Consider the following 107,701-nt stretch of genomic DNA (forward strand, 5'->3'; position numbering starts at 1 on the left):
CCCACAAAACGTGGGGTTTATCCGTTCGCTTGGTGGAATATATGATACTATGGCCAAACGAGGAAAGACCGGGAGCGCCGGCCGATTCGGCGCACGATACGGGCGTGTTGCCCGCCGCCGCGTCGCTGAAATCGAAGAGGACATGGAAGACGCGACGGTCGACGGCGACAACGTCAAGCGCGTCGGCACGGGCATCTGGGTCAACGAGGAGACCGGTGAGAAGTTCACCGGTGGCGCCTACCGACCCCAGACGCCGGCCGGCGAGACCGTCACGCGCTCCATCCGCGCGGCGCTCGGCGAAGACGAGGAATAACGACTCCCCATGAGCTACAAGTGTTCCCGCTGTAAGCGCGACGTCGAACTCGACGAGTACGGCGGCGTGCGCTGTCCGTACTGCGGCCACCGCGTCCTCCTGAAGGAGCGGAGCCGCGACATCAAGGAAGTCGACGTTCAGTAGCGTGCACACCGCCGAGTTCGTTTTCCGCTACGATACGCCCCGAGCGGCCGCGCTGGTCGCCGACGCCATCGCACAGGAGGCGGGCGAAATCGACGGCGGCCGCTCGTCGGCGACGGTCCGCCGGGAGGGCGAGGAAGTGTTCGTCGACGTCGACGCCGACGACCTCGTGGCGTTGCGGGCCGGCATGAACACCTGGAGCACGCTCGTTGAGGTGGCCGAGCGGGCCGCATCGGCCGGCGGCGCGCGGGTCTGACGGGCGTGCGGCCGCTGGCGCCGAAAGCATGGCTTTTTCAGTATTCATCCCGACGCGTAGAGTATGCAGGGTAACCTACCGCCTGAGGCCCAGGAGAAAATCGAAGAGCTCCAGGACCTTCAGGAGACGGCACAGCAGGTCGCACAGCAGAAACAGCAGGCCGAAACGCAGCTGCAGGAGTCCCGCAACGCGCTGGACACCCTCGACGACATCGAGGGCGACACCCAGATGTACCGCGAAGTCGGCGAACTCCTCATCGAGACCGGCTACGACGAGGCCTACGAGGACCTCGAAGAGAAGGTCGACAGCCTCGAAGTCCGCACCGAGACCCTCGAAAAGCAGGAAGAGCGCGTCCAAGAGCAGTTCGAGAGCCTGCAGGAAGAGCTCCAGCAGATGCTGCAGGGCGGCGCGGGCGGCGGCGGTCCGATGGGCCCCGGCGGCCCGGGCGCCGGCGGCGACTAAGCCGTGACTGACGCGGAACCGACCGACGAGGAAATCGTCGAGGCCGCCTCGGACGCCGCCGAAGGCGTCATCCTCGACCGCTACAAGCAGTCCGATGTCGAGGACATGGACGTGACCGTCCGATTCGAGGACGGCACCCTCGACGTGGACGTCTACCTCAACGCTCCCGAAGAGCCGGACCCCGCCGTCGTGGCACAAGAGGCCGTCGAGGCCGCCGAAGCCGCGGTCGACGAACTCTTCGAGGAGGCCTGAGGCCCCTTTCTTTCTATCGACGCCCGCGCCGATAGCGGCCACTGTCCTCAGCCGGCCAGCAGGAACACGAGCAGGCTAATCGCCATCGCCGCGCCGACGACGACGAGCAGGAAGGCGCCGCCGATCTGGACCATCGCGTTGGCCGTCGAGGCCAGCGTCTCGGTGCGGTCGTTGCCGAAGACGGTCACGTCGGCGTGTTCGACGGCCATCCCGGCTTCGACGGGTTCGAGGTCGTCTTTCGCCTCGTCGATGAGGTCTTCGACCAGTCCGACGAGTTCGTCGACATCGATGGCTTCGCCGACCTGATTGGTGGCGTCCATCGTGTTGACGACGTGGTTGTCGGTGGTCATCACCTCGGCCTCGTCGGCGTCGATGGCGGCCAGTAGTTCCTCGCGAAGGCCGGGTTCCATGTTGTTGCCGTCGACCAGGACGTAGGCCGTCCGCTGATCGTCGACCTCGGTAATGGCGGCCCGGACGCCGAGCGGACCGATGCCGTCTTCGGGGTCCCAGTCGGTGGGGTCCCACGCGACGCCGACCCGAAGCCGGCCGCTGTCGGCGTCGACGAGTTCCTCGCCGAGGCGGTCGGCGGCGGCCATCATGTCGAAAGAGCGCTGGGAACCGGGGACGACGTGGCCGAGGTCCTCGCCCTCCAGCCCGTTGTTGCAGTTGTGGGCGTCGACGAGCATGACGTCCCCCAGCCCCGACCCGCGGGCCTCCGAGGCCGTCGAGAGGCCGACGGCGAAATCCACGTCGTCGGCGAAGCCGGGCGCGTGGGTGGCGACGACCAGCGCGTCGTCGCCGACGGCCTGACCCAGCAGTTTCGATTCGCCCTCCTGTTCGCGGAGCGCGTGGGTCGCGTCCTCGGTGTAGTCGATGCGGTCGTGGGCTTCTTCGGCGGCGTCGACGAGCGTGTCGACTTCGCGTTCGGTGACGAGGTTGAAGTCGTGGCCGGCGGTGGCGTGTGGCGGGAAAGCCAGCCCCTCGGCGCTTCGGGCGATGCGCTCGGGGAGGTTGCCGCCGCCGATTTCGCCCATCGGGCCGGGATGAATCATCGGGAGGACGAACCGGGCCTTCTCGGTGCCGTCCTCGCCGCGGATACCCATGACGGTGACCGGGACGACGGCGTCCTCGCCCAACTGCTCGAAGAACTGTTCGAGTTCGTCGGAGCCCTCGGCGATGTGGCCGATGAAGCCGCGGATGAAATCCAGCACGGAGACGCCGAGGCTCTGTCGCCACGGGCGGTCGATTGTGATGAGAAAGACGTGGACGGCGGAGGCATAGAGGACGCAGATGGCCGCGAGGACGAGGAAGTCCTCCGGGCGGATGATGAGCAGTTCCGGCGGGGCCTCTTCCGGTTGGGCGAGATAGGCGTTCAAAAGCGGGCCGCCGACCTCCAGATACCGGAGGGTGCCGCTGTAGACGAACAGGAGCGCGGCGGTGACGACGGTCTGGATGCTCGCGGGCAGCGCCGCCACGAGCAGCGAGCGCCGGGAGATGGCCATGATGACGAACAGGCGGAACGCGAAGATGGAGGCCAGCGCGACCAACAGCGCGTCGAAGACGAACGTCTGGCCGAGGTCGGCGACCAGCGCGACGACCGCCGCCACGACGAGGAAGACGACGACGATGACCTCACAGAGCAGCGCCAAGAGCGCCGAGCGGTTGTGCGTCATCCGGCCGCCGAGCAACTGGTCGACCCACGGGGTGAGGAAGGTCGCGGCGACGGTCGGGATGCCGATATACACCAGTCCCTGATAGGCGTCGTCGAGGACGAACTGGTAATCGAAGGCGGCGACCCCGACGACCGCCGCGAGCAACAGGGCGAAAAACAGGCTGGCCGACCAGTCGGGCGCCCGGAAGACGAACCGGGACAGCGCGGCGAGGTCGCCCTGCGTCTGCGTCATTAGGCGAATGAGGGGTATGGATGCGGTTAAAAGGCTCGGGAGCGGATTCGCCGCCCGCTCCCGTCGTCCGGCGAAAGCGGATGGCGGTCAGTATTTCCGTCCGAACCACCACGATTCGGTATGGACTTCGACGTCGACGCGTGGCGCGAGGAACTGCAGTCCTACCGCGCCCAGAAGGACGACCAGTTCGCGTCCTCGCGGCAGTCGCCGCTGCCGCCCGAGGAGCGCGAGGACTTCGACGGCCTCGATTACTTCGACCCCGACCCCGACTACCGGGTCGAGGCGACCGTCGAACTCGTCGACAGCGACGAGACGGTGACGATGGAGACGACCGCCGACGGCGAACAGCTCTACGAGCGCGCCGCGCGCCTCCACTTCGAACTGGCGGACGCCAGCGGCGAAACTGACGAGCACACGCTCGTGGCCTACCAGCGCGTCGACCACGAGGGCGGGTCGCTGTTCGTCCCGTTCCGCGACAAGACGACGGGCCAGCAGACCTACCCCGGCGGTCGGTACATGGAACTGCACACGGAGGGCGCGTCGCGAAGCGACGCGAATTCGTCGAGCGGGGAGCAAAGCGACCCGCGAGACGGCGAACTGGAAGACGGCGCGACGGTCCCGCTGGATTTCAACCTCGCGTACAGCCCCTTCTGTGCCTACAGCGAGGCCTACGAGTGCCCGCTGCCGCCGCAGGAGAACTGGCTGGAGGTCGCGGTGGCCGCCGGCGAGCGCTACGAGGACTAACTTTAGTTCGCGCATCGCGTAGCGGGCGTATGCTACCCGATACGGCGTGGGAGCGGCATTCGAACCCGAAAAGCGGGTGGACGCGCCTGCTCGCGTATCCGGCGCTGATACTCGGTATTTATACCCGGAAGTGGGTCGCACTCGGAGCGACGCTGCTGTTTATAGCGATTAACCCGGTGCTGTTCTCGGCGCCCGACGAGGAGCCGGACGACTGGATGTATCGCGGCGTGCTCGCCGAACGACAGTGGAGCGAGCGCGGCAAGCCCTTCGCCGGCTTGGGGTTTCCGCAGGTGTTGAGCCTCGTCCAGAGCGTCGCCTTCCTCGCCAACATCTACGCGGCTTATAAACGAAAGCCGCTGGCGACGGCCGCGTCGACGGTGGCGACGATGGCGCTGAAACTCTGGTTCGTGAACGAACTGATACAGCGGTACGACCCGGAACTGGCGGCCGAAAGTGCGTAGTTACGGGACGACGCCGACCGTCAGTAGCGTCCCGTACTCCCGATACCGTTCGACCATGTCCTCGCGGGTCTCCCAGTCGTCGGTCGGGAACGCCTCGGCGGGCGGAATCTCGGTTTCGCGGTCCGGGATGGTGTCCTGTTCGGCGACGTGGAACCCCGCCTCGCGGAACGCCTCGCGGTACTGCTCGTAGTTCCACAGGGTCATGTCGATGGAAATCGACTCCTGCCACTCGTGGGTGTGCTCGCTTTCCTCGAAGTAGTTGACCGCACAGTAGAAGGTGCCGCCGGGGCGGATGACCCGCCGGAGTTCCTCGAGGGCGCCGACGGGGTCGGGCGCGTAGTAAAAGGCCTCCATCGAAAAGGCGTGGTCGATGCTGTCGTCGTCGAAGGGCAGCGACTGGAAATCCCCGACGACGTAGGCCACGTTGGGGTCGTCGGTGTAGGTGCGGGCGTTTCGGACCATCTCGGGGGCGCCGTCGAGGCCGTAGGCGCGGCCGGCGTTTTTCGCCTCCCGGAGGGCGCGGGCGGCGTAGCCGCTGCCACAGCCCAAATCGAGGACGGTGTCGCCTTCCTCGACGGGCATCCGCCCCAGCGCGTGCTTGGCGGTGTGCCAGTGCCGTTCTTCCATCCCCCGGTCTCGGCCCTCTGCGGCCCACGAATCGAACTCGGCGCGAACGCTCATACCGGGCGTGGGGTCGCCGCGACCAAAACCGCCACGGCTTGCCGGCCGTGCCGCGCCGAACGGTCCGCCGTCGGCCCGCGGACGGCGGCGTTTATATTCGCCGGGCGACTGGATGGGATATGGCACGGCTTCGCCGCCCGAAAGCGAACTTCCGGCTGGCCGACTCCGCCCAGCAGGTCGTCGGCGGGTTCCTGCTTGCGGGCCCGTTCGTCGTCACCGAGGAGGTGTGGGTCCTCGCGGAGGACATGACGCTCGTCCAGTCGCTGTCGACGGCGGCCATCGTCTTCGCTATCGGCTACGCCGCGCTTTATAAGGCGGCCGGCCGCGACCCCGATGACGAATCGGATATCGCCGTCGGGATTCCGACGCGCTTTGCCTCGCTGATGGTCGTCTCCTACGGGTCGGTACTGGTGCTCGCGCTCTCGTTCGGTGCGCCCGGGACGTTTCTCGAGGGGATGCCGTGGCCCGAAATCGCCTTCGTCACGGCGCGTGCGGTCGGCGTCGGCGCGGTATTCAGCGTCGTCGGCGCCGCGACCGCTGACTCGGTGTTCTGAGTTCGCCGATTTCGGCCCCGCCACAATTTAAGACCACCGCGGTCCCGTATCCGGCATGGACTACGAACTCGCCATCGAGAACGCGCCCGATTCGGTTCCGGGCGGCACCGGCATCCTTCTCATCCACCCGAGCACCGGCGAGACGGACCGGATCGACACGGAGTTTCTCAACACTGACACCGACCGGTTCCTCGTCATCTCCACGCGGACGACCGCCCGCGAGGTCCAGCAGAAACTCGAATACTACGGCGTCGACGAGGAGAAGGCCGACATCCTCGATACCCTCTCCGTAGAGCGGGGCTACTCGCGGCGCTCGTCGGACCGCGTCCACTACGTCTCCTCGCCGGACGATTTGGCGGGCATCGTCGATATCACACGCGAGTTCCTGGCGGACCACGAGGGCAAGCGGCGCATCAGCCTCGATTCCGTGACGGAGATGGCCTACTACGCCGACGAGGACCGCGCCCTCGAAGCCGTCGAGGAACTGCTGGAACTGCTCGAAACCCACGACGCCGTCGGCCTGTTCCACCTCTCCGAGGAGGTCCACGACGCCGAGGACGTCGCCCGGTTCAAGGACCGCTTCGACGCCATCATCTACCTCGACGAGGACGGCACCATCGAGACCGACTTCTAATCCGAGAGGACGTCTTCGGCCGCCGCAAGGGCGCGCCGCTGCCCCTCGACGAGATGTGTGAAGTCGGCGCCCGCGACCATGTAATCGAAGCCGAGCGAGCCGAGGGCTTCGATTTGCTCGGGCGTCGTCCCCAGCGTCCCGACGGGGACGCCGGCATCCTCGGCGGCGTCGACGGTCGCCTCGATGGCCGCGAGGAACTCCGCGTCGGTCCACTCGGCAAACCGACCGAGGGAAGCCGAGAGGTCCGCGGGCCCGACGAAGAGGGCGTCGACACCCTCGACCGCCGCGATGTCAGCGGCGTTGTCGACGGCCTCGCCGGATTCTATCTGGACGATAACCGAGAGGCTGCGGTGGCCTTCGCGGACGTAGTTCTCGAAGGTGCGGCCGTAATCGGCGGCGCGAGCGGCGGCGACGCCGCGGCCTCCCTCGGGCGGATAGCGGGTCGCCTCGACGGCCGCCTGTGCCTCCTCGGCGGTGTCGACCATCGGCACGAGCAGGCCATCGGCGCCGACGTCCAGCAGGCGCTTGATGCGTACCGGGTCGTTCGACGGCACCCGAACGACGGCGTTACCGTCGGCGGCCTCGACGCCGCGAACGCAGTCGGCGACCGATTCGAGGCCGAGCGGCGTGTGTTCGGTGTCAACGACGACGAAATCGAAGCCGCCACCCGCGGCGATTTCCGCGACGGCGGGGTCCGAAAGCGAGGTCCACGTTCCGACGGTTCCGAAGAGGTCGTCCATGCGCGGGAACGCGTCTGCCAGCGACAAAACCCTGCGGGATTGGGAAACGCCCCGAGCGCAGTCCTTTTGCCGCGGAAACGCGTGGTTTCGTGTATGAGCGATTTCGACCGCGAAGCCGAACGCGAGAAGCTTCGCGAGAAATACGAGGAAGACAAGGAGAAACGGCAGGCCTCCGAGCGGATGAGCGAACTCCTCCTGCAGGGGGCGACGATGACGAACCGTCACTGCAAGGAGTGTCACTCGCCGGTCTTCCGCTACGAAGGCGACGAGTTCTGCCCGACCTGCCAGCAGGTCGTCGACGAGAACGGCAACTTCGTCGGTCCCGCGGCCGACCAAGGTCAGGCCCAGACCGAAGACCAACAGCAGGCCGCCGCCAACGGCCAGCAGCCGACCGCCGAGGAAGCCGGCACGGAGCCGGTCGAACAGGCCGAACGGACCCCGGCGGAGACGACCGAGACAGCGGAACCGACGGAACGCGCCGTGTCCGACCAACGCGCCGACGAGCGGGCGACCGAGACCAAATCTCAGGAGACACAGCAGCCCGCAGACTCCACCGAGAACCGACCCGCTCCGGCTCGGGACCGCCGACCCGCCCGCGTCGACCCGCCGGCGCGTCGGGAGGCGCCCGCCGACGAGTCGGCCGGCCGCGAAGCGCGTGCTGGCGGCGACCTCGGCGAAGCCGAAGCCGCGCTCGTCCGCGAGATTACGGCACTGACCCGGCAGGCCGAGGAGACGCGGGACATCGGGCGCAAACGCGACCTCTTTGCGGCCGCTCGCGAGGCGGCCGACACCCTCCAGACCGTCCGACGGCTCTGAACTGCGGGCCTTTTCCCCGCCGGAAAGGCGTCGAATCACAACGCTATTGAAGGGCCTTGACTAACGCACGCATATGGTTACGACAGTGGGTATCGTCGGCGGGGCGGTGCTGACGCTCGTCGCGGTCGTCCTGCATCTCTCGGAGGGGTCCGAGTGGCAGCCCCGCGAGGACATCTCACAGGACGTCCTCGAAAAGCGGGCCGAGACGGTCCCCGAGACGGAGTTCCCCGAACCCAGCAACCGCACCATCGGCGGTGGCGGCGCTGCGGCCGCGGCGGTCGGCGCCGGTGACGGCGAGGCCGAAGGCGAACTCGCCGAGGAAGAAGAGGACGCCGGCCCGGCGGCTATCCCCGACGACGAAGCCGAAACCTACGAAATCGAGTACGTCAAGGAAGGCGCGACCATCGAGGTCAAGGAAAACGAGACGCTTCTGGAAGCCGGCGAAGAGGAAGGCTGGGACCTGCCCTACGCCTGCCGTGAAGGCCAGTGTATCTCCTGTGCCGGCCACATCGCCGACGGCGGCAACAGCGAGGACTACGTCGAACACCACACCAACCAGATGCTCGGCGAGCCCGAACTCGACGACGGCTACACGCTGACCTGCGTCGCCTATCCGACCGACAGCTTCTCGCTGGAAACCGGCGAATCGCCGTAACGATTCGGCCGTTTCTTCTCTCGGTTCTCTTTCGTTTCGGACGCTATTCGACGAGCGGCACCGACGGGTCTTCGACGTCTACTTCTTCGGTCAGATCCTCGAAGTCGTCGACCGGTCCCCTGACGAACATCGCATGGCCCATGAACACGAGCGAAACCGCTCCGAGCGAGACGATAGCAGCGGCATCGCGACGCTGGTCAGCGCTCCCACGGCACCGCCAACGGCCAGCGAGAGGATGGTGGCGGCCAACACCAACTCGTAGTACTGTAACGTGTAGCCCATGCCCGGAATTGGTCGCCGTCTTGGATTACCTCCGGGGTGTGTCGCAACCGTTAAACGGCCGTCCGGGCTATCGGTCGATAGGAGCCCGTAGCTCAGTGGACAGAGTGCTTGGTTCCGGACCAAGATGTCGCGGGTTCAAATCCCGTCGGGCTCGTTTCATTCCGGAACGAACTAGAACCAACAGCTGACAGAGCGGCGTCTCTACTCTCGATTCGAAGCGGTAAACTCAGGAGTCTTCACCACTCAACGCGTCTTCCGTTTCGATTTCATCGATGCGGTCCTGCAGTTCTTCGACGGCCTGTTCGTCGACGGTTCCCCAGTAGGCGACGATGACGATGGAGATGAGAAACACGATTCCCCAGCCCAGCGTTTCGTAGGCATTCCGTTCGGATGGGGTACGCCCTTCCGTTTGTGCTGAGAAGGGGACCCTGATGGTTGGACTACTGGGGTCGCTCGTTCTCGTGGTCGTCGCGACCCTCGTCATCTGGAAAGGAAGCGAACACTTCGCGCGGGCGGCGCAGCGACTCAGCAAGTACTACGGCCTGCCGGTCGCCGTCCACGGCGCGGTCGTCGTCGCTGTCGGGTCCAGTTTCCCCGAAATCAGTTCTATCGTCATCAGTACCGTCGTCCACGGCGAGTTCTCCCTCGGCGTCGGGGCCATCGTCGGCAGCGCAATCTTCAATCTGCTCGTGATTCCGGCCCTCTCGGCGCTTTCCAGCGAGAAGTTGGGGGCGACCCGCAATCTCGTCCACAAGGACGCCCAGTTTTACATCATCAGCGTGCTCGTCCTGTTCATCGTCTTCGCGCTCGGGGCGACGTACGTCCCGGGGGGCACGAACAGCGCCGCCATCCTGACGCCACCGCTGGCCATCCTGCCGCTTGCCACGTACGGCATCTACATCTTCCTCCACCAGCAGGACGCCAGCGACCATGTCGCCGCCGAGTCGGTCGACGTTTCGCCCCTCCGGGAGTTCGGCACCCTGTCGGTGGCGCTGCTGGTCATCGCCGTCGGCGTGGAGGGTATCGTTCGGGCCGCCCTCTCGCTCGGCGGAATATTCGGCATCGAGAGCTTCCTGTTGGGTCTCACCGTCATCGCGGCGGGGACGAGCCTTCCCGATGCGTTCGTCAGCGTCCGGGCCGCCCAGAACGATGACAGCGTAACCAGCCTCACGAACGTCCTCGGGAGCAATATCTTCAACCTCCTGGTCGCCATCCCCGTCGGCGTCCTCCTGGCGGGGTCGGCGACCATCAACTTCCTCGTGGCGATTCCGACGATGGGCTTTCTCGCCTTCGCCACGCTCGTTTTCGTCATCTTCACCCGCACCGACCTCGAATTGACCGACCTCGAGGCCTACGGCTTTCTGGGGCTGTACGTCCTGTTTCTCGTCTGGATGGTGCTCGAATCGTTCGGCCTCATAGATACCGTCAGAGGGATTTAGGCACCTGCCACTCGTCTAACGCCGTTCCAGTGGCTCTTTCAGCGCCCACACGTCCTCGTTCGGGTCCAGATTACTCGGCTCCGAGCCCCGTTCGGTCAGAATGCCGGCGTGATAGAGCATGGCCTTGAGCTGGAAGACGGCCGGCGAGTGGTAGACGCTTCCGTCGTCGAGTTCGGTCCGCTGGAGGTTGCCGTCGGCGTCCAGCACTCGTGAGCGGGCGTCGTCGGTTCCGCGAACGAACAACTCGACGGTGAATGTGGGATGCTGGACGTGGAGCCACTCGACGAACTCCGGAAGCGTTGGTTCGGCGATGCCGTCCTCGTGCATCGTCTGGAGTTCGTTCACCAGTAGTTTCGTCGCGGGATACGCCCAGACGACGCGTCTGGCAAGCAGGCCCCACTCGGGGGCGATATCGACGAAGCGTTTCCGCGACCGTTGCCAGTCCTCGAAGCCGGCCAGCGCGGCTTCGACGGAGCCGTAGCGGTCCAGCGCGAACCGGACGACTTCCTCGCCGAGCGGTGTCAGTTCGTTGCGGGCCGGCCCCTGTTCGATGAGGCCGAGGAAGGCGGCGCCGCGTCGAGCGTCCTCGACCGCACGAACGACGTGTTCGGCGAGGACGGCGTCGGTGTCGTCGGGATGGTAACACGCGAGGGGATAGGCGAGGTAGTTCTTCGGGTGGTTGAGGCCGAACGACTTGTCGGCGACGCCCTGTGCGGTCGCCTGAAACCGGATGGCGCTGGCGTCGTCGGAGGTGTTGGTGCCGACGATGCGGGGGACTTCGTAGGGGTCGACGGTCCCGGACGGGTCGACGCCGAGGACGCCGACGTTCAACTCGCAGGCGAGCGTGCGGTCGGTCTCGGAGATGGCGTCGGCGGGCGCGGCGACGTAGGCGGCGTTGGCCTCGTGGAGGCGGTCGTAGGCCTGTAACACGCCGCGTTCGACGTCGGCGGTACCCTCGCCGGTGTGGCCCTTCGCTTCGATGGCGACCAGCGGCGGATGGTCGCCGAACCGCTCGACCGCGAGGAGGTCCGAATCGAGGCTGCGAACGCCGACGAGGTCGGGGTAGCCGGAGCCGAGTCGGACGTGGTTGAACGGCGCGAGGCGGTCCCGGACCGCCTCGGGAATCCGGCGGCCCCGAAGCCACTCGTCGGTCGCGAACTGGGTGTCACAGACGGCGTAGGCCGCCCGGTCGTCGGAATCGGGAAAGAGCCGCCCCTTCGCGTGGGCGAGGACCTGCGGTTCCGTGAGTGCGGCGCTGGCCATGCGCTGTCCTCCGCGCCCGGGCTCATGAACCTTCGGCGAGCGCCGACACGTCGGTCGCCATGTATGACCGGGCATGGGCGCCCGCTTTTCGACGAGGGCGGTCGATGCTCGATGGGTCGGTGTTTCGAGCAGGGATAAACGATTGGGCTTTTCAGCCTCCGAAACCGGCCGAACGACTATTTGTATACAGGCAGTAGGCGTGTCAACGGGGACGCATATGACGAACGATACACCAACCGTGCTGGTCGTCGACGACGAGCGGGACCTCGCCGACCTGTACGCGGCGTGGCTGTCCGAACGGTACGACGTTCGGACGGCCTACGGGGGTGAGGACGCCATCGACGTCGTCTCCGAGGACGTCGACGTGGCGCTGATCGACCGCCTGATGCCGCGGGTCTCGGGAGACGAGGTGCTCGACCACATCCGCTCGAAGAGCTACGATTGTCGCGTCTCGATGGTGACGGCCGTCGAGCCGGATTTCGATATCATCGAACTCGGCTTCGACGAGTACATCGTCAAGCCGATTCGGCAGGACGACCTGATCGATATCGTCGAGTCGCTGCAATCCCGCTCGGAGTACGACCGCCAGTTGCAGGAGTTCTTCGCGCTGGCGTCGAAGCGGGCGGCCCTCCAGACGCAGAAAAACGCCCACGAACTCTCCGAAAGCGAGGCCTACGCCGACCTTTCCGAGCAGATCGAGGAGATGCGTTCGGAACTGGATGCGACGACCGACGAACTCTCCGAGCGTGACTTCGAGGTCGAACTGCGGCGGTTGAGCGTCGATAACTCGACTTAGCGAATCGTATTCTCCAGCGTCCCGAGTCCGTCGACGGTCAAGCGGACGGTGTCACCCGAATCGAGGAAGCGTCCCAACTCGAGCCCACAGCCTTCGCCGACGGTGCCGCTTCCCAACACGTCGCCCGGATGGAGCGGTTCACTCTGTGAGACGCGTTCGATGATGTCCGCGAAGGAGTGGTACATCTCGCCAGCGGTGCCTTCCGACCACGTCTCGCCGTTGACCTCGGCGGTCATCTCGGCGGTTTCGAGGTCGAACTCGTCGGGCGTGACGAGATACGGCCCCAGCGCGCTGGCGAAGTCCTTGCCCTTGGCGGGGCCGAGCCGACCCTGCATCTCCTCTAACTGGATGTCGCGGGCGCTGAAATCGTCGAGAATGGTGTAGCCGGCGATGTAGTCGTCGGCCTTGTCGGCGTCGATGTTCTCGCCGTGTTTGCCGATGACGGCGGCGATTTCTAACTCGTAGTCGGCCTGCTCGGAGTAGTCGGGCCACGGTACCTCGTCGCCGGGGCCGACGACCGTGTCGGCGTTGCCCTTGTAGTAGACGGGCATCTCGTACCAGACGTCCGGCGGGTCGCCGCCGAGGCTGTTGCGGACGTGTTCCTCGAAGGCCATGAAATCCCGCAGGGAGTTGGGCCGCGGCAGCGGCGAACGGAGTCGAACGTCCTCGCGCTCGAAGCGGAGGCGGCCTCCGGTCGGCCCCCGCTCGTCGTCGGTCCGCCGGGCGTACTCGAGGGCGTCCTTTGCGGCGTTCATCGCCCGCTCGCCACGCGAGAGGAAGGCGTTCATCTCCGGCGGCGCGTGGGCCTCGGCGACCGGCACCGGGTCGGCCTCGCCGTTGGCCTCCAGCATCCCCGCATAGGCCGTCGTTACGTCCACCAGCGCGCCGTGTTCGTCTCGGACGCCGACCCGGCGCTTCGGGCCGACCGGCGTCTCGACTTCGAAGGTGGCAAGTTTCATGTCGCACCCCCCTCCGCGTCGTCGGCCGCATCGTCTTCGATAACGGCGACCGGTCGGACCCACCCGGCGCTGCCGTCTTCCACAACGATGGGGAAGGCGACGAGGGGAATGTTCGTCTTCCGCGGCAACGCATCGAGGTTCGCCATCTTCTCGATCTGGCAGTACTCCTTCTCGCGGCCCGCGAGGTGGGCCGGCCACAGTTCCTCGCTGTCGCCCGTCTCCTCGAAGCGAGCGCCCATCTCGAGGAACGGCTTGTCGAAGCCGTAGGCGTCGGTGCCGATGACCTTGATGCCCTGCTCGACGAGCCATGTCGTCGCCTCGCTTCCCATCCCCGGGAAGTCGGTCAGATACGCCGCCTCTCCCCACAACTCGTCGGCGCCGGTCTGGATGAGGACGATTTCGCCCTCCGAGAGGTCGTGATTCAGGTCGTCGAGGGCCTCCTGCAAATCGTCGACGCCGATTTCGGCGCCGGCATCGAGGTGGCGCATATCGAGCACGACGGCCTCGCCGAGGCCCCACTCCAGCGGCACCTCGTCGATGGTGCGGGCGGGCTCCCCCTCGCTTTCGGCGCCGTAGTGATACGGCGCGTCCATGTGGGTCGCGGTGTGGGTGATGGCGGTGATTTCCTCCCAGGCCAGCGCGGTGCCGTCCGGGAAGTCGTCGGCTTCGACGTCCTTGCCCATCGCCTGCAGGTTCTGAGCGAGCCATTCGGCGCCCTCGCGGTGGTCCATCCGGTCGATGCTCGCGGGGTCCGGTTCGCTCGCGGCCCCGTCCTCGATGCCGACCGAGAGGTCGATGAGTGTGGCATCCTGGAACATACCACCTTACGGGGCGGCTTGGAACTTATAGATGGGCCTGCCGGCGGCCACTACATGAGGCCGCCGAGGAGCGTGCCGGCCAGCACTGCGAATAGGGCCAAAAGCAGCGTTCCGGCCGCGTTGGCCACCGCAGCGACGCCCTCACCGTCTTCGGCCAGCCGAACCGTCTCGACGGCGAACGACGAGAAGGTCGTGAAGGCGCCACAGAAGCCGACAGCGGCGGCAAGCAGGGCCGTCTCGCTTAACCCTGCCGCCAGCAGAACGCCGATGGCGAAACTGCCGAGGACGTTGACGACGAGCGTACCTCGGCCCCGTCCCTCGATTGCTTGCCCGACGGCGTAGCGCGCCAAGGCGCCACCGGCGCCGCCGAGACCGACCGCAAGCGCGCTCACGAGCGCCATCCGACCACCTCCCGTGCGAGCAGGACGGCGAGAAAGCCGAGCGCGTAGTTGGCGACGACGTTCAGCGCCGCCAGCCGCGGTGACAGCGCGACGGTTTCGGAGGCAAAGGTGCTGTAGGTGGTAAACGAGGAGAGAAAGCCCGTCGAAAGGAGGAGCCGCGCGCCGTCCGAAAGCCGCCCGCTCGCCGCAGTCTCGTAGACGACCACGCCGAGCAGGAACGCGCCGACGACGTTGACGGCGAGGGTGCCCCACGGGAACGCCTCGGGCAACGATACGCTGACGGCGTGCCGAGAGAGCGCGCCAGTGAAGCCGCCAGCCGCGACGAGGGCCGCGTTCCGGGGTCGCATGAACTCGACTCCACGGGGCGGATACAGGGGTTTTGCGGTTCACCACTCGCCCGTGCCGTCCATTTATATACGAACACGCGGCCACCGACCCCATGCGTCACAGCGAAGGCTTCCGCGCGGACGAACGCGCAATCGAGGGGTTGCCCGTCCGACTCGTCATCGCGATGGTCGTCGGCGTCGCCAGCCTCTCGGTCATGATGAGCATGCTCTCCGGAATCTCCGGCCTCGCGGTCACCGAACTCGACACGCAGCCGACGCCCGAGGTAGTCGCCCCCGGCAACGAGACGGTCGAGGTGCGGGTCGTCGACCCCGACGGCAATGGGGTGAGCGACGCCACCGTCGTCGCCCGTGGTGGGTCAGCGCGGCTGAATGGCGTCGAAACGGCGAAAACGGGGGAGAACGGCACTGCGGAACTCCAGTTGGCGCCTGACCTCGGCCCGAACCAGCGGGACGGCACTGTCGAATTCGACGTCAAGCCACCGGCTGGCAGTGAGTACGCCGACAAGCGGGAGAACACGGCGCTGCTGGTGGTGGAGGATTAGAGCTGCTCGTCCCAGTTAATCCAGGATTGCTCCCAACCCTTCCGGCGCTGGGCATCCCGTTGGGCGTGTTCGCGGTCCTCGCGGCGGGTCCGGTTCCGTTCGATAGTGTCGGCCTGCTCGCCCTCGACGAGCATCGGCTGGAAGGCGACGGTGCCGAACTCGGCGGTCGGCTCATCACCGTCGGCGTCGACGGCGACGAGTTCCTGTGCGCCGACGCCGAGCGGCATGACGAGATGTCCGTCGTCGGCGAGTTGGTCCAACAGTGCCTGGGGCGGGTTGGCGGCGGCGGCCTCCAGCAGAATCCGGTCGTAGGGCGCGTAATCCGGCAGGCCGCGGGCGCCGTCCCGGCAGTCGACGAGGACGCCGGGATAGCCCGCGCTGGCGAGGTTCGAGCGGGCGTCGTAGACGAGACGACGCGTGATATCGATGGCGTGGACGGAGGCTTCGCCGACGATTTCGGCGATGACGGCGGCCGTGTAGCCGACGCCGGCACCGACGACGAGCACGTCGTGGTCCGGTTCGACGTCGAGGGCCTCCAGCAGCCGGCCGGCCGCGCTCGGCGAGAGGACACGGGTACCGAAGCGCTCGAAGGAGCGGTCGGCGTAGGCGGCCGATTCGTCGTCGACGAACGGCTCGCGGGGCACCTCCCGCATCGCGACGCTGACGTGCTCGGAGCTCACGACGGCCTTGGCCTCGTGTTCGAGGCTATCGACCATATCGTCCCGCAGCACGTCGGGGTCCATATCGACGCCTCGGTGCCGGAGCCTATTCAACTCCGCGCCCGACGGCCGCCGAGTAGGGACTCGATGGAACGGCCTCGATGTGGACGTCCCCGTAGCCGTCGGCGAGCCACGACCGGACCGCCGCCGCGTCGTGGGCGCCGCCGCGGCCCGCGGCGAGGCGGTCGATATCCGCCAGCGCTGCGGCGTCGGTCACGCCCTGAAAGGCGTCGATAAAAACGGCCGCCGGGGCGGCGTCGCTGGCCACGGCGACGATGTTTCGGGCGTCCGCGGCGTCGTATCGCTGGAGGACGCCGATGCCGACGACGAGGTCACACGGCGGGAGGGCGGCGTCGGTCGGGTCGCCCGCTTGCAGTTCCACCGACTCGCGGGAAAGCAACGGTTCGACGGCGTCGATACGCTCCGGCGTGTCGTAGAGCGTGACGGACCAGCCGCGGTCCGCGAACTCGACGGCCCGGGAGCCGCCGCCGTCGCCCAGTACGACGACGCGGTCACCGTCGGGGGCGGCGTGGACAGCCGTCGTCACTTCCGAACGGACGCGTGCTGTGTCGGCGGCGCGTTCGCGGCCGAGTTCGTTGCGGAGGGCGTCGGCGGGTTCGGGCGGGTCGGCGCCGGCCAGCGTCTCTGGGAGGGCGACCCAGCGGTCGAAGGCGTCGAGTTCGGCGGGCAGGCGGCCGATAGACCGGAGGTCGGTCTTCGTGAGAAAGCCGAGCAAACGGTTGGTCGGTTCGTACTCGCCATCGACGTGGGCCAGAAATCCCTGCGCTTCGAGTGCAGCGACGAGTCGTTCGGCGGATTGGGGGTCGATGTCAGCCTCATCGGCGACGGTGTCGGCGGTTCCGGCGGTGGTCGCCAGCGCGTCGAGGGCGCCACAGCGGCGGGCGGCCCACAGCAGGGCGAGTTCGCGCCACTCGGCGGCCGCGCGGTCCTGTGTCGGCACGGGTTAGTCCCCCTGCATTCGGACGAACCGGACGCCGCCGTGGTCCTCGCGGTCGAGGCCCGTCTCGGTCTTGGTCGCCTTGATGAGGCGCTGTTCGGCCGTGCCGATGGGGCCGACGAAGATGCCCCCCCCGCGCAACTGGTCGACGATTCCCTCGGGTATCTCGGCGGCCGCGCAGGTGAGATAGGCCGCATCGTAGGGCGCGTGTTCGGACCAGCCCTCGTGGCCGTCGCCGACGCGTATCTCGATGTCGTAGCCGAGTTCGGAGAGGGTTTCGCGAGCGTCCTCGGCCAACTCGTCGAGGTACTCGACGCTGTAGACGTTCTCATCGCCGACGATTTCGGCGGTGACGGCGGCGTGATAGCCACAGCCGGTGCCGATTTCGAGCACCTCGTCGCCGTCCTCCAGTTCCAGCAACTCGGACATGATGCCGACGATGTGGGGCGCCGAGACGGTCTGGTCCGACCCGATGGGAAGCGGGCGGTCGATGTAGGCGCGGTCGCGGCGCGCTTCGGGGACGAACTCGTGGCGGGGGACTGCTTTCAGCGCCTCGATGACCGTCTCGTCGTCGAGGCGGCCGGCCCCGACGAGTGCGTCGACCATTTTCTCCCGCTGTTCGTCGAAGTCGTCACCGTCGGGCGGGTCGGCGCGGAACATGGGCCTACCAGCCGGACCAGGCCCGCTGGCGGGAGTTCTCGTTGCGGGCGTAGACCCGTTTGAGGTCCTTCGCGAAGGCATAATCGCCGTCGTGGTCGTAGCCCTCGCGGTCGTAGTTGGTCGCGTCCTCGCGGACGAGCAGGCGTTCGACGGTGAACTCCTCGTCGCCGTATTCGGTGGTCTCGCCGACGACGAACTTCTCGTCGCCCGGCACCTGAATTTTCGTGCTGCGGCTCTCGTCGTGGCCCCCGTCCTTCGGGTGCAGCGTCAGGTTGACCTGAACGTTCCCCACGGCGCGGGTCCAGACGGTCTTGATGTCCTTGGCTTCGGCCTCGTCGGCCCGGGCGTCGGTGGTCAGTTCCATCGACGTGATGCGGGCCCGATAGAGGGCGGCGTCGGTCTCGACGAGCAGTTCGTCGCCGACTTCGAGTTCCTCCTCGGGTTCGAGTTCGATTTGGCCTTCCTCGCTTTCGCCGTCCTGCGAGACGATAACCCGGCGGTCGATGGTCGATTCCTCTTCGATAGTCGTCTTGTGAACGTGGCCGCACTCGCTGCATCGGACGGTCGCCTGACCACCCTGTTTAAGTACCTCGTGGGCCGTTTCGGCGCCCTGCGAACAGGACGGACAGCGGACCGCAACGCGTTGTTGACTCATTATACGACATTTCTCGCGGGAACGTATAAGCGCGTGGCTCCGACGGGCGGGGGCTCACTCGGGGTCGGCCGCCGCGCCGCCCGCAGTCCCCGAGTCCGGCCCGTGTTCGCCGTCCGGTTGGGATTTCTCGGTTTTCGCGCCGTCCGGGTCGCCGTCGTCCTCGCCTTCTTCGTCACCCTCGCTCGGTTTGGCCGCGACGAGGCCTCGGCCTTCGGTGAACTCGTAGGTCGCCCAGCGGCGAATCGAGCGGACGCCGCTCATCTTCCGGACGCGGATGCGTTTCATGAGCGTATCCTCGACGAGGCTATCGTCGAGGACGAGGTCGATGACACCGTCGGCGATGTAGCCGAGGTCGTGGGGGAAGTCGTCGCCGTTGCCGATGCGGCTGGCGCCGACGAAGACCGGAACGGTTCGGGCCTTGCAGACGCTCGCTCGGAGGTCCTTGACGAAGTCGTAGGCCTGAACCGGCTGGACGAGCGAGCCGAACTCCGTCAGCGAGTCGATGACGACGACGCCCTCGTCGTCGTCCATCCCGTCGAGGCAGTTCTCCAGTCCGTTGAGGACCGCCTGTGGGTTCGTCGGGTCCCGGACGGTGTCCGTCGAGGCCATCGCCACGTCGTGGAGGTGGTGGGTCCAGTCGCTCATCCCGCGGACCATTTCGTCGGCGTCGTCCAGCCGGTAGGTAAAGCAATCGAGAATGCGCAACTGGCCGGAATCGAGGTAGGGAAGGACGTTCCAGCCCAGCCCGATGAACTCCTGGACGATGGCGACGGGCGTATCGAGGAACGCCACGATGACCGCGGGTTCCCCGCGCTGGAGCGCGCGCCATATCAACTCGCCGTGGAGGGCTTTGTCGCGGGTTCCCGGTTCGCCGGAGACGAGCACCAGCGAGTTGCGGGGAATCCCCTGTGGGAGACCGGCCCGGAGCGCTGAGACGCCGGGGTCGAACTGCCGAAACCCATGATATTCGGTGAACACGCGGTCCTCGGTGGTCATCATCTCCCGACACGGGGACGAACAGAAGTGGTAGGTTTCGCCGTTCCGCTCGGCGGTCACCGGCGCTTCCGGAATCGGTAGCCGACAGTAATCACATCGCTCGTCGGGCGCATCGGCTCCCTCGTCGCGCTCGGCGGCTGGCGGCTCCTCGGGTTCCATATGCCGCGCTATCGGGCCACACGATTAAAAGGGTCCTCCGCGCTTAGAGGCCTTCCAGCGAGCGCAGGCGTTGTTCGACCTCCGGCGGGGCGGCGCTGGGCCCGTCACGAACGCGGTGGTCCGGAACGAGAAGCGGCGCCGGGTTCTCCGAAAGCGCCGTCCGCACGAGTTGGATGTCCTCCGGTTCCTCGGGGTCCAGCGCCGGCGCCAGCGCCGCGAGTTTCTCGACGCCGACCTGCGACCCGTAGGGGACGCCGCGGACGGCCTCCAGAACCTCACGCTGGTCAGTAGCCATCGTCAGCGCCACGTTGACGTCGTTGAAATCGTCCTCCGACCTCTCCAGATACGCCTGAATCCGGTCGAGGAGTTCCAGTTCCTCCTCGGCGTCCTCGTCCGGCAGGTCCGGGAACGATACCGACAGTACTCGACCGCTCGCATAGCCGACCTGAACGTAACACTCCAGATATTCGGACTCCCGAGCGTAGATGCCCGCCTCGGACTCGGTGCTCATACTCCCGACTGTCGGGGGTCTAGGGTTTGTAACTTGAGGTGTATGACCGCTTCTATTTAAAAGAATCCGAGCAGTCGGGCGTTTTTGAGAAGTATCGGTCCACGATTTTCTCCGCGGTCCGGGCGGCCAGCGCCTGCCCGGTATTGGTCGGATTCGGGCCGCCGACGCCGTTGGCCAGTGCCGAGTGGTCGGCGACGAAGAGGCGGTCGACGTCGTAGGCCTCGCAGGCGGTGTCGACGACCTTGCCCATCGCCATCGTCGAGTGGATGTGCAGGGCCGTCGCCGGCGAGTCCGAACGGTGGACGTGGTCGGCGCCGGCCTCCTTGAGGATGTCCGTGGCGATTTCGGCGAGTTCGTCGCGGCGCTTGACGTCGCCCTCGCTGGGGACGTAGTTGACCTGTGGGACGGGACCGTGTTCGTCCTCGAGGCCGGGGGCGACGCTGACGCCGTTGCGCTGGTGGGGGCGGTCGTCGGTGACGACGAGGATGGGCAGGGCCTGCCGATAGCGTGAGAGGAACTCCTTGAGGTCGGTGCCGGCGATGCGGCCCTGTGAGTCCCACGGGGCATCCGAGACGTCGTTAGTGAACGTAAAGCCGGAGGCGGAGGCGCCGAACCCGAGGACGGCGGCGATGCCGGGGCCCGAACCGGTGGTCTGGAGCATGCCGACGCCCGGGTAGTCGAAGCGGGCGGCGATGGTCTGTCCTTCCTGGGGGTCGACGGCGGGTTTGCCGACGCGCTCTTCGAGGACCTCCTCCTCCCAGAAGCCCATGACGTTGTCGCCGAAGTGAATGGTCATGCCCTTGCCGACCCAGCCGTTGTTCGGGAGGCCCGAGTTGAGCCACAGGCGCGGCGTTTCGATGGCGCCGGCGGCGAGAACGACGGCGTCAGCCGAAACCTGTCGGGTGTCGCCGGACCACGTATCGCGGAACTCGATGCCGGTGGCTTCCGGGTTGCCGCAGAGCGAGCGGTCCACGAGGACGTCCGTGGCGAAGGCGTTCGGCCGGACGGTGACGTTGCCCGTCTCCAGCGCGGGTGGGACGAAGCCGACGTTGGAGGCCTTCTTGGCCTTCTCCTCGAAGGGCGCGCCGCGGGGGACGGGGTTGCCGACGATTTCGTGGGCGGCGAGGGTGTGGCCCTCCACGGGGTCCTCGGGATTATCCGCGTCCGGATGTCGGAAGTTGCCGTCGTAGTCGTTGTCGACGTGGAGTTTCTCGTCGGGACGCATGAGCGCGTTGGGCTGTGGGCGGTAGCCAGCGGAATCGACGTTCTTGTCGTCGATGAGGTCCCAACCGGCCGATTCGGCCCCCTGGAAGAACAGTTCCTCCTTGGCGGTGACGGGGGCGGGCTGGACGTCGAGCATCCCCTCGACCTCGCGGTAGTACGGCAGGAGGTCCTCGTAACTGATGTCGTTCGGCCAGTGGCCCTGTTCGTCGATTGCGGCCGGGTACGCGCGCGGATGATTACCCGTATAGAGGAGCGTCGTCCCGCCGACGCCGGCGGCCTGCAGGGTGGCGCCCGCGCCGGGGAACTTCCGGAACCAGTAGCCGCGCTCGTGGTCGGCCGGCCCGAACAGGAGCTTCTGGGTCATCTCCAGTTCGCGCGTGGTGAACTGCTCGTCGAGCAGGTCACCGGAGAGGTCGTCGATGCTGTCGGAGGCCTTCGCCTTGCCCGGTCCCTCGTGGGGGTTCGGCCAGTTCTCGTTGCCGTGGAAGGGGCCGGCTTCGAGGACGAGCACGTCGAGGCCCGCTTTCCCGAGTTTCCACGCCGCGACGGGGCCGTCCCCGCCGGCGCCGACGATGACGACGTCGTATTCGTCTTGCACCATCACCGGTCACCTCCCCGACCGAAGAACTGTGATTTCACCCGGGCGAGCAGGTCGTCGTCGAGACTCTCGCGAGCCTCGTCGACGGCGTCGTCCGGCTTTTTGACGTCCATCGCGTTCTCGAAGCCGCTGGCCGGCTCGCCGCTGGTGTCGAAGGGCTCCTCGTAGTCGCCGGTGTCGTAGTCGCCGTCGGTGAACTCGCCGGGTTGCATGTAGATTTTGGGCGCCGACCCGTCCTCCTGTTCGGCTTCCTCGTCGTTTCGGGGACTCTCGATGACCGACTCGTCGGGGAGCGTTTCGGGTGGACCGCCGCGGCGTTCGTCATCGCTGTCGAAGGCTTTCCAGACGGCGCCCTCGCCGAGGGAGGAATTGTCGTTGCCCCAGAAGCCGCGGAAGGCGGCGGCGCCGTCGATGATTCCGGGGAAGTCGGTCTGTCGCCAGCTCTGGAGTTTCTCGCCGTCGACGGTCTCGGAGAACTCGCGCTCGCTCGGCGGTGCGGAGACGTCCTCGTAGCCCTGCCACTCGCTGTAGTAGATTACCTGCGTGAACGCGACGACGAGTTGGGGGACGAGGCCGGCGGTGCCCTCCAGAACGGGCAGCGGAACGCCGACGTCCGCGGCGGCCGACGACAGGGCGGCGGTGTCGACTTCCTTCTCGTCCAGCAGGGCGAGCGCGCGGAGGCGGTCCGTTCGCGCCAGCGAGGCGAAGGGGCCGCCGGCGTCGTATCGGGTCGGGTCCGGCGTGGCCTCGTTTTCGCCGCGGGCGATGAGTTCCACCGCGGCGACGTCACAGACCTTGGCGACGGCCTCGGCGAGTCGGAGGTTCTCCTCGGTTCGGACCGGTATCCCGGCCGAAAACAGCGTGTTCACGTACTCGATGAGGTAGGCGTCGAGGCCGATGTTCAGGCCGCCGGGTTTGTCCTCGGGGCCGAGCCCCTCCGGAACCTCGTCGATTTCGGGGATGACGGCGTCCACGACGGCGGTGTACGCCGCCTGCGTGGTCGGGTCGGTTTCGCGGGCGCTCTGGGCGGCCGCCTCGGCGGACGGCAGCGCCATCGCGGCGCCCGCCCCCACGACGCCGCGAAGCACCGTCCGCCGACCGATGCTAAACTCCTCCATAGTTGTCCACGAATACATCTACATACGTATAGGACTTGTAGTGGACATTTCAGGCGTTTTATTACCAATATGGTGGGTAAAACGGCGAAATACGATGACGATGGGCTGCCTCAAATCGGACATCGGAAAACAACGTTCGAACAGTTCTATTCTCTGTATCCGCGGTACGTCGTGAGAGACGCTGGGTGATTCGGCCCTCGCGTACGTCCGAGGCGCAACCCTTTTGTACAGATAAGTCCGTTAGCGTACAGTAATGGACACAACCAACGAGTTGGCGCCGGCGGTCCGCTCGATTCTGGAGGCGGCCGCCGAGCGGCCCGGCGGTGACGAGCGCGTCGCCGTCGACCCGCGGTCGCTGCCCGAAGCCTTCGCCGCCGCGGAGGCCGACGGTCGCGTCCCCCTCATCGCGGAGGTGAAACCGACCAGTCCGACGACCGAGGGCGAACGAACCGACGACCCGGTCGCGCTCGCCGAGGCCATGGTCGACGGCGGCGCCGCGGCGCTGTCGGTGCTGACCGAACCCGAACACTTCGGCGGGTCGCCCGAGACCCTGCGTCGGGTTCGGGAAGCCGTCGACGTGCCGGTGCTTCGGAAGGACTTCATCGTCCGCGAGGAGCAACTCGATACCGTCGAAGCGGACGTCGTCCTGCTCATCGTCCGCTTCGTCGACGACCTCGAAGGTCTGCTCGAAGCGGCCCGCGAGCGCGGCTTCCAGGTGCTCGTGGAGGCCCACACCGCCGAAGAGGTGGAGGCGGCGCTCGACGCCGGCGCGGATATCATCGGCATCAACAACCGCGACCTCGCGGAACTGGAGGTCGATTTAGGGACGTTCGAGCGGGTCGCCGACTCGATTCCGGCAGCAACTCGCGAGAGCGTCACCCTGATTGCGGAAAGTGGCATAGAGTCACGGGAAGACGTCTCGCGAATGCGCCGTGCGGGGGCCGACGGCCTGCTCGTCGGGTCGGCCATCATGGACGGCGACGTTCGCGAGAACACACAGGGACTCACCAATGTCTAAATCGGACACGAAATTCGGCGACTACGGCGGCCAGTACGTCCCCGAGGCGTTGATGCCCGCCATCGAGGAGTTGACCGACGCCTACGAGCGGTACGTGCTGGACAACGAGGACGGCTTCATGGACGAGTTCCGCGAGCGCATCCGGGACTTCGGCGGGCGCCCCACCCCGCTGCAGCGGGCCGACCAGCTCTCCGAGCGCTACGACACCGAGGTCTACCTCAAGCGCGAGGACCTGCTGCACGGCGGCGCGCACAAGCTCAACAACGCCCTCGGGCAGGTCCTGCTGGCGAAGTACATGGGCAAAGAGCGCATTATCGCCGAGACCGGCGCCGGCCAGCACGGCACCGCGACGGCGATGGCCGCCGCCCACCTCGATATGCCCTGCGAGATTTACATGGGCCGACGGGACATCAACCGCCAGCGCCCCAACGTGTTCCGGATGCGCATCAACGGCGCCGAGGTCAACCCGGTCGATATCGGCCGCGGCACGCTCAAGGAGGCCATCTCTGAGACCATGCGCGACTGGGCGACCACCGTCGAGACGACCCACTACGTCATCGGGTCGGTCGTCGGGCCCGCCCCCTTCCCGGCGATGGTCCGGGACTTCCAGTCCGTGATTTCGGAGGAGGCACGCCGCCAGTCGGAAGAGCAGTTCGGCGACCTGCCGGGTGCCGTCGTCGCCTGCGCCGGTGGTGGGTCGAACACGATGGGTGCCTTTGCGGAGTTCATCGACGACGAAGACGTCGACCTCTATGCGGTCGAAGCCGGTGGCTCCTCGCTGACCGTCGACGAGGAGGAAGGCGTCGCGCCGCACTCGGCCTCCCTCTCGACGGGCGAGGAGGGCGTCCTCCACGGCGCGCGCACGAAACTCCTGCAGGACACCCACGGCCAGATTATGGAATCCCACAGCGTCTCATCGGGCCTCGACTACTCCGGCGTCGGTCCCGAACTCGCCTACCTCGTCGACGAGGGTCGTGTCATCCCGAAGAACGTCGGCGATGAGTCGGCGCTGGAAGCCTTCCACCGCCTCTCGCAGGACGAAGGTATTATTCCCGCCCTCGAAACCGCCCACGCCTTCGGCTTCCTCGAAGACGTGGCCGGCCCCGACGGCGACGGGTCGGTCGACCTGCCCGAAACCGTCGTCGTCAACGTCTCCGGCCGCGGCGACAAGGACCTCGAAGCCGTCATCGAGGAAACCGACAAGCGCGAGTTGGAGAACGCGCCGACGATGGAGGTCTTTGAGTAATGGGACTTGAGGATTCTTTCGACGAACCGGCCTTCGTCCCCTACCTCGCGGCCGGCGACCCCGATTTCGACTCGTCTATCGAGTACGTCGAGGCCCTCGAACGCGGCGGCGCCGATATCATCGAACTCGGCCTGCCCTTCTCCGAACCCATCGCCGAGGGGCCGACCATCCAGCAGGCCGTCGTCCGGTCGCTGGAGGGCGGGATGACCCCCGAGCGGTTCTTCGAGTTCGTCGAGGAACTGGATGTCGACGTGCCGCTGGTCTGTATGACCTACTACAATCTGATTTATCAGTACGGTCCCGAGGACGCGGAACCCGTCCTCCCCTTTGTCAAACGCGCCGCCGAGGTCGGTCTTGAGGGCTTCGTCGTCCCCGACCTGCCCGCCGAGGAAGCCGACCTGCTTCGGGAGGCCTGCGACGACCACGGTCTCGACCTCGTGTTCATCGTCGCGCCGACGACGAAAGGCGAACGCCTCGACCGCATCATGGAACAGGTTTCGGGCTACGTCTACGTGCAGGCCCGCCTCGGCGTCACGGGCGCCCGTGCGGACGTCTCCGACCAGACCGAGGAGAGCCTCGCACGCCTCGAACAGTACGACGTCCCGAAGGCGGTCGGCTTCGGCATCTCCAGCGGCGAGCAGGCCGCCGACGTCGTTGCGGCGGGCGCCGACGGCGTCATCGTCGGCTCGGCGCTCGTGGATATCGTCGCCGAGGGCCACGAAGAGGACGAACCGACCGAGGAGACGGCCGCGAAACTGGAATCGCTCGCTCGCGAACTGAAGGAGGGCGCCCTCGCCGGCGCGCAACGTCGGCCGCGACCGGAAGGAACATGACCGAACCTACCACACCCACACATATGACAACAGGGACCGCTGCACGCCTCGACCGCATCGGCACGGACGGCCGCTACGTCACCGTGCCGATGGACCACGGCATCACACTCGGGCCCGTCAAAGGCCTGAAAGACGTCGAATCGACCATCGACGCCGTCACCCGCGGCGGCGCCGACTCCGTACTGACCCAGAAGGGCATCGCCGACCGCGTCCACGGCAACACGAACGGCGCGGGCTATATCGTCCATCTCAACGGCTCGACGGTTATCGGCCCGGACTCCAACGACAAACGGACGACCGGCTCGGTAAAGTCGGCCATCCGCGCCGGCGCCGACGCCGTCTCCTTCCACTTCAACGTCGGCTCCGATTACGAACCCGAACAGATGTCGGAACTCGCCGAAGTGACCGAGGAGGCCGCCGAATACGGCATTCCCGTGCTGGCGATGACCTACGCCCGCGGCCCCGGCATCGAGGGCGACGACCCCGAAGCCCTCGGCCACGCCGTCCGCCTCGGCGAGGAACTGGGCGCTGACCTCATCAAGACGGGCTACAGCGGCGATGCCGAGTCCTTCGAGCACGTCTGTGAATCGACCTCGCTGCCCGTCCTCATCGCCGGTGGGTCGCCGGACGGCGACCTCGCGGCCCTGCAGGACGTCCGCGGCGCGATGGACGCCGGCGGCGCTGGCGTCTCGATGGGGCGGACGATTTTCCAGCACGACGACCCAGAAAAGATGGCGCGCGCCGTTTCGCTCGTCGTCCACGACGACCTGTCGGCCGAGGACGCCCTCGAACGGTCCGGCCTCGCGGTCGAGGCCTGATTAGTCGGTTTCCCGCTCGCGGAGGTCCGTCCGCCTGATTTTTCCGGTCGTCGTCGTCGGCAGTTCGTCGACGAACTCGATTTCGCGCGGGTATTCGTGTTTCGCGAGGTTCTCCTTGACGAGCGTGCGGACCGCCTCCTTGAGGCCATCGTCCGCCTCGACGCCGGCGACGGGTTGGCAGAAGGCCTTGATGACCTCGCCGCGCGTATCGTCCGGAATCCCCACCACTCCGGCCTGTTCGATTTTCGGGTGTTCGAGGATGGCTTCCTCGACTTCGCCGGGACCGACGCGGTAGCCGCTGGTGATGATGAGGTCGTCGTCGCGTGATTTGAACCAGATGTAGCCCTCCTCGTCCTGTTCGGCGAGGTCACCCGTGAGGTGCCACTCGGCGACGCGGACGCTGTCGGTCTTTTCGGGCTGGTTCCAGTACTCCTCGAAGAGGACGGGGTCGCCCTCGCGTTTGACGGCGATTTCGCCGACCTCGCCGCGCGGTTGTTCCTCGCCGGTCTCCGAATCGACGATGCCGACGTCGTGGCCCGGCACCGGCTTGCCCATGCTGCCCGGTTTCGCGGTGAACCACGACTGGCAGTTCGACACCAGCAGGTTCGCCTCCGTCTGGCCGTAGAGTTCGTTCATCGCGACGCCTTCCAGTTCCGAATCGGCCCACTCCATAATCTCGGGCGTCAGCGGTTCGCCGCCGGAACAGACCGCTTCGAGGGCGAGGTCGTAGTCGTCGGCGTCGACGTTCATCATCATCCGGATGGCCGTCGGCGGCAGGAACGCCGAGGTAATTCGGAACTCCTCCATGAGGTCGAAGGCGGTTTCGGCGTCGAACTCGCCCATCGGGTAGCCGACGACGGGTCGGCCGTAGTGCCACGCCGGAAACAGCAAGTCCCCGAGGGCGCCGATCCACGCCCAGTCCGCGGGCGTCCAGCAGACCGTCCCCGCGAGGTCGAGTTCGAAGTACATCTTGAAGGCCGGACAGTGGCCGAGCCAGACGTCGTGGCTGTGGAGGGCGCCCTTCGGCGGGCCGGTCGATCCGCTGGTGTACATGATGATGGCCGGCGTCTCCGGGCCAGTGTCGACGGCCTCGAACGACGGCGAGGCCTCCGTCAACATGTTGCTGAAGGAGTTCGGCGCCTCGTGGCCCCCGTCGTGTTTCCAGTCGACTTCGATGACCTCCTCGAGGTCCGGGCAGTTCTCGCTGGCGGCGTCGACGGCCTCGTAGCGGTCGGTATCGACGAGGACGGCCGTTGCAGCGCTGTCTTCGAGGCGGTATTCGAGCGCGTCGGGGCCGAACAGCACCGACAGCGGCATCGAGATGGCGCCGAGTTTCCAGCAGGCCAGATGCGTTATCGGGTTGGCCGGAACCTGTGGGAGGACGACACCGACCCGGTCGCCGCGTTCGATGCCCGCATCCGCGAGCGCGTTCGCAAAGCGGTCCGAGAGGCGGTCGAGGTCCGCGAAGGTGTATGTCTCCCGGCGGCCGTCCGGATAGGCCTGAAAGAGGGCGACTCTCGCCTCGGGGTCCTCGTGCTTGCCGACGAGATCGTGGGCCGCGTTGTAGTCGGCCGGCACGTCCCAGTTGAACTCCTCGCGGGCCGTCTCGTAACTGCCGGTCGGAAGCGTGATGTTCCAGGTCATGGCTATGTCGGTGAGTATCGTATATTCGGGGTGCTTACTCCGCCTCGCCGCCCCCGACGGAGAGGTACTCGTCCAGCAGGTCCTCGCGTTTCCGGAGGTTGGAGACGGGGCCCTCCCAGACGTTCGACCCCTTGTCGATGATGTAGGCGGTCTCGCCGAGGTCGAGCGCGAAATCGACGTTCTGTTCGGTCATCAGGACGGTCACGTCCCGGTCGACGACGTCCCCGAGGACCTCCCGGAGGTCCTCGACGATGACCGGTGCGAGGCCCTCTGTCGGTTCGTCGAGCAACAGGAGGTCGGGGTTCTGGACCAGCGCCCGGGCCACCGACAGCATCTGCTGTTCGCCGCCCGAGAGGTTCTCGCCCTGATTTTTCCGGAGGTCGTCCAGCACGGGGAATATCTCGAACATCTCCTCGATTTCCCGGGGGTCTTTGGCGAGTTCGTGGGCCAGTTGGATGTTCTCGACGACGGTTAGCGTCGGGAAGACCCGACGTTCCTCCGGGACGAGTTTGATGCCGCGCTTGCTGATCCCCTCGACGGACATGTCACTGATGTCGTCGCCGCGGAACTCGATTCGGCCCTCCCGGCGCGGGACCGTCCCCGTAATCGAACGGAGGGTCGTCGTTTTGCCGGCGCCGTTCCGTCCCAGCAGCGTCACGACGTCGTTTTCCTCGATGGCCATCTCCAGGTCGAACAGCACGTGGCTGTTGCCGTAGTAGGCGTTCACCTCGGAGAGTTCGAGGATGTTCATGCCTGCTCACCTCCTTCGAACCCGGCAGGTCCATCGGGTGTGTCCTCCTCGTCGTCGATTCCGAGGTAGGCCTTGCGGACGCGTTCGTTGGCCATTACGTCCTCCGGCGTGCCGCGGGCGATGAGTTCGCCGTTGTCGAGCACGAGGATGCGGTCGGAGATGCCCAACACGACGTCCATGTCGTGTTCGGTCAGGACGAACGTGGTCTCGGTCGTCTCATCGAGGTCCCGAACCAGTTCCACCATCCGGTCGGTCTCGCTGGGGTTCATCCCCGCGGTCGGTTCGTCCAGCAGGACAACCGAGGGGTCGGTGCCGAGCGCGACCGCGATTTCGACCTTTCGGACGTCACCGTGTGAGAGGTTCGCGCACTCTTCGTGGGCGACGTCTTCCAGATTGGTCAACTCCAGAATCTCGTGGGCCCGTTCGGTCAGTTCGGTGTCGTCCCGCGCACGAGAGCGTACGTCGAGGGTCCGTCCCTCGTGGCTGATACGGGCGATGCGGACGTTGTCGATGACCGACAGCCCCTCGAAGACGTTGTTAATCTGGAAGGCCCGCGAGAGACCGAGGCGGTTGATTTCGTGGGGCGGGTTGCCAGTCGTCTCCACGAGTTCGTCGCCATCCCGGGGACGGATGTGAACCGACCCCGCCGTCGGTTCATACTGGCCGGCAAGCAGGTTGTAGAAGGTCGTCTTGCCGGCGCCGTTCGGTCCGATGATGCTGGTGATGTCCTCGGAGTCGATCTCGACGGTGACGTCGTCGACGGCGACGAGGCGGCCGAACTCCTTGGTGAGTCCCCGCGTTTCGAGCACGTTAGTCATGCTTCAGCACCCCCGAAGAGGCCGGTCGGACGCCAGACCAACACGGCGATCATCGCCAGGAAGGGAAAGAGAACACCCGCGCCCGCGACGCCGCTGCCGAGTGCGATGAGCAGGCCGATAATCATCGCGCCCACGAACGCACCCGTAAAGGAGCCGAGGCCACCGATGACGACGACGACGAACGCGTCGACGATGACCTGATTGCCGAGCCCCGGCGAAACCGATTGCATGGGCGCGGCGAGAGCGCCGCCGAGACCGGCCAGCGCTGCGCCGACGATGAAGACGCCGGTGTAGAGCTTCGGCACGTTGATGCCGAGCAACCGTGCCATCTCACGGTCGCTCGTGGTCGCACGTACGATACGCCCGATGTTCGTATACCGGAGCGCCGCGAGGATGCCGGCCAACACGAGTACCGCCATCACGATGACGAAGGCCCGATAGACCGGAATCGCGAGGCTCGAGGTGAACCGGACCGAGCCGCTCAACACCTCGGGGGCGCTGACCAGCCGGGATTGGGACCCGAATACCGCCCGAACCCCGTCGGTGATTATCAACACGAACGCGAAGGTCAACAGCAACTGGTCGAGGACCTCCTCTTCGCGGCCGTATAACCGTCGTATGAAGACTATCTCCAGGATTCCACCGATGACCGCGACGACGACGATTGCGGCGACGATGCCGAGGAAGAAGTTCCCGACCGCGCTCTCGACGGCCACGACGGCCATGTAGGCGCCGACCATATAGAGGACGCCGTGGCTGAAGTTGAGGACGTCTAACACCCCGAAAATCAGGCTCAGTCCGACTGCCACCAGAAACAGCCGACTCCCGATACTGACTCCCGTGATAATCTGATCGAAGACCAGAGAGTGGAACGACATAACATGGACCATTGTCAGATATAGATTAAATCTTTCGCCGAAAACCGGTGTTTCGGCCACTACCAGCGACCTTGACTGGAGTTCTATCGTATCATATTAGTGGTGGGTTTGTATATCAACCCGTACTATTATGTGAGTCATTCACGAAGGTATCGGGAGTCCATGTTAGACAAACACACGGACGGTTCGGGACCGGAAGAAAACGGCGGGCGCGCGGGCGTTCGACGCCGCGGGTTCCTGGCTGCCGCCGGGGCCGGTGCGACGGCTGCGTTCGCCGGCTGTATCGGTGATGGTGGCGGCGACGATACGATTACGCTCGGGGCAGTGTATCTGCTGTCGGGCGTGGCCGAACAGTTGGGGGCTTCCTCACGTGCGGCCGCAGAGGTCGCCGTCAACGAGATCAACGAGGACGGAGGCATCGACGGCCGGGAGGTCGAGGCCATCTTCCGGGACCACGGTGAGGACCCACAGGGCCAGATGCGAAGCCTCGTCCAGGAGGAAAACGCCGACCTCATGCTGGGGCTGACCTCCTCGGGGGTGACGTTGAACTCCGGGCCAACCATCGAGCAGTTGGGCGTGCCCTTTACGCTGACCGACATCGGGACGCCGTTCGCGACCGAACCCGACGTCGAGACCTACGGCAACTACTACGAGGACGAGGGGACGGCCGCGGCAGTGCCGAACCTCTTCCGGACGAACGCGAACACGTCCATCAACTGCTATGCCATCGCGAAGTGGATCAACGACAACTACGGGTCGGCCCGCATCGCGAACCTCGGGCCGGACTACGCCTACGGCCAGCAGTGTTGGGACTACTTCAAGGCCTACTCCGACGGACTCGGTGCCGGCCACGAGTACGTCGCCTCGGCGTTCCCCGCCCTCGGTGCCAGCGACATGACGCCGCAGATCAATCAGGTACTCGACGCCGACCCCGACCTCGTGTTCACGAGTTTTTGGGCCGGCGACGTCGTCACCTTCGTCCAGCAGGCCGACGAGCAGGGCCTGTTCGACCAGGTCGACGACGTCTTCGACACCATCGGCGCCGACCCCAACGGCTTCGAAGCCCTCGGCGATACGATGCCCGAAGGCCTACACTACTCCGGGTGGTACTGGGGGTCGGCCTTCGACAATCCCGAAAACGAGGCGTTCCTCCAGGCGTACGAGGAGGAATACTCGGGGACCGACGTCAACCCGTACCCGTCCTTTACAGGCGGCAGTTCCTACGCGGCTCCCTTCCTCTACAAGGAGGCCATCGAGGCCGCCGGCAGCACGAACCCCGACGACATCATCTCCGAGATGGAGGGCATGGAGTTCACGGGCCCGCGCGGAACGTGGACCATCGACGAGGACAGCCATCAGGCCTCGGCGCCGACGGTCATCGGTGAGACGTCGATGGACGCCGACGTGCCCTACGAGGGCGTCGGCCTGACCAACACCGAGACCTACACCCTCGACCGGAGTACCGCCGAGGACCTGCTGTCCGGAAGCGACCTCCCGCCGGGTATCTAAGACATCGATGAGTATCAGCATGCGCAGACGGCTGTTGACGGATGAGGACCCGAAGACGTTGTTAGCGATTGCGACGGTGGTCCTCCTGCTGATTCCGCTGCTGTTTCAGGTCATCTTCGTAGGTAGACTCGCGGGCTACCACATCTCCCTGCTTACCGAGACGCTGATCTTCGCCATCTTCGCGTCGGCGTTCAACCTGCTGTACGGGTACACCGGCCTGCTGTCGTTCGGTCACGCGATGTTCGTGGCCGTCGCCGGCTACACGGCCGCGAAGACCTTCACCGTCCTCGGGGCCTATCTCGACCTCTTCGGCGGTGTCGCGCCGATAGCCACATGGCTACTCGCGATAACCCTCGGCATCATCGTCGCCGGTATCTTCGCCGTCTTCATCGGCTATCTGGCCGTCCAACTCGAAGAGATATACTTCGCGTTGATCACGCTGTCGTTCAGTATGGCCATCTACGCGATGGCGAATCAGGACGTCCCCGGCCAACTCGGGGCAATCCTCGGCATCGGCGACGGGAACTTCACCAACGCGTCCGACGGCCTGACGTTCATCCCCGGGGACGTCACGCTCTTCGGCGTCGAGTTTGCGCTTGTCAACCTCACGAACCCGCTGGCGTACTACTTCCTGACGGTGTTCGTCTTCATCGCCAGTATCTACGCGCTGTGGCGCATCGTCCAGTCGCCGTTCGGGATGGTGTGTAAGGCCATCCGTGAGAACCCCGAACGCGCCAGCGCGGTCGGGGTCAACGTGACCTACCACCAGTGGATGACGTTCATCATCTCGGGGCTTTTCACCGGGCTGGCCGGTGCGATGCTCGTCGTCCTGGGCGGCAACGTCAACCCGCAGGACCACGCCTACTGGACGGCCTCGGCGGCGCCCGTCGTCATGACCGTCATCGGCGGGCCGTTGTCGTTCATCGGCCCCGTGGTCGGTGCGTTCACCTACGAGTACATCCGCTGGGCTATCAGTCAGTTCCCCCTGCTGGAGGAATACTGGGAGTTCTCCTTCGGCGTACTCCTGCTCATCGTCGTGCTGTTCTTCGATAACGGCGTCGCGGGCGGTATCGACCGCCTCCGTGACCGCCTCCTCGGGGACGACGACGGCGACGCTCCCTGAGGCCGCGCCGCTTTTTTGCCGCTCGCCCGTTCCGCGAACAGATTCAAATACGCAGCGCGGCATCTCCCGGTATGGACGTAACCGAGGCGTCAGCCGTCTGTTCGGACGTTCTCGACGCCGTCGAGGAATGCGTCGTCGTCGACCGGCGCGTCCTCGAAACGGTGCTGACGGGCGTCCTCTCGCGAGGCCACGTCCTGCTGGAGGACGTGCCCGGGACCGGCAAGACGCTGACCGCACGCAGCCTCGCGACCGCGCTCGGACTCTCGTTCAACCGCATCCAGTTCACGCCGGACCTCCTGCCCGGCGACATCACCGGGTCGCATATCTACCGGGAGGAGACCGGCGAGTTCGAGTTCGCCGAGGGGCCGGTCTTTGCGAACGTCGTGTTGGCCGACGAAATCAACCGTGCGCCGCCGAAGACGCAGGCCGCCCTGCTCGAAGCGATGGCCGAACGGCAGGTCTCCGCCGACGGCACCACCTACGACCTTCCCGAACCCTTCTTCGTCATCGCCACGCAGAACCCGGTCGAACAGGAGGGAACGTTCGCCCTCCCGGAGGCCCAGCGGGACCGCTTCGCCCTGAAGACGGCCCTCGGGTATCCGGACCGGGAGGGCGCCCGCCGGCTCATCGACCGCCGGGCCGACCGGACGACGCGGGCACCGGACCCGCGGACCGTCCTCGGCGAGGGCCGCGTCAGCGAATTGCAGGTGGCCGCCGAGGAGGTGCGCGTCGACGGCGCCATCCGCGATTACGTCATCGACCTCGGGCGGGCGACCCGCGAGGACGACCGCGTCGACGTCGGCGTCTCCCCGCGCGGCATCCAGCGCCTCTTCGAGACCTGTCGCGCCCGTGCCCTCATCGAGGGGCGGGACTTCGTCGTCCCCGACGACGTGAAGGGGATGGCCCGCCCGACCTTCGCCCATCGCCTCGTGCTCACTTCGGAGGCGGCCGTCCAGGGCGTCGCCCCGGAGACGATTATCGACGCCGTCCTCGACGAGGTGGAGGTACCGGCCGTCGCGACCGACGACGACTGAGGCGACTTATCGCAGCGCAACGAAGAGCAGTAGCGTTCCGACCGTCGCCGCCAGCGTCGCCACCACGAGGAGCGGCGACGGTGCTGCAGGGACGACGCTCGCGGCCCGGACGACGGCCGTCGCGGCGAGGACGGACGCGCCGGCCACCGCGAGCGCGCCGACCGCGTGGACGAGTTCGCCACGTCGGGTGTCGCCGCCGCGACCCACCTCCCGGCCGAGGGTGGCCGCGAACTCCCCGAGGTCCCACACCAGCAGACTCACCGCGACGGTCGCGAAGACGGCGACCGGATGCAGGCCATCGACGGCGGCGGCGACGGCGGCCGCGAAGACGCCGAGACTCGCGAGTTGGACGCCGGCCGCCCCACCGAGCACACCGACCGCATCGGCGGCCCGAACCCCAAGCAGGAAGAATCCCGAAACCGCCAGCGCGGCCGTCAGGACCGCGAGTACGGCGCCGGCCGTCCCGAGCGCACCGAACAGGGATTCGAGCGCCCGGCGACCCGATTCGGTCTCGGCGGCTGCGAGAGCGATATCCCCGAGGCGGCCGTGAAGCGGCCAGACGGCGGCGGTAAGTGCCGCTCCCGTCCCGCCGTAGACGAACGCCGAGGGGCCGAGACGGACCTCGTCGCCGCCAGAGCGCGTCAGACGAGCGGCGAGGGGTGCGAGGATGACGAGGAAGACGGCGAGGACGACGACATTTATCGGCGGTGCCGGGGCGACGACGAGCAGGGCGACCGCGGGCACGACCGCCACCACGAGAACCCGGCTTCCGGCCGGCCCAGCGTGGGCGGTCGGCGGCGACCCACCGAGGACGGTGAGTGCGCCGAAGCCGACCAGGACGGCGGCGCCGAACGCCGCGAACGGCGCGAAGGGCAGGTACTCGATGGGCGGAATCGGCGGCCACGGCACCCTGACGGCGGCGACTGCCAGCGGCCCGGCGAGTCCGGCGAGGCCGCCCAGCGCGCCGAAGACGCCCGCGAGCGGTATCGCGGCCCCGTAGTCGGTTTCGGCGGTCGCCAGCACGGCGGTGGCGAGACACGCCCCGGCGAACAGGCCGGCGAGTCCCGGGACGGTCCCGTCGACGGCGACTGCCACCACGAGCGTGCCGAGGACGGCAGACAGGGCGGCCGCCGCTGCGGTCAGTGTGGGCCGGCTCGGAGCAATCGTCCCTGCGTCGCTCACGCCGACCCCTCCATCGCGACCGAAAGCGGGCCGGTCGTCTCCCAGTCAACGACCCGGATATCGCGCGACCGGAGTCGCCGGAGGCGGAGGTCACGCTGGATGCCTGCGACCCGGGCGCCGATGCCGTTCTCGGTGGCGTCGCGCGCACGGTCGGCCATGTTCGGACTCACGACGACGACGGCGTGGCCGGCGGCCGACAGGGTCCGGGCGAGCGACAGCGGCGCGTCGTCAAGCAGCGGCGAGACGAGGACGACGTCCGAAGCGCGAGGGAGGCGGTCGCGGAGAGCGGCGGCGTTGGTCGCTTCGGCGCGGTGGCGGACGCTCCCGGCGAAGGCGGGTTGCGGCGCCGCCCGCTCGGCCGCGGCAGCGTCGATGACCGCCTTCAGCACCGCCTCGGTTCGCGTCCGCGTGGTCGCATCGTCGCCGATAGGCACCCACGGCCGGCCGGCACGGTCGCTCGGCGTCGTCGCGCCGACGGCCTCGGCGTCGATACCGAGCGCGGCGAGCCCGACGCGGTGGTCGGCTGCGAGCAAGCGGTCGACCAGTTGCTCGGCGGCGTGGGCCGCGAACTCGGCGGCAGTCGGATGCCCCGGCGCGCGGACGACCCGTCCCGGGGTGCGCGCATCGACGACGACGGCCGTCTCCGAGGCGTTCGTCTCCCGGAAGTTGACCGTCGTCATGTCGCCGGTCTTGGCGAATCCCCGCCAGTCGACCCGGCTTGCAGCGTCGCCGTGGCGGTGCTCGCGGACCGAGTGGAACTCCAGGCCACTTCCGGGGGTGTCGGCCGTCCGGATGCCGATTCGCTGGTCGGCGGCCGCCCGAATCTCGGGGGCCGTCGTCAGCGGCCGACACCGAAGCGTCTCGTCGCCGCTCGCCGCCAGTCGGTCGGTGCGGGACTCGACGGCCGACAGCGGCCGAAAGCGGGCCGTCGGGTCGCCGAAGTCGTATTCGCCGTCGCCGGCGACGACCTCGTAGGAGATAGTATCCGTCTCGCCGGGCCGAAGCGATAGACACCCGCAGGGCCGGCCCATGACTCGGACCTGCTCGGGCGGTCGGTCGTGGACCCGGACGTCGGGGAGGATGCGGTCGCCCTCGTTGCGGACCGTGAGCGTGACGGTGGTCGGCTGGCCGGGGGTGACAACTGCGGGGTCGAAGGACCGCTCGACGGTTATCGAGGGCGGGGGCGGCCGCGAGACGGTCGCGGCGACGGCGTAGACGAAGGGGACCGTTGCCGACATGAAGAGGACGCCGTTGCCGAGGACGGCGCCGGTCGTCACGAGGACGACGCCAGCCAGCACCGCCGCGTCGAACCGACCGAGCGCCGACGCCATCAGCGACCCTCCCCGTCCATCCGTGCCTCGATTGCTCGGACGGTCCGCCCGATGCGCCGTTTCGTCGTCCGCCGCGGCCGGAACCACGTCCGGAGGCGCCACCGGAACGGCGCCTCCCGACCCTGGGCGAGATACGCCGCCGCGACGGGGTCGTCCGTCCAGTCGCCACGCCTGACGCGCTCGGCGGCGGCCTCGTGGGAACAGCCCTCGGCGTGGACGAGGACGTCGGCCGCGAGCGAGCGGAGCGTCTCCTTCGCGTCGTCGTGGTCGTCGCCTTCGGCCGCGGCGTCGGCGGCCGCCTCGACCGCGGCATCGAACCCGCGGCCGACCGTGGGGACTGTCCCGTCATCGATGGGATAGCGCGAGACGGCACCGAAATCGCCCGTCTCGGTCTTGGAACCGGCCGTTCGGGCGACCCACAGCAGACAACAGACCCCGAGCGCGGCCAACCAGAAGGCGCGGTCGCTGGCCTCGCTCACCGACCGGGCACTCGCTATCGCGCCGACGCCGAGCGATTCGGCGAAACCGGGCGCGATGACGAGCAGCACGCCCGCGAGGATTCCCGCGATGCCGAGGCCGGCGAGGAGCGCCCCCGTTTCGACCCGCCCGTTCACGCCTCGGTCCCTCCGTCCTCGGTCGATGCTTCGCGTATCCGCTCGATGGCTGCCTCGACCGCCGCCGTCCGTTCCTCGGCCTGTCGGTCGCCGTACTCGACTTCACGGAAGGCCGAAAGCAGCGTGGCGACGTCATCCTCCGGGAGACCGTCGTGTTCGACGGCCCATCTGGCGATTTCGCCCGGCGTCGAGGTCCGCCACGAGGGGACCGACGCGTGGTCCCGGAGTTCCGCCCACGCTTCGCGAATCGTCGGCCGGTCGGCGTCGGTGGCCGTCACCGCGCCGGCCGCGTCATCGCCTCGCAGGATAGCGGGGACGCATCGTCGGAGGCCCCGACCCATCGCGGCCGCCAGCATCGCCCCGAGCGTCGCGATGCCCCCCGGGCCGTCGGTCAGGAGTGCGATGCCGGCCTCGATTCGGCGCCGAAGTTCGGGTAGCGTCGCGTCGACGGCGGCGCCGATGCCGACGACGCCGCTCAGGGCCGACTGGACCGCCGCCGCGAGGAGGCGGTCACGGTCGGCCAGGAGTCGACGGGCACGGATATCGCGGCGCCGGCCGAGGCCGACGAGGCCGCCGACGAGACCCAGGCCGAGACCGAGGACGCCGGCGGCGTTCCAGTAGAGGCCACCGAGTCGCGCCGTCCCCGTCAGGCGGGCGCCGCCGAGTTCGGTGCTGGCCGTCTCGCCGAGCGGGTTCGACGCCGAGTCCGAAGCGTTGACGTAGCCCTCCGGCGCGGCTGCGGTGACCGTCACGGGGTCCGAAAGCGGGAGACGGATGACGGCCGTGCCGTCGGCGTCGGTTTCGGTGACGGGCGCGCCGTCGACGGTCACCGTCGCGTTCGCCACCGGTTCGTCCTCGTATTCGACCCGGACGCTCGCCGAGGTGTAGGGGAGGGCGGCCGGCCCTTCGGGGGTGACCGAAACCGAGAGCGGACCGGTCGTGCCCGCCTCCGAGTCGTTCGACCGCAGGACGACCGTCCGGTCGCCGCTGACGGCCTCGCGCTCGACGGCGATGTCGGTCGTTTCGGCGTCCGGCAACTCGATGGCCGCGCTGCCGCGGTCGTCGGTGGTGGCGACCCGCTCGCCGTCGACGGTGACCGCGGCGCCGGGTATCGGCCGTCCCTGAATGGTTGCGACCAGCTCGATAGGTTCGCCGGGCGCGGGGTCGTCGAGCAGGTCGATATCGGCGGTCGTCGGCAGGGCGAAATCGACGATTGGGGCGGCTTCGCCCTGATTTCGGGTGCCGTAGGCGGAGGCCCCTTCGTCGGTATCCTGCGCCAACCGGACGGTCCCCTCGGTGAGTCGAATCTGGATGCTCAGCGTCTCGGCGTAGGGGACGGTGCCGGTGACGCTGCCGACGCGGTTCGTTCCGCCGACCAGTTCGCCGTTGAACAGCACGTCCGCGCGCCGGACCGGCGTCCCGTCCCGCGTCACCACGGCCGTCGTCGCCTCGCCCGGAACGGGGTCGTCAGTCAGCGTGACGGAAATCGAACTCCCGGTCTCGTCGTTTCTGGTCAGGGGGTCGGTCTCGTCGTCCCCGGTGTCGGTGCTGGTGTTCCAGCCTTCGTCGAGTTCATCGAGCGGTGCCGGGTCGCGGCCAGCCGCGACGCGCTCGTCGGCCGGCGTCGGGTCGAAGGTCACCCACCCGACGTCGGCGATATAGACTTCGACCCACGCGTGGGCGTTCGCGCCGCGGACGAGATACCGCTCCTCGCCGACGCGTTCGCCGGGGCTGTAGCCCGTGACGTAGCGGGCCGGTATCCCCTGGGTCCGCAGCATCGCGACCATCGAGGTGGCGAAATACTGGCAGTAGCCGGCCTCCATCCCGAAGACGAACTCCGTCGCGACGTCGTTGCCCCGCTCGTGGGTGGCGTTCAGCGAGTAGTCCTTGTTGGCCTCCAGCCAGCGCTCGACGGCCAGCGCCGACTCGTAGGGGGTCTCCGCGTCGGCGGTTATCGTGTCGGTGCGGTTGGCCAGTCGCTCGGGCGTGTCTTCGGGGAGTTGGGTGTACCGCGCCTCGATTTCTTCGGGGTAGTCGCCGTCGCTGGCGACCGCCGCCGAGGGCCGCGATACCGGCCCGTAGGTCAGCGTGGTGTACGTCTCGCCGGCTCGAATCGGCTCCTCGACGGTGAAGGCCCGCTCCGCGTCGACGAAGACCTGCCTGTCGCCCGCAGTCGCGAAGGCGGGGCGGTTGACCGTCACAAGCGACCGGAACGACCGGCGGACCTGGATGTCGATTTCGTAGGCCGGCTGGTCGGCGCCGGCCGCCGGTACGGGGGAGGAGAGTGGTTCGCGCGAGGCGGCGTCCCGCTCCCAGCCGTCGCCGGTGTAGGTGGCGTAGGCGCCGAGGCGCCACCGCGAGGGCTCGGGGCTTTCGACGACCAGTTCGGGACTGTCGCCCAGTTCGAGGCGGCCGCCGACGGTCGCCCGCTCGGGGTAGCCCCCCGTGGAGACGCCGCCGTAACTACTGACGCCCGAACTGTCGTTCGCACCGGGGCCGTCGTCGCCGACCATCGACTCGCCGTCCCCGTCGAATCCGAGGCCGCCGTCGTCGATGCCCTCGCCCTCGACGCCGAGGTCGGGGATTGGCGTCTGTATCCCGGCGGCCGGCGCGAGGCCGCCGCCGAGAACGAGGCCGACGAGACAGCAGGCTGCGAGTATCGCCCGTCTCATCGGTCGCCGGTGTCGCCCTCCATACTTCCTCTAAACTACGGTTGCGGGACCATTAGTTCGTCGGGGGCCCCGCTCTGTGGCTTCCGCCACGTTAAATACCGCCCCACCCGACCGGACGAGCATGACACGCTCCGTTTGGCTGAAAGCCGACGACGCCGTCGGCGACTGGGAGGCGCGCAAGCGCCGTATCACCGCCGGTATCGAAGCCGGCGTCGACTGGGTCCTCGTCGACCAGCGCGACGTGGGCCGCGTCCGTGACCTCGGCCGGGTCAATATCGCTGCCTTCGCCGGCGACGACGTCCACGTGATGGACGCCGAAGCCCAGGAGGACGCCGAGGCCGACGCGATTATCGTCGGCAAGGACGGCGAGGGCGACGGCACCGTCGACCTGCCGAACGACTTCTCGGGGTCGGCGGACCTCACCACGCTCCGCCGCACCGACGGCCCCGCGGGCGCCTACGTCCGCATCCTCGATTCGGACTACGAGGCCTTCGCCGAGGAAGCCGCCAAAGACGCCGATTTCACCATCGTCATCGGCGAGGACTGGCAGATTATCCCCCTCGAAAACCTCATCGCCCGAATCGGCGACGAAACTGACCTGATTACGGGCGTCCAGAGCGCCGAAGAGGCCAGAACGGCCTTCGAGACGCTTGAACTCGGCGCCGACGCCGTCCTGCTGGATTCGGATAATCCCGACGAGATTCGGGAGACCGTCGAGGTCCGCGACGAGACCGAACGCGAACGGCTCGACCTCCAGACGGCGACGGTCACCGCCATCGAACAGACCGGGTCGGCCGACCGCGTCTGCGTGGACACCGCCACGATGCTCGAACACGACGAGGGGATGCTCGTCGGGTCGATGTCCCGCGGGCTCTTTTTCGTCCACGCGGAAACCGCCGACTCGCCCTATGTCGCCTCCCGGCCGTTCCGGGTCAACGCGGGCGCCGTCCACGCCTACGTCCGGACGCCGGGCGGCGAGACGAAGTATCTCGCCGAACTCAAATCGGGCGACGAGGTGCAGGTCGTCGATACCGACGGCAACACCCGCGAGGCCATCGTCGGCCGCGCGAAAATCGAGAAGCGCCCGATGTTCCGCATCGAGGCCGAAACCGAGAACGGCGACCGCATCGAGACGCTCCTGCAGAACGCCGAGACCATCAAGGTCGCCACCAGCGAGGGCCGCAAAGCCATCACGGACCTCGAGGAGGGCGACGAGGTGGTCATCTACTACGAGGAGGTCGCCCGCCACTTCGGCGAGGAAGTCGACGAGAGCATCATCGAGAAATAGGGTTCGCGTTCGGCTATTTCACCGGCCGGCTCTCAGCCATCGAGGGCTTTTCGCATACAGGTCGCCGACTTCGGACAGAGGTCGGTGAATTCGCCGGTTTCCCGAATCTCCGGCGGCACGGTCTCACGGTCGATTACGTCGTAGCCGTGCGCGTCGAAGAAGGCCTCCGCGGTCGTGGTGAGTAGATAGAGCGTCTCTACCCCGTTCGCTTGCGCTCGGGCTTCCAGCGCATCGCAGAGTGCCGTCCCGTAGCCCTGTCCCCGCTTCGATTCCGGAACGACGACCGAACGCAGGAGCGCGTCCGGGCCGTAGATTTCGAGGCCTCCGCCGCCGACACGCTCGGTTCCCACGCTGGCAACGAAAAACCGGCCCTCGCTCGTTCGGAGGTCTCCTGTCGGCAGTCCGCTGGCTTCCAGCAGGTCTTCGAGCCACCCCATCCGCTCTGCGTCGGCGCTCGTGAGCGTTATCGAGCCGGGCAGCATCGGTCATCGGTCGGCGCTTGCCGAATCGTGATTCGGGCCTTTCCGCCGAGGTCGAACGCCATCGACTCGCAGTCGTAGAAACAGCGGACCAGTCGGTAGCCACGCCGCGCGCCGACACCAAGCGCGACGACGGCGGCAAGCGCAAGGGTGGCGATAACCGGTTGGCTGACTGCCCAGAGGAGTATCGGGACGGCGGCGACGACGCCGAATCGGGCGAAAATCGCTCTCCATGTCGGTGCTGTACGGCTTGGACGGTCGCGTGGGTCGAGTGGTGGCTTGTGCATCGTTATTCGGTGGTCTTCGGTCGGTTACTCGGTTCGGATGCCGGCTTTTCGGCTTCGATGCGTGCGGCGGTGACGTAGTCGCTCAAATCGAGTTCGTCGTCCCATTCGCGGATGAACTCGCTGTCGTCCGTTTTCGGGGTGATGGAGACGTCGACGAACCCGGCGTCGGTCAGCATCGCTTCGAGCGCCGAAACGGTGGCGGCCCCGCCGATACAGGCCGATACCGACGTCGGGTCCGCCCGGAGGGCCTCAAATCGGTCATCCGGCGGGTCGGCGGTCCGGACCACGTCGGAGACGGCGAGGCGGCCGCCCGGTCGAAGGACGCGATGGGCCTCGCGGAACACCTGCGGTTTGTCGGGCGAGAGGTTGATGACGCAGTTCGAGAGGATGACGTCGACGGACGCGTCGGCGACCGGGAGGTGTTCGATTTCGCCGAGGCGGAACTCGACGTTCGAGGCGTCGTTCTTCGCGACGTTTTCGCGGGCCTTCGCGACCATCTCGGCGGTCATATCGACGCCGATAACGCGGCCGGACTCCCCGACTTCCTGCGCGGCGAGGAAGCAATCGAAGCCGCCGCCGGAGCCGAGGTCGAGGACGGTCTCGCCCGACTCGAGGGTAGCGATGGCGGTCGGGTTCCCACAGCCGAGGTTCAGGTTCGCCCCCTCGGCGACGGTATCGAGGTCCGCCTCCGTGTAGCCGCGGTCGGTCGCGCCGTCAGCGGCCGTCTCACCGCAGACATCGGTGCTGGAACAACAGGACGAGTCCGCATCGGCCGCGATTCGGGAGTACCGCTCACGGACGGCGGCGTGCTGTTCCGCGGCGGTGAGCATGCCGTCGTCCGAATCCGGAGTGGTAGTGTCGTCGGTCATGGTCTGGTCTCATCGAGAACGTCGAGCAGTCGTTCCGCCCGCGGCGTCGCGGTGTAGTAGCGCCAGCGGCCCTCCTTTCGCCGCTCGACTAAGCCGGCGCTGAAGAGCTTCGAGAGCGCCTGACTGACCGCGCTCTGGCTCACGCCGAGTGCGGGCTCTATCTCGCAGACGCAGAGGTCCTCGTCGGCCTCGGCGATGAGCCGAAGCGCCTCGTACCGGGTGTCGTTGCCCAGCGTCGACAGCGCCCGGACGTCATCGGCGATGTCATCGTTGGTCAGGCCGTGGCTCGCCGTAGAGCAGCCGTTCGACGTCTGCGGTCGGGCATCCTGTGTCGGGGAGTCCGGCTTTTGCTCACTCATTTTAGTATATGCTAATATTAGAATACTCTAATATAAAAGTTCCCCCGAACTGCCGGCTGGTCGTGATGGCGAGGGAATGCTATGGAAGAATGCTCTCTACAAGCCCTCTCACGGTTCGGAGAGGTCGTAGGTTCGGACCGTCTCGTAGGGCGGGAACCGCCCGTCGGAGAAATCCAGCGCGACGAGTTCGAGCTCGGAGACGGGTCTCGGTGGAAGGTCCAGTGAACGGTTCCGTTCGAGGTACTGAAGCAGTCGTTCGTAGCCATCCCGTCGTGTGAAGTGGCCGAGCGTCAGATGCGGGATGAACCCCGTTCGGTCGCGTTCCCGGACAGGAACCCCGGCGATGGAACAGACGCGGTGGTTCAATGCCGCGAACCGTCCGTCATCCGCTACCTCCGCGTAGACGACGTCCGGGAAGAGGTTGAGTCGTGGAATGTCGACGGCAAACGAGGTGGCCTCCTCGAGTGCGTCATCGAGTTTCGCGACGAGTTCCGCCTCTTCCTCCGGGGCGAACTCGGCTTCGTCCTGCGGGTTTTCGACGACGTTTCCGAGCACTTTGACGGTGATATGGAGGTTCCGCGTCGGTTGTGCTGCGAAGCAATCGAACCCATCGAGCCGTTTCAGGATGGGTTCGACTCGGGACCGGACGGTATCGTCCGTGATTCGGGCCAGCAGGACCAGATGCCGCCCACGGCCGCCCGCCCGCTGGCGCACGTCCTCGTCGGTTATCGGGGCAAGCGATAGCTCGTGGCGACGATTCCAGAACGTTGCGGGGTTGGAAGCCAGCCCGTCGTCGGCCATATCCGGCGCTGCATCCGCGTCCGAAAAAAGGCTTCGTCGGTCGACTCGTGGCTCTCGGAGCCGCCGAACCACAGGTGGTTCACGCGGATGGTAAGGCCGTATTACCAGTATATATCCCCGTATAACGAACTGTACGTTCGCCGTCCAACAGGTATGGAACCGGCTCTGAAGGTGTGTCTCGTGGTGAGCCTATCGATAGTCGGCCTGCTGGCAGCCCCCGCCTTCGGGGCTGGCGGCACCACGACGGTTCTCGCTGACGACCACGGTGATGGCGATGATGACTGGGAGGACGACGAAGATGAGGATGAGGATGAGGATGAGGATGAGGATGAGGATGAGGATGAGGATGAGGATGAGGATGAGGATGAGGATGAGGATGAGGATGAGGATGAGGATGAGGATGAGGATGAGCGAGACGAGCGGAGGGCGGAGCCGGACCGACCGGACGTCGCTCAGGAGAGGTCCAATCGGAACGAGAGGCCACGAGACGAGCAGACGCTACCCCCCGCGACAGAAGTTACGGTCGAGACGCCGTCTCGGTCGACGCCGACGCCGACCTCGACGGCCACTCCAACGCCGACGCTAACGCCAACGGTGACTGCGACGGCCACCCCGACGCCGTCGCCGACCGCCACACAGCCACCGCCGACGCCGCGACCGACGGCGGAACCGTCACCCGAACCGCCGTCGACACCGATACCGACGCCTACACCGAGTAGCGTCTCGTCGACGGATGGGTCGCCTCCCACGGTTGTCGACGCGTCGGTTCCGGTCGAGTGGCTTCGAGTGGGCCATTCGGCCACGGTGCGAGTGACCGTCACTAACCCCGGAGCGCGGTCGGAGCAGTCGGAGGCGACCCTCCGGGTGACACACGCCGATAGCAACGTCTCGACGCACGTCGTGACGGTCGGACCAGCGGAGACAGTCGAACTGAAACTGGACGTCCCCTTCGAGGAATCGAACGACGGCGTCGTCGAAGTAAACGGCGTCCCGGCGGGCGAACTGACCGTCGGCAGCGGTGACGAGGAAGCGGAGACGGTGCCGCCCACCGAACCGGCCGACCAGCCTGGATTCGGCGTCATCGTGGCGTTACTCGCCGTCCTCGCTGGGACGCTATGGGTATGGCGGGGTCACGACGGGACCGAGTAACCGCCGGCTGGCTCTACTGGGGTTCTTCGCTTACTCCCCGTCGAGTCGTGCGGTACACCAGTGGCAGAACTCCAGCGTGGGGTCGAGTTCCTTGCCGCAGTTCGGGCAGCGCGGAACCTCGCCGGTGCGGTGGTTCTCGCGGGCGGCGAGCCAGTAGGCATCCATCGTCGCGAGGACGGTCACCGCGAACATCGCCAGCGCGGCCTCGATCGGGAAGCCCTCGACGACCGAGAAAAAGCCCGCCGTAGTCGCAAGCAGGTTCCGGGCCGAGAGTTCGACGCCGGCCGTCGTCAGGACGATGAGTAACGACCCGGCCCACACGATACCCCAGAGGGCCGCGCGGAGCCACTCCCGGAGGTAGACGTGGCCGATGCCGGGCTGGAGAAACGACAGCATCGCCGCCACGAAGCGCCGTCGGTTGCCACGTCCGTTCATCACGGGGGAGGGTATTCGATACGTGCTTATAAACTCATGGAGTGGCGTGGCGACCGTTTTTATGACTCACCGTCGGAGTGGGCGTATGGGCGAGAACGGCGACAGCAACGACGGAGACGGCGACGTGTTGTTCCCCTTCTTCGTCGCCGAGTTGCTCACGCTCGTCGGCGCCTTCGCCGTCGTTTCGGCCAGCGTGCTCGGCTGGACGACGCTTTTGGGTTCGGTCTCCCGGCCGGTCCGCCTCCTCGCACTTGGCTTCCTGACCGTCGAACTACTCGTTCCGGCATGGGTGTACTACGACGTCCGACGCCGCGGCGACGAGGCGGACCGGGTGTGGCTCCACGCCTCCGTGATGCCGGTCGTGAACCTGCTTGTGGTCCTCGCGTATCTCGCCGAACGGGACGCGAAAACGGACGGCGATTAGGTGAGTCGGTCGACCAGTTCGCGGAGCGTTTCGAGGTCGTACTGGCCGGGCGCGGTCGCCTTCTCGGGGTCGACCGGCGCGTAGCCGATTTTCGACCCGTAAACCGGCGCGACGGCGCGGGTGTGGCTGCCGGCCTCGCCCATCGCCATCGTCGCCACGCGCTCGCCGCGCCCGGTCATCTCGTGAGTGGCCCCGAGCAGCGCCAGTGCGTCCGCCCGGCTTTCGGCCGTCACCGCGAGTTTGGCCACGTCGCCGTAGGTCGACGCGCGTGTCAAAAGCGACTGGAGTTCCCCCTTCGAGGGCGTCCCCTCGAAATCGTGGGTCGAGACGACGACCGAGACGTCGCGTTCCTCGGCGGCCTCGACGAGGTCCAGCCCCTCGCCATCCTCCAGCGCCGCGAGTTCGATGTCGACGGCTTCGACCGCCTCGTGTTCGATGGCCCGCTTCAGCGCGTCGATACGGCCGCCGTCGTCGGCTTCGCCGCCCTCCCAGTCGGCCCGGTTGGTCACGAGTAGCGGGAGCTCGCCGTCGTATTCCGCGAGCGCATCGAGGGGGTCGTCGGCGAGGTCCATCCGGAACTCCACGCAGTCGGCGTGCTCGCGGGCCGCCGACTCCTCGGAGAGGTCCGCGGTCGAGGCCGCGAGGCGAAACGAATCGAACGTCAGGGTCATGGCCGAACTGTGGACGCCGATATTAAAAGGGCTCGTGGGTCGCGGTAAACCGGATGGGCTCCTCGCCGGCCCGTTCGACCTCGGCGACTGTCGGCAGGCGAATCCGCCGTTCGTTCTTGGTCACGACGCGGGTATCGTAGTGTTCGGCCTCATATTTCGGTTCGTCGTCGCGGTCGGCGACGAACTCGCGGTGGCGGTCGAGGCGCTCGTCGGCGATGGTCACAGAGAGGCCGGGCGCTTCCGTCGCCCGCTTTTCGAAGGCCTCGGCGAGTTCGGCGTTCCGCTCGATGCCGATGGAGTTGCGGCCCTCGACGAGCGCCGCCAGCGACGTGGTGCCGGTGCCGACGAAGGGGTCCAACACGGTATCGCCGCGGACCGAGTACATCCGGACGAGCCGAAGCGGGATTTCGAGGGGAAAGGCTCCGGAGCGTTCGCGGGCGCCGTTCTCGAGCGTCTGGCCGGTGCCGCGAACCTCCCAGCAGTCGGAGAACCATTCGTTGCGCTCCTCCCAGAAGAACGCCGAGGCGTAGCGGTCCTCGTCCTTGGCCGGGAAATCGCGGGTTCCGCCCTTCCGAAAGAGGAGGATGTGCTCGTGTTCCAGCGTCGCGTAGGCGTTCGTCGGCAGGGTGCCCGACCCCATGAACTTCGCCGTGCTGTTGGTTGGTTTGCGCCAGACGATTCCCGGCAGTTGGTCGAGGCCGGCGTCCGCGAGCCCCTCGATAATCCGGGCATGGTTCGGATACAGTCGGAACTGCCCGTCGATGCGCCGGGTGGCGTCGCCGACGTTGATGGCTGCGATGCCGCCCTCCGAGAGTGCGTCGGCGACCCGCTCCCAGACGTCGTCCAGCAGGTCGTGCATCGCCTCGAAGGCGGCCTCCCCGTCGCCGGATTCGAGGGCATCGGCGACGGCGGGGCTCTGGGCGGCGAAACTCTCGTCCCACATCTCGACCATCGGATACGGCGGCGACGTGACGACGAGGTCGACGCTTCCCGACACGACCTCGAACTCGCGGGCGTCGCCGACGCGTATCTCGTGGGTCGTCTGCACAGGTGGTGATTCAGGGGGCGGGTAAGGTGTCTTGCGGTTTTCCGACCCTCTATGCCCGCCCGATGAAATGCGCCTGTGCGGTCGTCCCCTCGGTCCCGTAGTCGACCACGCGAACCCGGACCGTCTCACCTTCCGACAGCGCGTCGCTGCTGCCGGGGGCCGGCACCTCGCGAACGAACGTCTGGAGGCCGTTGATGGTGCCCCGGACCTCCGGGGGCGAGCGGTCGTACTGGGTCTCCTTGACGACGAGTTCGTAGGTCTCGCCCTTCTCCGCGGCCTCTTCGGGCGGTCGCTGTTGGGCCTGTTCGTGGGCGCGGTCACGTTTCTTCTGAGCCTCGCTTTTGCCGCCGAAGGCGACCTTGAGGATGACCAATAGGACGAGAAGCCCGAGCACGACGGCGCCGCCGATGACCAGCGTCTGCGTCTGCATTGGCGACCCTACTCCTGGGTTCACCAAATCGATTGTGGCACCGGACGCGCAGACAGAAGGTTGATACCCGGCCCAACCCCAGCAAACACCGATGACAGACCGGGAGGTAAGCGTCGTGCTGCCCGCCTACAACGAGGCGGACACTATCGAGTCCACCGTCGAGGTGACCATCGAGACGCTCGCCTCCTTTTTGCCGGCCGATGCCTTCGAGGTGCTCATCGCCGAGGACGGCTGTGCGGACCGGACGCCAGAAATCGCCGACCGGCTAGCCGCCGAGGACGACCGAATCCGGCATTTCCACAGCGACGACCGGCTGGGCCGCGGCGGCGCCCTCGAACGCGCCTTCGAGGAAAGCGACGGCGACGTCCTCGTCTACTTCGATACCGACCTCGCGACGGACATGGCCCACCTCGAAGAACTCGTCGAGGCGATTCGAACCGATGGCTACGACGTCGCCACTGGCTCGCGGTGGATGCCCGGCAACGTCGCCGAACGACCCTTTAAACGGGATATCGCTTCCCGTGGCTACAACTCGCTCGTGCGTCTTTTCCTGCGCTCGGACGTCGAGGACCACCAGTGCGGCTTCAAGGCCTTCGACCGCGACGCCCTGCTGTCGCTGGCCGACGACGTCGAGGACGACCACTGGTTCTGGGACACCGAGATACTCGTCCGCGCCCAGCGGGCCGGCTACGACATCAAGGAGTTCCCCGTCGACTGGGAGCCCCAAGAGGACACGAAGGTCGACCTCGTCCGTGACGTCTTCGGGATGGGCAGCCAGATTCTGCGCCTGTGGTGGCAACTCGGCGTCCGCCCGAAAATCGACCGCCGGGTGACGATGGCCGCCGGGACGCTACTCATCGTCCTCGCCGTCGCGCTGATGACCGTCTATCTCGACCCGACGGAGGTCCTCGAAGAGATGCGCAACGCTGACCCGGCCCTCGTCGCGGTCGCGACGCTGGTGTATCTCGCCTCCTGGCCCTTCCGTGGCCTCCGGTATCGCGACATCCTCTCGGAGTTGGGCTATCGGGAGAGTATCGGCTTCCTCACAGGGGCGGTCTTTATCAGTCAGACCGGCAACCTCGTCTTCCCCGCGCGGGCGGGCGACGCCATCCGCGCCTACATCGTCAAAGCCCGCCGGGACATCCCGTATCCGACCGGCTTTGCCTCGCTGGCCATCGAGCGCGTCTTCGACCTGCTGACGATTACGGTGATGGCGGGGACCACGCTGCTCGCGCTGGCGGCCGCTGGCGTCGACGTAACCGCGCTCCAGTCGGCCGGTCCCGGTGGCGATGTCGAGCAAAGCGGCCGACAGGCCGTCCTCGTCGCCGGGGGCGTCGGCCTCGCGGCCCTGCTTGCAGTGGGGGTCATCCTCGCGACGGCCCGCTCCGAGCGCAACCTCGTGCGGTCGGCGCTCGGCCGCATCAGCAGCGACTCCTACGTCGATTACGTCGCGGGCGTCGTCGAGCAGTTCGCAGGCGACGTCCAGACCATCGCCGAGGACCGCCGGGCCTTCGCCGTCGTCGGTGCGACCAGCCTCCTCATCTGGGGCATCGACGTCGTCACCGCCATCATCGTCTTCGCGGCCTTCGGCGTGGACGTCCCGCTGTGGGCGCTGGTCGCGGTCGGCTTCTTCGCCGTCAGCGTCGGTAACCTCGCCAAAGTGTTGCCGTTGTCTCCGGGGGGTATCGGCCTCTACGAGGGTGCCTTTACGCTCATCGTCGTCGCGCTGACGCCCGTCGTCTGGCCGGTCGCGCTCGGCGCGGCCATCGTCGACCACGCCATCAAGAACCTCGTGACCGTCGCCGGTGGCATCGCCTCGACGCTGTTCTTCAACGTCTCGCTGACGACGGCCGTCGAAGGTGCAAGCGAGGCAGAACGTGACACGCCACCCCACGATTAATACTTAAGGACCCGTTTCCGTTCCGCTGAATCGCTCAAAAACGGGGCTGTCGGGTTCCAGCACTCGAAAATATCGTGGCATTTAAATACTGCCACTACTTGTATATGATAGCGAACCGCTGACCGGGCTTTTTCGGGGCGTATCCCACCTGGTAGCACCCGCCTTGTAGCATGAGCAAGCACACTCGAACACGAACGACCGAGACGGAAACGGAATCCGAACGAGACGAAGAGGAGGTCGGCTGTCCCGAATGCGGCGGGAAACTGAGCGCCGACACCGAACACGGGGAGACCGTCTGCCGCGATTGCGGTCTCGTCGTCGAGGAGGACGAAATCGACCGCGGACCCGAATGGCGCGCCTTCGACAGCGCCGAGAAGGACGAGAAATCGCGCGTCGGTGCCCCCACCACCAACATGATGCACGACAAGGGGCTCTCGACGAACATCGACTGGCGAGACCAGGACGCCTACGGCAACTCGCTTTCGTCCAACCAGCGCCAGAAGATGCAGCGCCTCCGCAAGTGGAACGAGCGCTTCCGGACGCGTGACTCCAAAGAGCGGAACCTCAAGCAGGCGCTGGGCGAAATCGACCGGATGGCCTCCGCCCTCGGCCTCCCGGACAACGTCCGAGAGACCGCTTCGGTCATCTACCGCCGCGCGCTCGACGAGAACCTCCTGCCGGGCCGCTCCATCGAGGGCGTCTCGACGGCGTCGGTCTACGCCGCCGCCCGGCAGGCCGGCGTTCCCCGAAGCCTCGACGAAGTCGCCGGCGTCTCCCGCGTCGAGAAGAGCGAAATCGCACGTACCTACCGCTACGTGGTCCGCGAACTGGGTCTCGAAGTCCAACCCGCCGACCCCGAAAGCTACGTACCCCGCTTCGCCAGCGACCTCGAACTCTCCGACGAGGCCGAAAACCGCGCCCGCAAACTCCTCCAGAACGCCAAAGAGCAGGGCGTCCACTCCGGCAAATCGCCCGTCGGCCTCGCGGCCGCTGCGGTCTACGCCGCATCCCTCCTGACCAACGAGAAAACCACGCAGGCCGCCGTCAGCGAAGTTGCCGACATCTCCGAGGTCACCATCCGGAACCGGTACCACGAACTGCTCGAAGCCGAGCAGGACCTCGCCGTAGCTTAGAACACCCACTTTCTACACCGAACTTTTTGCACGGCGAGCCTTCGGCTCGCCGGCAAAAACTTCGATGAAAAAGACACTTCGGGCCTCCCGATGGTCGGCCCTCGGTCCCGCGCCTCACTTGGCTCACGGCTCACTTCGTTCGCCGTTCGCCTTTTCGAGACGCTCCCTATGGTCGCGTCTCGCTATCGCTCGGCGCGGCGAACCGCTTCGGGCGGGTTCTTCGACCCCGCCCTCGCGGATGCTCCGATATTTTAATTTAAATAAAGCGTAGCGAGAGGTCTGCTTCCTCTCGCTCCGTGCTGACAGAGTTACTATCCAGAGAAGCATCCGCCTCGGGGGCGTCCGGAGGTCGCCCCCGAGGCGGTTCCCGCACCGAGCGAAGCGAGGTGCCGTAGCGCGCACGGACTGGAGCGGCGCCGAAGGCGCCGCGGAAGGAGTACGCGCGCATATTTTCCCCACGTTTTTGCCGAGAACCGGGGTCGCGCCCCGAAGCGGGCGCGACCCGCGTTCTCGTGCAAAAAGTGGCTTCAGATGTAACCTAAGGCGTCCTCGATGCGACCCAACTCTGGGCCGGTCGTGGCGTCGCCGGTGATGTAGCCATAGGAGTTGGCGACGAGGCCGGACCCGACGAGCGGGCCGCCGTAGTTGACGGTCCCGATGTCGGCGTAGACGCCGAAGAGGTCCTCGAGGAAGTCGAGTTTCTCGTCGGTGGTCTTCGGGTGACAGAGCACGCCGTCGTTCGTGACGACGGCGGCGGTGCCGACCGTCCGCACGTCGGCTATCATCCCACGCTCGACGGGCACGTCGAGGGCGTCCCTGACGGCCTGGACGGCCTTTCGGGAGAGGTCGGGATGGACGTACGCGCCCTCGTCGTTGGCGAGGACGACGTTGCCGGCGGCGTTGATGCGGCCGGGGAGTTCGACGACCGGGAGGTCGATTACGTCGGCGATGCGGTCCCGTTCGCGGTCACGAACGCGTTCGGTGACCAGCAGGCCGTTTTCGTTGCCCGCGACGAGGGCGCCGACGGTTCCGGACCCGGCGATGGTGGTCTGGACGCTCGGAACCTCGAGTTCGTCCTCGAAATCCGAGAGTAGGGACTCCTCGATGTCGGGCCGAGCGAGTAACACGTCGTCGGTGGCCCGCGCGAAAACGCCGACGTAGTCGGAACCGGAAAGCGCCGCCCGGAGCACGTTATGCGGTCTCTGCTTCGACGACCGCTTCGCCCTCTTCTTCGAAGCGAGCGGCCCGGACGCGGAGTTTCTTCGGCGGCTTCGAACGGCCGCGGGACCAGACTTCCTCGTTGATGGAGGGGTCCAGTCGGACGGCGTCCTCGTCGACGTTGAAGTGCTGTGCGAGGTGCGAGCGAACGAGGTTCATGGCCTTGTCTGCGCGCTGGCCCTTCGACTCTGCGAGGACGTCGCGAAGCGGGACCGTCATGACGCGCTCGTCGAATTCAGCGCTCATTCGTCCGTGTCACTCCGCCGCCAGTTGCGGCGCTTGTGGTTGCGAAGCGTGTCGCGGTCCGTCTTCATGATGACCCACGCGGGCACGCGGCTGTTCTGGTTTTCGAGCTTCGACAGCCGCTTCTTCTGCGCCTTCGATTTCTTACCCATAGTAGACGAGTCTTCCCTCGCTGTGTTTAAATTCTTGTTCCTTTGGGTCCCGCAACGGTCGCCGATGGCCCCGCTCAGAGCGGGAACCGCTCGACGGTCTCGTATTCGGGCCCCTCCTCGGTCAGCGTGCTCTTTTTCAGTCGTAGTTCGTCGACGTGCAAGGTGCCGGCCTCGGGGTCTTCCTCCCGGACGAGTCGCTGGACGTCTTCCTTGGCGGCCGCGTGGTCCATCCGGCCCAGCGTGACGTGCGGCGTGAACTCGTGGCGTTCCTCGTCGTAGCCGAGCGCGGTCGTCTCGAATTCGAGGTTCTCGTGGAGGGTGGTGAGCGGTTCGGTCCCCTCCGAGACGCCGAGCCAGATGACGCTGATGTAATCCAGCGAGGGGAAGACGCCCAGACCCTCGAACGTCGCCTCGAAGGCGCCGGTATCGGCGCCCTCCACGGCGGCCTCGATGGCGCCGGTGAGGTCGTCGAGGTCGTGGTCGCTCTCGCCGAGGAACTTCATCGTGATGTGGGCCTGTTCGGGGTCGGTCGGGTTGATGCCCGGCAACTCCCGAAGCGGCGCCTGAATCCGGTCGACCTCCGAGGCGAGGTCGTGGATGTCGACGCTAACGAACAGTCGCATACACATGTATTGGGCGCCGACGGTCTTAAACGCCGGTTTCGGCCCGCTCCCTTTTGAACGGGCCTTTCCTTTGGGGTGTAACACCTTTGTGGATGCCCACGTACTAGCTACCGGACCATGAATATCGATAGCACACGACACCTGCAACTCGACCGGGAGAGTCGCGGGACGCGCTACTATCGCAACGCCGTCGAACGCCACTGGGACCCCTTCGACATCGACCTCGATACCGACCGCGAGCGGCTCATCTCGTACTTGGAGGGCGAGGACCGCGCCGAGGCCATGCTGGATTCGATGCGGATGGGCGTCGCCCGCTTCGGCGCCGGCGAGCAGGCGGTCACCGAGGACCTCGCGCCGCTGGCGACGGCGCTGGATGACCTCGACGACCAGATGTTCATCACGACCCAGATTTACGAGGAGGCCAAACACACCGACCACTTCGACCGCTACTGGCGGGAGGTCATCCATCCAACCGAGGAGGCGCTCGGCTTCGAACTCTCGTCGCCGACCGACGACAAGTGGTTCAACGACGCCTACCACGAACTCTTCGAGCGCAACGAGGAAGCGACCCACCGCCTGCTGGATGACCCGACGCCCGAGGACTTCGCGCGGGCGTACTGTCACTACCATCTCGTCATCGAGGGTATCCTCGCCCAGACGGGCTACTACGGGATGCAGCAGTCCTACGCGAAGGACAGCCACACCGACCTGCCGCATCTGCCCGGCATCTACGAGGGCTTTACCAAGATTCGACAGGACGAGGGCCGCCACGTCGGCTTCGGGATGGCGAAACTGAAGGAACTGGTCGCCGAGGAGGGCGTCGACCCCCATCTGCTGGACGAGACGGTCAACGAACTCCTGCCCTTCGTCAACAAAATCGCCGCCAACCCCGAGGACCAGTACGTCGAGAACGTCGGCCCGCAACCGGCCGAACTCCAGCAGTTCGCCACCGAGAAACACGTCGAGCGGATGGAACAGATCAAAGACGCCGCCCAGGACGTGCCCGACCTCGAATCGCTGACCGAACTCGAAGGCGTCGGCGACTGACGACGCGGCCCCGGTTTCGGAAGCGCGGGAAACCGGACTGGTCGTCCGTTCCGACTCGTCTCCCGCAAACTCAAGTTCCTGCCGTCTGACAATCCCGGTAATGGACGACTCCGACCGGTCGCCCCCGGGCAACGGGGACGTAGACGAGATTCGCCAGGAGGAACTGGACGAGTCGGTCCGGGAGGCCATCGAACGCTCGAAACTCGGCGCACCCGCGGTCGGCGAGGCGGTCCGGGACCGCTTTTCGGCCGACGAGGTGTTCCAGCGCATCATCGCCGCCGCCGACGAGGAAGTCACCTCCGGCGGCCGGGAACTCCTCTTCAGCGGCATCGCCGCCGGCTTCGCCATCAGCATCACGTTCCTGCTATACGCGTCGATGTCCGCGGCGAGCGACAGCAAGGTCATCGGCGCGATGCTCTATCCGCTCGGCTTCATCTACATCATCATCGGCGGCTACCAACTGTACACCGAGAACACGCTGCCGCCCGTCGCGCTGACCATCGAACGCCTCGCGAGCCTGCCAACGCTGCTCCGTCACTGGACCATCGTTCTCGCCGGGAACTTCATCGGCGGCGCGGCCGGTGCCGTGGTGCTCACATACGGCGGCGTCTTCGAACCCGCGGCCGCCGAGGAAGCCCTCTATATCGCCCGCAAGGGCGCCTTCGAGACCGCGTGGTGGTCGCTGTTCTTCAAGGCGCTTTTCGCCGGGCTCATCGTCGCTGGCGTCGTCTGGGTCAGTTTCGCCTCCCGCGACACCATCTCACGGATGGTGGTCGTCTATCTCGCGTTCCTCGGGATTCCGCTCGGTAACCTCTTCCACGTCGTCGTCTCCTTTACCGAAGCGCTCTACCTGATGTTCCACGGCGAGTTGGCCTTCGTCCCCGGGATGACCGGCTTCGTGTTGCCCGTCCTGTTGGGCAACACCATCGGCGGAATCGTACTCGTCACCGTCGTCAACTACTTCCAGACGAGCGAGCAGCGGCTCGAATCCGCGCGGTTCGAGGGTATCGAACGCCGGTTATCGCCGGCCGAGTGGATGCTCGGTCGCGTGGCCGGCCGTTCGTACGTGCCCATCCTCGACCCCTCCGAGACGGACCTGACAGAGGAAGGCGACTACCGTATCATGGTGCCCATCTCGAATCCCCGGACCGAGTCCCGGACCGTCGAACTCGCGTGCATGCTCGCCAGCAGCCACGAGAACGCCGTCGTTCACGCCGTTCACGTGGTACAGGCGCCTGAGCGGATGTCGCTGGGAAGTAAACAGCGCCGCCGCATCACGGCTGCCTCCGAGAAGCAACTCGAAACCCTCCGCGACGACGCCGCGGCGTACGACATCACCTTCGAGACGTCGACGACGGTTACGCACCGCTCGTTCGAGGAGGTGTTCAACATCGCCCGCCGGACGGACCCCGACCTCGTGTTGATGGGCTGGACCCATGGCCGCCTGTGGAGCGCCGCCCGCGCCGAACGGCCGCTGGCGGAGTTGACCAACCAACTGCCCTGCGATTTCCTCGTCGTCAAGGACCGCGGGCTGGACACCTCGAAGTTCCTCCTGCCGACGGCGGGCGGCCCCGACTCCGACCTGAGCGCCGAGGTGGCCCGCGGCCTGCAGGAGATCGCCGACACCGAGGTGACGATACTCCACGTCGTCGATGGCCCCGAGGACAAGGAGGCCGGCAAGCGGTTCATCCGTGAGTGGGCGGTCGACCGCGGCCTCAGTGACGCGGACATCATCGTCGACGACTCCGGTGACGTCGAGGGGGCTATCGAACGCGAGGCCGAGAATCACACCATCGTCGCCCTCGGTGCGACCGAGCAGGGCCTGCTCTCGCGACTGGTCACCGAGACGCTCCATCTCGACGTCGTCGGCGAGGTCGACTGCTCGATAATGCTCTCGGAGCGACCCTCCGAGCGGTCCATCCTCGAACGCCTCTTCGGGAGCAGTCACCGCGAAAAGCCGGAGAAGGCGGAGCCCTGACTCCCCGACCGGAAATCCGGGTATAAAAGTATCCCCGTCGCCCACCTCCGAACGTGTCCCACGAAGAACGGCTGGTCGGCGGGTACACCGGACGGATGCTGGCGGTGTTGGTGCTGGCGTGGGCTACCCTGCAGTTGGCCCGGTTCGCGATTCCGCCGCTGTTGCCGGAGGTTCGGGCGGACCTCTCGATGTCGCTTACCGAGGCCGGCATCGCGATGACGGTTCTACAGGGCGTCTATGCCGTCTTCCAGTATCCGAGCGGCCGTCTCTCGGACAGTTGGAGTCGGGCGACCCTCCTCGCGCCGTCGTTTCTCGTCCTCGCGGTCGGTTGTGTCCTCATGGGCGGCGCGCGCGGCTTCCTGTTTTTCGTCGCCGGCACGGCCGTTTTCGGCCTCGGAAAGGGCCTCTATGCCATCCCCTCGCGGGCGGTGCTTTCGGACCTGTTCGTCGAGCGACGGGGCCGCGCGCTGGGCGTCTTCAGCGCGGGCACCGACCTCGGCGGCGTCCTCGCCTCGATTGCCGCCGCGGCCGCCATCGCCTACGCGACGTGGCGGGTCGTCTTCGTTCCCGTCGCGGTACTGTTGGTCGCCCTGCTCGTGCTTTTCGTCGTCTGGAATCGCGAGGAATACGTCGTCCACGATTCGGACCTCGAAATCCTCGCGACGGCCCGGCGCCTGCTGGCGACGCCCCGACAGCGCTGGACTATCGTCGCCTTCGTCTGCTTTTACTTCATGGTCAACGGCGTGTTGAACTTCCTGCCGGAGTATCTCCGTGAGGCGAAGGACTTCTCGCCGGCGCTGGCCAGCGGCACCTACGCCCTGCTTTTCGCCTTCGGACTGTTCATCAAACCCACCTCGGGCGCGCTCAGCGACCGCTTTGCGCGACACACCGTCGCCGTCGTCGGGATGGTACTGGCCGCCGCGTCGCTGGCGCTGCTCGTCGTCGCTGGGGCGTTCGTCGGCGTCGTCGCCGCCATCGTCCTCTTTGCCTTCGGCTACAAGGCGCAGTTTCCCGTCATCGACGCCATCCTGCTGGACGCCGCCCCCGACGCCAAGACGGGCGCGGACCTCGGCGCGGCCCGGACCCTCTTTTTAGGTATTGGCAGCCTCGGCCCCACCTTCGTCGGCGTCGTCGCCGAACGGATGAACTTCACCGTCGCTTTTGCCGGTCTCGCGGGGACGCTCGTCGTCGCCGCAGCCATCCTGCTGTGGATGGGCAAGGAGTGAGCGACCCCTACGTCAGCAGGCGCCGGACGTGGGTCCCGTACTCGTCGGGGACCTCCTCGCGGAGCCGTTCGAGGTCCGTCTCGCCGTCGTGATTGACCAGATAACAGCGGCCGCGCGTTTCCCCATAGACGCCCTGAAAATCGTATACGAAGCCGAAAACCGTCGTCTCGTCGGGCACTTCTTCGTTCGACTGGAGGTAGGCCACCTGCCGGTCGACGTTGTATTCGACCAGTTGGTCGACGAGGTTGCCGTCCCCGTCGGCCTCGATGCGCGGGTCATCGAGACCGTCCTCGATGACCGAGCGGAGCCAACTGACGCGCTGTCTGATGCCGGGGGGCAACTCCCCGTCCGTCTCGCCGTGGACGTCGTCCAGCGTGGCGGTAATCGCGCCACAACCGGTGTGGCCGACGACGGCGGCGGTGTCGGTCTCCGTATAGCGGAGCGGGTAGAGGACGTCGCCGTTGACGACCCGCTCGTCGCCGACGGCGTCCCACGTCTGATTGCCGATATTGGCGACCGAAAAGAGCCAGCCCGGTTCGTCGACGTCCCACATGCCCTCCTGTGAGACCCGCGAGTCAGAACAGCAGACCGAGACCATCGCGGGCGACTGGACCTCCTCGACCGCCGAGAAATGGTGTTCGGGGAGCGATTCGACGTGCCGCCGGTTTCGTGCTAGCAGTTCAGCGAGGGTGGTTCGTGGCATTGTCGCCGTCGTCGTGCTCTCCTCGCGCCTCTCAGGAGCCGAGAGTGGTGGCGCGGCGGTCCGAGCCGAGAGTCGACTGAAGCATACAGAGCCGAAGTACCTTATATTTTCGAGGAGAAGCAGGGGGTATGCCGGACTACGACCCCGACGACGTCGACCGGGAAATCCTCTATGCGCTCCAGGAGGACGCTCGAAACCTCTCCTCGGGCGAGATCGCCGAGCGCACCGAGGCCTCGTCGAGTACCGTCCGCAAACGGATCCAGCGGCTGGAGTCCGAGGGCATCATCAAGGGGTACAGCGCCGATATCGACTACCAGCAATCCGGTTATCCCCTCCGGATGCTCCTCTTCTGTACGGCCCCGATTCCGGACCGTGGCGAACTCATCGACGATATCCTCGATATTCCCGGCGTCGTCTCGGTGCAGGAACTGGTTACCGGCGAGGAGAACCTGCTGGTCACGGCCGTCGGCGAGAACGACGGCGACATCACGCCCGTCGCCCAGAAACTCCTCGAAATGGGCCTGACCGTCGCCGACGAGGTACTCGTCCGGAGCCACGAGACGACACCGTTCGACGACTTCACGTCCCGGGACGCCGACGAGTAGCCCGTTCGACGCAAGGGCGAACAGTTCGTTCTCCCACTCCGTCTTTCGTATCGGACTGTTCGATATGGGTGGTTTTATATTCCGGTCTGGCGCAACGCTGAACCAGATACCCCCGTTCCAGCTATGATACGTGATGCTCCGGTCGGGCGATTCGGTAGCGATACTGGCCGCGTTGAGGCGGCTCGCCGGTTATCCGATGACTGCGCGCACGTATTGAGCACGAACCTGATGGGTCCCACCGCGAGCCACGACGGCTCGTCACCCTCGCCGTCTCCTTTCCCAACCGTCAATATTTGACCAATCTGTTCAAAAATCATTATAGTTAGAACAAATTGGTCGTATCGGTAGGTATATTAACCGGACTGTTCATAGACGAAGTAGAACCAGTCGCTCCGTTCGAAGCCTCCGACGACGCACCGGGAACGGGGCACGGCTGGACGGACGACGAATCAGAAGGATGACCGGACAACCACACTCGAACGACGGCGTACAACTCCCCGAAACACCTTCCCCGACGTCGGTCGTGCCGCGAGCGTCGACGTACGGTGTCTGGGCGCTCTTCGTCGCCTGTCTCGGGATGCTCGTCCTCTCGGTGTGGCGCGGCTACGAGTGGGGCATCCCGGGCTACGTCGTCATCGACGGCCTGACGGTGGTGATGTGGGTCGTCATCTCGTTTTTCAGCGGCATCGTCCACTCCTACTCCCGCCGCTACATGGCCGGCGACAGCAACCTCGACGGCTTCTTCGGGCGGATTCTGGTCTTCACGCTCGCGGTCATGACCATGACGGCGGCCGACCACGTGCTGGGGTTCGTCGCCGCGTGGCTGGTGATGGGGCTGACGATGGCCTCGCTCATCGGCCACGTTCGTGGCTGGGAGCAGGCACAGGCCGCCGCGTCGATAGCCCGCCGGTATTTCCTCGCCAGTAGCGGTCTGCTCGCCGTCGGCCTGACGGCGCTGGTCTGGACGACGGGTACGACCTCCATCACCGGGATTCTCGGGCAGGCCGAGAGCCTCCCGCCGCGTTTCTCGCTTCTCGCCGTCGGGGCGATTTTCCTCGCCGCGATACTCCAGTCGGCGCTGTTCCCCTTCCAGAACTGGCTGCTCTCCTCGATGACCGCGCCCACGCCCGCGTCGGCGCTGATGCACGCCGGCTTCGTCAACGCCGGCGGCATCCTGCTGACGCGCTTTGCCCCGCTGTTCGCCGAGGACCTCGCGGTCATGTCCGTCATCGTCGTGGTCGGCGCCGTCAGCGCCCTGCTGGGACAGGCCCTCCTGCTCGTCCAGCCCGATATCAAGCGCAAACTCGGCGCCTCGACGGTCGCCCAGATGGGCTTTATGATACTGCAATGCGGCCTCGGCTTCTTCGCGGCCGCCATCACACATCTCATCCTCCACGGTTTCTACAAGGCGTATCTGTTCCTCTCTTCGGGCGCGACCGTCGAACCGACGGCCCCATCCGGCTCGAAACGCGCCAGCCTCGGCTTTCTCGGCCTCGGGGTCAGTCTCCTCACGGCAGTCGGCGGCGGCGTCCTCTTCATGACGCTTACCGGGAAAGGAACGAATCTGGACTCCGGCCTCGTCCTGACGCTCGTGGTCGTCCTGACGACGCTGCACGCCGCGCGGGACATCCTCCGCCGGTCGAAACTGTCGCCGCCGCTCAGACTGGTCAGCGTCCCCCTCGTCGTCATGTCGGCTATCGGCATCTACAGCGTCATGTTCAACAGCATCTCCGCGCTGCTGTCGGAGGTGCCGATGACGACGGCACCGACCGAACTCACGGTCGTCCACGGCGCGGTCGCCGCCGCCTTCGTCGTCGCGTATCTGGCGACCGAACTCGGCTGGCATCGCTCCAGCAGGCGGCTCTACGTGGCGCTGCTGAACCTCTCACAGCCGAATCCGGACACCATGCTGACCCAGAAGGAGGATTACAATGACGCATAAAACGACCCTCGACGAACGCATCGACCACGCAGCCCAGTCCGTCGGCTCCGTCTGGCCGCTCCACTCGTTCGTGACGGCCAACCCGCTGTCCGGGCTCGAAGACCAGCCGTTTCACGAGGCCGTCAGCGAGGCCGAAGGGCTCTTCGGCGGTCGGGGCTATCCGCACGCTTCCGTCTTCGAGCAGGCCTGGGCGGACGGCCGCATCGACCCCGAGATACTGGCCGCCGAACTGGACGCTCACGGTATCGATAGGGAGCCCGAGGCGCTCCTGGCGGAGATGGCCGAGGCCGAGGAGGAGGCCGAGTCGGACACCGAAACGGACCCCGCGACCGATGCGGTCGACCGGGTCATCTCGAAGTGGCTCTCGGTCTTCCTCGACCAGGGCAACGCCCAGTGGGCGATGCCGGACCGCGAGGACGGCTTCTATACGGCCTGGCGCGCGGTGGCGCCGTACGACGACGAGATTCCCGGCTGTGAGTCCCCATCGGACCTCCCCGAAACGCCAAAAGACGCGCTGGAAGCGGTCCTCGCCGACTACTCGCAGGACCGCTGGGAGACGATTCTCGAACACCACCTCGCCGCGCTGCCCGGCTGGACGGGCTTCATCAAACAGCGCGCCGATGGCGATGGCGACCCCTGGCAGTCGACGTATCCGATAACGCTCACCGAATACCTCGCGGTCCGCCTGACGCTGGCCGACCTGCTGGATGCACCCATCGAACCGGATGACACCGACGGTGCCGACGCGGCGTCCGAGGACACGGACGACGTACCGCTGCCCGAACTCTGGCTGCACGCGTGGGAGAAGAGCCACCGGGAGCGCCTCGTCGAAGTGACCGCCGAACCGGACGACGAATCGGCCTCGGAGGCGGACGCCCGCCCGGCCGCCCAGTTGGTGTTCTGTATCGACACCCGTTCGGAAATCATCCGCCGGCACATCGAAGCCGCCGGCCCCTACGAGACCCACGGCTACGCGGGCTTTTTCGGGATTCCGATGCGCTATGAGGGCTACGACGCCGACGTCAGCATCGACGCCTGTCCGCCCATCGTCGACCCCGAACACTACGTTACCGACCGTCCGGACCCAAACGAGGCCGATAGCCGCGACGTCTACGACCAGTGGACACGGCTGGTGTCGGCCGGCCGCAAACACCTCAAGACACTCAAGAGCAACGTCGCGGCGGCCTTCACGTTCGTCGAGGGCGCCGGGACTACTTACGGTGCGGCCATGGCGACGCGGACGCTGCTGCCTTCCGCGGTGTACGACGGGATGAAGGCCGTCGATAGCGCCGTTCCCAGCACCCCCGAGTTCGCCACGCCGACGCTGGACCGGCCGGCGGACCACGACCACGACCACGGCGACCTCCCGCAGGGGATGACACTGGAGGAGAAGGTCACCTACGCGCAGAACGCCTTCGAGTTGATGGGCTGGGAGGAGTTCGCCCGCCTCGTCGTCTTCACGGGCCACGCCAGCCAGACGACGAACAACCCGTTCGATTCGAGTCTGGACTGTGGGGCCTGCGCCGGCAACCCCGGTGGTCCCAACGCCCGCGTGCTCACGACAATCTGCAACGACGAGGCCGTCAAGGCCGAACTCCGTGACCGCGGCATCGAGGTTCCCGAGGAGACCGTATTCCTCGGGGCCGAACACAACACGACCACCGACGAGATAACCCTCTTCGACAGCGAGGTGCCCGAAAGCCACCAGGACGACGTCGAGAGTCTGCGCGAGGACCTCGAAACCGCGCGGGCCGGCGCGACGGCCGAACGCGCCGACTCGATGGCCGCTGAGACGGACGATGGCGTCCGGGACACCCAGCGCCGTGCGGCCGACTGGGCGGAGACGCGCCCCGAGTGGGGGCTCGCCGGTAACTCTTCGTTCGTTATCGGTCCCCGCGAGTTGACCGAAGGCGAGGACCTCGATGGCCGTGCGTTCCTCCACTCCTACGACTGGACGACCGACCCCGACGGCGAGGCCCTCGAAGCCATCATGACCGGGCCGCTGGTGGTCACCCAGTGGATCAACAACCAGTATTACTTCGCGACGGTCGACAACGCCGTCTACGGCAGCGGTTCGAAGGTGACCCAGAACCCGGTCGGAAACGTCGGCGTCTACCAGGGCAACGGTGGCGACCTGATGACCGGCCTCCCGCTGCAGTCGCTGTATGCGGACGCCGACCAGCCGTACCACCAGCCCCTGCGCCTGACGGCGGTCATCCACGCGCCGGTCGAACAGGTCAACGACATCCTCCGCGAACACGAGCAACTCCAGCAACTGCTCGACAACGGCTGGATTCGGTTGACGGTGCTGGACCCCGAGCAGGACAACGCGCCGGTCCACTACGAGGAAGACCTCGAATGGACGCCGACGCAGGGCGAAACACCCACCGTCGAGGAGCCGATGGTCGTAGGTGGCGCTGCTGACTAAGCCGTTCCCCCGTTACTGCGGTTCGATTCTGATAACGCGGTCGTCGTCGTCCTTCGGGAACTCCTGAATCGTCCGGCCGTCGCGGTTCGACGTGAGCAGGTAGAGTGCACCCTCGGGTCCGACCTCGACGTGGCGCAATCGCCCGTATTCGCCGTCGTAGAACTGGTGGACCGTCACCGTGTAGCGGTCGTCCAGCCAGTCGGCATCGAAGCGGTTGCCGCCCGGCGGACTCGCCCCGTTGGCCGACAGCGTCACACAAAACAGCGTCTGCGAACGCAGCCCGGCGACGAACAGGCGGTTGTGCCACGCCGGTATCGCCTCTTGCTTATAAAAAGCGATGCCGGAGGGCGCCCACGTTCCCAGTTCCCCGGTGTTGAGCAGCGGCGGCGTGAACTCCTCGTAGTCGGCGTAGGCGTCGTACTGGGTGTCGGTCGGCCCGCCGCGGGCGACGTCCCACCCGTAGTTTGCGCCGGGTCGGAGCGCCGACACCTCGTCGCGGGACTGGGGGCCGTGTTCGGCGACGATGGGTTCGCCGTCCGGTGTGAAGTCGATACCCTGCGGGTTCCGGTGGCCCACCGAATAGAGTCGCGGATCGGTGCCGTCGCCGAAATCGGGGTTCTCGGCGGGGGCTTCGCCATCGAGGCCGACGCGGAGAACGGCCCCGCCGAGCGACGTCGCGTCCTGTGCGTGGGCCGGGTCCGTCGCGTCGCCGGCACAGACCCAGAGCCGTCGGTCCGGGCCGACAGTAATCCGACCGCCGTTGTGGTATTCCGCAGCGGGGATGTCGTCGACTATCGGCGTCAGTTCGTCGGCTAAGATGTCGTAGCGGACGACCCGGTTGCGAAGGTCGTCGTCGGCCGTATAATAAACGAAAACGACGGGCGGGTCGGGGTAATCGGGATGAGCGGCCACGCCGAGCGTGCCGCCCTCGCCGGGGCCGGTTCGGTCCGGTAGTTCGGCGTCGCGGAGGATGCGTTCCCCATCCGAGGGTGCCAGTTCCGAATCGGTCCGAAGCGTTTCGGCGTCGAACCGTCGAAGCCCGCCCGTTCGCTCGGTGAGGAGAGCATCACCGCCAGCGAAGGTCAGGTCCCACGGAATCGAGAGGTTCTGGACGGCCGTTACCTCACGGATGTCGGCGGCTTTTGGCGAGCCATCGGCGGGCTCCCACGTCGGGTCGGCGGGCCACGGTGCCTCGCCGTCGCCGACCGGCCGTTCGTCGTAGGAACTGGAGAGACACCCGGCGAGCGCGCCAAGTGCCGCCACGCCGCTTCCGAGGACCCCGCGCCGCGTGGGTTGCTGCATACCTCGTCTGAGGACTACTCGCTAATACTTGCTTGGCTGGTGCCGGGGTGGTCGAATGCGGGCACTCGGACGGCAAGATTGAGGCCCACGCGTTGCCAAGGGCCGTCGATGGTCGACTGGGCCGAACTCAGGGCTGGCCTCCGTGAGACGCGGCGCTACCTCCTCGCCCACCACGAACCGTCGGAGTGGTACCGCTGTTATGCGCCGACGGTGTTCGGGCGCCGACTCCACATCTGTGCGCGCTGTGCCGGCATCTATTCCGGTATCGCCGCCGGCCTCGCGGCGTATGCGTTCGGCCCCGCGTGGCTGGCTCACCTCGCGTTCGTGGCGCTTCTGCCAGCCCCGGCGCTGGTCGATTGGGTCCTGACGTCGTTTTCGGACCGGCGCGGCTACAATCCGGTTCGGACTGTCACCGGCGGACTGCTCGGATACGGCTACGGTCTCGGCCTCCTGCTGTTCTTCCTGAAAGGTGATATGCGCGTCCCGATTATCGGCGTCGTCTACGGGGTTCTGGCGGGCGTGTTGCTCGCCGTCCAGCGGTCCCGGTAACGACGGAACACGTGCCACCGGGGTGATGCGACGGCTAGTTATATAAGTCCCGGACTGCCAGCAAATTCCATGTCCGAGCGAGACGAAAGCGGCGACGACACCGACGAGGAACGCGGCAGCGGGTTCGACGAGCCGGCGAGTGAGCCGGCCAGCGACCCGGCAGGTGGGACGGCTGCGCAGTCAACCGACACTCCCGGCCCGGACGAGCAGTACTGTTCCAGTTGTGGGGAGATAATCAAGAAGGAAGCCGAAATCTGTCCGGAGTGTGGCGTCCGGCAGAAGTCCGCCGCTCCGAGCAGTTCGAAGGACCGGACGACGGCGGGCATCCTCGCTCTCCTCCTCGGCGGCATCGGCGCCCACAAGTTCTACCTCGGCGAGACGGGCCTCGGCGTCCTCTATCTCTGCTTCTCGTGGACGCTCATCCCCGCAATCGTCGGGTTCATCGAGGGACTGCTCTATCTCACCAAGACCGACGAGGAGTTCCAGCGCCAGTACGTCAGCGAGTAATGGGGCGGCAGAAAGGCGCCGACGAGGTCTTCTGTACGTCCTGCGGCGCCGCCATCAAGAAGGAAGCCGAGATCTGCCCGGAGTGCGGCGTTCGAAACGAGAACGCGACGGGACGCCGGAGTTCCCCTACCCCCACGGAGACGACCGTCTCGGATTCGTGGTGGTACGGCGTCGCCATCTGTACCGGTCTCTGGGTGCTGGTTCTGCTGACGGCGTCGGTCGAACTGCCCGGCGTGTTGGATTCGCTGTTCGGCCTCGTGACCATCACTGCCTGGGTCGGCCTGCCGCTGTCGGCGTATTTCGACATCAAATACGTCAGCAGTCGAAGCCAGTGGCGACCGAACGCGGCGCTGTGGGTCATCGGCCTGCTGGTCTGGTTCGTCAACATCGTCCTCGGTGCCGTCTATCTCTACCGGCGCCACGAGGTCCTCGGAGAACCGTAGCCCCCCACGGCCGACTTTAACAGAACAACTGCGTCACGTAGATGGCATCGTCACCGATAGCGACGCCGACGCCCTGTCGGGTGAACCCTTCTTGAAGGAGTGTCCGGCGGTGGCCCGGCGAGTCCATCCACGCCCGGACGATGTGGTCGGCCAGCGCGGTCTCGGAGCTGGCCAGCGCGCCGCGCGGTGCCTGATAGATGTTCTCGCCGGGGAGACAATCGAGGCCGGCCTCCCGAACCCTGTCCTCTGGGTCCTGTCCGTCAGGGTTGGTGTGATTGACGAAACCGCGGTCGCGCATATCGCGGCTATGGTTGCGGGCAACGGCGGCCAGCGCCTCGTCGTGGGTGGTGTCGCCGACGCCGGCGGCGAGTCGTTCCTCGTTGCTCCGTGTTTCGATGTGGTCTTCGACAGCGCCCGAATCCAGGGGTACACCGAGCGGGCCACCCCACGCAACGGCGGCCAGCGCCGCGACGACGAGAATGACGGTGAGGGCGGCGAGGCCGAGTCCGGGTCGGAAAAGCGACGAGAGCGGTTCGACGGGGCGGTCGGCCGACTGCCCGTCGCTGGCATCGAGGTCGAGGCGCCACCCGGAGGTGTCGCCGGCGTCCGTCCCGGGACAGTCGTGGGCCTCGGGCGGCCGATGGTCGGCACAGCAGGCCGCACCGCAGTGAGGGCAGGCGTCGCTGACCGGGGTTTCGGCGCCGCAGACGACACACTCCGTGGACACGAGCGTCGGTACGGGCCGGCGGGTCAAAACGGCGGCGGCTACAGGCCGAGCATGGCGTCGGGCAACTGGAGGAAGGCGGTCTCGTAGCCCTCGTGGCGGGAGACCTGCGGGTGCGTATCGACCGCGAGCGTCAGGTCGTCGCCCGATTGGGCGTCGACGGCCGCGCCGAAGTGATAGCCGAGTTCGCTGTCGAAGGTCCGTTCGAGTCGGCCATCGAAGACCGATTCGCCGTCCCGCTGGATGGTGGCCGACAGAGCCATGGCGGGCAGCACCAGGTCGTTGTACGGGGTATGCGCCAGAACGGCGAGATAGCCGTCACCGTCGATGCCGGCCGGCGGCGAATCCAGGGAGAGCACCTCGAAGCGGGCGTCGCCGCTCTCGGCGGTGCCGTGGTGTTGGCCCGAAAGCGAGGCGGGGTCGGGCGAAATGCCGAGCGGGACGTCCATGTCCATGACCGGAGGCACGCCGGCCTCGCCCGCGCGGTCGGTCGTTCGCTCGACGGAGAGGCTGTTGCGTGTTTCGACGCTGAACGGGAAGTCGACGGTCGCGCTGCCGGGCTCTTCGAAGCGGTCGCTGTAGTCGCCGGTCCGGCGGACGCTCGGCGCGCCGACGGAGACGGTCACCTCGTAGTCGCCGTCGCCGTCGAGTCGGAAGTTTGCGCCGTAGTGAAAGCCCATCCGCGGCGAAATCATCGGATAGATGACCTGCTCGTCGAGGGCCTCGCCGTCCTTCGTAATGTCGATGGTGACGCCCGTCTCGGGGAGGACCCGCTGGGTCTGGGGGTCCCAGACCAGCGCCATCAGGTGGACGTCGTCGCTGCCGTCGGGGGCATGGAGGTTCGCGTCCTCGACGGATTCGGTGGTCGCGTCGACGCGCCAGAACCGGTGGGGGAAGGTGTAGGTCACGGCCACGGCGTACTCGTCGTTCGCCGAGCGACCCATCCCGACCATCTCCATCCCGTCGACGTGGGTCGGGAAGTAGACGCGCTCCGGTCGGTCCTCGAGGATGGGTGGTGTGGACGCGACCTCGCGGGTTTCGAACAGGTCGGTACAGCCGGCGGTGGCGGCCGTCACTGTGACTCCACCGAGACACGCCCGCAGGTACTGGCGGCGCTGCATTGTCAGCGATTCAGGGCGCGATGGCTATGCCGATTTCGGTCCGGGGAAGAGAGAACGGTGGAAAAGAGCGAACGGCCGGTCAGAGTTCGATTTCCTCGTCCTCGTAGAGTTCTTCGAATTCGAGGTCGCGGTCACGTGCTTCGAGCGTCCGCTCGATCTCGTATTCTCGGCGCTGTTCCCGCTTCTTCTGCCCTTTCCGTTCGCGGCCTCGTTTCGTGTCCGGCATTGCGTGTGAGAGTATACCACGCACACATATATGCGTAACGCATGCGGCGGGTCCTGCACAGGGCGGAGAAAACGGCCGAAAGCGGCGGCTTAGACCGGCGGTTCGCCGGCCAACTCGTCGCGGTCGTGCGGCGCCTCGAAGTCAGGGTCAGGCCCCATCGGGATGATGCGCTTGGGGCTCACGTCGGGGTGGGTCGTGTAGTAGTGTTCCTTGATGTGGTCCATGTGCGTCGTCTCGCCGAAGCCCGCCGTCTGGTAGAGGTCACGCAGGTACGGCCAGAGGTTGTCGTACTCGCGGATGAGTTTGTGGTTGCACATGAAGTGGGTGTGGTAGACCTCGTCGAAGCGGACCAGCGTGGTGTACATCGCGATGTCGGCTTCGGTGAGGCGGTCGCCGACCAGATACCGCTGGTCGGCCAACACGCCGTCCCAGTAATCCAGCGCGTCGAACAGTTCGCTCACCGCATCGTCGTAGGCGTCCTGTGTCTCCGCAAAGCCGGTCCGGTAAACGCCGTTGTTGATGGGTTCGTAAATCTCGTCGAGGGCGTCGTCGATATCGTCACGCAGGTCGACAGGCGCGAGGTCGGCGCCGTTGCCCAACTCCGCGAAGACCGTCGTCAGGTTCCGCATGATTTCGCGGGACTCGTTGTTGACGATGGTCCCCTCCTGCTTGTCCCAGAGAACGGGCACCGTCACTCGACCCGTATACTCGGGGTCGGCCTCGACGTAGACCTCCCGGAGGTAATCGAAGTCGTTGATGGAGTCGGTCGTACACCCCTCCTTCCCGGGGGTGAACTGCCAGCCGCCGTCGTCGCGATAGGGGTCGACGACGTCGACCGAGATGGCGTCTTCGAGGCCGAGCAGTTTCCGCGTCACGAGCGCCCGGTGGGCCCACGGACAAGCATACGAGACGTAGAGGTGATAGCGGCCCGCTTCGGCCTCCGCGGGGTCGACGTGGTCACGGAAACTGGTCGGTTGCCGTTCGAACTCGCCGGCCTCGTTGGTCGGGTCGTAATCGGTGACCCACTCGCCGTCGATGAACTGGTTGACCATACTGAGATTAGGGCCTCATCGGGGATATGCCTGCGGCCGAACACGGTGCTTTGCCGAGAGTCACGACGTGGCGCATGGCCACGACGGACGCGAGGGAACGGGAGCCTTTTATTATGCCGTCGCGGAACTCCAGCCATGACTGACGCGGAGATTCCGGAGTCACATCCCCGCTATGAGTCGCTCATCACGCGACACCGCATCGAGGAGGGGGTCGACCTCGGTATCACCTCCCGACAGGGACTCATCGCACAGGGTCGCGGCGAGGCCTTCGATTACCTGCTCGGCGAGGAGACGATTCCGAGCGCCGACGAGGCGGAGCGAGCGGCGGCTGCCCACCTCCTGCGGGCCGACCACGCCGTCCTCTCCATCAACGGAAACGTCGCCGCGCTGGCGCCCAGCGAGATGGTCGACCTCGCCGAGGCAACGGGCGCGGACCTCGAAGTCAACCTCTTCAACCGCACCCGCGAGCGCATGGAGAAAATCGCCGCCCACCTCCGTGAACACGGTGCCGAGGGGGTCAAGGGCCTCACCGCGGACGGCCGGATTCCCGGCCTCGACCACGAGCGCGCGAAGGTCGACGCCGACGGCATCGGCAGCGCCGACGTCGTCCTCGTCCCGCTGGAGGACGGCGACCGCGCCGAGGCCCTCGCCGAGATGGGCAAGACCGAACTCGTCGTCGACCTCAATCCGATGTCCCGGTCGGCCAAATCGGCGGCCGTTCCCATCATCGATAACCTGATTCGCGCGGTCCCGAACATCACCGACCACGCCCGCGAGTTGGCCGATGCCAGCGACGAGGAACTCGACGCGATTATCGAGGCCTTCGACGCCGACGTCGCCCTCGACGCCGCCGAGCGAGCGATTCGCGAGATGGACGATGAATCGGGCAGCATCGACGACTGAGGCGCCGCTTATCGGCGCTCGAACTCGGAGAAAGTTTCACTATCGATCCGAACGGGGTGTCTGCCGTGACGTTGGGTCTCCGCCTCCGGGTTTCGCTCCTCTTTCGGACCGCCTTCGCCCTCTGTATTCTCGGGGTACTGACGCTGGTTTTGAGCCTCATCATCAGCGTCTTCGGGGCCATCTTCGGCTTCATCGTCTGGGGGTGGCTCTTCCGCATCTACGAGTTCGTCCTCACGATGCCGCGGGTTTCGGCGGTGACGCCGGCCCCGTCGACGGTGATGGCACCGCTTGCCCTGCTCGTTCTCGTCGGCATCGTCTACGGCTGGGAGCACATTAGTCCATATACGAGCGCCGACACGCTTCTGCCGCCGACCGACGCGGTGTCAGCGGGCCTTTTGGTCGTCGCGCTCGGGAGTCTCTATCTCCTCGTCATCGAGGGTATCGTCGCTATCGCCGTCGCGCTCTCGATGGCCCTGACGGCACTGGACGGCCTGCTCGTCGTCTTCCTCGTGGGGGCGGTGCTGGCCATCGCTGGTACCATCGGCGAGGTGCGCCACGAAATCGGCGACCTTCGGGAGAACCTGCTCCATGAAACCGTACTGGCCAAAGACATCGCCCCCGAGGTCGAGCGGACTACCCACCGCCTCGCCCAACTCGCGGACGTGCCGCCGCCGGAGGTGCGAATCGCCGAGACCGAGCGGCCGGAGTCCTTTACTATCGGAACCGGCACGAACGCCGTCGTGGTCGTCTCCGGCGGACTCATCAACACCCTCGACGAGGCGGAACTGGAAGCGGTGTTGGCCCACGAGGTGAGCCACCTCGCGAATCAGGACAGTCGTATCATGGGCGCTGCCTTGGCGCCGGTGCTGGCGGCCGACGACTGGATCGACCAGAACCCCGACGACTACGACGTCGGCGACTGGCTGTGGAACCGGATGTTCGGCGGCCTGAAGTGGTTCGGCCAACTGGGCGTCGCCGTCTTCTCTCGCGGTCGGGAGTTGAGCGCCGATACTGCCGCGGCCACCCTCACCGGGTCGCCGTCGGCACTGGCGAGCGCCCTCCAGCGCCTCGACGAGGAACGTCGGACGCCGGAGACCGACCTCCGGGAGTGGGAGGATTCGGTTACGGCCATCGACATCCTGCCGCCCTCCGAGCGGGAGGGCGCGACCGGCCCGTTCCGTACTCATCCGTCGACCGACGCGCGTATCGAGCGCCTCCGGCGATTAGCTGCAGACGCCGAACGCGAGTGAGCGGTCGCCGTATTCGGTATCGACGAATCGGCCTCGCGCGGGCCGAACGGGGGGAAAACCGCCCGCCGTCTTGCGCGCGTCTGACGTAGTGTTTTGTGTGTTGAGACGGAACGAAACCCTATGGCTAGCCTCACGGAGGTCTATGAGGGAGGAAACGGGGCCAGCCTCCGGCGGCTGTATGCCGGTGTCGCGCTGTTTGGGGTCGGCGCGGTACTGCTCGTTGCGGGCATCGTCATCGCAGCCACCGAACTGTCCCAATCGCTCGGCCTCGGGTTGTTCGAGGCACGGAACTACGCGGGGGTCCTGGGCGGCCTCGGGCTTCCAGCGCTGCTGCTCGGTACGATAATCGTCCTGCCGCGGGCCGAACGCCACGTTAGAGTCGGCGCCGCGGCGGGCGGCCTCGTCTGTCTCGTTGGGGTCGTCCTGTTCAACGCCGCCTACCCTGTCGACTGGGTCGGCGGCTCCGGCAACACCTCGATGACGCTTGCCGTCGCCGCGGTCTACTTCACCGGTGCCATCATCACCAGTTGGAGCCTCTTCGCATCGGTCGCGAGTTTCAAGGCTCGCAACGACCCCGGCGGCACCGTCAAACTCGAAATCACGAAGGAGGGGGAAACGAAGGTGGTCGAAGTCTCCAACGACGACCTTCGCGGCAAACTCGGCGGTATCGGCCTCCTCGGCAGCACGCCTGACGGCGACGTCGAGACACAGACCAACCGCGACAAGGAAACGACGGGGACGGAATCGGACCGAACGACGGGCCGCTCCCGTTCGGCCTCGAACGCACCCGAAAACGACGCGCAGGCCCGCTCGCGGTCCCAATCCCGCTCACAGCCTGACTCCGGGTTCGGCGACGACCTGAGCGTCACCGACGGCGGCGCGACGACCGACGACGCCGAGTTCCTCGACGAGGGCCCGACCGGCGCCCCCTCGCCCGACGACCGCTACTGCGGCAACTGCGGGCACTTCCGCTACGTTCGGACCGACGAAGGCATGGTGCCCTACTGTGGGTACCACGGCGAGGCCATGGACGACATGGAAGCCTGCGACGAGTGGACGCCGAACACCCAATCCTAATCGAGCGCCTTCTTCATCCGCTCGTAGTGGCTGCCTTTCCAGAACACCTGTCCACAATCCCGACAGCACCAGCAGTCGGTGTCGGCGGGGTCCGGCGCGTACTCGGGAGTGTCGGCGTCTTCGGGAACCGCATCGAGTCGGCCGTTACACCGCCCACAGCGTGACGGCTCCTCGTCGGCTTCCAGTTTGACGCCTGCTTCCCGGAGTTCCACCAACTGTGATTCGACGTCGCGTTTCGTGAGCAGAATCGAGTCGTCGGCCCGTTCGGCTAACTCCACGTCCCGAGTGAGGAGGATGCGGTCTTCGGCGTCGGCCAGTTCGAGAATTCGGTCGTCGGCCTCGATGTCCCTGTCGCCTGCGTAGGCCGTATCGTAGCCGGCGAGTCGGAGGTGGACCGCGAGTTTGCCGAGCATCACGTCGAGGACGAAGGCGTCCGTTTCGGGTCGAACGGAGGTGGTGTCGTTTTCATCGGGTTCTTTTTCGGTCGTCATCTCCGAAATCTTATTCCCGGCAGGACAGCCACCATCTCGGAAGCCCTCGTGCGCTGCGGTCGAGGGCCTCGCTGCGCGCGCCTCCCTCCGGTCGGCGTGCTTGCGTCGGCCGTCTTCCCGCAGCGCACTCGCCCTTCCATTCCACCAGGGAATGGAAAGTCGGTTGAGCTATGCACGTGGAAAAGTCGCCCAGTCACAGTCCGAGGAAGTCCCGGAGGCCGTCGGCGTCCCGGCAGTTGAGCACGTCGTCGGGTTCACACCAGCCGCGGCGGGCGGTGTGGACGCCGAAGCGGATGTAATCGAAGGCGCCGGGGCGGTGGGCGTCGGTGTTGATGCTGATTGTCGCACCCGCTTCGATTGCAGCCTTGACGTTACTCGACCGGAGGTCGAGGCGATGCGGGTCGGAGTTGATTTCGAGGGCGGTTCCGTTGTCGGCGGCCGCGTCGGCAACCCGGTCGATATCGATGTCGTGGCCGGGCCGCTGGTTGAGTTTGCGGCCCGTTGGATGGCCGATGATGTCGACCTCGGGGTGTTCGATGGCGGTGATGAGGCGGTCGGTACCGTCGCCATCGAGGGCGCTGTGCGGGGAGGCGACGACGCAGTCGAGGGCATCGAGCGCGTCGTCGCCGACCGAGATACCGCCGTCCTCGTCGATGTTGGCTTCGACGCCCGCGAACACCTCGATGTCGGCCTCGTCGGCGACGGCGCGAACCTCCGCAATCTGGTCGAGCAGTTCCTCGTCGGAGAGGCCGACGCCGCCGACCATCCCGGGGCCGGTGGCGTGGTCCGCGATTGAGACGTAGTCGTGGCCGAACTCGGCGGCCGCTTCGACCATCCGCTCGATGGACTCGTCGCCGTCCGAGTAGTTCGTGTGGAAGTGGAGGTCACCGTTGACGTCCTCGGTCGTCAGGAGGTCAGGCAACTCGCCCTCGGCGGCGGCCGCAACTTCACCGCGGTTCTCGCGGAGTTCGGGCGGAATCCACGCCATATCGAGGGCGGCGTAGACGTCCTCTTCGGTCTCGCCGGCGACGCGCTCGCCGACGCGCTGGCCGGCATCGGGGTCATCGACGTCAGAAATGTCGAAGACACCGTACTCGTTGACCTTCCGGTCCATGTCGATGGCCCGGTTGCGGACCGCGATGTTGTGATCCTTGCTGCCCGTGAAGTACTGGAGGGCGGCGCCGAACTCCTCAGGAACGACGACCCGCAAGTCGACGCGAAGACCGTTCGAGCGGACGCTGGCCTTGTTCGTGCCGGCCTCGATGACCTCGTCGGCTTCGTCCCAGTTCTCGAAGGCGTCGATGACCGCCTCGTCGTTTTCGCTTGCGGCCAGTACGTCGACGTCGCCGATGGTCGGCCGCCACCGACGGATGGAGCCACCGACCTTCGCGCGCTCGACGGCGTCGATGCCGGCCACGAACTCCTCGACGCAGTCGGCGACGGGCCGGGCCTCGCCGAGCAGGCTCCGGGCCTGTGACTCCCGGGCAAAGGGGATGTTTTCGAGGATGTTTTGCTCGGTCTTGGGGCCGAAACCCTTGATTTCCTGAATATTACCGGCTTCGGCGGCTTCTTCGAGGTCGTCCAGCGTCTCGATTCCCAAGGCGTCGTGGAGGGATTTGACCGTCTTCGGGCCGACGCCTTCGACTGCCGTGAGGGCGCCCATCTCGACGGGCAACTCCTCGCGGAGTTCCTCCAGCTCCTCGATGTGGCCGGTTTCGATGAACTCCGCGGTCTTCGAGGCGATGGCGTCGCCCACGTCCTCGATTTCCTTGAGTGCGTCTTCGCCGCCGTCCTCGTAGAGGGTCTCGACGGCGACGGTGTGGCCGCGGATGCTGTCGGCCGCCCGTCGGTAGATGTTCGGCTTGTAATCGACGTCCCGTGCCTCCAGATGGTCGGCCATCGCTTCGAGTTCGGCCGCGACTTCGGCGTTCCTGCTCATGGTCTGTTAGGGGCCGCGAACCTGCGGTCCGTCGTCGTCGTGACCCAGCGCCTGCTTCAGGAAGTTCATCCACCGCTTCTGGTCCATCGTCTCCTGCCTGTCGGCTTCGGCCTGAACGTCCTCGTGGCCCAGGTTCTCGAGCGCTTCGAGCGCCCGGTCGATACCGATGATGCCCTCGGCGATTTCCTCGCCTTCCTCGAAGGAAACGTCGCCGTCTTCGATTTTCTGACGGCGTTCGAGGCGCTCCCGTCGGAGGTTCTTCTTGGCCTGTTCGACCCGGTCGCGCTCGCCGGGTGGCACCGTCTCGCGGCGCTTGATTTCGAAGACGAACTCCTGTAGTTCCACCTCCTCGCCCTGCACGTCGATGCGCTCGGGGATGTCGACGCCGACCGTCGAACTCTCGCGGTCGACGCGTTCGAGAAGTTGCTTGCGCTGGTACTCCTGCACGAATCATGTTTCGACCCGGAGGCGCAAATAAGAATCGCCACCGGGGACGCACCCCCGTTCGACACGACTGGACCGACCGTCGCTACGAGGACCGTGAGGTACCGCTGCGGGGACTTCCCTCACAGAACTCGACCTGGTACTCAATCAGGCCCGATGACCGAAGCGTCACGACCGTCAAAGCCGAATCACAGATTGGCCGGGTCGGAAACTCGACGGAGTGGCTGTCTCGTTCGACGCGCACACGGTACTGGTCTTCCTCTGCCGTAAAAACCTCGAGATTCCTCGTATCCGAAGCGTCGACTGAAACAGTATCGTCGAAGACGAGTTCCTCGGTTCCCTCGCCGACGAACTCTCGGTGTATCGTGAGGCGAACTTCGGCGGGTTCGGGGACCGGGTTGCGAAAACGGAGTATCGGATTGTGACCCTGCCTGTCGACACAGCCCGCAATCGCGAGTGACGTCGCAATAGCGCCAAGCAGGCGTCGGCGCCTCGGACACGCCATGAGGCTCTTTACCACGATATCGGGTAAGTGCTTTCCGGCAGAAGGTGGGAACGCCGGCCCCGGGTTCAGCCGAATCAACACACCTGCGTCTTCGACAGCGGTCCTCCCTCGGGTTTCGCTGGCTATTCGCCCGCCGTTTCGTCGGTATCCTCACCGTCGAACCGCTCGGCGGCCGTCTCGAAGGACAACTCCTCGTGTTCCTTCGACCGTCGGCCCTCCGCCGCGGCGATGGCCTCGGGGTCCGGCGACGCGTCGTCGTCGATGCGCGCCCACGAGTTGTGAATCTTCGCGTGACACCACCGGCAGAGATACACCGTAATCTCGTGGGCCAACTCCCGCCGGTCGTCGTCGGGGTATTCGAGGTGATGCTCCTCCAGCAGCGGGCGGTCGTCGTCGTGGGCGATTCGGCGCTCCGCGATGCCACAGCGGATGCACTCCTTGGCGCGCTGGCGGGCACGGAAATGCGGGCAGTCGCTCCAGTCCCACTCGCCTTCGGGGTCAGCGGCCGGACACCGCAAATCGTCCTCGTGGCGCTCGCGGGCGAATTCGGGGTCGTGGTGGCCGTGTTCGGCCGCGTAGCGACACCGGCCGTCGTCGGTGAGGTAATCGCACCGCTCGATTACCTCGTAGGGGTCGTCGACGCCCACCGACGTCCCCTGCGGTGTCTTCTCCATACCGGGCGTGAGGCGTCGCGGGATTTCAACCCTTGCGCTCGGGATGGGTTTTTATTCGCTGCCGGTCCAGCAGGCAACGTGCGCGTCGTACACGAGGCGGACGGCGAGGAACGGACGCTGGCCAGCGACGTCGAACTCGCCGATGGGCTGCTCTCACAGGGCCTCGGCCTGATGTTCCGGCGGTCGGTTCCCGACGACTACGCGCTGGTGTTTCCCTTTTCGCGGGCCAGCAAGCGAGGCCTCCACATGGTCTGTGTCCCCTTCGATATCGACGCGCTGTGGCTGGTCGACGGCGAGGTCCAGCAGGTGAAACGGCTCTCGGCGTGGACGGGCCACGGCCGTGCGCGGGCCGACATGGTCATCGAAATGCCGGCCGGCGCAGCCGATGGCGTCGAAACCGGTGATACAGTCCGCGTTGAGGGCTACGACCGCAGTTGAGCGGTTCGTATGCCAAACCTGCGGCAACCCGCAACTTAATCAATACCCACCACATTGTGGGAGGTACAGCCATGCCGAACTCCAACCCGGCAGAGGATAGAGTAAGTCGCCGCAAGGCGGCTGGTCGAGAAATTCGACCGCTCGTCTAACACACAGGTTGATTCTACCGTGACCCGCTTATTCGAGGACCATCCCACAGCGATGGCTCTCTCAGATTGTGAGGTACAGTTCTTAGACACAACGCTCCGCGACGGCGAACAGGCCCCCGGTATCTCCCTGTCGCCCGACGAGAAGGCGGAGATCGCCCACGCGCTCGACGAGGCCAACGTCTCGGTCATCGAGGCCGGCAGCGCCTGCACCGGTCCCGGCGAACGGGAGACCATCTCCCGCGTCACCGACCTCGACCTCGATGCGCGCGTGACGAGTTTCGCCCGCGGGGTCCGCAACGATATCGACCTCGCGCTCGACTGCGGCGTCGACGGCGTCAATCTCGTCGTCCCCGCCAGCGACCGCCACGTCGAGGAGAAACTCGACACCACTCACGAGGAGGTCGTCGCCACGACTGTCGACCTCGTCGAATACGCCAAGGACCACGGCCTCTGGGTCGAGGTATTGGGCGAGGACGGTTCCCGTGCGGACCTCGACTTCCTGGAGGAACTCATGGGCGCGGCTATCGATTCGGGCGCCGACCGCGTCTGTGCGCCCGACACCGTCGGCCACGCCACGCCCGACCGGATGTTCGAGATTTACGACCGCCTCTCGAAACTCGGCCCGACGTCGATGCACACCCACGACGACCTCGGCCTCGCCGTGACGAACACGCTCGCCGGCCTCGCTGCCGGCGCCGACCTCGTCCACGGCACCATCAACGGCATCGGCGAGCGCGCCGGCAACGTCGCTATCGAGGAAGTCGCCATCGCCTTGGACCACGGCTACGGCGTCGAGACCGTCAAAACCGAGATGCTCTACGAACTCGGGCAACTCGTCTCCTCGGCGACGGGCGTCCCGCTCCCGCCCAACAAGGCTGTCATCGGCGAGAACGCCTTCACCCACGAATCCGGCATCCACACCGATGGCACGCTCAAGGACGATGCCATGTACGAGCCCTACCCGCCCGAGAAGGTGGGCCGCGAACGCCGCCTCGTCCTCGGGAAACACGCCGGCCGTGCCGGCGTCAAGGCCGGACTCAAGGAACACGGCGTCGAGGTCAGCGACGACGAACTGAGCGAGGTCGTCTCTCGGGTCAAGGAACTGGGCGACCGCGGCAAGCGCGTCACCGACGCCGACCTCCTGACCATCGCCGAGGAGGTCCAGGGCCGCGAACGCGACCGCCGCGTCGAGTTGCTCGACCTCACTGCCGCCTCCGGCAGCGGGACGCCGACCGCCTCGGTCCGCCTCGAAGTCGACGGGCAGGAACGCGTCGCCTCCGGGACCGGTTCCGGCCCCGTCGACGCCGCCATCGCCGCGGTCCGGTCCGCGCTCGGTTCCGCCGCGAACGCGCAACTGGAATCCTACCACGTCGACGCGATTACCGGCGGCACCGATGCCGTCGTCACCGTCGAAGTCGAGATGTCCCGCGGCGACCGCTCGGTCACCGTCGCCGCCTCCGACTCCGACATCACCACCGCCTCCGTGCGCGCGATGATCGACGCGCTGGACCGGCTGGTCGCGAACGAGGAAACGCCCGTCTTGGCCGACGACTGAAACCCACCCGTAGCCCGCTTTTTGCACGCTCGGCGGATGTCACGCGTGCTTCTTCGACTCGGCTGAACTATTCGAGAGTATTCAGCAAATCACGAGTTGCCCGTTTCAGTCGCCCGAAACCCCCTCGACCTCTCCGTCGCTCGCGATTTCTATCCCCCCCGAGAGTTCCGTATTGGGATACGGCATGTCGATTCCTTCGCTATCGAAGCGCTGCTTGACCGCTTCGAGGAATTGTGCGCGTATCGCCCCGTAGCTACTCTCTGTCGGGCCGATCCAGATTCGCCCCTGGAGTACGACAGCCGAGTCACCGAGTCCCGTGACGGGCGCGGTGGGTGACGGCTCCTCGAGAACGCCGTCGATCTGTGCCCCCTCGTCGATGATGGCATCCCGGGCCTGATCGATGTCGTCGCCGTACCCGATTCCGAAGTCGACCGACACCCGGCGTTGATCGTGCTCTACGTTATTGATGACCGCTGCACTGGCGAGGTCGCTGTTCGGAACGGTGACCAGTTGGTTGTCGAACGTATCCAGTCTCGTCACCCGCAGTTGGATGTCCCGGACCACGCCGCTGTTCCCGTCCCATTCGATCCAGTCGCCGACCGTGAACGGTTCATCCTGAATGATGAACACGCCGGCGACGAAGTTGGCGATGAGGTCCTGGGCGGCGAACCCGACCGCGAGCGCGAGCGCACCGGCGAGGGTTGCAAACGCCGCCAGCACCACGCCGAAGCCGGCCACCGTCGCAGCCAGCGCCACCGCCACGACGGCGACGATGACGACCGTCGTGCTTACCACCAGTCCGACGAGCGTCTCGTCGAAGTCCCGACGCCTGAGACTGCGTTTCACCGCTCGGGTCACGAAATACTTCCCGAGCAGGTAGATGATGACGAACACGACGACGAACAACACGACCGTCGTGACCGCACTCACCAGTGCCGGGACGTACTGTTGTGGGTCGAGAGAAATCCCTTGTTGAATCGGTATCATGCCACAAGGTTGTTTCTCCTGATAGTGGCTTAAAAACTCGCCACGTCAGGGGCCTCAACGGAGGATTGGAAACCTGTCACCGACCGAGGGTTTCGACAAGTCCGGTTCTTTATAAATGAAACAGAACAGAGGCGTTGTTCAGACCGGCCGAGTTACGGCCACAGGCCGCGTGCGTCGTGGGCCTTCGAGAGCCGTTCGAGGGCGACGACGTAGGCGGCGTCCCGCCAGGTCGCCTCGGGGTGGCGCTCGTAGGCGTCCTCGATGGCGCTCCAGGCCTTCTCCATCTCGGCGTTCAGTTCGCTGTTGACCTTCTCCAGCGACCACGAGCGGCGGTTGATGTCCTGCAGCCATTCGAAGTAGGAGACGGTGACACCGCCGGCGTTGGCGAGGATGTCCGGGATGACGGGGACGCCGCGGTCGGCGAGAACCGTGTCGGCAGCGAAGGTCGTCGGGCCGTTGGCGCCCTCGACGATGAGGTCGGCGTTGATGTCGTCGACGTTGTCCTCGGTGATGACGTTCCCGATGGCACAGGGCGCCAGCACGTCCACGTCGAGTTCGAGCAGTTCGTCGTTGGTGATGATTTCGCCGTCCTGCTTCGTGACGGCCTCGGGTTCCTCCTCGTGGGTCGGGATGGTCTCGATGTCGAGACCCTCGGGGTCGTAGACGGCGCCGTTGACGTCGCTGACGGCGACGACGTCGGCGCCCCAGTCGTCCAGCAGGCGGGCGGCGTTGGCGCCGACACTACCGAAGCCCTGGACGGCGACGGTCGTCTCGTCGAGGGGTTTGTCGTAGTAATCCAGCGCCTGCCGGGTGGCGATGGCGACGCTCCGTCCGGGGGCCTCGTCGCGGCCGTAACTCCCGCCGACGACGGGGGGTTTTCCGGTGACGACGCCGGGCTGGGTTTCGCCTTCCTGCATCGAGTAGGCGTCCATAATCCACGCCATCGTCTGGGCGTCGGTGCCCATGTCGGGCGCGGGTATGTCGGTGTTCGGGCCGATGACGTCCCGGAGTTCCTCGGTGAAGCGGCGGGTAAGCCGTTCCTTCTCGTCGGTCGAGAGGTCCTTGGGGTCGACGACGATGCCGCCTTTCGCGCCGCCGAAGGGGAGGTCCATGACGGCGCATTTCCAGGTCATCCACATCGAGAGGCCGATGCTCTCCTCACGGGAGACGTCGGGGTGGTATCGGAGGCCGCCCTTGTGCGGGCCGCGGACGCTGTTGTGCTGGGCGCGATAGCCGGTGTAGGTCTCGACGGTGCCGTCGTCGCGCTCGATGGGGACCGTTACCTCGTGGACGGCGGAGGGGTCTTCGAGTCGTTCGACGACGTTCGGGTCGATATCGACGAACGCCGAGGCACGACGGAGTTGGCGGCGAGCGACCGCGAGCGCCGAGTCGGGTTCGGTCTGTGTCGGGTTCTCGACCGGATTGGGTGTGGACGTGTTGGATGACATGGGGACTGATTCCTATGGGGAGAAACGTGCCGACCACTAAAGTATTAATTGTAAAAGGTGATTAATTCACAACACAGGACATTATATGTCGTCCGGGTTTACTCCTCGCGACACTCGGTGTCGACGGCCGGTTCGCCGCCGCTGATGGTGACGTCGGCGAACAGACGGCGACACTCCGAAGGGTCCCACGGCTGGGATTGCGCGCCGTTGTCCGACTCGGCGTAGACCTCGATGTCCTCGCCGCGACGCATCCCCATGAGCCCGACGTCGGTGGTTTCGCCCGCCGGCAGCGTGCTGTAGGCGGCCGCCACGTTCCCGTTTCCCGAGCGCGCTTCGACGCGCCAGTCCCGCGGCTGGTCGTCGGTGTTCTCGATGCGGGCCCGGAGTTCCCACTCGCCGTCCGGCGTCCCGCTTTCGTCGCCGTCGTCCCCGATACAGCCCGCCAGGAGGGCTGCCGACCCGGCGCCGGCGGCCGCGATGAATGCTCGTCTGTTCACTCCCTCTACTGGGGCCGCAGCGGACAAAAGCCTTCGTCGCACGTTGGCACGCCTTTCAGACGCTTTTTAGGGGTAGACCCGATACGAGTACCTAATGACGCGAATCGTCGTGGTTGACAACCACGGGCAGTTCACCCATCTCGAACACCGCGCGCTGCGGGACCTCGGCATCGACACCGACCTCATCGACAACGACACCGCACCCGAAGATATCGACGCCGACGGCATCGTCATCTCGGGCGGCCCCGACATGGACCGCGTCGGCAACTCCCGGGAGTATCTGGACCTCGACGTCCCGGTTTTCGGCATCTGTCTCGGCATGCAACTCATCGCCGACGAACTCGGCGGCCGGGTCGATTCGGGCGACTACGGCGGCTACGCCGACGTCACCGTCGATATCGACGAGGACGGCGACCCGCTCGTCGGGTCGCTGGCTCCCGACACCCGCGTGTGGGCCAGCCACGCCGACGAGGTCAAGCAGGTTCCCGAGGGCTTCACCCGCACCGCCCGAAGCGACATCTGCGGCGTCGAAGCCATGAGCGACACCGACCGCGACCTCTACGGCGTCCAGTGGCACCCCGAAGTCGCCCACACCGAGGAGGGCGACGAGGTCTTCGAGAACTTCATCGACATCTGCGAGAACTGAGTCTCAGACGACGTCGGCCACCCGCTCGCAGTAGCGGTCGGCGAAGGTATCCGCTTCTTGCCCGTCGAACGCCGACTGCGCGTACCGAAAGCCGAGTTGCATCTCCCCGCCGACGGTCACCACGCCGATGCTGACCGGCGTCGGCAGCCAGCAGGGCGGCGTACACCACAGCGATTCGGGACGCTCTCCGGAGAGCGCGGGCAACGGCTCCGGCAATCGGCCGAGGTTCGAAAGGACGGCGGTATCGAGCAATCGCTCACCGGGGCCGTCGAGGAGTTTCGGCAGGCGCTTTTTGACCGACAGCGGTACCGCTTCGGGAACGAGGTTCAGCCACTCCAGATAGCCGAGATACGGGCGCTCGGACTTGATTCGCTGCGTCTGGTCGGTAACCCGAGCGACCGCCTGCGCCGCACTCCGTCGGTCGGCGGCTTCGGTCGTGACGCTCTCGAAGAGGGTGTAGAGCCCCACACCCTCGTAGAACCACTCACGCGGGCGGAGGTTCACGGGCATCATGACGCTCAATTTCTCGGCCGCGGTGCCGGCCTCGCGGTTCCAGCGGTCGAGAGTAAGATGCATCGCCACGAGCAGGTAGTCGTTGACCGAGGCGTCGTCACCGTCGAGGAGCGCGTCAACGACACGCTCGTCGAGTCGCCGATGGCGATACCGCCAGCCGACCACGGCGGGGTCCTCGGCGCCCGTCAGTCGCGACGGCGGGTCGAACAGATAGCCGAGACGGCCCGCAGTCTTCCCGAGCAATCGCGCCCGCCGACGGCGTGAATCGGGCCGAAACCCGTCCAGTACCTCTCCGGACTCCTCGAACCCAAACCGGCCCGTAGCCGGGTCCTCCCCTCGGTAGGCGGTACAGATAGCCTGCAAAATCCGGTAGGCGCCCATCCCGTCGACGGGAACGTGACTCGAACAGAACCACAGCAGGTCGCCCGATTCACCCCCGTTCCGGACCACGAGCAGGCGAAGCGGCGGTGCCGTCGAGAGGTCGATGCCGTCGCCGTAGAACCGCTGGCGAAGCGCATCGAGGTCGACGTCGCTCGCTTCGACTACCTCGATGGGGACCGGTGCCTCATCAGGTACCTCCCAGTCGTAGTCGGTCCCGCCCTTCCCGCCCCGCCGTTTGTGCGCCTTGGCGATAGGGTGGACGTCGTAGGCCTCACGGACGGCCGCCCGGAGTCGGTCGCGGTCGATGCGCTCGCGCGTCTCGATTTCGACCTGAATGTTCCACGGCGTGTACATCCGCTCGACGTGGTAGACTGCCTCTTCGAGGCGGGTGAACGCCCGTTTCACGGCTGGCCTCCCGTCGTGGGCCGCGTCGCCGTTGGCATACGATACCCGACGCACGCGTACCGGAAAAACGCACCCGCTGGCCGGCCATGGTTCGCCGGTCGTGTGCCCCACATACGGGACCGGAACCCCGTTTAATGCGCTGGAGGCCCTACTGGACACATGGACGAATACGACTTTCTGGTCATCGGTTCCGGGTCGGGCCTCGACGTCGCGAACGTCGCGGCCAATCAGGGACAGTCGGTCGCCGTCGTCGAGAAAGGGCCGCTCGGCGGCACCTGTCTCAATCGCGGGTGTATCCCCTCGAAGATGCTGCTGTACCACGCGGAGGTACTGGAGACCGTCGAGCGCGCCGAGGAGTTCGGCATCCACGCGGAAATCGAAGACGTCGATTTCGCGGATATCGTCCGCGAGGTCAACGAGGACGTCTCGGGCGACGCCGAATCGATTCGGCGCGGCCTCGAATCCTCCGCCAGCCACGACCTCTACGACGGCGAGGCCCGATTCATCGACGACAAGACCGTCGAAATCGCCAGCGGCCCCGACGAGGGCGCCGAACTCCGCGCGGAGACGGTTCTCGTCGCGGCGGGGACCCGGCCGTCGATACCCGACATCGACGGCATCAATTCGGTCGAGTACCTGACGAGCACCGAAGCCCTCCAACTGGAGGCGCCGCCCGAGCACCTCGTCATCGTCGGCGGCGGCTACATCGCCGCGGAACTCGGCCACTTCTTCGGCACGTTCGGTAGCGACGTCAGCATCATCGGCCGGCGCCCCCACCTGCTGCCGGAGGCCGACGAGGAGGTCGGCGAGGCCTTTACCGGTCGCTTCGCCGACCGCTTCGACGTCTACACGGGCTACGAGGCGGTCGCTGCCGAGGAAAGCGATGGCGAGGTAACCGTCGAGGCCCGGCCCTACCCCGAGTCGCCGACGGTCCGGACGGCGGGCGGCGAAGTCGCCGACCCCTCCGAATCCGACCGGGTCGAGATTACGGGTGACACGCTGCTGGTCGCGGCGGGCCGGCGGCCCAACACGGACACGCTGAACCTCGATGCGACGGACGTCGAGACCGACGACCGCGGATTCATCGAGACCGACGAGTACCTGCAAACCGACGCCGACGGCGTCTGGGCACTCGGCGACATAGTCGGTGAGTACCTGCTGAAACACAGCGCGAACCACGAGGCCAGCGCGGTGGCGGGCAACATCTTCGGCGACGAGATGGAAGCCGTCGATTACAGCGCGATGCCCTTCGCGGTTTTCGCCTCGCCGGAGGTCGCCGGCGTCGGGTCGCGCGAGCAGGAACTTCGGAAGTCGGACGTCGACTATGCGACCGGAACCTACCCCTACGAGGATACCGCACGCGGGGACGCGATGCACGCCGACGGCTTCGTGAAGGTGCTCATCGACCTCGACGGCGAAATCCTCGGCTGTCACATCATCGGCCCCGAGGCGTCGAACCTCATCGAGGAGGTCGTCGTCTCGATGAAAGCCGGCTCCGGCACCGTCCGGGACATCCGGGAGTCTGTCCACATCCACCCGGCGCTGTCGGAGGTCGTCCAACGGGCCTTCTCGGGGCGGTTCAGCCGTCCGGACGACCACAGCCATCACCACCAGCACTAACCGGTAATCCCTGCGCCGTCTTTCGGTGGTCTGTCCGGCCGGCGCACGAGCGAGGCGTCCTTTTGCCCGCTCCCCCGCTATGCTTGGCTGTAATGACGAAAGCAGCAATCCTGATTCTGGCAGGGACGGACACGAGAACGCCGGTCGCATCTTCAACGCTCTGGAGGCCGCCAAGGAGTTCGTGGAGGCCGGCGACGAGGTCGAAATCATCTTCGACGGCGCCGCGACGCAGTGGGTCGAACTGCTCGAAGACCCCGACCACGACTACCACGAACTCTACTCGGCCGTCAAGGACGATATCGGCGTCTGTGACTTCTGTTCCGGCGCCTTCGAGGCCGAAGAGGCCGTCAACGACTCCGGCCTTGTCGTCCTCGACGAGTACGACGGCCACCCGAGCATGAAGTCGCTCGTCGACGACGGCTACGAAGTCATCACGTTCTAACGGCGGCCGGTCGGCCCATCTCTTCCTTTTATATCCGGCCCGACAGCGCCGCCTCTTATAACAGGTGCGCGCCGGCGAGATGGACGTCACACCGCTGGGCGTCGTAGCCGGCGTCAGTGAGGCCGCTGCCGAGGGCGAAGGCCGTCTCGCCGAGCATCGCCATCGAGGCCTCGCCGCCCGCGTCGGCGACGTCCTGAATCGCCCGCCGGAGTTGCGGCGTCAGCAGGTCCGCCTCGCGGGCGAAGCGGCGAGAGGCGTGCATGAAGGTATCCAGCATCGGTTCGGCGACCAGTTGGGAGAGCGCGTTCTTGCCGGCGGCGGTCAGTTCCTCGGTATCGCCGCCGATGACCTCCTCGGTGGAGAGTTCGCCGAAGGTGACGTACTCGATTTCGCGGCGGGCGGGTATCCCGTCCATCGTGCCGTACTGCGGTGCGCCGGGGTCGAGTCGGATGGGGAAGCAACCACGGGCCTGCCCGACCACGTCGCCGAGGCCGGTGCCGGCCTGTACCTCCGCGCCGTGAGCGATGGTGACGAGTTCGTTCTCCGAGAGGCCGCGGTCGAAGGCGTCGTTGGCCGCCAGCGCCGTCCCCAAGGCGAGCGCGCCGGAGACGCCGAACCCGGAGCCTAAGGGCAGGTCGGTTTCGGCGACGACACGTGCGTTCGTCCGGAGCGCGGCCAACACCCGGTCGACCGCCTCGATGTCGATGTTCTCGCCGTTGAGTTCGAGACCCTCGCCCGGTTCGACCCGAACCGTCACTCCCTCAGAAAGCGCGATGCCGGCGCCTCGAGACCCCGCCTTCGTCGGGTCGTCGTCGGGGTGGGCGCTGAAAAAGCCCGTAATGTGGCCGGGAACGAACGCGCGTGCCGACTGCGTCATGTCACGGCCTCGGAGGGCCGCCGATTTAAGCGTTGTTCGACGCTTTGGCGGGCGAGTCTGGTCGTCCACGTCGCCGTCCGGAAGATAAACCGTTTTGATGCGGGTGGTGAAATACACGGGATAGTGACTAGCCGTGCCTGACGCAACCTCCGAGACGGATGCAAGCGGTGCGGTGCTCGTCCCCGTTGGCCAGTCGGTCACGCTGCGGCAGACGGTCGGCTACGCCGTCGACGCCGCGCTGGAGGCCGACGACCCGCGACTCCACTTCGTCGCACCCGTCGCTTGGCACGATATCGGCGACGTGGGCGCCGACGTCTACGACGAAACCGAGGACCTGCTGGAGCGGGTCGAAGTATGGGCCCGCGAGGACGCCGGCGACACCTCGATTACCGTCGAGACGGCGCTTATCGGGACGGACGAGTACCTGTTCAGTCCGGACGACTACGCCCGCGTCATCGCGGAGTACGCCGCCGACCACGGCATCTCGGAGGTCGTCGTTGACCCCGAGTTCAGCCCCGGCGGCAACGTCCCGCTGTTGCGGCCGATGGAGGTCGACCTCGTCAGACGCGGTCTCTCCGTTCAGGAGGCGTCGGTCGACCGGCAGACCCGCCGCGCGCGGTTGACCCGGGCCGGCGGCCTCCTGCAGTTCGGCCTGCTGTTCGGCGTCGCCTTCGCCTTCTATCAGTTGCTCGGGGGCTTCAAAATCGCCAGCGGCGACAGCTATTATTTCTACTACGAACTCGTCACCGGCGCCGTCTCCGCCGGCATCGTTGCGGGCGCGCTCCACCGCATCTCCCTTTCCAGCCGCCCCAACGTCCCGCGTATCTTCCGTCAGGGCCTCCGTCTCGTGCTCTACGTGCCGTATCTGCTCTACGAGATTATCGTGGCGAACATCGCCATCACCTACATCATCCTCCATCCGAAGATGCCAATCGAACCCCGAATGACCCGCGTTCGCGCGGCGGTCGGCGACAGCACCGCGCTGACGACGCTGGCCAACAGCATCACGTTGACGCCGGGGACGCTGACGGTCCAGTCGGAGGGCCAGGACCTCTACGTCCACGCACTCTTCGAGAGCGCCCGCGAGGGCCTTTTCGACGGCGCGCTCGAACGCGCGGTCCGGTTTGCCTTCTACGGCCGGTCGTCGGCCGCCATCGCCACGCCGCGGGAACGCGATGACTGCGAGATACTCCAGAACCCCGACGAGGAAGAGGAGACCGAAGCCGAAGCAAACGCCGCCGAGGAGGGCGGTAACTGAATGCTTGAAACCGCCTTCCTCGCGACGGCGGCGGCGCTCGTCGTTCTCGCCATCGTCGTCCTCTACCGTGCGGTGAAGGGCCCGACGATGCAGGACCGCGTCGTTGCGGTCAACGTCCTCGGGACGAACACCGTCGTCATTCTCGCGCTGCTCGCGGTGGCGATGGACACCGAGGCGTTCCTCGATATCGCGCTCGTCTATGCCCTGCTGAACTTCCTGATGGCAATCGCCATCTCCAAGTTCACCGTCAAGCGAGGTGACGTGATATGAACGACATCCGGATGGGCATCATCGTCGCGATGCTCGCCGGCGGCGTCTTCTTCACGTTCGTCTCCGCCGTCGGCGTGATTCGACTCCCGGACGTCTACTCGCGGGCCCACACCGCATCCCAGACGGACACACTCGGGGCCGGCCTCGTCGTCGGCGCCGTCGTCCTCGCCTACGGCTTCGAGTCGGAGGTCATCAAGGCGGTCCTGCTGCTCGTGTTCATCTTCATCACGAACCCGACGGCGGCCCACGCCGTCGCTCGCGCCGCCTACGAGGAAGGCATCGAGCCGTGGACGGAGGGGGACGAGCGACGATGAGTCTCGTCGGTCTCGCCCTCGCGGTGTTCGTCGTCGTGACCGGCGTCGCGACCGCCCTCCTTCGGAACACGCTGGCGGCCATCATCGTCTTCGCCGCCTACAGCCTCGGGATGGCGCTGTTCTACTCGCTTTTGCTCGCGCCGGACGTCGGTCTCACGGAGGCGGCCATCGGCGCGGGCGTGACGACCATCCTGTTGCTGTTGACCATCGCCAAGACCTCCCGTCCGGCCGAGGGGGTCGTCCTCGCGGACATCAACTGGCCCGCCGCCACGGTATCAGCCGGACTGGCGGCGGTGCTGCTCTACGTCGTCGGCGCCATCCCCGCCGACAACTTCCGCGGCGGGACCACGCCCGTCACCGGCGCGGCCGGCACGCCCGGCGAGTCGGTGACGGCGTACTATCTGGCGTCGTCCTACGTCGACACCGGCGTCCACAACACGGTGACGGCAGTGCTGGCCGCCTACCGTGGTTTCGACACCTTCGGCGAGGCCGTCGTCGTCTTCGCGGCCGGCGTCGCCGTTCTCGTCGTCCTACGCAAGGAGGTATTCGCATGAGCCAGCAGGACCCCGAAGCACCCTACACGGAAAGCGAGATAATCATGACCGCCGTCCGGGTGGTGACGCCCTTCATCCTCACCTACGGTCTGTTCATGATCTTCCACGGCGCGGACACGCCCGGCGGCGGCTTCCAGGGCGGCGCGCTGGTCGGCGTCGTCGTCCTCATGCTCGCGTTCGCCTTCGGCGCCGAACCGACCCGCGAGTGGGTCGGCAACGACGCCATCACCGGCCTCGCCGCGGGCGGCGTCCTCGTCTTCGTGGGCGTCGGCCTCGGCGCCCTGGCCTACGGCGGCGCGTTCCTCGAATACGGCCGCTACGCGCCGATTCTCGGCAAGGACGCCACCAAGTACGGTATGGAGGCCATCGAAATCGGCGGCGTCGCCGCCATCGTCTCCGGCGTCATCATGGGGCTGTTCTTCCTGACGGCCGCCGGCTTCAATGGAGGTGAGGAGGCGTGATTCCCGACGTGCCGCTGTTCGTCGACGTCCTGACGACTCGGTACGCCTACGCCACCTTCGCCGTCCTGCTTGCGGTCGGTCTCTATATGATGATTGCCAGCCCGAACCTCGTCAAGAAGGTCATCGGCCTCAATCTCTTCCAGAGCGCCATCTTCCTGTTCTTCGTCGCGATGGCGTACGTGCAGGGTGGGTCCATCCCCGTCATCCCCTCGGAGGGCGGCGCGGTCGGCGAGTACGCCAGCCCCCTGCCGCAGGTCATCGTGCTGACCGCCATCGTCGTCGGCGTCAGCCTGACGGCCGTCGCGCTGGCGCTTATTATCCGCATCTACTCGGCGTACGGTACGCTGGACGAGAACACCATCCGGGAGGTGGCCGATGAGTAACATCGAGATTCCGCTGCTGGTCGCGGTGCCCATCCTGCTGTCGACGCTGCCGCTGCTGTTGGGCCTCCGATTCGAGAAGATCGGGTGGCCGATTGCGGTCCTCGGGGCACTCGTCAACGCCGGCCTCGTCGCGACTATCGGTCGACGCGTTGCTACGGAGGGCCGACTCGTCCACAGCCTCGGCGGCTATCCCCGCCAGTACGGCATCGAACTCGTCGCCGACCAGTTCTCGGTCGTCGTCGCCGCGCTCATCGTCGTCGTGACGCTGGTCGTCCTCGGCTACGCCCGGACGGCGGGCCCCCGTCGCAACAGCTTCTACAGCACGTTCCTGCTGTTGTTCGGCGGCCTGCTCGGCGTCTCGATGACCGGCGACGTGTTCAACCTGTTCGTCTTCCTCGAAATCACGGGGCTGACGACCTACGCGCTGGTCGCCTCGGACCGCTCGCCGAAATCGGCCCTTGCGTCGCTGAAATACCTGATCATCGGGACCGCGGGCGCCTCGCTGTATCTGGTCGGCGTCGGCTTCCTCTTGGTGGCGACGGGGACGCTGAACATGGTCGAACTATCGACGGCCATCGCCGACTTCGCGGGCTACCGGAACCCGCTTATCGTCGCCGCTTTCGCCTTCATCGTCGTCGGCCTGTCGGTCAAGGCCGCCGTCTTCCCGCTGCATACGTGGATGCCGGACGCCTACGCCGAATCGCCCGACACCGTCACCGCTTACATCTCGGGTCTGGTCTCGACGGTCGGCGCCTACGCCATCGCCCGCCTCGTCTACACCGTCTTCACGCCCGCCTTCTTCGAGGCGGTGCCGCTGGCCCGCCGCGGCCTCGTGGCCGCGGGGACGGTCAGCATCCTCGCCGGTTCCATCCTCGCGGTCACCCAGTCCGACGTCAAGCGAATGTTGGCCTACTCCTCGGTCGCCCAGTTCGGCATGATAATCGCCGCCTTCGGCCTCGCGACCGAACAGGCGCTGATCGGCGCCGTCATCCATCTGGTCGGCCACGGCATCATGAAGACCGGCCTGTTCCTCGCCGTCGGCGTTCTATCGAGCGCCTACGGCGTCCGCGTGGTCTCGAAGTACGCTAACCTCGGCTATCGTTCGCCCGTCACCGTCGCCGCGATGGGCGTGCTGTTGCTCTCGCTTGTCGGCATCCCGCCGTCCATCGGCTTCCTCGGCAAGTGGTACATCGCCTGGGGCGCCGTCGAGGCGGGCGCGCCAATCGTCGCTGGGGTTATCTTCCTCAGTACGCTGCTGACCCTGCTGTACGCCGCGCGCCTGCTGGAGACGATCTACTTCCGACCCGCCGAGGGCGTCGAGGGCGCCGTCGCCGCCGACGACGCGTCGCTGCGCTCGGATGGCGGCGCCGACATCGCCGACGCCGACCCCTCGGTTTCCGTCGGCATGATTCTCGCCGCCGTCGTGATGGCCGTCCTTGCCGTCGGCCTCGGCTTTTCCGCACCGACGATTGAGACGTTCCTTGCTCCCTTCCTGGAGGCTGTCCTATGATAGACGACCCACGTCCCCTGTACGCCGTGTTGGTGTCGTTCGCCGCGATGTTCGGCATCTTCGCCACTCATCGCCGGCCGAACGTCCGTGAAGCCGTGACCATCGTCGCCGCCGTCGCCAAGTTCGGCATCGTCGCCTCGATGGTGCCCGGCGTGCTGGACGGCGAAACCTACGTCTTCTCCGCCGGCGAGTTCGTCGCCGGCATCGAGTTCGTCCTCCGGGCGGACTCGCTGGGCACGCTCTTCGCGATGCTCGCCAGCCTGCTGTGGATCATCACCTCCTTCTACAGCATCGGCTACATGCGCGGCCTCGAAGAGCACGGCCAGACCCGGTACTTCGCCTCCTTCGCCGCCTCGCTGTCGGCGACGATGGGTATCGCCTTCGCCGGCAACCTCGTCACCATCTTCCTCTTCTACGAGTTGCTGTCGGTGGCGACCTACCCGCTGGTCGCCCACGACGAGACCGACGAGGCCCGTTCGGCCGGCCGGAAATACCTCGCCTACACCATGTTCGGCGGCGGCGTCCTCGTGCTGGCGGGGACGGTCATGGTCTACTGGCTGACGACGCTGGTCGGCACCGGCACCGTCACGTTCACCGCTGGCGGCATCGAGCAACTGGCGACGATGGCCAACGAGGACGAGACGCTGGTCCAGATTGCCTACCTCCTCTTGGCGGTCGGCTTCGGCGTCAAGGCCGGCCTGATGCCGCTGCATCAGTGGCTCCCCGTCGCGATGGTCGCGCCGACGCCCGTCTCCGGCCTTCTGCACGCCGTTGCGGTCGTCAAGTCGGGCGCCTTCGGCGTCGCGCGGGTGACCCTCTACGTCTTCGGCCCCGAGGTGGCCTACCAGATCGGCATGGGCCTGCTCATCTCCTCGCTGGCCGCGTTCACGCTGCTTGCGGCCTCCTTCATCGCGCTCCGGAAAGACCACCTCAAACAGCGGCTGGCCTACTCGACGGTCTCACAGCTCAGTTACATCGTCCTCGGGCTGGGCCTGTTCGGCTGGCACGGGCTGGTCGGCGCGCTCTTGCACATCCCTGCCCACGCGTTCATGAAGCTCACCCTGTTCTTCTGTGCGGGTGCCATCCACGTCGAGACCCACACCGACCACATCTCGAAGATGGCCGGAATCGGCAAGCGCATGCCCGTCACGCTGGGCTGTTTCGCGCTGGCCGCGGCCGGGATGGCCGGTATCCCGCTTATCGCCGGCTTCGTCTCGAAGTACTACATGGTCATCGGCGGCGTCCAGATGGGCATCGCCTACACGCCGATTGCCTACTACCTGGCCGGCGCGCTGTTGATCTCCGGCGTCCTCAACGTCGCCTACTTCTGGCCGGTCGTCTACACGGCCTTCTTCGAGGCCGAGGACGACCACGACGCCAAGCCGCTGGTCGATTACGCGCCCGGCGGCGAGCGGCGGTCGGTGCTGCCGGAGACTGATGGGGGAAGCCCCATCGACGACGCCGAGGACGACGCTGACGACGACGTGGAAGACGACATCGACGTCGACCCCGCGGACCTCCAGCCGGATTTCTCCGGCGAGTCGGTCGAACGCGACTACAGCCAACCCGCCCCGCGCGTCGAGGGCGAGTACGCCGTCGACCAGAACCCGAGCGACCACACGATGCCCGAGGAAGGCGAAGCCGACGGTGACGCCGACGACGAGTCCGTGACCGACGAGACCACCGATGGCCACGACCCGGCCGTCCACGACCACGAGCATGATGACCACCACGAGGGGCCGCCGGCCGGTGGCTGGCAGCGGCTTTCGCCGCGTGAGGCCCTCGCGGGCACGGAGACGACGTGGTTCATGCTCGGCCCCATTGTCGCCGCGGTGACTGGGGCCATCCTGCTGGGTATCGTTCCCTCGGAGGCCGTCTTCCTCGACCTCATCGAGGTCATCGTCGATAACGTTCTCGCGGGCACGGAGGTGGCGCGATGATAGAGTCCATCCCGCCCTTCGCCTACGTCCTGCTGGCGGCCTTCGCCGTCGCGTTCCTCCCGCGACTGCCGGGCCACATCGTCGCCGCCGCCTCGACCGCGGCGGTCGGCGTGCAGGCGCTCCTGCTGGAGAACGGCCTCTATATCGACACCCAGTTCCTCGGCTTCGACGTCGTCTTCCTCAACGTTGACGACCCGGCTCGCCTTGTGGCGGTCGCCGTCTCCATCCTCGCGACCGCCGCCGTGGTCTACGCCTACGAGACCGAGGCGACACCCGTTCAGACGGCCTTCGCGATGAGCTACGTCGCCAGCACCGTCGGCGCCGTCTTCGCCGGCGACTGGCTGACGCTCCTGTTCTTCTGGGAGTTGATGGCCGTCACCTCGACGCTGCTGGTCTGGTATTACGGCGGCGAGGCGGTCCGGGCCGGCTACCGCTACGCGCTGTACCACGGCACCGGCGGCACCATCCTGCTGGCCGCGGTCGTCGTCCACTTCGTCGAAATCGGGTCGTTCCGCTACGACGCGGCGACCGGTATCGCCGAGGCCGCCGTCCCGCTGGCTGCCATCGGTATCGGCATCAACTGCGGGTTCATCTTCCTGCACTCGTGGCTGCCCGACACCTACCCGCGGCCCCACGTCGCGGCCTCGGTGTTCCTCTCGGTCTTTACCACGAAAATCGCCGCCTACGCCATGTACCGGGCGTTCCCCGAGGGCGCGCTGTGGCTGGCCTATCTCGGCGGTGCGATGGCCGTCTACGGCGCCTTCTTCGCGCTGCTGCAGTACGACCCTCGGCGCCTGCTCTCCTACCACATTCAGGCACAGATCGGCTACATCCTCGCCGGCATTGGCCTCGGGACGGAGAAAGCAATCGCCGGTGGCCTCGCGCACCTGTTCAACAACATCCTCTTCAAGGCGCTGCTGTTCATGGCGGTCGGCGTCGTCGTCTACCGCACCGGCGAGGAGAACATCAAGAAGTTGGGCGGCCTCTGGAACGTGATGCCGCTTGCCTTCGTCGGGTATCTGCTGGGGGCCGTCTCCATTACGGCCGTGCCGGGCACCAACGGCTTCGTCTCGAAGGGGATGATTCTCGACGAGGCCCACCACATCCACAACTTCGAGTTCGGTATCGAGGGCTTCGCTTACGGGGACGCCCTCTGGTGGCTGCTGCTTCTCGGCGCCGTCGGGACGTTCATGTCCTTCATCAAGTTGGGCTACTACATGTTCTTCCACGGCGACAACACCGTCGAACCCGACGACGCCACGCTCGGCCAGACCGCCGCCATGTTCACCGTCGGCGGCGCCTGTCTCCTCTTCGGTCTGATGCCGGGGCTGCTCTTCGAGTTGCTGCCCTTCACCGACTACCTCGCCGCGGAACTCCACCCCTACAGCACGGGCCACCTCGCCGAGAGCGCCGTCCTGCTTTTCGTCGGCTTCGCCGGCTTCTTCAGCCTCAAGGGGCCGCTGGCCCGCATCGCGTGGCTCCCGGATGTCGACCGCATCGTCTTCCCGGCCGGCTTCTATCTCGGCCGGTGGTTGACGTGGGGCGTCACCGAACTGTGGGCCGCCGTCGACCGCGTCGTGATGGCGACGGCGGGCGCCTCGATGCGCGTGGGCGCCGACCCCGGCGGCTACGCCTACCGGACCGCCGAGCGCGTCCCCGGCGTCGACGTTTCCGAACTCCCCGAAGGCAGCGAGGAAGGGACGGTCCGACTGCGTGCCTCCGCCGGCACCAGCGTCTTCCTCGTCACGCTGGCGCTGTTCGTCGGCCTCTCGGCGCTCGTGTTGCTGTAGTCGGACCGACGCCGACCCCGAAACCCCGGTCGACGTACCGGGAAGACAAGCGTCTTTTGAGCAGGAATCGAAGGTCCGGTAATGCATCTCTTTACGCCGTTCGAGGTCCGCGACGTGACCGCGCGGAACCGGGTGATGGTCTCGCCGATGTGTCAGTATTCTTGTGACGAGGACGGCCTCGCCACCGACTGGCATCAGGTCCATCTCGGCAGTCGAGCGTCCGGCGGCGCCGGCATCGTCATGGCCGAAGCCACTGCCGTGACGCCGCGCGGCCGCATCACGCCCCACGACCTCGGCATCTGGAGCGACGAACACGCCGACGCCCTCGAACCGACCACCGAGTTCATCAAATCACAGGGCGCGACGCCGGCCATCCAGTTGGCCCACGCGGGCCGGAAGGCCTCCACGGAACGTCCCGCCGACGGCGGCGGTCCGGTTCACGACGACCGCGGCTGGACGCCCGTCGGCCCGACCGAAACGCCGTGGCCCCACGACGAACCGCTCGAAACCGAACGGCTCGACACTGATGGCATCGCACGCATCGTCGATGCCTTCGTCGACGCTGCGCTCCGCTCGCTCGATGCCGGTTTCGAAATCCTCGAAATCCACGCTGCCCACGGCTATCTACTCCACGAGTTCCTCTCGCCCGTGACGAACACCCGCGAGGACCAGTACGGCGGCAGTTTCGAAAACCGGACGCGCCTGCTTCGGGAAATCGTCGCGGCCGTCCGCAACGAGATTCCCGAGGGGACGCCGCTTTTCGTCCGCATTTCGGCGACCGACTGGCTCCCGGACCGCCAGTCGTGGACGGTCGGCGACTCGGCCCGCCTCGCCCGTGACCTCGAACCCCTCGGCGTCGACCTCATCGACGTCAGCGCGGGCGCCATTCATCCCGACCAGCAGATTCCCGACACCGGCCCGCACTTCCAGGTCCCATACGCCGAGCGCGTCGGCGAAAGCGGGATGCCGGTCGGCGCGGTGGGGAAGATTACGACCGCGGAGGGAGCAGACGCCATCATCCGAAACGACCGCGCTGACCTCGCGGTCATCGGCCGGGAACACCTCCGGGACCCCTACTTCGCGATTCGAGCGGCCAAGGAACTCGGCCACGAGGCGCCGGTCCCGCGGCAGTACTATCGCGGCTTCAACTAACGGTCGGCAGTAGCGGCCGTGAAGGTATGAAGCAACGGACCAGTTGGCTACGTCCGGACTTACGAATCCAGCGCCGTCGCCCTCGCGGCCGTCGTTTTGAACGCAGTGATTACCTCGGTGCCTTCCTTCAGGTCGAGCCGGTCGACGCTTTCCTCCGTCACGACTGAGGTTATCGTTACGCTGTCTGCGACTTCGACACTCACCGTGGCCGTTGCGTCCTCGATGTCGAGTTCGTTGACGACGCCCCGAAGTTGATTTCGGAGGCTGGTGTGGCCATCCGACGGCGAGTGAGGGTCCATCAGCACGACGGCATCGGCTCGCACGGCGATTTCGACGTCTTCGGCTGCTTCCGGCACGCGGGCCGATATCTCCCCGGCAGCCGTTTGGACGGTCGCCAGTTCGCCGTACTGGTCGGTGACCGTTCCCGAGATGACGGATTCGGGGACGCTCGTCACGCCCGAGAGTTCGACGCGCAACCGCTCGAACCGTCGGATGAGGTCGAGCGCGTCGTCGGTCAGTTCGGTTCCGCCGCCGTCCTTGCCGCCGCGGGCCCGCCGCGTCAGTTGGCCGATGGCGTCCTCCAGTTCGACTACGCGCCGCTGGAGGTGTGGATACGACCGGCCGAGTTCGTCGGCTGCTCTGTGCATCGACCCGAACCGGTCGATGGCTCGCAGCATCTCGATATCGCGGCCGGTGACCGTCGTCTCGCCGATGGCGAGGTGCGGTTCGAAACCCTTCCTGAGCGTCATTGATGACTCCTTCGAGGCGGTGACGACACGGCGTTTCGGCTCAGTATATCAACTCTCCCGAGATAAACTTCCGGGTGCGGTCGTCCGATGGGTCCTCGAAGATGACCTCCGTCGGCGCGATTTCCGTGATGCTCCCATCGAGCAGCACCGCGACGCGGTCGGCGACGCGCTCGGCCTGATGCATGTCGTGTGTCGCGACGACGACGCCGATACCCCGGCTCCGGGCCTCGGCGATTGCTTCCTCGATGACGGCCGTGTTTCGCGGGTCCAGGTCCGAGGTCGGCTCGTCGAGCAACAGGACGTCCGGGTCGTAGGCCAGCGCGCGGGCGAAGGAGACACGTTGGGCCTCGCCGCCCGAGAGGGAGCCGGCGTGTTGGTCCATCTTCTCGGTCAGGCCAACGATATCGAGGGACTCGCAAACGGCGTCGGCGGTGCCGTTCGCCCCGACGAGCGAGCGGAGTTCGCTACGGAACCGTTCGCCCCACGACCTGCGGATGCGAAGCCCGTATTCGACGTTGCGGGCGACCGACCCATCGAAGAGGCTGGCCTCCTGAAAGACCATCCCGATACGGCGGCGCAGCGACAGCCGCTCGGTTTCGTCGGCGGTCCACACGTCCGTTCCGTCGAAGGTGACGGCCCCGTCGTCCGGTTCGAGCGACAGCGCGAGCATCCGGAGCAGCGTCGTCTTGCCGACGCCCGAGGGGCCGATGACGGCGACGACCTCGCCGGGTTCGATGTCGATAGAGACGTTTCGGAAGACGGCTTCGTCGCCGTAGGCCTGTGTAACGTCGGTCGCACGGAGCATCAGCGCTGGACCCCCTGGTCGCCGAAGCGGACGACGATGGCGTTGATGGTCAACACGAGGACGACCAAAATCGCGCCGAGCACCATCGCGGTCTCGTACTGGCCCTGCCGGGCTTCGAGTTGGATGGCGGTCGTCAGCGTCCGGGTCTTCGAGACGCCATCGGCGCTCGTGATGTTGCCGCCGACGATGAGGACGGACCCGACCTCGCTGATGGCGCGGCCGAACCCGGCCAGGATGGCCGTCGCGATGCCGTACCGCGCCTCCTTGATGACGACGAGCGCCACGTCGAGTCGCGTGCCGCCGAGGACGTGGGCGGCATCGCGGACGTTCTCGTTCACGCTCGTGATAGCTGCGAGACTGATGGCCGTAATCGGCGGCGTCGCGAGGACGAACTGCGACATGATCATCGCCTCTTTGGTGAAAATCAGGTTCAGCGACCCGAGCGGTCCCTGATTGGAGACCGCAAACAGGACCACGAGGCCGACGACGACGCTGGGAAAGCCCATCCCTGTGTTGATGACCGACTTCACGAACTGCTTGCCGGGGAAGTCGGTAAAGCCCATCACGATGGCGACTGGGATGCTGAACAGCGTACTCAGCGTCACGGCGATGAGGCTCACGTACAGCGAGACGTAGATGATGCTCGCGACGTAGCCCTCCCGAAACGGGAGGTCGAGGAAGGCCGGCAGTAGCTGTAGCGCCGAATCGAGCGGCACGGTCACTCGTCGGAGGAGTCGCTACTCCAACCTTCCGGAACGTACTGTTGGAAGTTCGGGTCCTCGGAGACGGCCTCGGGGAAGAACAGCTGTTCGCCGTTCATCTGGTAGTTCGAAATGGCCTCCTGTGCGCCGGGGCTGGTAATCCAGCCGATGTAGGCCATCGCGAGGTCGTAGTTGGCGTTGTCGTGGACGCCGGGGTTGACCGCCATGATGCCGTAGGGGTTCGCGAGGATTTCCGGGCCGTCCTCGATGGGGCCCTGTACGAGGATGGTGAGGTCGATTTCGGAGCGCTGGGAGATGAAGGTCCCGCGGTCCGAGAGAGTGTAGGCGCCCTGCTGGTTGGCGATGTTCAGCGCCTCGCCCATCCCGCTGCCGGTCTCCTGATACCAGTCGCCGCCGGGTTCGGTTCCCGCCGCCGCCCAGAGGTTGCGTTCCTTGGCGTGGGTCCCGGAGTTGTCACCACGGGAGACGAACGGCGCTTCCGTGTCGGCGATGGCGTCGAGCGCCTCGGTCGCCGAACTCATCCCCTGAACGCCCGCCGGGTCGCTTTCGGGGCCGACGATGACGAAGTCGTTGAACATCAGGTCCCGGCGGTTGATGCCGTAGCCGTTGCGCATGAACTCGTCTTCGAGGCCGCGGGCGTGGACCATCACCACGTCCGAATCGCCGTTGCGGGCCGATTCGAGGGCCGCGCCGGTCCCCTGTGCGACGGCGTCAACGGTCACGCCGTACATCTCCTCGAAGTCGGGATGAATCTCGTCGAGCAGCCCCGTGTCGTAGGTGCTCGTCGTCGTCGTAAGCGTCAGCGTCTCGCCGGCTACGTCCGGTTGGTTGCCGCCGGCGCCGTTGCCGCCGATGGCCTGTCCACACCCCGCCACGCTCGTGAGCGTCCCCGCGCCCACCGCCGCGATGAACTGTCGCCGTTGTATCGGCATGGGAACACCGATGGGCCCATCCCAATTATACTTTCCGTCCCTCATGTAACCAAAGAGGGTTACTCTTCCGTAGGCGGTAATCGAAATTATACATGGGTAAAAGCGTATTTTGGGCTACTATTCTACGTATTCGGGGTGTAGTACGAAACCTTGGATGTAAGCTATAATTGGTTACAAAGGTCGGTTCGAGTTCTCCGATACCTCGCTCACACGTCCTTGCGGTGTCCGTGATGGCCGCCCCGAAAAGGCATGCAGACAGGCACGCAAACGTTCCGAATCTAAAAGAGGCTGAGGTCGCCCGTTACCTTGTCGACGACGTTCTCCGGGCCGGGTCCGACCGCGAGCGCGGTGACGGTGCCGGGTTCCAGTTGCGTGTGGCCGGCGTCACGAACCAGCGCGTAGGGCAGTCCTTCACGCCGGGCCTTGTCGGCGAGTTCCTGTAACTGCGATTCGCTTTTGCCTTTCAGGACGATTTTCTTCTGACCGCCGGATTTCCACGACGATTGGGTACTGGAATCGGCGTCCTCGTAGGCCTGCAGCGAGGCGTGTGCGACCTGTGCGGCGAGTTTACCTTTCCCCATCCCAACGTCGGTGCGGGCGACGATGGCCTGTTTCATACTACGGACTGGGCGGGTGACGGACAAAAACCGGGCGGTTACCGTGCCGTCGCTCGACGATACTGGAGGTTTATACCGCTTGGCGGGCAAGCCAGGCGCGATGGCCCTCCACGCCCTCCGGGACCTGCTCGTGTCCCCGAGAGACTTCTTCGAATCGCGCCACCCGCAAACGCTCGTCTGGCCCGCTATCGGTGCTATCCTGCTGGTGGCAGTCGTCACCGCCGTCGGCCTGTGGGCGGTGATGCAACTCGCGCTCGCGGACCTCCCGCCCGAGGGGCGCGACGCGTTCCAGCGGGTGTTCGGCACCGTCGTCGTCCTCCTTCCGATTATCATGCTTATCAGTTGGGCCATCATCGCCGGCGTCGTCCACCTTCTCGTCCGTGGCGATGCCGAGGCGGCGACCTACGGCCGGACGTTCGGTATCGTCGGCCTCGCGGCCCTCCTCGAAATCCCCGCGACCGTTATCGGCTTCGCGCGGGCCTACATGCTGTTCGCATCGGTGTCGTTTTCGGACCCCCAAGTGGCACAGCGACAAATCGAAACAGCATCAGGCGGCGGCGACCCGCTTGTGTTGCTCGTCTGGGTTCTCGTGACGCTCTGGAAAGGCTACGTCTGGAAGGAGGGGCTGATCGGTGCCTACAACCTCCCAAGCGACAGCGCGACGCTGGCCGCGGCCGCCGCCGTCGCCATCTCGCTTCTCATGGTGTTCTTCGGTTAACTCGCATCGTGGACCTTTAAGCCCCTGAAGCCCCCCTCTCAGGGCATGATACTCTCCGATGCGGACATCCGCCGTCGCCTGACGGACGGCGACCTCGTCGTCGAACCTCTCGACGACCCCGAGTTGCAGATTCAGCCCGCCAGCATCGACCTCCGACTCGGCCGGGAGTTCCTGGAGTTCCAGCGCACCAACATCCCCTGTATCCACCCCAACAGCGAACAGGAGGTCGACGAGTACGTCGACGAGACCTACGTCGAGGAAGGCGAGGACTTCATCCTCCATCCCGGCGATTTCGTCCTCGGGACGACCAAGGAACGCGTCGAAATCCCGGCGGACCTCATCGCCCACGTCGAGGGCCGGTCGTCGCTCGGCCGGCTCGCGGTCGTCGTCCACGCGACGGCGGGCCTCTGTGACCCCGGCTACGAGGGTCAGATCACGCTCGAGTTGTCGAACCTCGGGACCGCGCCGGTCGCGCTGACGCCCGACATGCGCATCTCGCAGTTGACCTTCACCGAACTGAAAAACCCCGCCGAACGGCCCTACGGCGCCGAGCGCGGGTCGAAATATCAGGGACAGGCCGGGCCGCAGGCCTCCCGCATCCAGTCGGATGAGGAGTTCGGCGGCGAGCAACTGGACCGATGAAGTTCATCGAAGAGGTCGTCGTCGAGGAGTTCCTCCCGACGTTTCGGGCGATGCTCGCAGGGGAGTTGCGCGACCGGGACCGCACCCAAAGCGAGGTCGCCGAACTGCTCGGAATCAGCCAGAGCGCCGTCTCGAAGTACGCCCACGGCGAGGTCGAGACCAACGACGTCCTCGCCGAGGACGACCGGGTCGTCGAGTTGGTCGACCGACTGGCCGACGGCCTCACCTCCGGCGACATGACACGCGTGCAGGCGCTCGTCGAGACCGAGGTACTCATCCGGAAACTGGAGCGCGGCGACGTGCTCGCTCGCCTCCACGAGGAGGCCTTCCCGCCGCTTGCCGACTACGAGGGCGCGCTTGATATCCACGACCCCGAAAGCGAACTGCGGACGGCCGAACGCGTCCGGTCGTCGGTCCGCCGCGGCGTCCGGACCCTCGAAACCATCAGCGGCTTCGCGGCGCTCATCCCGGCGGTCGGTTCGAATCTCGTCGAGGCGTTGCCGGACGCGAAGGGCATCGACGACGTCGCCGCCGTTCCCGGCCGAATCCTCGATATCAAAGGGCGGGCGACGGTTCCCAGCGACCCCGAGTTCGGTGTCTCCGAACACGTCGCCTCGGTTCTGCTGGCGGCCCGGAGCGGCGGCCACGACGCCCGCGCGGCACTGAACGTCCGCTACGACGAGGACATCATCGGGAAACTCGAGGCGGCGGGCTACGAGACCGTCGAGTTCGACGCCGAGGCGGACGTCGGGACGGCGATTGCCGACGCGCTGGCCGACGAGTCGAACCCCGACGTCCTCTATCAGACCGGCGGGTTCGGTATCGAACCCGTCTGCTACATCCTCGGTGCCGACGCCTCGGCGGTCGTCGGGACCGTCCGCGATATCGTCTGATGGCTATCGCCGAGTTCTACGGCCGCTGGGCCGACTGCTACGACCGCATCGCGACCGCACCCGGTGTCGGCCGCTGGCGTCGCGCGGCCGCCGCGGCCGTCGCCTCGCCCGGCGACACCATCGTCGAGATGGGCTGTGGAACCGGCGCGAACCTCCCGTATCTCCGTGAACGGGTCGGCCCCGAGGGCCACGTTATCGGCCTCGATATCACGCCCGAACTGCTCGACCGGGCGCGGAGACGCGCTGTGGAATACGACAACGTCGAGGTGCTGCGGGCCGACGCGACGCGGCCGCCGTTCGGTGGCGGCGATGGGACCAACATTGACGCTATCGTCGGCAGTTTCGTCTGCGGGATGTTCGAGGACCCGGCGGCCGTCGTCGGCGACTGGTGTGACGTCGTGGGAACCGGTGGCCGCATCGCATTGCTCGAAGCCACGGCGACCGACGAGTTGCTGGGTCGGCCGCTGAACCCGCTTTTCAGGGCCTTCACCGCTGTCGGAGCGCCCGGGACGGACGCTTGGGACGTACTCCGAGCGCCGTTCAGAGGTGTCGACACCGTTCTCTCGGAGCGAGTAAGCGCGGCACAGAGCGTCCTCGCTGACCGGACGGTCGAGCGACGCCACGAGACGTTCGCGCTCGGGTTCGTCGACCTGCTGTCCGGCCGCGTTCGCTAACGTTTTCGGCCGAGCGCGCTACCGGGTGGTATGGACCGACGCGTACTCGCCGGTGCGGCGGCGACCTGTTTCGTCTTCGTCGGCGCCGCCGTCGCCGATTTCTTCCTTGCCGACGGCTTCGCGCCCCTCGTCCTGCTGGCCGGCCTCGCCGGGGGGCTGGTCGCCGGCCTGCTGTCGGCTTCCCCGGGCCACCTCGGTGCGGGCGCTCTGGCCGGCGGCTACGGCGCCGCGGCGGGCTTTCTGGCCTTCCTCGTGGTCGGTGTCGTCCAATCGGTCGTCAGCGGCGATTTCGGCGTACTCCTGCTCGGGTTCCGGACGCTGCTCATCGCGCTCCTGCTGGTGCCGGTTCATGCGCTGTTGGGGGCGATGACGGCACCGCTGGGCGTTCGGATTCGGCGGGCCGCGGGACTTGAGACCTCGCTGCCGGAGTAGACGCTTGGACGCTTAGACGCTGCCATCCGGTCGCGGGAGCGCGCGCTGCTCCCGCGAGGGGACGAGGAAGTTCCCGCGGTGTTTGACGAAGATGTAGCGGAGGATGCCGTTGTTGACCCGTTGGCGGATGGCCGGCGTTTCGGCGACGACGTCGGCGGCGTTCATCGCCTCGCGGACCTCCTCGAAGGTGGAGATGCCCTGCTGGAGGCTCGGGAAATGGAGGCTGGCGACGCCCTCGTCGGTGGATTCGACGTGGCGGCGGACCGTCCGGATGTTGCCCTCGTCGTCGCGGTTGGCCGCGGCCATCTTCTGAGCGTGGCCGATGGCGCCGTGGTCGTTGGCTTCCCCGACGAGGCTCTCGATGTCCTCGGGAACGACGCCGCTGTTGTCGCCGAGGTTGTCGCCGACGCCCTCGACGTCGCCGACCAGACGGGTGCTGAACAGTTTCTTGACCATGCTGTCGTGGTCGTTGTCGCCGTACCAGCGGCCGAGGCGCTGCTGGAGGTGGCTGACGTGCTTCGTCGTCCCGCCGGCGAAGGGGCCGTCCTCGATGGTGACGTACTCCTCGGTGGCCTGGTTGCCCCGGAAGCCGGCGTCGAAGCCCATGAACAGTTTGGCGGCCTCCGGCACGTCGGCGTCCTCGGGAATGCCGTCGACTTCGTCGGCGCGTTCGGCGGGCATCCCTTTGCCGATAAAGCCCGTTCGCCGCTCGGCGACCGTTCCGGGGAAGGCAACCGCGTCGATGCCGTTGGCCGTCTCGCCGTCGCCGAAGAGGGCTTCTTCGGCCTCCAGCACGACGTCCGCGCGGTCGGAGGCCACCTGCAGGAGAGCGTCCTGCGTGTCGAAATCGGGGCTTTCGAAATCCGAGAGCGCGCGCGGTTCGGGGAGGTCGACGCCCTCGGGGGCGGCCCCGTAGCGCTGGAAGTAGGCCGGCGAGTAGCCGATGGAGTAGAGCAGGCCGGCCGACGAGCGCTCGTAGGCCCGGTCGAGGACCGAAAGCGCCTCGTCGACGGCCGCTCGCGTCTCGTCGCTCGGTTCGCCCGACTCGTCGAGGTCGATATAGAGGAAGGCGTGGTGCTGCGGCAGGACTGGGTTGCCGTGCTCGTCGGTGGCCATCGCATCCCGCCACGCGTGCTGGCGGGCGGGGAGGGTCGAGGGGTCGTCGACGCCCTCGGGGACCGGCTCGTCGGTTATATCGAGGCAGGCCGAAAGTCCCGCGGTGCCGCCGACTGCAACGGCGGCCTTCAGGAAGCGTCGGCGGGTCGGCGTGTACCGACGTGTCATTGGTCGAAGTTGGTCGCCGAGGAGGATGGGCGTTTTGGTCCGCGAACGGCTTACCCGTACCGGGCGGCGTGGGCTTCACAGAACGGCGAACCCTGCAATTGCGCCGCGAGCAGTTCCGGCTGTCGGTGGGCGTTATACAGCCGGCAATCGGAGTCCTCGCAGAACGCCTCGCCGGTTTCGAGGTAGTGGTAGGCAGCCAGCACGGCGCCTTTCAGGGCGTCGGTCGTTCGGGGGTCGTCGGCGACGAGGAAGTCCCCCTCGACTTCGTTTTCGAGGACCTCCCGCGGCGGCGCGTCGCCGGACAGCAGGGCGTGCTGTTGCTTGGCTTTATAATACGATTCGGGCTTGGCCGGGGCTTCGTAGAGGCCGGGGACCGAAACGACAGCGGGTTGACCCAGAACGTTCACGCGCTTGTGCCAGCGGCCGTCGTGGTCGCCCCATGTGCCGACGACGCGGTCCAGCAGGACGACGTGGAGGTGGTCAAGCGGGCAGTCTAGCCGTTTGCGGAGAGCATCCTGAACCGCCAAGCCGTCGTAAATGACGCCGCCGGCACGCTCGGGTGATTCGAGGGCCCGTTCCTCGTAGCGGAGGATGCCGGTCATCGTGTTGCCGGTCTCACGCTCGTAAGGGGAGACGACGCGGGCCTCGGCGAATTCTCGTGCTAACTCTTCGTCACCGATATCGTCCAGCATCCGGTCCTCGATAGCCACTTCGGCGTCGACACGCTGTGCTAACCACTCGCCGAGTTCGTCGGCGTCGGCTTCCGTCGTCGGTGCGCGATAGAGCGTGACTCGGTCGGGCATAGCGGTGTTAGTTTATAAGCGGAGCATCCGCTGAGGGGGGCGTTCGAAGAACGCCCCCGAGGCGGTTCGCGGCGACGAGCGAAGCGAGTCGCCGTAGCGCGCACGGACTGGAGCGCCCGAAGGGCGCGGAAGGAGTACGCGCGCATATTTTCCCCACGTTTTTGCCGCGGAGGTGGGTTCGGCGCCGTAGCGCGCCGAACCGCCGGAGCGTGCAAAAAGTGGGCGTTCTAGTCGTCCGCGGGTTCCGGACTCCGCGTCGTCAGTTCCACCTCGGGCGCATCGACGTCGAGTTCGTCCAGCGCGACCTGTGCGGCGCGCTTGCCGGAGACGAGCATGGCACCGAAGGTGGGGCCCATCCGCGGGAGGCCGTAGGTGGTCGCGGTGGCCATGCCGGTGACGACGAGGCCGTCGTGGGCGAGGCCGGTGTGTTCGACGACGGCGTCCTCGCTTTCGCCGACCCACATGGAGTCGTGGCCGGGCGAGTCGTGGCCGGGGGCGCCGTAGGAGTCGTCGCCGGTGGCGTCCATGCCGGTGTTGTGCTCCTCTGCGTGTTCGATACCGGGGGCGTTGAGGACGCCGCGTTCCTGCAGTTTGGAGACGGCGACGGCGTCGTGGCCCGTTGCGTCGATGACGAGGTCGGCCTCAACGGCGATGGGGTCGACGCAGGTGATTTCCCGCGGCAGGGCGTGGACGGGCGTCCAGTTCATGACGATGCCGCCGACCTTGTGGTCCTCGCGGATGACGATATCGGTGAACTCCGTCATGTTCTGCATCTTCGCGCCGGCGTCGCAGGCGGCCTTGATAAGGCCCGAACAGGCCTCGGGGCCGTTGGCGACGTAGAGGTCGTCCGTGTCGCGGGATTCCTTGTAGTCGACGTCGAGGTCTTCGAGGACTTCCTGTGCGGGGTCACGGACGGTGACCTTGTTCATCAGGAAGCCGCCGAGCCAGAAGCCGCCGCCGAGATAGTTGTTCTTCTCGACGACCATCGTCTGGACGCCGCGCTCGGAGAGTTCCTTGGCGGCCATCAGCCCGGAGGGGCCGCCGCCGACGATGATGACGTCGGAATCGGAGAAATCCATGAACTCCTCGGTCCACTCCTGCCCGATTGCTCGTGTTACTTCCGCTTCGCCCGCGTTCGAGAACTGGCTAAACTCGCTCATACCACTAGGTGGTATCGACTACGAATACTAAGTCGTTCGGGTCGACGGTGGCGACATCTCGGGCCGCCGGTATTCCTTAGAAAAGCGCCAGCGTCTGCGCGAGCAGGGCGATTCCGGCCCCGGCGCCGAACAGCGCGACGTTGGCGCGGCGGTTCGCGGCGGGGATTACGTCGAAGGAGTGGTGCCAGTCCGAAAGCGGCGCGAAGGGACGAACGCCCATCGGCGTGATGCTGTCGGCCAGCAGATGCGAGACGAGGGAGACGGCGGTCGCGGTGGCGAAAACGGTGGCCAACGTTGACGGACCGCCGAGGCGCGCGCCAGCCACGACCCCGATGACGGCCGCCAGCAGCGAGCAGGCGGTGACGAACCAGACGGTATGGGTCGGCCCGCGGTGCGGAATCGGAAGCACCTCGTCGACGTCGGGCAGCGACGAGCAGGCGACCGCGATGGCGGTGCCGGCGACTGCGAGCGTCGGGTCGCCGCCCGCTGACAGCAGGGCGGCGACG

Annotated in this window: 120 protein-coding genes, 1 tRNA gene and 1 pseudogene (1 of these 122 cut by a window edge); 59 read left to right on the forward strand and 63 right to left on the reverse strand. The window is 66.5% G+C overall.

The annotated features are described in order from the left end of the window. Positions 1-49 precede the first annotated feature (49 nt). From HWV23_RS11410 to HWV23_RS11430, 5 genes are all read left to right on the forward strand, one after another. Complete coding sequence (locus HWV23_RS11410) at positions 50-313, forward strand: 50S ribosomal protein L37ae (RefSeq protein ID WP_178290524.1); 264 nt, start codon at positions 50-52, stop codon at positions 311-313. 9 nt (positions 314-322) lie between these two features. Further along, on the forward strand, positions 323-457 hold the full coding sequence (locus HWV23_RS11415) for a DNA-directed RNA polymerase subunit P (protein WP_015408900.1): 135 nt from the start codon (positions 323-325) through the stop codon (positions 455-457). 1 nt (position 458) lies between these two features. Beyond that, positions 459-710 (forward strand): KEOPS complex subunit Pcc1, encoded by a 252-nt coding sequence (locus HWV23_RS11420; protein ID WP_178290525.1) that lies wholly within the window; start codon positions 459-461, stop codon positions 708-710. Positions 711-773: 63 nt separating this feature from the next. Further along, the gene (locus tag HWV23_RS11425) at positions 774-1,172 is read left to right on the forward strand and encodes a prefoldin subunit beta (RefSeq protein WP_178290526.1); all 399 of its coding nucleotides are present in this window, start codon (positions 774-776) and stop codon (positions 1,170-1,172) included. 3 nt (positions 1,173-1,175) lie between these two features. Continuing rightward, positions 1,176-1,424: a DUF3194 domain-containing protein gene (locus HWV23_RS11430; RefSeq protein WP_178290527.1), complete on the forward strand. Its 249-nt coding sequence runs from the start codon at positions 1,176-1,178 to the stop codon at positions 1,422-1,424. Between the two features lie 47 nt (positions 1,425-1,471). Here the strand turns inward: HWV23_RS11430 and HWV23_RS11435 are convergent, their stop codons facing one another. Continuing rightward, positions 1,472-3,328, reverse strand: coding sequence for a DUF2070 family protein (locus tag HWV23_RS11435; RefSeq protein ID WP_178290528.1), 1,857 nt, complete (start codon positions 3,326-3,328; stop codon positions 1,472-1,474). Positions 3,329-3,448: 120 nt separating this feature from the next. Here HWV23_RS11435 and HWV23_RS11440 point away from each other — a divergent pair, with 120 nt between their 5' ends. Continuing rightward, positions 3,449-4,072, forward strand: a complete 624-nt coding sequence (locus HWV23_RS11440; RefSeq protein WP_178290529.1) for a DUF1684 domain-containing protein — start codon at positions 3,449-3,451, stop codon at positions 4,070-4,072. A 29-nt stretch (positions 4,073-4,101) separates the two neighbouring features. After that, on the forward strand, positions 4,102-4,533 hold the full coding sequence (locus HWV23_RS11445; RefSeq protein ID WP_178290530.1) for a DUF6653 family protein: 432 nt from the start codon (positions 4,102-4,104) through the stop codon (positions 4,531-4,533). Here the strand turns inward: HWV23_RS11445 and HWV23_RS11450 are convergent, their stop codons facing one another. After that, entirely contained in the window at positions 4,534-5,214 is a 681-nt protein-coding gene (locus HWV23_RS11450; RefSeq protein WP_178290531.1) for a class I SAM-dependent methyltransferase, read from the reverse strand. 119 nt (positions 5,215-5,333) lie between these two features. Between HWV23_RS11450 and HWV23_RS11455 the strand changes: the two genes are divergently transcribed. Beyond that, the gene (locus HWV23_RS11455) at positions 5,334-5,768 is read left to right on the forward strand and encodes a DUF2391 family protein (protein ID WP_178290532.1); all 435 of its coding nucleotides are present in this window, start codon (positions 5,334-5,336) and stop codon (positions 5,766-5,768) included. Between the two features lie 55 nt (positions 5,769-5,823). After that, complete coding sequence (locus HWV23_RS11460) at positions 5,824-6,402, forward strand: DUF7090 family protein (protein WP_178290533.1); 579 nt, start codon at positions 5,824-5,826, stop codon at positions 6,400-6,402. Here the strand turns inward: HWV23_RS11460 and HWV23_RS11465 are convergent. Further along, positions 6,399-7,142, reverse strand: coding sequence for an HpcH/HpaI aldolase family protein (locus tag HWV23_RS11465; protein WP_178290534.1), 744 nt, complete (start codon positions 7,140-7,142; stop codon positions 6,399-6,401). The two genes, HWV23_RS11460 and HWV23_RS11465, sit on opposite strands and share 4 nt — an antisense overlap. Before the next feature lie 93 nt (positions 7,143-7,235). On the opposite strand from HWV23_RS11465, the gene HWV23_RS11470 reads away from it, so the two are divergent. The 3 genes from HWV23_RS11470 to HWV23_RS11485 all read left to right on the forward strand — a co-directional run bounded on the left by HWV23_RS11470 (position 7,236) and on the right by HWV23_RS11485 (position 9,049). After that, positions 7,236-7,958, forward strand: coding sequence for an Sjogren's syndrome/scleroderma autoantigen 1 family protein (locus HWV23_RS11470; RefSeq protein ID WP_178290535.1), 723 nt, complete (start codon positions 7,236-7,238; stop codon positions 7,956-7,958). A gap of 73 nt (positions 7,959-8,031) precedes the next feature. Beyond that, positions 8,032-8,613 carry a 2Fe-2S iron-sulfur cluster-binding protein gene (locus tag HWV23_RS11475; protein ID WP_178290536.1) on the forward strand — a complete coding sequence of 194 codons (582 nt, stop codon included), beginning with the start codon at positions 8,032-8,034 and terminating at the stop codon, positions 8,611-8,613. Between the two features lie 363 nt (positions 8,614-8,976). After that, positions 8,977-9,049, forward strand: a tRNA-Arg gene (locus HWV23_RS11485). A 72-nt stretch (positions 9,050-9,121) separates the two neighbouring features. On the opposite strand, the gene HWV23_RS17205 is transcribed toward HWV23_RS11485, so the two are convergent. Further along, positions 9,122-9,247 carry a hypothetical protein gene (locus HWV23_RS17205; RefSeq protein ID WP_281362659.1) on the reverse strand — a complete coding sequence of 42 codons (126 nt, stop codon included), beginning with the start codon at positions 9,245-9,247 and terminating at the stop codon, positions 9,122-9,124. Positions 9,248-9,326: 79 nt separating this feature from the next. On the opposite strand from HWV23_RS17205, the gene HWV23_RS11490 reads away from it, so the two are divergent. Continuing rightward, complete coding sequence (locus HWV23_RS11490) at positions 9,327-10,334, forward strand: sodium:calcium antiporter (protein WP_178290537.1); 1,008 nt, start codon at positions 9,327-9,329, stop codon at positions 10,332-10,334. Between the two features lie 15 nt (positions 10,335-10,349). Here HWV23_RS11490 and HWV23_RS11495 read toward each other — a convergent pair whose 3' ends face one another. Then, positions 10,350-11,597 carry a hypothetical protein gene (locus tag HWV23_RS11495; RefSeq protein WP_178290538.1) on the reverse strand — a complete coding sequence of 416 codons (1,248 nt, stop codon included), beginning with the start codon at positions 11,595-11,597 and terminating at the stop codon, positions 10,350-10,352. A gap of 217 nt (positions 11,598-11,814) precedes the next feature. Here HWV23_RS11495 and HWV23_RS11500 point away from each other — a divergent pair, with 217 nt between their 5' ends. Then, positions 11,815-12,393 (forward strand): HalX domain-containing protein, encoded by a 579-nt coding sequence (locus HWV23_RS11500; protein WP_178290539.1) that lies wholly within the window; start codon positions 11,815-11,817, stop codon positions 12,391-12,393. Here HWV23_RS11500 and HWV23_RS11505 read toward each other — a convergent pair. From HWV23_RS11505 to HWV23_RS11520, 4 genes are read right to left on the reverse strand one after another with little or no spacing between them, the layout of a single operon-like run. Then, positions 12,390-13,352 (reverse strand): fumarylacetoacetate hydrolase family protein, encoded by a 963-nt coding sequence (locus HWV23_RS11505; RefSeq protein WP_178290540.1) that lies wholly within the window; start codon positions 13,350-13,352, stop codon positions 12,390-12,392. The two genes, HWV23_RS11500 and HWV23_RS11505, sit on opposite strands and share 4 nt — an antisense overlap. Further along, positions 13,349-14,170 carry a cyclase family protein gene (locus HWV23_RS11510; protein ID WP_178290541.1) on the reverse strand — a complete coding sequence of 274 codons (822 nt, stop codon included), beginning with the start codon at positions 14,168-14,170 and terminating at the stop codon, positions 13,349-13,351. Before HWV23_RS11510 ends, HWV23_RS11505 begins: the two co-directional genes overlap by 4 nt. 50 nt (positions 14,171-14,220) lie before the next feature. Then, positions 14,221-14,571: a fluoride efflux transporter FluC gene (locus HWV23_RS11515; RefSeq protein WP_178290542.1), complete on the reverse strand. Its 351-nt coding sequence runs from the start codon at positions 14,569-14,571 to the stop codon at positions 14,221-14,223. After that, on the reverse strand, positions 14,559-14,918 hold the full coding sequence (locus HWV23_RS11520; protein ID WP_178290543.1) for a fluoride efflux transporter FluC: 360 nt from the start codon (positions 14,916-14,918) through the stop codon (positions 14,559-14,561). The genes HWV23_RS11515 and HWV23_RS11520 overlap by 13 nt, the downstream gene beginning before the upstream one ends. 92 nt (positions 14,919-15,010) lie before the next feature. Between HWV23_RS11520 and HWV23_RS11525 the strand changes: the two genes are divergently transcribed. Then, positions 15,011-15,460: a DUF7382 domain-containing protein gene (locus HWV23_RS11525; RefSeq protein WP_178290544.1), complete on the forward strand. Its 450-nt coding sequence runs from the start codon at positions 15,011-15,013 to the stop codon at positions 15,458-15,460. Here HWV23_RS11525 and HWV23_RS11530 read toward each other — a convergent pair. Genes HWV23_RS11530 through HWV23_RS11565 form a run of 8 tightly spaced genes read right to left on the reverse strand, consistent with a single transcriptional unit; the run spans position 15,457 to position 23,058 of the window. Further along, the gene (locus HWV23_RS11530; protein ID WP_178290545.1) at positions 15,457-16,203 is read right to left on the reverse strand and encodes a protein-L-isoaspartate O-methyltransferase family protein; all 747 of its coding nucleotides are present in this window, start codon (positions 16,201-16,203) and stop codon (positions 15,457-15,459) included. The genes HWV23_RS11525 and HWV23_RS11530 overlap by 4 nt on opposite strands. A 22-nt stretch (positions 16,204-16,225) precedes the next feature. Next, complete coding sequence (locus HWV23_RS11535; RefSeq protein ID WP_178290546.1) at positions 16,226-17,140, reverse strand: class I SAM-dependent methyltransferase; 915 nt, start codon at positions 17,138-17,140, stop codon at positions 16,226-16,228. 3 nt (positions 17,141-17,143) lie between these two features. Further along, positions 17,144-17,797 (reverse strand): protein-L-isoaspartate(D-aspartate) O-methyltransferase, encoded by a 654-nt coding sequence (locus tag HWV23_RS11540; protein WP_178290547.1) that lies wholly within the window; start codon positions 17,795-17,797, stop codon positions 17,144-17,146. Positions 17,798-17,801: 4 nt separating this feature from the next. Beyond that, positions 17,802-18,452 (reverse strand): HVO_0476 family zinc finger protein, encoded by a 651-nt coding sequence (locus tag HWV23_RS11545; RefSeq protein ID WP_178290548.1) that lies wholly within the window; start codon positions 18,450-18,452, stop codon positions 17,802-17,804. Positions 18,453-18,506: 54 nt separating this feature from the next. Continuing rightward, positions 18,507-19,607: an ATPase domain-containing protein gene (locus HWV23_RS11550; RefSeq protein WP_178290549.1), complete on the reverse strand. Its 1,101-nt coding sequence runs from the start codon at positions 19,605-19,607 to the stop codon at positions 18,507-18,509. Between the two features lie 43 nt (positions 19,608-19,650). Further along, the gene (locus HWV23_RS11555) at positions 19,651-20,118 is read right to left on the reverse strand and encodes an MGMT family protein (protein WP_178290550.1); all 468 of its coding nucleotides are present in this window, start codon (positions 20,116-20,118) and stop codon (positions 19,651-19,653) included. Between the two features lie 52 nt (positions 20,119-20,170). Further along, complete coding sequence (locus tag HWV23_RS11560) at positions 20,171-21,943, reverse strand: GMC family oxidoreductase N-terminal domain-containing protein (RefSeq protein ID WP_178290551.1); 1,773 nt, start codon at positions 21,941-21,943, stop codon at positions 20,171-20,173. Next, positions 21,943-23,058 (reverse strand): hypothetical protein, encoded by a 1,116-nt coding sequence (locus HWV23_RS11565; RefSeq protein WP_178290552.1) that lies wholly within the window; start codon positions 23,056-23,058, stop codon positions 21,943-21,945. The genes HWV23_RS11560 and HWV23_RS11565 overlap by 1 nt, the downstream gene beginning before the upstream one ends. A 253-nt stretch (positions 23,059-23,311) precedes the next feature. On the opposite strand from HWV23_RS11565, the gene trpC reads away from it, so the two are divergent. Genes trpC through HWV23_RS11585 form a run of 4 tightly spaced genes read left to right on the forward strand, consistent with a single transcriptional unit; the run spans position 23,312 to position 26,973 of the window. Next, entirely contained in the window at positions 23,312-24,076 is a 765-nt protein-coding gene (gene trpC, locus HWV23_RS11570) for an indole-3-glycerol phosphate synthase (RefSeq protein ID WP_178290553.1), read from the forward strand. Then, positions 24,069-25,322, forward strand: a complete 1,254-nt coding sequence (gene trpB / locus HWV23_RS11575) for a tryptophan synthase subunit beta (RefSeq protein WP_178290554.1) — start codon at positions 24,069-24,071, stop codon at positions 25,320-25,322. The genes trpC and trpB overlap by 8 nt, the downstream gene beginning before the upstream one ends. Further along, positions 25,322-26,155, forward strand: a complete 834-nt coding sequence (gene trpA, locus HWV23_RS11580; protein WP_178290555.1) for a tryptophan synthase subunit alpha — start codon at positions 25,322-25,324, stop codon at positions 26,153-26,155. The genes trpB and trpA overlap by 1 nt, the downstream gene beginning before the upstream one ends. 23 nt (positions 26,156-26,178) lie before the next feature. Further along, positions 26,179-26,973 carry a 2-amino-3,7-dideoxy-D-threo-hept-6-ulosonate synthase gene (locus HWV23_RS11585; protein ID WP_178290556.1) on the forward strand — a complete coding sequence of 265 codons (795 nt, stop codon included), beginning with the start codon at positions 26,179-26,181 and terminating at the stop codon, positions 26,971-26,973. Here the strand turns inward: HWV23_RS11585 and HWV23_RS11590 are convergent, their stop codons facing one another. Genes HWV23_RS11590 through HWV23_RS11605 form a run of 4 tightly spaced genes read right to left on the reverse strand, consistent with a single transcriptional unit; the run spans position 26,974 to position 31,064 of the window. Beyond that, positions 26,974-28,617, reverse strand: coding sequence for an AMP-binding protein (locus HWV23_RS11590; protein WP_178290557.1), 1,644 nt, complete (start codon positions 28,615-28,617; stop codon positions 26,974-26,976). 34 nt (positions 28,618-28,651) lie between these two features. Beyond that, positions 28,652-29,368: an ABC transporter ATP-binding protein gene (locus tag HWV23_RS11595; RefSeq protein ID WP_178290558.1), complete on the reverse strand. Its 717-nt coding sequence runs from the start codon at positions 29,366-29,368 to the stop codon at positions 28,652-28,654. After that, entirely contained in the window at positions 29,365-30,186 is an 822-nt protein-coding gene (locus HWV23_RS11600) for an ABC transporter ATP-binding protein (protein WP_178290559.1), read from the reverse strand. The genes HWV23_RS11595 and HWV23_RS11600 overlap by 4 nt, the downstream gene beginning before the upstream one ends. Further along, complete coding sequence (locus HWV23_RS11605) at positions 30,183-31,064, reverse strand: branched-chain amino acid ABC transporter permease (protein ID WP_211693239.1); 882 nt, start codon at positions 31,062-31,064, stop codon at positions 30,183-30,185. Before HWV23_RS11605 ends, HWV23_RS11600 begins: the two co-directional genes overlap by 4 nt. A 162-nt stretch (positions 31,065-31,226) precedes the next feature. Here HWV23_RS11605 and HWV23_RS11610 point away from each other — a divergent pair, with 162 nt between their 5' ends. From HWV23_RS11610 to HWV23_RS11620, 3 genes are all read left to right on the forward strand, one after another. Further along, complete coding sequence (locus HWV23_RS11610; protein WP_178290561.1) at positions 31,227-32,573, forward strand: ABC transporter substrate-binding protein; 1,347 nt, start codon at positions 31,227-31,229, stop codon at positions 32,571-32,573. Between the two features lie 19 nt (positions 32,574-32,592). Beyond that, positions 32,593-33,696, forward strand: coding sequence for a branched-chain amino acid ABC transporter permease (locus HWV23_RS11615; RefSeq protein WP_178290562.1), 1,104 nt, complete (start codon positions 32,593-32,595; stop codon positions 33,694-33,696). A 71-nt stretch (positions 33,697-33,767) separates the two neighbouring features. Continuing rightward, positions 33,768-34,730 (forward strand): AAA family ATPase, encoded by a 963-nt coding sequence (locus tag HWV23_RS11620; protein ID WP_178290563.1) that lies wholly within the window; start codon positions 33,768-33,770, stop codon positions 34,728-34,730. A 6-nt stretch (positions 34,731-34,736) separates the two neighbouring features. Here HWV23_RS11620 and HWV23_RS11625 read toward each other — a convergent pair whose 3' ends face one another. From HWV23_RS11625 to HWV23_RS11640, 4 genes are read right to left on the reverse strand one after another with little or no spacing between them, the layout of a single operon-like run. Further along, positions 34,737-35,912, reverse strand: a complete 1,176-nt coding sequence (locus tag HWV23_RS11625; RefSeq protein ID WP_178290564.1) for a DUF7519 family protein — start codon at positions 35,910-35,912, stop codon at positions 34,737-34,739. Then, on the reverse strand, positions 35,909-37,243 hold the full coding sequence (locus HWV23_RS11630; RefSeq protein ID WP_178290565.1) for a DUF58 domain-containing protein: 1,335 nt from the start codon (positions 37,241-37,243) through the stop codon (positions 35,909-35,911). Before HWV23_RS11630 ends, HWV23_RS11625 begins: the two co-directional genes overlap by 4 nt. Then, the gene (locus HWV23_RS11635) at positions 37,243-37,857 is read right to left on the reverse strand and encodes a DUF7269 family protein (RefSeq protein WP_178290566.1); all 615 of its coding nucleotides are present in this window, start codon (positions 37,855-37,857) and stop codon (positions 37,243-37,245) included. Before HWV23_RS11635 ends, HWV23_RS11630 begins: the two co-directional genes overlap by 1 nt. Next, positions 37,854-40,529, reverse strand: a complete 2,676-nt coding sequence (locus HWV23_RS11640) for a transglutaminase domain-containing protein (RefSeq protein WP_178290567.1) — start codon at positions 40,527-40,529, stop codon at positions 37,854-37,856. The genes HWV23_RS11635 and HWV23_RS11640 overlap by 4 nt, the downstream gene beginning before the upstream one ends. Before the next feature lie 121 nt (positions 40,530-40,650). Here HWV23_RS11640 and HWV23_RS11645 point away from each other — a divergent pair, with 121 nt between their 5' ends. Continuing rightward, a complete protein-coding gene (locus HWV23_RS11645; RefSeq protein WP_178290568.1) occupies positions 40,651-41,817 on the forward strand; it encodes a 3-dehydroquinate synthase II in 1,167 nt (388 codons plus the stop codon). 32 nt (positions 41,818-41,849) lie between these two features. On the opposite strand, the gene arsN2 is transcribed toward HWV23_RS11645, so the two are convergent. The 5 genes from arsN2 to HWV23_RS11670 all read right to left on the reverse strand — a co-directional run bounded on the left by arsN2 (position 41,850) and on the right by HWV23_RS11670 (position 44,612). Continuing rightward, positions 41,850-42,299, reverse strand: a complete 450-nt coding sequence (arsN2, locus tag HWV23_RS11650; RefSeq protein ID WP_178290569.1) for an arsenic resistance N-acetyltransferase ArsN2 — start codon at positions 42,297-42,299, stop codon at positions 41,850-41,852. Further along, positions 42,281-42,583: a hypothetical protein gene (locus tag HWV23_RS11655; RefSeq protein WP_178290570.1), complete on the reverse strand. Its 303-nt coding sequence runs from the start codon at positions 42,581-42,583 to the stop codon at positions 42,281-42,283. The genes arsN2 and HWV23_RS11655 overlap by 19 nt, the downstream gene beginning before the upstream one ends. Before the next feature lie 2 nt (positions 42,584-42,585). Then, positions 42,586-43,452 carry an arsenite methyltransferase gene (locus tag HWV23_RS11660; RefSeq protein ID WP_178290571.1) on the reverse strand — a complete coding sequence of 289 codons (867 nt, stop codon included), beginning with the start codon at positions 43,450-43,452 and terminating at the stop codon, positions 42,586-42,588. Beyond that, positions 43,449-43,811: an ArsR/SmtB family transcription factor gene (locus HWV23_RS11665; RefSeq protein ID WP_178290572.1), complete on the reverse strand. Its 363-nt coding sequence runs from the start codon at positions 43,809-43,811 to the stop codon at positions 43,449-43,451. The genes HWV23_RS11660 and HWV23_RS11665 overlap by 4 nt, the downstream gene beginning before the upstream one ends. A 108-nt stretch (positions 43,812-43,919) precedes the next feature. Continuing rightward, complete coding sequence (locus HWV23_RS11670) at positions 43,920-44,612, reverse strand: 2'-5' RNA ligase family protein (RefSeq protein ID WP_178290573.1); 693 nt, start codon at positions 44,610-44,612, stop codon at positions 43,920-43,922. Positions 44,613-44,765: 153 nt separating this feature from the next. Between HWV23_RS11670 and HWV23_RS11675 the strand changes: the two genes are divergently transcribed. Then, positions 44,766-45,761 (forward strand): hypothetical protein, encoded by a 996-nt coding sequence (locus tag HWV23_RS11675; RefSeq protein ID WP_178290574.1) that lies wholly within the window; start codon positions 44,766-44,768, stop codon positions 45,759-45,761. Between the two features lie 30 nt (positions 45,762-45,791). Here HWV23_RS11675 and HWV23_RS11680 read toward each other — a convergent pair whose 3' ends face one another. Continuing rightward, positions 45,792-46,196 (reverse strand): zinc ribbon domain-containing protein, encoded by a 405-nt coding sequence (locus HWV23_RS11680; RefSeq protein WP_178290575.1) that lies wholly within the window; start codon positions 46,194-46,196, stop codon positions 45,792-45,794. 85 nt (positions 46,197-46,281) lie between these two features. Between HWV23_RS11680 and HWV23_RS11685 the strand changes: the two genes are divergently transcribed. Beyond that, positions 46,282-46,620, forward strand: coding sequence for a hypothetical protein (locus HWV23_RS11685; RefSeq protein WP_178290576.1), 339 nt, complete (start codon positions 46,282-46,284; stop codon positions 46,618-46,620). On the opposite strand, the gene HWV23_RS11690 is transcribed toward HWV23_RS11685, so the two are convergent. The 3 genes from HWV23_RS11690 to HWV23_RS11700 are packed head-to-tail and all read right to left on the reverse strand — an operon-like array spanning position 46,617 to position 48,769. Next, a complete protein-coding gene (locus HWV23_RS11690; protein ID WP_178290577.1) occupies positions 46,617-47,291 on the reverse strand; it encodes a type I 3-dehydroquinate dehydratase in 675 nt (224 codons plus the stop codon). The genes HWV23_RS11685 and HWV23_RS11690 overlap by 4 nt on opposite strands. Before the next feature lie 22 nt (positions 47,292-47,313). Continuing rightward, a complete protein-coding gene (locus HWV23_RS11695) occupies positions 47,314-48,339 on the reverse strand; it encodes a DNA-methyltransferase (protein ID WP_178290578.1) in 1,026 nt (341 codons plus the stop codon). A 49-nt stretch (positions 48,340-48,388) separates the two neighbouring features. Then, positions 48,389-48,769: a hypothetical protein gene (locus tag HWV23_RS11700; protein WP_178290579.1), complete on the reverse strand. Its 381-nt coding sequence runs from the start codon at positions 48,767-48,769 to the stop codon at positions 48,389-48,391. 91 nt (positions 48,770-48,860) lie between these two features. Between HWV23_RS11700 and HWV23_RS11705 the strand changes: the two genes are divergently transcribed. Next, on the forward strand, positions 48,861-50,669 hold the full coding sequence (locus HWV23_RS11705; RefSeq protein ID WP_178290580.1) for a flippase-like domain-containing protein: 1,809 nt from the start codon (positions 48,861-48,863) through the stop codon (positions 50,667-50,669). Positions 50,670-50,839: 170 nt separating this feature from the next. Continuing rightward, entirely contained in the window at positions 50,840-51,802 is a 963-nt protein-coding gene (locus HWV23_RS11710) for a transcription initiation factor IIB (protein ID WP_178290581.1), read from the forward strand. Positions 51,803-52,329: 527 nt separating this feature from the next. On the opposite strand, the gene HWV23_RS11715 is transcribed toward HWV23_RS11710, so the two are convergent. The 4 genes from HWV23_RS11715 to thpR all read right to left on the reverse strand — a co-directional run bounded on the left by HWV23_RS11715 (position 52,330) and on the right by thpR (position 54,038). Further along, on the reverse strand, positions 52,330-52,992 hold the full coding sequence (locus HWV23_RS11715) for a translation initiation factor IF-6 (protein WP_178290582.1): 663 nt from the start codon (positions 52,990-52,992) through the stop codon (positions 52,330-52,332). A 1-nt stretch (position 52,993) separates the two neighbouring features. Beyond that, a complete protein-coding gene (locus HWV23_RS11720; protein ID WP_178290583.1) occupies positions 52,994-53,266 on the reverse strand; it encodes a 50S ribosomal protein L31e in 273 nt (90 codons plus the stop codon). Continuing rightward, the gene (locus HWV23_RS11725; protein WP_178290584.1) at positions 53,263-53,415 is read right to left on the reverse strand and encodes a 50S ribosomal protein L39e; all 153 of its coding nucleotides are present in this window, start codon (positions 53,413-53,415) and stop codon (positions 53,263-53,265) included. The genes HWV23_RS11720 and HWV23_RS11725 overlap by 4 nt, the downstream gene beginning before the upstream one ends. Before the next feature lie 74 nt (positions 53,416-53,489). Then, a complete protein-coding gene (gene thpR / locus HWV23_RS11730; protein WP_178290585.1) occupies positions 53,490-54,038 on the reverse strand; it encodes an RNA 2',3'-cyclic phosphodiesterase in 549 nt (182 codons plus the stop codon). Between the two features lie 117 nt (positions 54,039-54,155). On the opposite strand from thpR, the gene HWV23_RS11735 reads away from it, so the two are divergent. From HWV23_RS11735 to HWV23_RS11745, 3 genes are all read left to right on the forward strand, one after another. Continuing rightward, entirely contained in the window at positions 54,156-55,085 is a 930-nt protein-coding gene (locus HWV23_RS11735; RefSeq protein ID WP_178290586.1) for a ferritin family protein, read from the forward strand. A 100-nt stretch (positions 55,086-55,185) separates the two neighbouring features. After that, complete coding sequence (locus HWV23_RS11740; RefSeq protein WP_178290587.1) at positions 55,186-57,063, forward strand: formate/nitrite transporter family protein; 1,878 nt, start codon at positions 55,186-55,188, stop codon at positions 57,061-57,063. A 95-nt stretch (positions 57,064-57,158) separates the two neighbouring features. Next, positions 57,159-58,289: an MFS transporter gene (locus HWV23_RS11745; protein ID WP_178291663.1), complete on the forward strand. Its 1,131-nt coding sequence runs from the start codon at positions 57,159-57,161 to the stop codon at positions 58,287-58,289. Positions 58,290-58,296: 7 nt separating this feature from the next. Here HWV23_RS11745 and HWV23_RS11750 read toward each other — a convergent pair whose 3' ends face one another. Then, positions 58,297-58,992, reverse strand: coding sequence for a carbonic anhydrase (locus HWV23_RS11750; RefSeq protein ID WP_178290588.1), 696 nt, complete (start codon positions 58,990-58,992; stop codon positions 58,297-58,299). A 128-nt stretch (positions 58,993-59,120) separates the two neighbouring features. On the opposite strand from HWV23_RS11750, the gene HWV23_RS11755 reads away from it, so the two are divergent. The 3 genes from HWV23_RS11755 (at position 59,121) to HWV23_RS11765 (ending at position 63,967) form a co-directional block, all read left to right on the forward strand. After that, positions 59,121-59,597, forward strand: coding sequence for an Lrp/AsnC family transcriptional regulator (locus HWV23_RS11755; protein WP_178290589.1), 477 nt, complete (start codon positions 59,121-59,123; stop codon positions 59,595-59,597). Positions 59,598-60,054: 457 nt separating this feature from the next. Beyond that, positions 60,055-61,539, forward strand: a complete 1,485-nt coding sequence (locus HWV23_RS11760; protein ID WP_178290590.1) for a proton-conducting transporter transmembrane domain-containing protein — start codon at positions 60,055-60,057, stop codon at positions 61,537-61,539. Beyond that, complete coding sequence (locus tag HWV23_RS11765) at positions 61,529-63,967, forward strand: DUF2309 domain-containing protein (protein WP_178290591.1); 2,439 nt, start codon at positions 61,529-61,531, stop codon at positions 63,965-63,967. Before HWV23_RS11760 ends, HWV23_RS11765 begins: the two co-directional genes overlap by 11 nt. 12 nt (positions 63,968-63,979) lie before the next feature. On the opposite strand, the gene HWV23_RS11770 is transcribed toward HWV23_RS11765, so the two are convergent. Beyond that, the gene (locus tag HWV23_RS11770) at positions 63,980-65,269 is read right to left on the reverse strand and encodes a PQQ-dependent sugar dehydrogenase (protein WP_178290592.1); all 1,290 of its coding nucleotides are present in this window, start codon (positions 65,267-65,269) and stop codon (positions 63,980-63,982) included. A 108-nt stretch (positions 65,270-65,377) separates the two neighbouring features. Between HWV23_RS11770 and HWV23_RS11775 the strand changes: the two genes are divergently transcribed. The 3 genes from HWV23_RS11775 (at position 65,378) to HWV23_RS17085 (ending at position 66,768) form a co-directional block, all read left to right on the forward strand. Beyond that, positions 65,378-65,818 (forward strand): DUF2085 domain-containing protein, encoded by a 441-nt coding sequence (locus HWV23_RS11775; RefSeq protein WP_178290593.1) that lies wholly within the window; start codon positions 65,378-65,380, stop codon positions 65,816-65,818. A 69-nt stretch (positions 65,819-65,887) separates the two neighbouring features. Then, the gene (locus tag HWV23_RS11780; RefSeq protein ID WP_178290594.1) at positions 65,888-66,325 is read left to right on the forward strand and encodes a TM2 domain-containing protein; all 438 of its coding nucleotides are present in this window, start codon (positions 65,888-65,890) and stop codon (positions 66,323-66,325) included. Beyond that, the gene (locus HWV23_RS17085) at positions 66,325-66,768 is read left to right on the forward strand and encodes a zinc ribbon domain-containing protein (protein WP_211693243.1); all 444 of its coding nucleotides are present in this window, start codon (positions 66,325-66,327) and stop codon (positions 66,766-66,768) included. The genes HWV23_RS11780 and HWV23_RS17085 overlap by 1 nt, the downstream gene beginning before the upstream one ends. A gap of 16 nt (positions 66,769-66,784) precedes the next feature. Here HWV23_RS17085 and HWV23_RS11790 read toward each other — a convergent pair whose 3' ends face one another. The 4 genes from HWV23_RS11790 to HWV23_RS11805 all read right to left on the reverse strand — a co-directional run bounded on the left by HWV23_RS11790 (position 66,785) and on the right by HWV23_RS11805 (position 69,891). Beyond that, positions 66,785-67,495: a CAP domain-containing protein gene (locus tag HWV23_RS11790; protein ID WP_178290595.1), complete on the reverse strand. Its 711-nt coding sequence runs from the start codon at positions 67,493-67,495 to the stop codon at positions 66,785-66,787. Positions 67,496-67,533: 38 nt separating this feature from the next. Then, on the reverse strand, positions 67,534-68,613 hold the full coding sequence (locus tag HWV23_RS11795; protein WP_178290596.1) for an iron transporter: 1,080 nt from the start codon (positions 68,611-68,613) through the stop codon (positions 67,534-67,536). Between the two features lie 79 nt (positions 68,614-68,692). Then, on the reverse strand, positions 68,693-68,839 hold the full coding sequence (locus HWV23_RS11800; RefSeq protein WP_178290597.1) for a hypothetical protein: 147 nt from the start codon (positions 68,837-68,839) through the stop codon (positions 68,693-68,695). Between the two features lie 89 nt (positions 68,840-68,928). Then, positions 68,929-69,891 (reverse strand): glutathione S-transferase family protein, encoded by a 963-nt coding sequence (locus HWV23_RS11805; RefSeq protein ID WP_178290598.1) that lies wholly within the window; start codon positions 69,889-69,891, stop codon positions 68,929-68,931. A 135-nt stretch (positions 69,892-70,026) separates the two neighbouring features. Between HWV23_RS11805 and HWV23_RS11810 the strand changes: the two genes are divergently transcribed. From HWV23_RS11810 to HWV23_RS11820, 3 genes are all read left to right on the forward strand, one after another. Continuing rightward, positions 70,027-70,794 carry a 4-phosphopantoate--beta-alanine ligase gene (locus HWV23_RS11810; RefSeq protein ID WP_178290599.1) on the forward strand — a complete coding sequence of 256 codons (768 nt, stop codon included), beginning with the start codon at positions 70,027-70,029 and terminating at the stop codon, positions 70,792-70,794. 65 nt (positions 70,795-70,859) lie between these two features. Further along, positions 70,860-72,044 carry a M48 family metallopeptidase gene (locus HWV23_RS11815; RefSeq protein ID WP_178290600.1) on the forward strand — a complete coding sequence of 395 codons (1,185 nt, stop codon included), beginning with the start codon at positions 70,860-70,862 and terminating at the stop codon, positions 72,042-72,044. A gap of 120 nt (positions 72,045-72,164) precedes the next feature. Further along, positions 72,165-73,121: a cell division protein CdpA domain-containing protein gene (locus tag HWV23_RS11820; RefSeq protein WP_178290601.1), complete on the forward strand. Its 957-nt coding sequence runs from the start codon at positions 72,165-72,167 to the stop codon at positions 73,119-73,121. Here HWV23_RS11820 and HWV23_RS11825 read toward each other — a convergent pair. From HWV23_RS11825 to HWV23_RS11845, 5 genes are all read right to left on the reverse strand, one after another. Beyond that, positions 73,118-73,612: a Mut7-C RNAse domain-containing protein gene (locus HWV23_RS11825; RefSeq protein WP_178290602.1), complete on the reverse strand. Its 495-nt coding sequence runs from the start codon at positions 73,610-73,612 to the stop codon at positions 73,118-73,120. The two genes, HWV23_RS11820 and HWV23_RS11825, sit on opposite strands and share 4 nt — an antisense overlap. Positions 73,613-73,805: 193 nt before the next feature. Next, positions 73,806-75,551 carry a DNA polymerase/3'-5' exonuclease PolX gene (gene polX, locus HWV23_RS11830; RefSeq protein WP_178290603.1) on the reverse strand — a complete coding sequence of 582 codons (1,746 nt, stop codon included), beginning with the start codon at positions 75,549-75,551 and terminating at the stop codon, positions 73,806-73,808. Between the two features lie 6 nt (positions 75,552-75,557). Continuing rightward, positions 75,558-75,998: a DUF5788 family protein gene (locus HWV23_RS11835; protein ID WP_178290604.1), complete on the reverse strand. Its 441-nt coding sequence runs from the start codon at positions 75,996-75,998 to the stop codon at positions 75,558-75,560. 82 nt (positions 75,999-76,080) lie between these two features. Continuing rightward, entirely contained in the window at positions 76,081-76,500 is a 420-nt protein-coding gene (locus HWV23_RS11840; protein ID WP_178290605.1) for a hypothetical protein, read from the reverse strand. A gap of 122 nt (positions 76,501-76,622) precedes the next feature. After that, entirely contained in the window at positions 76,623-77,174 is a 552-nt protein-coding gene (locus tag HWV23_RS11845) for a DUF7097 family protein (protein WP_178290606.1), read from the reverse strand. A gap of 78 nt (positions 77,175-77,252) precedes the next feature. On the opposite strand from HWV23_RS11845, the gene HWV23_RS11850 reads away from it, so the two are divergent. Continuing rightward, positions 77,253-77,612: a DUF192 domain-containing protein gene (locus HWV23_RS11850; protein WP_178290607.1), complete on the forward strand. Its 360-nt coding sequence runs from the start codon at positions 77,253-77,255 to the stop codon at positions 77,610-77,612. Positions 77,613-77,813: 201 nt separating this feature from the next. After that, positions 77,814-79,316 carry a (R)-citramalate synthase gene (locus HWV23_RS11855; protein ID WP_178290608.1) on the forward strand — a complete coding sequence of 501 codons (1,503 nt, stop codon included), beginning with the start codon at positions 77,814-77,816 and terminating at the stop codon, positions 79,314-79,316. A 105-nt stretch (positions 79,317-79,421) separates the two neighbouring features. Here HWV23_RS11855 and HWV23_RS11860 read toward each other — a convergent pair whose 3' ends face one another. From HWV23_RS11860 to HWV23_RS11870, 3 genes are all read right to left on the reverse strand, one after another. Next, positions 79,422-80,303 carry a mechanosensitive ion channel family protein gene (locus HWV23_RS11860; protein WP_178290609.1) on the reverse strand — a complete coding sequence of 294 codons (882 nt, stop codon included), beginning with the start codon at positions 80,301-80,303 and terminating at the stop codon, positions 79,422-79,424. Between the two features lie 152 nt (positions 80,304-80,455). Continuing rightward, positions 80,456-81,751: a glutamate dehydrogenase GdhB gene (gdhB, locus tag HWV23_RS11865; RefSeq protein WP_178290610.1), complete on the reverse strand. Its 1,296-nt coding sequence runs from the start codon at positions 81,749-81,751 to the stop codon at positions 80,456-80,458. A 98-nt stretch (positions 81,752-81,849) separates the two neighbouring features. Beyond that, positions 81,850-82,248, reverse strand: coding sequence for a hypothetical protein (locus HWV23_RS11870; RefSeq protein WP_178290611.1), 399 nt, complete (start codon positions 82,246-82,248; stop codon positions 81,850-81,852). Positions 82,249-82,342: 94 nt separating this feature from the next. Here HWV23_RS11870 and HWV23_RS11875 point away from each other — a divergent pair, with 94 nt between their 5' ends. After that, positions 82,343-82,894 (forward strand): GMP synthase subunit A, encoded by a 552-nt coding sequence (locus HWV23_RS11875; RefSeq protein ID WP_178290612.1) that lies wholly within the window; start codon positions 82,343-82,345, stop codon positions 82,892-82,894. Positions 82,895-82,897: 3 nt separating this feature from the next. On the opposite strand, the gene HWV23_RS11880 is transcribed toward HWV23_RS11875, so the two are convergent. Continuing rightward, positions 82,898-84,193, reverse strand: a complete 1,296-nt coding sequence (locus HWV23_RS11880) for a hypothetical protein (RefSeq protein ID WP_178290613.1) — start codon at positions 84,191-84,193, stop codon at positions 82,898-82,900. Positions 84,194-84,352: 159 nt separating this feature from the next. Here HWV23_RS11880 and HWV23_RS11885 point away from each other — a divergent pair, with 159 nt between their 5' ends. Together HWV23_RS11885 and HWV23_RS11890 are read left to right on the forward strand one after the other, a co-directional pair. Next, positions 84,353-85,813, forward strand: coding sequence for a dihydrolipoyl dehydrogenase (locus tag HWV23_RS11885; RefSeq protein ID WP_178290614.1), 1,461 nt, complete (start codon positions 84,353-84,355; stop codon positions 85,811-85,813). 92 nt (positions 85,814-85,905) lie between these two features. After that, positions 85,906-86,255, forward strand: a pseudogene (locus tag HWV23_RS11890) (DsrE family protein). A 55-nt stretch (positions 86,256-86,310) separates the two neighbouring features. On the opposite strand, the gene HWV23_RS11895 reads toward HWV23_RS11890, so the two are convergent. Then, complete coding sequence (locus HWV23_RS11895; RefSeq protein WP_178290615.1) at positions 86,311-87,132, reverse strand: pantoate kinase; 822 nt, start codon at positions 87,130-87,132, stop codon at positions 86,311-86,313. 133 nt (positions 87,133-87,265) lie between these two features. Between HWV23_RS11895 and HWV23_RS11900 the strand changes: the two genes are divergently transcribed. The 10 genes from HWV23_RS11900 (at position 87,266) to HWV23_RS11945 (ending at position 96,764) form a co-directional block, all read left to right on the forward strand. Further along, the gene (locus tag HWV23_RS11900) at positions 87,266-88,390 is read left to right on the forward strand and encodes a monovalent cation/H+ antiporter subunit E (RefSeq protein WP_178290616.1); all 1,125 of its coding nucleotides are present in this window, start codon (positions 87,266-87,268) and stop codon (positions 88,388-88,390) included. Beyond that, on the forward strand, positions 88,391-88,660 hold the full coding sequence (locus tag HWV23_RS11905; RefSeq protein WP_178290617.1) for a cation:proton antiporter: 270 nt from the start codon (positions 88,391-88,393) through the stop codon (positions 88,658-88,660). Continuing rightward, positions 88,657-88,974, forward strand: coding sequence for a monovalent cation/H(+) antiporter subunit G (gene mnhG, locus HWV23_RS11910; RefSeq protein WP_178290618.1), 318 nt, complete (start codon positions 88,657-88,659; stop codon positions 88,972-88,974). Before HWV23_RS11905 ends, mnhG begins: the two co-directional genes overlap by 4 nt. Next, positions 88,971-89,528, forward strand: coding sequence for a DUF4040 domain-containing protein (locus tag HWV23_RS11915; protein ID WP_178290619.1), 558 nt, complete (start codon positions 88,971-88,973; stop codon positions 89,526-89,528). The genes mnhG and HWV23_RS11915 overlap by 4 nt, the downstream gene beginning before the upstream one ends. Further along, on the forward strand, positions 89,525-89,989 hold the full coding sequence (locus HWV23_RS11920; RefSeq protein WP_178290620.1) for an MnhB domain-containing protein: 465 nt from the start codon (positions 89,525-89,527) through the stop codon (positions 89,987-89,989). Before HWV23_RS11915 ends, HWV23_RS11920 begins: the two co-directional genes overlap by 4 nt. After that, positions 89,986-90,372, forward strand: coding sequence for a cation:proton antiporter subunit C (locus HWV23_RS11925; RefSeq protein WP_178290621.1), 387 nt, complete (start codon positions 89,986-89,988; stop codon positions 90,370-90,372). The genes HWV23_RS11920 and HWV23_RS11925 overlap by 4 nt, the downstream gene beginning before the upstream one ends. Further along, on the forward strand, positions 90,365-91,882 hold the full coding sequence (locus HWV23_RS11930; protein WP_178290622.1) for a proton-conducting transporter transmembrane domain-containing protein: 1,518 nt from the start codon (positions 90,365-90,367) through the stop codon (positions 91,880-91,882). Before HWV23_RS11925 ends, HWV23_RS11930 begins: the two co-directional genes overlap by 8 nt. Further along, positions 91,879-93,822: a cation:proton antiporter gene (locus HWV23_RS11935; RefSeq protein ID WP_178290623.1), complete on the forward strand. Its 1,944-nt coding sequence runs from the start codon at positions 91,879-91,881 to the stop codon at positions 93,820-93,822. The genes HWV23_RS11930 and HWV23_RS11935 overlap by 4 nt, the downstream gene beginning before the upstream one ends. Then, entirely contained in the window at positions 93,819-95,612 is a 1,794-nt protein-coding gene (locus HWV23_RS11940) for a Na(+)/H(+) antiporter subunit D (protein ID WP_178290624.1), read from the forward strand. The genes HWV23_RS11935 and HWV23_RS11940 overlap by 4 nt, the downstream gene beginning before the upstream one ends. A gap of 81 nt (positions 95,613-95,693) precedes the next feature. Further along, positions 95,694-96,764, forward strand: a complete 1,071-nt coding sequence (locus tag HWV23_RS11945) for an NADH:flavin oxidoreductase/NADH oxidase (RefSeq protein ID WP_178290625.1) — start codon at positions 95,694-95,696, stop codon at positions 96,762-96,764. A gap of 59 nt (positions 96,765-96,823) precedes the next feature. Here the strand turns inward: HWV23_RS11945 and HWV23_RS11950 are convergent, their stop codons facing one another. From HWV23_RS11950 to pth2, 5 genes are all read right to left on the reverse strand, one after another. Further along, positions 96,824-97,513 (reverse strand): TOBE domain-containing protein, encoded by a 690-nt coding sequence (locus HWV23_RS11950; RefSeq protein WP_178290626.1) that lies wholly within the window; start codon positions 97,511-97,513, stop codon positions 96,824-96,826. A gap of 40 nt (positions 97,514-97,553) precedes the next feature. After that, positions 97,554-98,318 carry an ABC transporter ATP-binding protein gene (locus HWV23_RS11955; protein ID WP_178290627.1) on the reverse strand — a complete coding sequence of 255 codons (765 nt, stop codon included), beginning with the start codon at positions 98,316-98,318 and terminating at the stop codon, positions 97,554-97,556. Then, on the reverse strand, positions 98,318-99,040 hold the full coding sequence (locus HWV23_RS11960; RefSeq protein ID WP_425487429.1) for an ABC transporter permease: 723 nt from the start codon (positions 99,038-99,040) through the stop codon (positions 98,318-98,320). The genes HWV23_RS11955 and HWV23_RS11960 overlap by 1 nt, the downstream gene beginning before the upstream one ends. Further along, positions 99,037-99,972 (reverse strand): ABC transporter substrate-binding protein, encoded by a 936-nt coding sequence (locus HWV23_RS11965; RefSeq protein WP_178290629.1) that lies wholly within the window; start codon positions 99,970-99,972, stop codon positions 99,037-99,039. Before HWV23_RS11965 ends, HWV23_RS11960 begins: the two co-directional genes overlap by 4 nt. A gap of 278 nt (positions 99,973-100,250) precedes the next feature. Further along, positions 100,251-100,589, reverse strand: a complete 339-nt coding sequence (gene pth2, locus HWV23_RS11970) for a peptidyl-tRNA hydrolase Pth2 (protein WP_178290630.1) — start codon at positions 100,587-100,589, stop codon at positions 100,251-100,253. Between the two features lie 100 nt (positions 100,590-100,689). Between pth2 and HWV23_RS11975 the strand changes: the two genes are divergently transcribed. From HWV23_RS11975 to HWV23_RS11995, 5 genes are read left to right on the forward strand one after another with little or no spacing between them, the layout of a single operon-like run. After that, positions 100,690-101,307: a Yip1 family protein gene (locus tag HWV23_RS11975; protein ID WP_178290631.1), complete on the forward strand. Its 618-nt coding sequence runs from the start codon at positions 100,690-100,692 to the stop codon at positions 101,305-101,307. Between the two features lie 45 nt (positions 101,308-101,352). Continuing rightward, positions 101,353-101,949, forward strand: a complete 597-nt coding sequence (gene dcd / locus HWV23_RS11980) for a dCTP deaminase (protein ID WP_178290632.1) — start codon at positions 101,353-101,355, stop codon at positions 101,947-101,949. After that, a complete protein-coding gene (locus HWV23_RS11985) occupies positions 101,946-102,842 on the forward strand; it encodes a thiamine-phosphate synthase family protein (protein WP_178290633.1) in 897 nt (298 codons plus the stop codon). The genes dcd and HWV23_RS11985 overlap by 4 nt, the downstream gene beginning before the upstream one ends. After that, the gene (locus HWV23_RS11990; RefSeq protein ID WP_178290634.1) at positions 102,842-103,516 is read left to right on the forward strand and encodes a class I SAM-dependent methyltransferase; all 675 of its coding nucleotides are present in this window, start codon (positions 102,842-102,844) and stop codon (positions 103,514-103,516) included. Before HWV23_RS11985 ends, HWV23_RS11990 begins: the two co-directional genes overlap by 1 nt. A gap of 30 nt (positions 103,517-103,546) precedes the next feature. Further along, positions 103,547-103,948: a hypothetical protein gene (locus tag HWV23_RS11995; RefSeq protein WP_178290635.1), complete on the forward strand. Its 402-nt coding sequence runs from the start codon at positions 103,547-103,549 to the stop codon at positions 103,946-103,948. 12 nt (positions 103,949-103,960) lie between these two features. On the opposite strand, the gene HWV23_RS12000 is transcribed toward HWV23_RS11995, so the two are convergent. The 4 genes from HWV23_RS12000 to HWV23_RS12015 form a co-directional block, all read right to left on the reverse strand. Continuing rightward, positions 103,961-105,232: a DUF7405 family protein gene (locus tag HWV23_RS12000; protein WP_178290636.1), complete on the reverse strand. Its 1,272-nt coding sequence runs from the start codon at positions 105,230-105,232 to the stop codon at positions 103,961-103,963. 50 nt (positions 105,233-105,282) lie between these two features. Further along, on the reverse strand, positions 105,283-106,035 hold the full coding sequence (locus HWV23_RS12005) for a DUF7001 family protein (RefSeq protein WP_178290637.1): 753 nt from the start codon (positions 106,033-106,035) through the stop codon (positions 105,283-105,285). A 227-nt stretch (positions 106,036-106,262) separates the two neighbouring features. After that, a complete protein-coding gene (locus HWV23_RS12010; RefSeq protein ID WP_178290638.1) occupies positions 106,263-107,195 on the reverse strand; it encodes a sulfide-dependent adenosine diphosphate thiazole synthase in 933 nt (310 codons plus the stop codon). Positions 107,196-107,271: 76 nt separating this feature from the next. Further along, positions 107,272-107,701, reverse strand: the 3' portion of a protein-coding gene (locus tag HWV23_RS12015; RefSeq protein WP_178290639.1) for a metal-dependent hydrolase. The gene runs 47 nt beyond the window's last position; 430 of the gene's 477 nt are visible here — the last part of the coding sequence; its start codon lies beyond the right edge, outside the window; the stop codon is at positions 107,272-107,274.

Origin of the sequence: Natronomonas halophila (assembly GCF_013391085.1) — an archaeon.
Taxonomy (GTDB): Archaea; Halobacteriota; Halobacteria; order Halobacteriales; family Haloarculaceae; genus Natronomonas; species Natronomonas halophila.

Excerpts from the sequence above, each read along its gene's own strand:
- HWV23_RS11555 (WP_178290550.1), bottom strand. The coding sequence starts at position 20,118 with ATGAGCACCGAGTCCGAGGCGGGCATCTACGCTCGGGAGTCCGAATAT.
- HWV23_RS11680 (WP_178290575.1), bottom strand. The coding sequence starts at position 46,196 with ATGAACGGACGTGGCAACCGACGGCGCTTCGTGGCGGCGATGCTGTCG.
- HWV23_RS11465 (WP_178290534.1), bottom strand. The coding sequence starts at position 7,142 with ATGGACGACCTCTTCGGAACCGTCGGAACGTGGACCTCGCTTTCGGAC.
- HWV23_RS11965 (WP_178290629.1), bottom strand. The coding sequence starts at position 99,972 with ATGCCGATACAACGGCGACAGTTCATCGCGGCGGTGGGCGCGGGGACG.
- HWV23_RS11435 (WP_178290528.1), bottom strand. The coding sequence starts at position 3,328 with ATGACGCAGACGCAGGGCGACCTCGCCGCGCTGTCCCGGTTCGTCTTC.
- HWV23_RS11590 (WP_178290557.1), bottom strand. The coding sequence starts at position 28,617 with ATGACCTGGAACATCACGCTTCCGACCGGCAGTTACGAGACGGCCCGC.
- polX (WP_178290603.1), bottom strand. The coding sequence starts at position 75,551 with ATGAGCAGGAACGCCGAAGTCGCGGCCGAACTCGAAGCGATGGCCGAC.
- HWV23_RS11560 (WP_178290551.1), bottom strand. The coding sequence starts at position 21,943 with ATGGTGCAAGACGAATACGACGTCGTCATCGTCGGCGCCGGCGGGGAC.
- HWV23_RS11745 (WP_178291663.1), top strand. The coding sequence starts at position 57,159 with ATGCTGGCGGTGTTGGTGCTGGCGTGGGCTACCCTGCAGTTGGCCCGG.
- HWV23_RS11645 (WP_178290568.1), top strand. The coding sequence starts at position 40,651 with ATGACACGCTCCGTTTGGCTGAAAGCCGACGACGCCGTCGGCGACTGG.
- HWV23_RS11905 (WP_178290617.1), top strand. The coding sequence starts at position 88,391 with ATGCTTGAAACCGCCTTCCTCGCGACGGCGGCGGCGCTCGTCGTTCTC.
- HWV23_RS11585 (WP_178290556.1), top strand. The coding sequence starts at position 26,179 with ATGACAACAGGGACCGCTGCACGCCTCGACCGCATCGGCACGGACGGC.
- HWV23_RS11510 (WP_178290541.1), bottom strand. The coding sequence starts at position 14,170 with ATGTTCCAGGATGCCACACTCATCGACCTCTCGGTCGGCATCGAGGAC.
- HWV23_RS11520 (WP_178290543.1), bottom strand. The coding sequence starts at position 14,918 with ATGCGACCCCGGAACGCGGCCCTCGTCGCGGCTGGCGGCTTCACTGGC.
- HWV23_RS11565 (WP_178290552.1), bottom strand. The coding sequence starts at position 23,058 with ATGGAGGAGTTTAGCATCGGTCGGCGGACGGTGCTTCGCGGCGTCGTG.
- HWV23_RS11820 (WP_178290601.1), top strand. The coding sequence starts at position 72,165 with ATGGCTAGCCTCACGGAGGTCTATGAGGGAGGAAACGGGGCCAGCCTC.
- trpC (WP_178290553.1), top strand. The coding sequence starts at position 23,312 with ATGGACACAACCAACGAGTTGGCGCCGGCGGTCCGCTCGATTCTGGAG.
- HWV23_RS11930 (WP_178290622.1), top strand. The coding sequence starts at position 90,365 with ATGAGTAACATCGAGATTCCGCTGCTGGTCGCGGTGCCCATCCTGCTG.
- HWV23_RS11665 (WP_178290572.1), bottom strand. The coding sequence starts at position 43,811 with ATGAGTGAGCAAAAGCCGGACTCCCCGACACAGGATGCCCGACCGCAG.
- HWV23_RS11995 (WP_178290635.1), top strand. The coding sequence starts at position 103,547 with ATGGACCGACGCGTACTCGCCGGTGCGGCGGCGACCTGTTTCGTCTTC.
- HWV23_RS11595 (WP_178290558.1), bottom strand. The coding sequence starts at position 29,368 with ATGAACATCCTCGAACTCTCCGAGGTGAACGCCTACTACGGCAACAGC.
- HWV23_RS17085 (WP_211693243.1), top strand. The coding sequence starts at position 66,325 with ATGGGGCGGCAGAAAGGCGCCGACGAGGTCTTCTGTACGTCCTGCGGC.
- HWV23_RS11795 (WP_178290596.1), bottom strand. The coding sequence starts at position 68,613 with ATGCAGCGCCGCCAGTACCTGCGGGCGTGTCTCGGTGGAGTCACAGTG.
- HWV23_RS11515 (WP_178290542.1), bottom strand. The coding sequence starts at position 14,571 with ATGGCGCTCGTGAGCGCGCTTGCGGTCGGTCTCGGCGGCGCCGGTGGC.
- HWV23_RS12005 (WP_178290637.1), bottom strand. The coding sequence starts at position 106,035 with ATGCCCGACCGAGTCACGCTCTATCGCGCACCGACGACGGAAGCCGAC.
- HWV23_RS12010 (WP_178290638.1), bottom strand. The coding sequence starts at position 107,195 with ATGAGCGAGTTTAGCCAGTTCTCGAACGCGGGCGAAGCGGAAGTAACA.
- HWV23_RS11990 (WP_178290634.1), top strand. The coding sequence starts at position 102,842 with ATGGCTATCGCCGAGTTCTACGGCCGCTGGGCCGACTGCTACGACCGC.
- trpB (WP_178290554.1), top strand. The coding sequence starts at position 24,069 with ATGTCTAAATCGGACACGAAATTCGGCGACTACGGCGGCCAGTACGTC.
- HWV23_RS11630 (WP_178290565.1), bottom strand. The coding sequence starts at position 37,243 with ATGGCGTCGGCGCTCGGTCGGTTCGACGCGGCGGTGCTGGCTGGCGTC.
- HWV23_RS11855 (WP_178290608.1), top strand. The coding sequence starts at position 77,814 with ATGGCTCTCTCAGATTGTGAGGTACAGTTCTTAGACACAACGCTCCGC.
- HWV23_RS11845 (WP_178290606.1), bottom strand. The coding sequence starts at position 77,174 with ATGGAGAAGACACCGCAGGGGACGTCGGTGGGCGTCGACGACCCCTAC.
- HWV23_RS11765 (WP_178290591.1), top strand. The coding sequence starts at position 61,529 with ATGACGCATAAAACGACCCTCGACGAACGCATCGACCACGCAGCCCAG.
- HWV23_RS11895 (WP_178290615.1), bottom strand. The coding sequence starts at position 87,132 with ATGACGCAGTCGGCACGCGCGTTCGTTCCCGGCCACATTACGGGCTTT.
- HWV23_RS11455 (WP_178290532.1), top strand. The coding sequence starts at position 5,334 with ATGGCACGGCTTCGCCGCCCGAAAGCGAACTTCCGGCTGGCCGACTCC.
- HWV23_RS11475 (WP_178290536.1), top strand. The coding sequence starts at position 8,032 with ATGGTTACGACAGTGGGTATCGTCGGCGGGGCGGTGCTGACGCTCGTC.
- HWV23_RS11525 (WP_178290544.1), top strand. The coding sequence starts at position 15,011 with ATGCGTCACAGCGAAGGCTTCCGCGCGGACGAACGCGCAATCGAGGGG.
- HWV23_RS11470 (WP_178290535.1), top strand. The coding sequence starts at position 7,236 with ATGAGCGATTTCGACCGCGAAGCCGAACGCGAGAAGCTTCGCGAGAAA.
- HWV23_RS11775 (WP_178290593.1), top strand. The coding sequence starts at position 65,378 with ATGGTCGACTGGGCCGAACTCAGGGCTGGCCTCCGTGAGACGCGGCGC.
- HWV23_RS11685 (WP_178290576.1), top strand. The coding sequence starts at position 46,282 with ATGGGCGAGAACGGCGACAGCAACGACGGAGACGGCGACGTGTTGTTC.
- HWV23_RS11935 (WP_178290623.1), top strand. The coding sequence starts at position 91,879 with ATGATAGACGACCCACGTCCCCTGTACGCCGTGTTGGTGTCGTTCGCC.
- HWV23_RS11690 (WP_178290577.1), bottom strand. The coding sequence starts at position 47,291 with ATGACCCTGACGTTCGATTCGTTTCGCCTCGCGGCCTCGACCGCGGAC.
- HWV23_RS11530 (WP_178290545.1), bottom strand. The coding sequence starts at position 16,203 with ATGGACCCCGACGTGCTGCGGGACGATATGGTCGATAGCCTCGAACAC.
- HWV23_RS11915 (WP_178290619.1), top strand. The coding sequence starts at position 88,971 with ATGAGTCTCGTCGGTCTCGCCCTCGCGGTGTTCGTCGTCGTGACCGGC.
- HWV23_RS11550 (WP_178290549.1), bottom strand. The coding sequence starts at position 19,607 with ATGGAACCCGAGGAGCCGCCAGCCGCCGAGCGCGACGAGGGAGCCGAT.
- HWV23_RS11410 (WP_178290524.1), top strand. The coding sequence starts at position 50 with ATGGCCAAACGAGGAAAGACCGGGAGCGCCGGCCGATTCGGCGCACGA.
- HWV23_RS11725 (WP_178290584.1), bottom strand. The coding sequence starts at position 53,415 with ATGGGTAAGAAATCGAAGGCGCAGAAGAAGCGGCTGTCGAAGCTCGAA.
- HWV23_RS11675 (WP_178290574.1), top strand. The coding sequence starts at position 44,766 with ATGGAACCGGCTCTGAAGGTGTGTCTCGTGGTGAGCCTATCGATAGTC.
- HWV23_RS11615 (WP_178290562.1), top strand. The coding sequence starts at position 32,593 with ATGCGCAGACGGCTGTTGACGGATGAGGACCCGAAGACGTTGTTAGCG.
- HWV23_RS11440 (WP_178290529.1), top strand. The coding sequence starts at position 3,449 with ATGGACTTCGACGTCGACGCGTGGCGCGAGGAACTGCAGTCCTACCGC.
- HWV23_RS11955 (WP_178290627.1), bottom strand. The coding sequence starts at position 98,318 with ATGCTCCGTGCGACCGACGTTACACAGGCCTACGGCGACGAAGCCGTC.
- HWV23_RS11810 (WP_178290599.1), top strand. The coding sequence starts at position 70,027 with ATGACTGACGCGGAGATTCCGGAGTCACATCCCCGCTATGAGTCGCTC.
- HWV23_RS11805 (WP_178290598.1), bottom strand. The coding sequence starts at position 69,891 with ATGGTCAACCAGTTCATCGACGGCGAGTGGGTCACCGATTACGACCCG.
- HWV23_RS11985 (WP_178290633.1), top strand. The coding sequence starts at position 101,946 with ATGAAGTTCATCGAAGAGGTCGTCGTCGAGGAGTTCCTCCCGACGTTT.
- HWV23_RS11800 (WP_178290597.1), bottom strand. The coding sequence starts at position 68,839 with ATGCCGGACACGAAACGAGGCCGCGAACGGAAAGGGCAGAAGAAGCGG.
- HWV23_RS11755 (WP_178290589.1), top strand. The coding sequence starts at position 59,121 with ATGCCGGACTACGACCCCGACGACGTCGACCGGGAAATCCTCTATGCG.
- HWV23_RS11920 (WP_178290620.1), top strand. The coding sequence starts at position 89,525 with ATGAGCCAGCAGGACCCCGAAGCACCCTACACGGAAAGCGAGATAATC.
- HWV23_RS11945 (WP_178290625.1), top strand. The coding sequence starts at position 95,694 with ATGCATCTCTTTACGCCGTTCGAGGTCCGCGACGTGACCGCGCGGAAC.
- HWV23_RS11540 (WP_178290547.1), bottom strand. The coding sequence starts at position 17,797 with ATGTTCCGCGCCGACCCGCCCGACGGTGACGACTTCGACGAACAGCGG.
- HWV23_RS11450 (WP_178290531.1), bottom strand. The coding sequence starts at position 5,214 with ATGAGCGTTCGCGCCGAGTTCGATTCGTGGGCCGCAGAGGGCCGAGAC.
- thpR (WP_178290585.1), bottom strand. The coding sequence starts at position 54,038 with ATGCGACTGTTCGTTAGCGTCGACATCCACGACCTCGCCTCGGAGGTC.
- HWV23_RS11660 (WP_178290571.1), bottom strand. The coding sequence starts at position 43,452 with ATGACCGACGACACTACCACTCCGGATTCGGACGACGGCATGCTCACC.
- HWV23_RS11975 (WP_178290631.1), top strand. The coding sequence starts at position 100,690 with ATGGCCCTCCACGCCCTCCGGGACCTGCTCGTGTCCCCGAGAGACTTC.
- trpA (WP_178290555.1), top strand. The coding sequence starts at position 25,322 with ATGGGACTTGAGGATTCTTTCGACGAACCGGCCTTCGTCCCCTACCTC.
- HWV23_RS11780 (WP_178290594.1), top strand. The coding sequence starts at position 65,888 with ATGTCCGAGCGAGACGAAAGCGGCGACGACACCGACGAGGAACGCGGC.
- pth2 (WP_178290630.1), bottom strand. The coding sequence starts at position 100,589 with ATGAAACAGGCCATCGTCGCCCGCACCGACGTTGGGATGGGGAAAGGT.
- HWV23_RS11620 (WP_178290563.1), top strand. The coding sequence starts at position 33,768 with ATGGACGTAACCGAGGCGTCAGCCGTCTGTTCGGACGTTCTCGACGCC.
- HWV23_RS11705 (WP_178290580.1), top strand. The coding sequence starts at position 48,861 with ATGACAGACCGGGAGGTAAGCGTCGTGCTGCCCGCCTACAACGAGGCG.
- HWV23_RS11600 (WP_178290559.1), bottom strand. The coding sequence starts at position 30,186 with ATGACTAACGTGCTCGAAACGCGGGGACTCACCAAGGAGTTCGGCCGC.
- HWV23_RS11545 (WP_178290548.1), bottom strand. The coding sequence starts at position 18,452 with ATGAGTCAACAACGCGTTGCGGTCCGCTGTCCGTCCTGTTCGCAGGGC.
- HWV23_RS11860 (WP_178290609.1), bottom strand. The coding sequence starts at position 80,303 with ATGATACCGATTCAACAAGGGATTTCTCTCGACCCACAACAGTACGTC.
- HWV23_RS11460 (WP_178290533.1), top strand. The coding sequence starts at position 5,824 with ATGGACTACGAACTCGCCATCGAGAACGCGCCCGATTCGGTTCCGGGC.
- HWV23_RS11740 (WP_178290587.1), top strand. The coding sequence starts at position 55,186 with ATGGACGACTCCGACCGGTCGCCCCCGGGCAACGGGGACGTAGACGAG.
- HWV23_RS11670 (WP_178290573.1), bottom strand. The coding sequence starts at position 44,612 with ATGGCCGACGACGGGCTGGCTTCCAACCCCGCAACGTTCTGGAATCGT.
- HWV23_RS11940 (WP_178290624.1), top strand. The coding sequence starts at position 93,819 with ATGATAGAGTCCATCCCGCCCTTCGCCTACGTCCTGCTGGCGGCCTTC.
- HWV23_RS11950 (WP_178290626.1), bottom strand. The coding sequence starts at position 97,513 with ATGACGCTCAGGAAGGGTTTCGAACCGCACCTCGCCATCGGCGAGACG.
- HWV23_RS11610 (WP_178290561.1), top strand. The coding sequence starts at position 31,227 with ATGTTAGACAAACACACGGACGGTTCGGGACCGGAAGAAAACGGCGGG.
- HWV23_RS11760 (WP_178290590.1), top strand. The coding sequence starts at position 60,055 with ATGACCGGACAACCACACTCGAACGACGGCGTACAACTCCCCGAAACA.
- HWV23_RS11750 (WP_178290588.1), bottom strand. The coding sequence starts at position 58,992 with ATGCCACGAACCACCCTCGCTGAACTGCTAGCACGAAACCGGCGGCAC.
- HWV23_RS11655 (WP_178290570.1), bottom strand. The coding sequence starts at position 42,583 with ATGCACAAGCCACCACTCGACCCACGCGACCGTCCAAGCCGTACAGCA.
- HWV23_RS11840 (WP_178290605.1), bottom strand. The coding sequence starts at position 76,500 with ATGGCGTGTCCGAGGCGCCGACGCCTGCTTGGCGCTATTGCGACGTCA.
- HWV23_RS11735 (WP_178290586.1), top strand. The coding sequence starts at position 54,156 with ATGAATATCGATAGCACACGACACCTGCAACTCGACCGGGAGAGTCGC.
- HWV23_RS11885 (WP_178290614.1), top strand. The coding sequence starts at position 84,353 with ATGGACGAATACGACTTTCTGGTCATCGGTTCCGGGTCGGGCCTCGAC.
- HWV23_RS11495 (WP_178290538.1), bottom strand. The coding sequence starts at position 11,597 with ATGGCCAGCGCCGCACTCACGGAACCGCAGGTCCTCGCCCACGCGAAG.
- HWV23_RS11700 (WP_178290579.1), bottom strand. The coding sequence starts at position 48,769 with ATGCAGACGCAGACGCTGGTCATCGGCGGCGCCGTCGTGCTCGGGCTT.
- arsN2 (WP_178290569.1), bottom strand. The coding sequence starts at position 42,299 with ATGCTGCCCGGCTCGATAACGCTCACGAGCGCCGACGCAGAGCGGATG.
- HWV23_RS11710 (WP_178290581.1), top strand. The coding sequence starts at position 50,840 with ATGAGCAAGCACACTCGAACACGAACGACCGAGACGGAAACGGAATCC.
- HWV23_RS11720 (WP_178290583.1), bottom strand. The coding sequence starts at position 53,266 with ATGAGCGCTGAATTCGACGAGCGCGTCATGACGGTCCCGCTTCGCGAC.
- gdhB (WP_178290610.1), bottom strand. The coding sequence starts at position 81,751 with ATGTCATCCAACACGTCCACACCCAATCCGGTCGAGAACCCGACACAG.
- HWV23_RS11875 (WP_178290612.1), top strand. The coding sequence starts at position 82,343 with ATGACGCGAATCGTCGTGGTTGACAACCACGGGCAGTTCACCCATCTC.
- HWV23_RS11415 (WP_015408900.1), top strand. The coding sequence starts at position 323 with ATGAGCTACAAGTGTTCCCGCTGTAAGCGCGACGTCGAACTCGACGAG.
- dcd (WP_178290632.1), top strand. The coding sequence starts at position 101,353 with ATGATACTCTCCGATGCGGACATCCGCCGTCGCCTGACGGACGGCGAC.
- HWV23_RS11425 (WP_178290526.1), top strand. The coding sequence starts at position 774 with ATGCAGGGTAACCTACCGCCTGAGGCCCAGGAGAAAATCGAAGAGCTC.
- HWV23_RS12000 (WP_178290636.1), bottom strand. The coding sequence starts at position 105,232 with ATGACACGTCGGTACACGCCGACCCGCCGACGCTTCCTGAAGGCCGCC.
- HWV23_RS11505 (WP_178290540.1), bottom strand. The coding sequence starts at position 13,352 with ATGAAACTTGCCACCTTCGAAGTCGAGACGCCGGTCGGCCCGAAGCGC.
- HWV23_RS11445 (WP_178290530.1), top strand. The coding sequence starts at position 4,102 with ATGCTACCCGATACGGCGTGGGAGCGGCATTCGAACCCGAAAAGCGGG.
- HWV23_RS11490 (WP_178290537.1), top strand. The coding sequence starts at position 9,327 with ATGGTTGGACTACTGGGGTCGCTCGTTCTCGTGGTCGTCGCGACCCTC.
- HWV23_RS11825 (WP_178290602.1), bottom strand. The coding sequence starts at position 73,612 with ATGACGACCGAAAAAGAACCCGATGAAAACGACACCACCTCCGTTCGA.
- mnhG (WP_178290618.1), top strand. The coding sequence starts at position 88,657 with ATGAACGACATCCGGATGGGCATCATCGTCGCGATGCTCGCCGGCGGC.
- HWV23_RS11500 (WP_178290539.1), top strand. The coding sequence starts at position 11,815 with ATGACGAACGATACACCAACCGTGCTGGTCGTCGACGACGAGCGGGAC.
- HWV23_RS11640 (WP_178290567.1), bottom strand. The coding sequence starts at position 40,529 with ATGAGACGGGCGATACTCGCAGCCTGCTGTCTCGTCGGCCTCGTTCTC.
- HWV23_RS11605 (WP_211693239.1), bottom strand. The coding sequence starts at position 31,064 with ATGTCGTTCCACTCTCTGGTCTTCGATCAGATTATCACGGGAGTCAGT.
- HWV23_RS11770 (WP_178290592.1), bottom strand. The coding sequence starts at position 65,269 with ATGCAGCAACCCACGCGGCGCGGGGTCCTCGGAAGCGGCGTGGCGGCA.